Source organism: Agrobacterium sp. ST15.13.013, assembly GCF_027956525.1.
Taxonomy (GTDB): domain Bacteria; phylum Pseudomonadota; class Alphaproteobacteria; order Rhizobiales; family Rhizobiaceae; genus Agrobacterium; species Agrobacterium salinitolerans.
Genome location: NZ_JAQKGP010000015.1, coordinates 1 through 115,343, shown reverse-complemented (window position 1 = coordinate 115,343; position 115,343 = coordinate 1). Strand labels below are relative to the sequence as shown.

The window sequence follows — 115,343 nt, the reverse complement described above, 5'->3', positions numbered from 1 at the left end:
ATGATAGCGCCAAGCACGATGCAATCAGCCTGACGGCGGATGCCAAAATCGGGCTTGAAAAACTCTCCGCAGCCCTCGGCAGCCACCGTTTTGCAGCGCCGAATGCCGGTCTTAAGGCAGCGTGGTTCGAAAAAGCCGATGCCGATACGGCGGCGCCGGGCGAAGAGCACGCAAACAGCCTGCCCACCGACATGCAGGTCATCGGTGCTGTCCAGCGCCAGTCGCGCGACAATACCGTCGTCATGTGCGCGGCAGGCACCATGCCGGGCGAGTTGCACCAGCTGTGGAAATCCAAGCTGCCGCTCTCCTATCACATGGAATACGGCTTCTCCTGCATGGGTTACGAGGTGGCCGGCGGTCTCGGCATCAAGATGGCGGAACCGGACCGCGACGTGATCGTCATGGTCGGCGATGGCTCCTATATGATGATGAATTCCGAGCTTGCCACATCGGTTGCCATGGGCGTGAAGATCACGCTCGTCATCACCGATAACAGGGGCTACGGCTGTATCAACCGCCTTCAGATGGAAACCGGCGGCGCGGAGTTCAACAACCTCTACGCCCATACCAACGTCAACCCGATCGCCATCGATTTCGTGGCCCATGCCGGCTCGATGGGCGCGGATGCACGCAAGGTTTCCACCATCGCTGAACTGGAAGAAGCCCTCGCGGCGGCCCGTGCATCCAGTCGCACCGCCGTCATCGTCATCGATACCGACCCTTATCCAACACCGCAGGCCGGCGGTCACTGGTGGGATGTCGCGGTGCCCGAAGTCTCCGACCGCGCCGAAATCGGCCCGGCGCGCGTCCGTTATGAAAACCATGTCAAGGAAAGACAGTAAGATGATCCGTTACGGCACCAACCCCATCGCCTGGTCCAACGACGACGACCGCACGCTGGGCGCTCATATCAGCCTGGAGCAATGCCTGGACGAAACCGCAAAGATCGGCTTTGACGGCATCGAAAAGGGCCACAAGTTTCCAACCGACCCGGAAGGTCTGAAGGGTGTACTTTCGCCGCGCGGCCTCTCCTTCGTCTCCGGCTGGCATTCGCTGAACCTCCTGACCGACGACATCGACTCTGAAAAGAAGGCGATGCAGCCGGCGCTCGATCTCCTGAAGGCCATGGGCTCGAAGGTCATCATCGTCTGCGAGACCTCCAACGCCATCCACGGCGCAGACGACACGGCGCTCGTCGACCGTCCGCGCCTTGCGGCCGAGGACTGGGCCAAGTTCGGCGCCGGTGTCGAGGCGCTGGCAACCTTTGCTGCAGAACAGGGCATCACCCTCGTCTATCATCACCACATGGGCACGGTGGTCGAGAGCGAAGAGGAGATCGATCTCCTGATGAAGCATACCGGTCCGAAGACCCATCTGCTGCTCGATACCGGCCATTGCCTGTTCGGCGGCGGCGACCCCGTCCGCGTCGCGCAGAAATACATGGGCCGCGTCGGCCATATCCACGCCAAGAACGTGCGCCCAGTCATTGCCGAGCAGGCTCGGAACGAGCGGCTTTCCTTCCTCGAAGGCGTTCGCCGCGGTGTCTTCACCGTGCCTGGCGATAGCGAAGGCGGTGTAAACTTCGCGCCCGTGCTGAAAGTGGCGGCCGAGCATGGCTATAGCGGCTGGCTGGTGATCGAGGCCGAGCAGGATCCCGACGTGCGCAACCCGTTCGAATATCAGAGCCTCGGGCTGAAATCGCTGAAGGAGTTTGCGCGGGAAGTAGGGCTGGATAAGGCCCAGGCTGCTTGAGGCCTTTTACTCCCTCATTTCTGTGCTTGTCACAGTTGCCAGCCGACGCGCGTCGGCGCGGCGGAAAGACTCCTCTCAGCCCAAGGACTTAGGCTGGCTGGATCCCTGTGACGAGCACAGGGATGAGGGAAACGCGGGAATAGCCGCCCGATAAATTGAACGACTGACCGAAAAGGAACACCAACATGACCTCACTTCTGCGCAAGCCGGTCGCGACCAGCGGCAAGGTGCACGATATCACGCCCCGAAGCGCGGATTGGGGTTACGTCGGTTTCGGCCTTTACCGCCTGAAGCCGGGCGAAACGGCGGCGGAAAACACCGGCGATACGGAAGTCATCCTCGTGCTAGTCGAAGGCAAGGCGACGATTTCCGCAGGCGGTAAGGACTTCGGTGAACTCGGCGACCGCATGAATGTATTCGAGCGCAAGCCGCCACATTGCGTTTACGTCCCGGCCGGTTCTGAATGGTCACTGACCGCCACGACCGACTGCACCGTCGGCGTCTGCACCGCGCCCGGCGAAAAAGGCAGCCGCGAGGCGCAGCAGATCGGCCCCAATGGCGTGCAGCTGACCGAGCGCGGCAAGGGCGCCAACACGCGTTACATCTTCCCCATCGCCATGGAAGAACGCGATGTGGCCGACAGCCTGCTTGTAACGGAGGTCTTCACACCCTCGGGCAACTGGTCGTCCTATCCGCCGCACCGGCATGACGAGGACAACTACCCCGACATGACCTATCTGGAAGAGACCTATTATCATCGCCTCAATCCGGCGCAGGGTTTCGGGTTCCAGCGCGTCTTCACCGAAGACGGTTCGCTGGACGAAACCATGGCGGTGTCGGATGGCGATGTCGTGCTGGTGCCCAAGGGTCACCACCCCTGCGGCGCGCCCTATGGGTACGAGATGTATTATCTGAACGTGATGGCCGGGCCGATGCGCAAATGGCGCTTCAAGAACCACCCGGAACATGACTGGATTTTCAAGCGGGATAATCCGTAAGGCATTTCAGGCAAACACCGCCATCTCCTCATCCCTGCGCCGGTCACAGGGATCCAGCCAGCCCAAGTCCTTGGGCTGAAATGAGTCCTCTCGTCGCGCAGACGCGGGTCGGCTGGATTCGTGTGACAAGCACAGGAATGAGGGCGTGCGCGAAAATACGTCGTGAGACTGTCTTGGCACACAACAAACGCAATTAACGAATTGAATTAATTCTGATAATTTCGGGAGGAGAATACCATGGCCGCTCTTGGCGTGGGCCTTATAGGCACCGGTTACATGGGCAAGTGCCACGCGTTGGCGTGGAACAACGTCACCAGCGTCTTCGGCGATGTGGAACGCCCCCGCCTCGTGACGCTCGCAGAAGTCAACCCGGAGCTGGCCGCAAAGAAAGCTGCCGAGTTCGGTTTCGCCCGCTCGACCGGCAACTGGCGCGACCTGCTGTCCGATCCTGAAATCGACGTCATCTCTGTCACCACACCGAACGCCTTCCACCCGGAAATGGCGATTGCCGCACTTGAGGCCGGCAAGCACGTCTGGTGCGAAAAGCCGATGGCGCCTGCATTTACTGACGCGGTGAAGATGCGCGATGCGGCCCGCCGATCCGGCAAGGCAGCGGCGATGGGTTACAACTACATCCAGAACCCCGTCATCCGCCATATCCGCCGCCTGATCGACGAAGGCGCCATCGGCAACGTCTATCACGTCCGGGCCGAAATGGACGAGGACTTCATGGCCGATGCCACCCAGCCCTTCTACTGGAAGAGCGAGGCATCCTCCGGTTACGGCGCACTGGATGATTTCGCCGTGCATCCGTTGTCACTGCTCTTCGCCCTCTTCGGCCACGCACAAAGCGCCATCACCGACATGGTCAAGCCTTACGAGACCCGCCCGCTTGTCGGCGGTGGCGAACGTGCGGTCGAGACGCATGATCTTGCCAGCGTTCTCCTGAAGCTGGAAGGCGGCATTTCAGCCGTGCTGATCGCCAACCGCTCCGCGTGGGGCCGCAAGGGCCGCATCGCCATCCAGATATATGGCTCCGCCGGCTCCATCCTGTTCGATCAGGAGCGAATGAACGAATTCCAGCTCTACACCACGGACGGACGCCCGGAAGAACAGGGCTTTAGAACCATTCTCACCGCCCCCCACCACAAGCCCTACGACCGCTTCATCCCAGCCCCCGGCCACGGCCTCGGCTTCAACGATCTGAAAGTGATCGAATGCCGGGAACTGATAGCGTCCATAGAAGGCAAGAAGGCCCATATCATCGATTTCGATGAAGGGCTGAAGATCGAGCGCAGCATTCACGCCATGGCCCGGTCATTTGCAGAAGGGCGCTGGGTGGCGACGGAGGAAATTGCGGAATAGGGACAGATAGGGGGTGAGCGCCACTCTCACCTCCTTTGTCATGCTCAAGCCTGTCCCGAGCATCTGCAAACGATTGCTCTAACGCGACGTGTTTGGACCCTCGGGACAAAAGCCCGAGGACGGAAGAAAGGCCTCAGCCCTTGACCGGCGTCTCCGGCACCGGCGTCAGCACCTTGCGGTCCCTGAACCAGCCGAGAATATTGTCGGCCACCAGATCGGCCATGGCGTTGCGGGTGGGAACCGAGGCGGAGGCGACATGCGGCAGCAGGGAGACATTCGGCAGCGACAGGAAAGCTTCCGGCACCTTCGGCTCGGCATAGAACACGTCGAGACCGGCAGCCCCCAAAGCGCCACTTTTAAGCGCCTCAAGCAGTGCGTCCTCATCGACGCTGGAGCCGCGGCCTACATTGATGAACACGCCCTCAGGCCCGAGCGCGGTCAGCACGTCGGCATTGATCGCCTTGTGTGTCTCTGGTGTGCCCGGCACGATACAGATCAGCGTATCGACGGTCTCTGCCATTTCCTTCAGCGAGCCATAATAGGTGTAGGAGAGTTCGTCGCGCTTGCTGCGGGTGTGATAGCCGATCTCCACCTTGAAGGGTTCAAGCCGCTTGGCGATTTCCTGGCCGATGCGGCCCATGCCGAACAGGCCGACCTTGCGGCCGCGCAGCGAAAACGGCGACAGTGCGAACGGGCCTTCGCCAACCCATTTGCCATCCCGCAGCCAGGTCTCGGCCTGATAAAGACGGCGCACGGTGTTAATCAACAGCGCAATCGTCGTATCCGCCACTTCGTCATTCAGCACATTAGGCGTATTCGTCACCACGACGCCACGGGTGGCGGCGTGTTTAGCGTCGACACCATCATAACCCACGCCGAAATTGGCGATGATCTCGAGCTTCGGCAGCGCATCGATCCATTTGGCGTTGACGGCGCCAGAAACAGCAATCGCATTGACGCGTCCGGCCGCGCCCTCCGGCAAAACCGGCTCGGCACCGGCAGGCACTGCCACAATCTCGACCTTGCCTTCGAGGCGTTCGAGAACGCGAGGGTTTATCTTGCCGGGAACGAGAACGACGGCCTTTTTGTCAGACATGAGCGGATATTCCTCCAGATAACATTCCGATATCAGGAGTGGTCGTCAAGCGAACCGCTTGCCATCCCACTCCTCATGGCGGCGATCTTTTCAAACAACGACCGCCGTGAAAAGGCCAATAAGGGGATGTTGTGGAGGCAGACGGAGGTTTCATGCCGATTTTTTGGCGGCGCCTCGCACCGTCGTGCCGGGCTGTTTCATCGCTGCAGGGTGTGACCTTCTAAAAGGAGCACACATCACGGCATTGAGCGCGATGGATACAGCTTTTCGCAACGTCACCCTTGGGCTTGTCCAAGGGTCTAACCATGCCAACAAAATCAATAGGTTGCGGATCCTCGGGACAGGCCCGAGGATTGACCTCGGCGCGGCTGGCGTCGCCAAGACCACTTCCTGCCGTGGGGTTAAGCTCACACCCGCGGCCGCACCGGCCCAGTCGATTGCCGGATGCGCATTTCCGGTTTGATGAGGTGAATACCATCAGGTTCATGGCTGCCCGCCAGCCTGTCCAGCAGCGCGCGGGCCGCCAAGCGCCCCACCTCGGCCTGGCCGTTGGAAACGGTGGTCAGCGCCGGGGTGGCGATGGCAGCTTCCTCCAGATCGTCGTAGCCCGTTACTGAAATATCGACACCCGGCACCAGACCGGCGCGGGAAATGCCGTTCATGAGACCGATGGCGACGAGATCGTTCCAGCACACGGCGGCGGTCGGCTTCTGCGGCAGCGAGAGGAAATGCACCGCCGCCTCGAAGCCGCCCTGTTTGGAGCGCGGGCCGGGAATGCGCAGGTTCGGATCGACCTCGATGCCCGCCTTGCGCAGCGCATTGACATAACCCTGATAACGGTCACGCCCCGTCGAGGTCTGGTCGGTACCGCCAACCATGGCGATGGTGCGGTGGCCGAGGCTGATGAGGTGGTTGGTGGCGAGCGAAATGCCGTAGCTGTCATCGCCGCGATAGGTTGGCATGTCGACGCCGTCCATGGAGCGGGCCACCAGAATGGCGGGCATGCCGTTTTCTTCGGCGAGCGTCATATCCTCGATCGGCGTGCCGATCGCCGGAGACATGATGATACCGTCAGAGCCGAGCTGCAGCAGCGTTTCAATGAAGGTGCGCTGTTTTTCCACCGAATCGTAATGGTTGGACAGGATGAACGTCTGTCGGCTGCGGTCCAGCTCGCTTTCAATGGCTTTCAGGATTTCGCCATAGAAGGGGTTCATCACATCGTGGAACACCACGCCGACGATACCGGAGCGGGAGGTGCGCAGGCTGGCGGCGCGGCGGTTATAGATATAACCCAGCGCCCGCGCCTGTTCCTTGATCTTTTCCCGCGTATCGGCGGCGACCAGCGGGCTATCGCGCAATGCAAGAGAAATGGTGGCGGTCGAAAGTCCGAGGCTTTCGGCAATCGTGGACAATTTGACCTTTTGGGCCACGGCATTCCTCCCCAAACGCACGTCGATGACGGATAGCTCCGTTTAAATTGCAATTAAACAATTTAAACAAAATCCGCAACCCGTTTAAGGAAGACCCACAAAACAGATGGTTCTTTTAAAAATTTCAGCAAAAATTATTGAAGATTGGCGTCTATCGCCTTCAAGAGTTTAACGATGTTACGCACATCCTTGGCCGAAAGCCCCTCGACGGCTCTTGCGCCGCAATTGGCGATGGAAACATTGATGTGTTCGACGCTTTTCAGACCCGCTTCCGTCAGCTTCACCAGCGTCACACGGCCATCCTCGTCGTCACCGCTGCGCTCCACGAAGCCCTGGGCTTCCATGCGGCCGATCGTGCGCGTCATGGTAGGCGCCTTGACGCCGAGTTTCTGGGCGATCTGCCCGGGTGTCAGGCTGCCTTCCTGCGCCAGCGCCAGGATAACGCCGTCCTGTCCGGCATAAAGGCCGCTTTCGGCAAGACTGTGGCTCAGCGCCGTGCGCATGGAGCGGGCGGCCTGGGTGATGGATTGCGCCAGTTCCTCGGGGTTGAAATTCTCATCCCTTTTTTTGGCGTCCTTGGCCTTCTTGCCGCCCTTTTCCTTCTTGGCGCTTTTGTCCTTGTTCCCGGATTTGTCCTTGCTCATATGCGAGTGCCTTTTACCCTGTGGCGGAACCGATATATGTTGCTGGAAATCCTTATCGAATGCACGCGCGGACTGCCAGATGCCAAACTCATACACGCATTATCACGACGAAAACGTAACAGAGCCTCATCTTCGCGCAACAGGAGCAATCTCCGTCCTGCCGCTCGGTGCGCACGAGCAGCATGGTCCGCACCTGCCCTTCGAGACCGATACGCTGATTGCCGAAGGCATCGTCTCCCGCCTCGCCGCGGTTTTGCCGGCCCATCTGCCGGTCTCGTTCCTGCCGGTCGAGCCGGTCGGTTATTCCATCGAACACATGGACGTGCCGGGCACGAAGACACTGCGTTACGATGAAGCCATCGAGCGCTGGCTCGGCATCGCCGAGGCGGAATATAAAAAGGGCGTGCGCAAATTCGTGATGCTGAACGCTCATGGCGGCAATTCACCGCTGATGACCGTCGTCGCCACCGAGGCCCGCGCCCGTTTCGGTATGCTGGCGGTCGCCACAAGCTGGACCCGTTTCGGCGTGCCTGCCGATATCGTGAAGCCGCAGGACAAGGCGGTCGACATCCACGGCGGCGATATCGAGACATCCGTCATGCTCGCGCTTCACCCCGAACGTGTGGCGATGGAAAAAGCCGAGAATTTCCCCTCGCGCCAAAGCGACTTCGCACAGCGCTTCAGACATCTGCGCGCCTATGGCCCCCACGCCTTCGGCTGGCTGATGAGCGACCTGAATCCCGATGGCGTTGCCGGAAACGCGGCAGTCGCCTCGGCCGAAAAGGGCGAAAGGCTGATTTCCCATGCTGTATCGGGCCTCGTCGAACTGCTTGAAGATGTCCACGCTTTTGACATAACGTTATTTCATAACAAAATTTGAAAAACTCAGCCGAAACCGGCCAGAATCCCTTTGAACTGCCGGAACGTCGCGCCTATATGGACGACGACACTTATTCCTTAAGGCCGCGTCCGGCCTTGCTCCACACGAGGTTTCCATGACCGAAACAGCACCAGCCAAGCCCATTCCAGTCACCGTCCTGACGGGATATCTCGGCGCCGGCAAAACGACGCTTCTCAACCGCATTCTCTCCGAGAACCACGGCAAGAAATACGCTGTCATCGTCAATGAATTCGGCGAGATCGGCATCGACAACGATCTGATCGTCGAATCCGACGAGGAAATCTACGAAATGAACAATGGTTGCGTGTGCTGCACGGTGCGCGGCGACCTTATCCGCGTCGTGGAAGGCCTGATGCGCCGTCCGGGCCGTTTCGACGGTATCATCGTCGAAACTACAGGTCTTGCCGACCCCGTTCCTGTCGCCCAGACCTTCTTCATGGATGACGACGTGCGCGCCAAGACCGAGCTAGATGCTGTCGTTGCCCTCGTTGACGCCAAGCATCTGCCGCTGCGCCTGAAGGACAGCCGCGAGGCCGAAGACCAGATCGCCTTTGCCGACGTCGTTGTCGTCAATAAGACCGATCTCGTTTCGCCGGAGGAAGTCGCCCGCATCGAAGATATCGTGCGCGCCATCAATCCTTCCGCCCGAATCTACAAGACCACCCGTTCCGGCGTCGATCTCGCCCGGGTTCTCGATCAGGGCGCCTTCAACCTGGAACGCGCGCTGGAAAACGACCCGCATTTCCTCGAGCACGGCCATGACGACCACGTTTGCGGCCCCGATTGCGATCATCATCATCACGACCACGGCCATGATCACCATCATCATGACCACGATCACGGGCATCATCACCACGATCATGACCATGCGCACGACCATGGCCACGATCACCACCATGGCGCGGTCTCCCCGATCCATGACGTGACGGTTCAGTCGGTTTCGCTGCGCGGCGGCGAGATGAACCCCGAGCGGTTCTTCCCGTGGATCCAGAAAGTCACCCAGACAGACGGCCCGAACATCCTGCGCCTCAAGGGCATCATCGCCTTCAAGGGCGATGCGGAACGTTACGTGGTGCAGGGCGTGCACATGATCATCGAGGGCGATCACCAGCGCCCGTGGAAGGAAGACGAAAAACGCGAAAGCCGCCTCGTCTTCATCGGCCGCGAACTGGACCGCGAGAAGCTGGAAAAGAGTTTTAACGCCTGCCTCGCGACGGCCTGAGGTTTTCAAGGGATGGCACCGAGACGCTCATGCTCGGTGCCTCCCCACGCTCGATGTCATCCTCGGGCTTGACCCGAGGACCCATTGCCGCCAGCATGTGGATGGCCGGGTCAAGCCCGACCATGACGCAACGGGTTGAAACCGCACCAACGGGTCTTCCCGACCTTTGTCAGCGACCGAAATCCACCAAACAAAAAACACTGATACGAAAGACCGATGCCCCATGCCGACTGTTGCCCCGCTTGATATCGAAGGCCACGTGGTCTCGACCCATTTTCTCGGCGACATTCCCCTGTTTGCCACCGCCGCCGGCACCATTCACCGGCTGGATGGCGGCGAGAAGGTGACCGAGGCGCATGACGGGCTTTTGACCTGCATTCGTGACCCCTATAGCGCCACGCTGCTTTCCGGCGGCGAAGACGGGCGCGTGCTGCGCATCGGCCATGATGGCAGCATCAGCGAGATCGCCAATGTACCGCGCAAATGGGTGGGCGTCGTTGCCGGCGGCCCGCAGAAGGCGGTCGCTTACGGCGTCGGCAAATCCAGCTTCGTGCGACTGTCCGACGGCACGGTCAAGGAATTCAAGGAAGAACGCACGGTGGAGGCGATCGCCTTTGCACCGAAAGGCCTGCGCATTGCCGTTGCCCGTTACAACGGCGTGACGCTGCACTGGGTGGCGACGGCAGGCGATCCCGTCGATCTGGAATGGAAGGGCGCGCATACCGGCGTCACCTTCTCACCCGATGGTAAGTTCCTCGTCACCACCATGCAGGAAAATGCCCTGCACGGCTGGAAAATGGAGGCGACAAAGGGTGGCATGGAAGCCCGCCACATGCGCATGACGGGTTATCCCGCCAAGGTCAAATCAGTATCCTGGTCGGCAAAGGGCAAATGGCTCGCCTCTTCCGGCGCCCCCGCCGCGATCGTCTGGCCGTTCTCCGGCAAGGACGGCCCGATGGGCAAGGCCCCGGAAGAACTTGGCAGCCGCGCCAACATCCTGGCCACCAATGTCGCCTTCCACCCTGTGGAAGACGTGCTTGCCATCGGCTTCATCGACGGCATGATCCTTGGTGTGCGGCTCGCAGACGGCAAGGAAGCCCTGCTGCGCCGGCCCGGCAAGGGCGCCATCACCGGCATGGACTGGAGCGCCACCGGCAAGCTGCTCGCCTTTGCTTCAGAAGCGGGTGATTGCGGGATTATTGATATTTCGGCTTGAGGGCCAGCACGCTGCCCCTCATTCCTGTTCCCGGAAAACGGCCCGCTCCCATCGCAACACCCTATTCCGCCACCTGCCGTCGCGTCAGAAACAGCAGCAGGAGCGCCGCGCCCGCACCGGCGGAAGCCAGCCGGATAGAGGTGCCGAAGCTGGCATATTGCGACACGAAACCCATCAGCGGCACCGCAAAAAGTGCGGCAAGAAAGATCGAATTCATGTAGAGCGCCGTTGCCCGCGCGGTGCGCCCGCGGGCAAAACCCTGCACGAAGGTAAGGCAGGTGCCGGCAAATAGGCCGTAATAGGCCCCCTCCATCGCAGCGCCGATCAGCATGGCTGGCAGGGTTTTTACCGAAGCGATAATGTTGAAGGCGATGATCGCCGTCACCGCCGCACCGCTGAGAAGCAGCCGCGGGCTGACCCGGCGCATGATGCGCGGGGCAAGAAGGATCAACAGAACCTCCATGGCGCATTTGACGCTGAGCGACAGGCCCGGCGCGTAATCCGGCAGCCCCACCTCTCGCACCAGAAACACAGGCAAAGCCGAAGCACACAGCGCATGGGCAAAGGACATGCAGAAACTCGTCGCCGCCGCCATCAGTAGTGGCAGGTTGCGTCCCACCTCACCAGTCCCCTCGCTCCGCCGCTCCATCGGGCAGATCTGGCCGCGCGGCACGATGGCCAGCGCAAGCGCTCCCCAGATGGCCGCCATCAGCATCGCATTTACGAAGACGGCCTTTGCACCGGCAAGATCGACGATCAAAAAGGCAGCGGCCGGTAGCAGCATCCATGCCAGCGATACCATCATCCTGAGGAACGCATTATAAGAGATGGTATCGAGCGCCTCGATCCGGCCATGATAACGGCCGTAACTGAAGACAAGTGTGGTGGCCGCGTTGGAAAGCCCCATGCCTGTCGCCGTTACCGCCACCAGCAGCGCCAGATGCCCGAAACTCGCCGCCGCCGCCGCCACGAAAGCCCCGGCGACGGAAAGCAGCAGCAACGGCCTCACCCGCACACCGCCATCCACCCGCTCGCCATAGATACGGCTGGCGATGATGGAGGCAAGCGCTGCCGTCACGCTGTAAAGGCCGAGCGTTGCCGGCGGATGGCCAAGCACCTGGATGATGTAGAAACCGATAAACGGCACAATGGCAGCATTGGTGCTGCCGGCGATGAAAACCAGCAGCGCGATCATATAGGCCTGACGATCGAAAGCGCCCGGCAAAGTGCTTTTCTGTGGCATGGGAATCGAGTGAAGGCTGGGAGGCGGCACGGGATGACGGCGACCACCATCACACCAAAATGCTCTGTGGTTCAAGCCCGTCCGAAGGAACGAATGCGGTTTCGCTTCTCGAAGAAAACAAGTCGTCTTCCCCATCCGGTACACCGGCTCGGTTTCAATGTTGTGAAGAATCCGAACAAAAAAAAGAGGGCCGCGAGGCCCTCTTCCAGTCATGCGATGCGCCGTTTGTTCTTGCCGGAAACGCCATGCGTCAAACACACGCAACTCGAGGATCGTTGCCAGCTTATATGCTGCGCGCATCGTCTGCGTCGAAAATCCCTGATGATTTTCGAGCTGTTCCGTTGGAGCGGGATGGGGAAAAGCCCGATGGTTTCGCCATCCCGTTCCACGTTTCAGTTAGTGCCGGCGCTTTTTGCCGCCGCCGTTCTTGTTGTCGATGACATCGACGGACGTCTTGTTGCCGTTCAGCACACCGTTCAGAATGCCGGTCTTGTTGCCATTCAGAATCCCGTTATTGGACAGGATGCCGTTGACACCGAGATCGATGCTGGGCGAGACGACGACAAGGGCGCCGCCCTTGTTGCTGTTGCCGGACAGGATGCCTCCCAGAAGACCGCCCGCATTGGCCTGACCAACGGAAGCGACAGTAAGAATAGCGGCTACACAAGCGAACTTTGCAATCATTTCTCTCTCCTCTTTTGTTTGATCACGCCATCTGGCGTAACTGAACTGTATATTTAGAGGATTCTAATTCAAGCATATACTAATATTACAATGAAAAATTAACTTTAATACTGGCGATTTTAATAGAATTTTACACATCATCTTTTTGAGCCCACCATCTCTATTTCGGCATAGACGCCATGAATTTCGGCTCCGAACGTAAAATGGTGCGGGAGACTTTATTAACCATCCAAATATAAGATATTGCTTAATTAGCGACCGGAGATGCGAATGCGGCTGGGGGGATATATCGCGCTTGTTCTCGGGCTTGCCTGCGCCTGCGGCGCGCAGGCGCAGCAAAAGGCCGAGGAGCACAATGTCACCTATAAATCCGGCATTGCTTATGACAGCAATTATTTCGCCGACACCAACCGGCTAAGCGCGATATCGCTGCGCACCGGCTTCGGGCTCAATGGCAAGATAGCGCTGGAGGGGGCGGAGCTGCGTTATTCGCTCGAGCAGGAAGAGGTTCGCCTACCCCGCTATCGTTTCGCCAATGAACATAACACCATCGCTACGCTGGGTCTGACGAAGCGCTTTTCCGACAAGCTGGAATGGGCTGTTGAGCTGCGCGGTACCCGCAGCGATGCCGGCGATATTTTCCTGCATCTGCCGGAAGAAGACATTGGTTACCGACAGCTGGATCACAAGCTGGAGGCGTCTTCCCAGCTCGGCATCCTCGCCCTTGGCGGCAAGAACACGTTGACGGCAAGCATCGCCAGCCTGATGAAAGGCAAGGCGCGGTTCCGCCCGGCCTATTTCCTGCCCACCCGACTGGAAGCCAACGAGGCGCTTTTATCGCTGAAGGCCGAACATGCACGATCGCTCGGCGGTGGCGAGGCGGGGCTGACGCTTGTTTACGACCGTATCGCCGTGCCTGAGGGGCAGCAGGAAAAATATGAACGTTTCCCGGCCCAAACGCTGCGCGGCTCTCTGGCCTATGGTTACAGGTTCTCCGACCGTTTCGCGGTTCTGGCCGAAGCGGGTTTCACATCCATTTCCGGCGATGAGATCAGCGACAAGGTAAAGCGCACCCGCCCCTATCTGCGGGCCGAGGCCGAGGTGAAGGCCACGGATCGCATCGCCTTCGGCGTCGGCTTTTCGCAGGACTATGCGCTTTTCGATCCAGATGATCCGATTGCGGAATTCCATCGCCGCTTTCAATTCGTCATGAAAAGCAGGCTCACCGAAAAGGTGGGGCTCGATCTTGCGCTGCATCGCGTCCACAAGGACTGGATCTATTATAATTACGATACCAGCGAGCGCAGGCTGGTCGCAACGCTGTCCTTCGATACCGGCAAGAACAGCAAGCTGGAGCTAGAGTTCAACCGCCTGCTGCATGGCGAGCGCGATACCGATCTTGCCTATAGCGGCTCCAGCATCACCTCGCGCTTCAGCGGCACCTTCTGAAATTCCTTGGCGGCCCGCGCGAAGGATCAAACCCATCAGGTCGAAATTCGGTCCCAATTTCTGCTAGAGTCGGACCTTCAAGATTCGAAGGCAGGACAGACCGGATAATGAACAGACGCTTTTTGCTCCTCGCGGCCGGCCTCGCCTGCGTTCCCGTCGCTGCGGTTGCGCATCCGCATATCTTTGCCGAAGCCCGCATGGAAATCGTCGAGGGGCCGAACGGCACCGTTCAGGAAGTGCGCAACATCTGGCGTTTCGACGAGATGTTTTCCGCAAGCGTGGTGATGGATTACGACAAGAACAGCGATCTGAAGCTCGACAAGGACGAGCTGGCGGAAATCGGCAATACGGTCAAGGAATCGCTTGCCGAATATTCCTACTACACCTTCATCACCGCCAATGGAAAACCGGTGGAGTTTGGGAAGCCCGACGCCATTCACGTGGACTACAAGGACAACCAGATCCTGATGTTCTTCTCCGTGAAGCCGAACAAACCGCTAGCAGTCAAGGGCAAGCTCTCCTTCGGCGCCTGGGATCCGACCATGTACACGGCGATCGATTTCGCAAAGGACGGCGATATCGCGACCGAGGGCAAGGACCTAAACGCCTGCAAGCATCATGTCGTCCGACCCGATCCTGACGAGGTGATCTCGCAAAACCAGAGTTCGCTGACCGATGCCTTCTTCAACGATCCGACCGGAACCGACATGACCAAGCTCTTCGCCACCCGGCTGGAGATATCATGCTGAGCCGCAGGGCAAACCTCGTCGCTGTCGCCATCGGCCTCGTTGCCGTGGCCGGTGCGGCCCATGCGCAGTCGCCGCTCGGCATCGGTTCGGCCGAGCCTTCCTTTTCCGTTGGCGGGCCCTTCGCACCGCTGATGCAATGGATCAACGTGCACCAGCAGATGTTCTACCGTGCACTGACCGGCGCGTTGAAGGCCATGCGCGAGGATGGCTGGGCGCTCAGCTCGCTGATCGGCCTCTCCTTTGCTTATGGCGTTTTTCATGCCGCCGGCCCCGGCCACGGCAAGGCGGTCATTTCGTCCTACATGATCGCCAATGAAACGCAGTTGAAACGCGGCATTATCATTTCTTTCGTTTCGGCGCTCATTCAGGGTTTGATGGCCATCGGCCTTGTCGGTGCCGCCTGGCTGGTGCTGCGTGGCACCTCCATCACCATGACGAAGGCCACGCAGGCGATGGAAATCGCCAGCTTCGCCATGGTGGCGCTGTTCGGCGCCTGGCTGCTGGTGCGAAAGCTCTGGTCGCTGCGCATCCGGCGCGAACCCGTTCCCGTTTTCGCCACGGCAGGTGAAACCGCCATGCCGCGAACGACCGGCATGGGCACGGGCCTGCGCTTCCAGGGTAAGCCGGTTTTCGCAGATCATGAGCATAATGGCGCGGGCGACCTGTGCACCGCCTGCGGCAAATCCCACGCGCCCGACCCGATGTTGCTGAAGGGCAAGAACTTCAGCCTGCACGAGGCGTGGTCCGCCATTATCGCAGTCGGGCTCAGACCCTGCTCGGGCGCGATCATCGTCATGAGCTTTGCACTTCTGAACGGGCTCTATCTCGGCGGCGTGCTCTCCGTGCTCGCCATGTCGCTCGGCACGGCCATTACGGTATCGGCTCTCGCCATCATGGCCGTCTCGGCAAAGGGCCTCGCCGTGCGTTTCGCTGGCCCCGGCAGCCGCAGGGCGGCCGGCATCAGCCATGCGATAGAGATCGCCGGTGCGCTGTTCGTGCTGATCATGGGACTGCTGCTGCTCGGTGCGTCGCTTCAGCTCTAACCGTCACGGCGGCGCTGGTAACGGGCGCGCAGCCAAAATAGCAGGAAGAAACACAGCACAGCCACCGAACCGAAGGCAGCGGCGAGCCAGGGCGAATAATCGCCCAGCCACAGCATGATCTTCGGCATGACGAAGAAGACCAGCCCGAAACCGACGATGATGAGGGCGGCGGCGAGGGCCGGAGACCAATCCTTCTTACCGTGGCTCGGCTTTTCAGGCGCCGGGTTTTCAGGCAATGGCATCGGCAAACTCCGCACGGATATCCTCAAGCTTGCGTTTCTGCGCGCCATCGGCCGCAAAATTCTCCGGCGAAAGCCAGGCTTCGAAGGCCTTGCCGATCAGCGGCCATTCGCCGTCGATCATGGAAAACCACGCCGTATCGCGGTTCTGGCCCTTCGAGACCATATGCTGGCGGAAAACGCCCTCGAAGGTGAAGCCATAACGCTTCGCCGCTATCTTGGAGGGCTCGTTTTCATTGTGGCATTTCCACTCATAACGGCGATACCCCAGATCCTCGAAAACATGTTTCGCCATCAGGTAATGCGCCTCTGTGGAAAGAGGCGAACGCTTCATCTTCGCGCCATGGGCGACGGAGCCGACCTCGACCACCCCGTTGGCGGGATCGGGCCGCATATAGCTCGCCATGCCGACGATATCGCCGGTGGCGTTTTCAACGAAGACCAGCGTGACCCAGTTAAGCTTCTGGCCCGCGCCGACAAGCCAGTCGCCGAAAGCGCTGGCATCGGGAAAGGCGCTTTGCGGGAAATATTTGAGCAGCGCATTCACGCCCTCGCCGCCAAGGGCGGTCCAGAGTTTTTCCAGATGCTTTTCGCGGTCGAACGGCTCGGCGGTCACATAACGACCCTTCAACACCACCGGCTGCGGCGGCGGACATCCCTTGAAATCACTCAGATCGCGCATTCTCTTCCCCATTTGCTGGGAGAAGGATTAGGGCAAGCGAGGCGGGATGACAACAGGGGATGTGGGGCATGAAGATGGCGCCAGAGCCTGTGGCTCACGCCCCCCTGTCCTGCCGGGCATCTCCCCCACAAGGGGGGAGATAGACAAGCGGTCAAGTCTCGCCCATCTCAACATTTGCGAATGGAGTGGTGGTAGCGCCTCCTGCCGATCTCCCTCCTTGTGAGGGAGATGCCCGGCAGGGCAGAGGGGGTAATCCACGCCCGCCGAGGCCTACCTCAAACCTTCGCCGCCACCACCGTCGCCTCGATATGGTCGACCAGCGCATCCGGCAACCCAAGCCGCCCGGCAAGAAGATCGAGATAGCCCCGCTCCGCTCGCGTATCGGCCTCGATGGCAAGCCGCGAGGCGGTGTAAAGCTCCACTTTCTGCTCTTCCGTGCGGGCGGCTGCCACCAGCGCGTCGATGTCGAGAGGATCGGCCAGTTCCTTTTCGAGGAACCGCTCGGCTTCGCTATCGAGGCCGGAGACCTGCACCTTGTCCATGATATTGGCGCGCTCCTTCTCATCGATATGACCGTCAGCCTTGGCGGCGGCGATCATCGCCTGGATGAGCTTTAGCGCAAAATCATTGGAAAGGGCGGGAGATTGCGGATGGAAGGCGGAATCGGCGGGCGGTGCGAGCAGCTCCGGCTCGGGTTTCGGCGCGACTTCAGGCGCCTGGCCGGACTTGTAATTCTTGTAGGCAAGGTACCCGAGACCGGCGATGGCGGCCACGCCGCCGATGGTGGCGACATTGCCGGCAAGCTTGCGGCCGGTCTTGGTGCCCAGAATGGCGGCGGCGAGCGCACCGGCTTTCAGGGGATTGTTCCTGGCGATATCGGCGGCCTGCCCGGCTCTGTCACGGACGCTTCCCGAAAGGCCCGGCACCTGCGAGCCGAGGAATTGTTCAAGAAGCTTCTTGGCGTCGAACATCAAAATCTCCTGTAGAGGTCAAATCTACAGGGGAGATAGGGAGCCGTGGCCCGAATACAAATGTCAAACCCGCTCACGCCTTCGTGAACGGGTTTGACAGATTGCAAATCAGGCGCGCAATGCGGCGGCTTCGGCCGCAAGCCTGGTGATACCCGCCCAGTCGCCGGTCGCCACCAGCTCGCGCGGGGCGACCCAAGAGCCGCCGACGCAAACCACGTTCGGCAGGGAAAGGTAATCATTGGCGTTCTTGAGCGACACGCTGCCCGTCGGGCAGAAGACGGTGCCGGCGAGCGGCGAGGACAGCGCCTTGAGATAGGGTGCGCCGCCGGCCTGTTCGGCGGGGAAGAACTTCAGCACCTTGTAACCCTCGTCACGCAGCGCCATGACTTCACTGGCGGTGGCAGCACCCGGAAGCAGCGGCACCTTTGAACCGCGCGCGGCTTCCAGCACGCTTTTGTTGATGCCGGGGCTGACGATGAAGGTGGAGCCGGCTTCCGCCGCCGCTTCGAAATCCTTGGCGTTGAGAATGGTGCCGGCGCCGACATTGGCGCCCTCCACTTCCGCCGCAACCGCGCGGATGGCGTCCAGCGCCGCCGGCGTGCGCATGGTGATCTCAATCGCCTTCAGGCCGCCCGCGACCAAAGCGCGCGCAAGCGGCACGGCGGAAGCGGCATCATCCACGATCAGCACCGGTACGACCGGCTGGAGCTTGAGGATGGAGAGCAGTTTTTCGGAGTCCTGGGCCAAGATGAGCCTCCCTTGCGCAATTGAAACGATTGAAATTCCGTCTACCGATTAGCCTGCCTCGGCATTTATGTCGAGGCGCGCCAGCCGCATTTTTATCCAGATACTTCAATCAATTCGCTTCATCACACTATCATATTGCGATACTCTGGCGGCCCAGTTCGCGGAGACAGCATGGCCAAGGAAATCGAACGGAAGTTTCTTGTTGCAGGCGGTGAATGGCGCAATGAGGTCACGCATAGCATGGCTTTCCGGCAGGCATATGTCGCCTCGATGGAAAACCGCTCGGTCCGGGTCAGGATCGTCGATGAGCGCGATGCGACCCTGACCATCAAGATCGGCGCAAGCGCGCTTGTCCGCGACGAATATGAATATTCCATACCCCTCAAGGACGCCGAAGAGCTGATGGCAAGCGCGCCGGGCGTGGTCATCGAAAAAACCCGCCACACCGTCGATCATGGCGGCTTCACCTGGGAAGTGGATGTTTTCGAAGGGAAATATCACGGGCTGGTGGTGGCGGAAGTGGAAATGAACGACGAAAACGCCGACCCCGATCTGCCGTCCTGGCTGGGTCGGGAAGTCACCGGAGACAAGCGCTTCTCCAACCAGTCACTCGCCATGGACTGTCCGAGCGGAGACCTGTCGGATGCCCTTCAGAATTGACCCGAAAAAGCCCTTCGACGATGAAATCCGCCGGGCCGGGCTGGAGCTGATCGACGATACAGTCACAATCCTTCGCGACCAGCCGTCCGGATCGCACGAGGCCGTGCACGACGCCCGCAAGCGGTTCAAGCGGTTGCGCGCCCTCTATCGCCTCATCCGCCAGGCGGTGCCGGATTTCGGCCGCGGGGAAAACGCCCGTATTCGCGATATCGCCCGCTCCCTCGCCTTTGCGCGGGATGCAACGGCGCTTGTGGAGACGGCGGAATATCTCGAGGCCTTCGCCCGTTCCGACGCGCAGGGAGAAGCGCTGCGGTCGATCACCGCGATGCTGCGCGCGCGCCGCGACGACGCCATAGAACACGAGGCCGGTCTCGACGAGGCCATTGCCGCCGCCATTACCGGCTGCGGGGAAGCGCGCAGGGCGCTTGAGACCCTATTGCTGCCGGATGCGTTGAAGGACACGGCGCGGCTGCTGAAAAGCGCCTGGGCGAAACAGAGAAAAAGGGCGCGCAAGGCGCTCGCCGATTGCCACGCGCAGGCCGACGTCGAACATTTCCATGAATTGCGCAAGTCTGGGCAAGCCTATTGGATGCATCTTGGCCTGATGCGCCGGCTCTGGCCTTCCGCCATGCGCGCCAAGCGCGCCGATACCAAGCGGCTCGTGGATATTCTCGGCCACGAGCACGATCTATCGGTTCTCGCCGCCGTCGCCGACCGCGAGCCGGACCGTTTCGGCAATGGCGAGCGGCTGGCCCTGCTGCTCGACGCCATTATCGAAAGGCAGCAGGCGCTGCGTGCCGAAGCCCTTGCGCTGGCAAACGAGGTGTTTTCCGAATCCGCTCGAACCGAAAGCCGCATCGTCGACCTGTTGTGGCGGCAGGCGGCGAAATAGGCGGGATGACGAAAGAAAGGTCTTGCGGTCGCGCCAAGGCCGGTTTTGTAGCACGAACCTCTTCGCCTTTTGCGCCCTTCTGTCAGATATTTGACGATTTGCAAAATACACGGAACCGCCGATAAATATTGCTTTGCGACCGCCGTCCCTGTATTTCAGCGCCCATGACCGACACGACCATTCTCCCCCGCCCGGAAGTATCTGGTGATTTCCTTGTGGCCGCGCTTTATCATTTCGCCCGCCTGCCGCGGTTCGAGAGCCTGCGCGAGCCGTTGTTCGCGCTCTGCCAGGAAAACGGGGTCAAGGGCACGCTGCTGCTGGCCGCCGAAGGCATCAACGGCACCATTGCCGGGCCGGATGCAGGCATTCACGCCGTGCTCTCCTTCCTGCGCGCCCAGCCGGAATTTACCGCGCTGGAGCACAAGGAAAGCCGTGCCTCGCACATGCCTTTCGTACGCCTGAAGGTGAAGCTCAAGAAAGAGATCGTCACCATGGGCGTGCCGGATATCGACCCGAACCGCATCGTCGGCACCTATGTCGAGGCGCGCGACTGGAACGAGCTGATCTCCGATCCGGATACAATCGTCATCGACACCCGCAACGATTACGAGACGGCCATCGGCGTCTTCAAGGGTGCAGTCGATCCGCAGACGAAAACCTTCCGCGAATTTCCCGACTGGGTGAAGAACAATCCCGGCCTGCACAACAAGCCGAAGATCGCCATGTATTGCACCGGCGGCATTCGCTGCGAAAAGGCCACCGCCTTCATGAAGGAGCAGGGTTTCGACGAGGTCTATCACCTCAAGGGCGGTATCCTGAAATATCTGGAAGAGGTCCCGGAAGAAGAGAGCCTATGGGAAGGCGCCTGTTTCGTATTCGATGAGCGCGTCTCCGTGGTGCACGGCCTTGCCGAAGGCGACCACCAACTCTGCCACGCCTGCCGCAACCCGATTACGCCGGAAGTGCGCCTGTCTCCCAAATTCGAGGAAGGCGTGTCCTGCCCGAGCTGTTACGACGAGCGCAGCGAAGAGGACCGTCAACGGTTTCGCGACCGGCAGCAGCAGATCGAACTGGCAAAGAAGCGCGGCGAGCGGCATCTGGGGCGGTAATACCGGCCGGCTATCGGACTGCATTTGCATTTGGATCGAGCGGGCGCCGCATCTTTCTTCTCCCCGCCGGGGAGAAGAAACAGGCCGCGGCGGCGGCAATCCACTGTGACCTTCACGCCCCTGCCCGCAACGCAAAAAGCGGCGCGTCCTGCCCGTCCAGCAGGGCGGTGATCTCTTCCGCCGCGACCGGTTTCGAGAACAGGTAACCCTGCAATTCATCGCAGCCGCACAGATGCAGGATGGCCGCCTGCTCTTCCGTTTCCACGCCTTCGGCCGTCACCGGAATATCGAGCGATTTTGCCAGCGCCACGGTGGCCTGCAGCATTTCCAGCGACCGGCCGCCCTTATCGAGCGCGATGATCAGCGAACGGTCGATCTTCATGCGGTCGAAACCGAAACGGCGCAGATACCCAACGCTGGCGAAACCGGCGCCGAAATCGTCCAGCGCTATGTGCAGGCCAAGCTGTTTCAGCTTGTCGATGGCCGCACTCGCCCGTTCCGGATGCTGGATGAAATAACCTTCCGTCATTTCCAGCCGCAGCCTTTCAGGCGGCGTCTGCGTCATCTCGAGAATATCCGCCACATAGCCGGCGAAGGCCGGGTTGCGGAATTGCACGGGTGAGATATTCACCGAGAGCTTGATGGACGGCCATTGCTGGGCCGTCTCGCAGGCCTTGTGCAGGACGAGAAGGCCTAGCCGGTCGATAAGGCCGCTGGTTTCGGCAGCCGCAATGAAGATATCCGGCGGCACAAAGCCATATCCCGGCCGCTGCCAGCGGGCCAGCGCCTCCACCCCGGTAATACATCGTGTGGCGGCGCTGACGACCGGCTGATAAACCACCTGTATCTCATCGTTCACGATGGCGGAGCGAAGATCGGCTTCGAGTTGCAGCTTTTCCTCGCGCAATTCATCCATCTTCAGTTCATAGGACACGTAACGCCCGCGTCCGTTTTCCTTGGCCTGATACATGGCCATATCGGCGCGCCGCAGCAGTTCCTCGCCACTGATGTCGCCGGCGCGGGAAACCGAAGTGCCGATGCTGCAACCGATGCTCGCCACCCTTTCACCGATGCTGAAAGGCTCGGTAAAGAGTTCCAGCAGCGCCAGACAGAGCTTGCGGCCTTCGGCCCATACGTCATTGCCCTGAATGGCGATAGCGAATTCGTCACCGCCGAGCCGCGCCAGAACAGCGCCTTCCGGCGCCAGCACCCGGAGCGCTGCTGCCACGCCCTTGATCAGCCGGTCGCCGGCGGCGTGGCCGTAGGAATCATTGATTTCCTTGAAACCGTCGAGATCGAGATAGAGCAGCTTGATATCCGTCTTGTCATGGCGGCCTCTTTCGACCATGCTGTTCAGTCTGGCGAAGAGCCCGGCGCGGTTGCTGAGCCCGCTCAGACGGTCGCGCAGCGCCTCCTCCCGCGCGGCCGCCTCATCCGCCTTCAGGCGGTCGAGCGTGGCCGAACCGATGATGAGCAGCACCAGAAAAAACGTGCCGGCGATACCGAGCGCGGTGAAGACCACCGGCCGCGCCTCATGAAAGCTGACGTCTCCCGGCAGGTGCGAGCGCCAGACAAGCCGGGCCAGCACCTCCCCCATCGGATTGACGATATCCACATGGTTGGCCGCAGGCGTGTCGCCATATTGCAGCTCGAGACCATCGATGACGTAATTGCGGGCAAGCTTGTCAACCGTCGCCTGCTTGAGATGGCGGGCAAAAACAAGGTAACGCCGCTCCTCACCGATCGGCGGCAGCGCGCCGGATTTCATCCGCACGAGCGCGACACCCGCGGCGGCGATACCATCGGCGGTTTTGGCAAAACCGGTCACCTGTGAGGTGATGCCCGGGCGCATGGACCGCACGCGCTCGATCATTTCCCTGAGGCCGCCGGCAAAATAGGCCTCCGGCTTCCACTTTACAGGCTTGCCGTCCTGATAGGCCATGCGGACGTTGCCATCCTCATCGATGACCACGGCCGTATCGAAGAGATCGTTATTGACCGTCATCTCGCCATAATTGCTTGCCACCCAGTCAAAACGATCAGGGGCATAGACATATTCGGCAGCGTCGTCCCAGGCGGCGTAGTCGTTCAGGGTCGCGCCAAGCTGTTCTCGAAAAGTGACAAGGGCGCCCGCCGTCGTCTCGCGCGAACGGGCGTTGTCGAGCAGGTTCGCCTTTTCGCGGACCTGGCTCAAGGCGGACAAAACCAGCGCGGTGACGATGACAAGCACCAGCGCGAAGGTGGACAAGACCACGCCCACGGCGGTTCTGCGCCCGACCGGCAAATAGTCCCCAATGTTGCGCGGCGCAATCCGCATAAAATCCCCTTCGAAAGCATCATCTTCCGCAGGAAACATTCAGAAGCCGTTAAGCCGCCTTGTAGCCTTACCCCAAAAAACCACGGGTATAAAACAACAGTCTGACAAAGGTCCTGAAAAATTCTTCCCGAAAACGCCTGGGGTTTTTCAGGAAAGGCGGATGCGCCCGCCTTCAAAACAAAAAACCTCCCCCGCGAGCGGGAGAGGTCGTTATTTTCGCCATATGGCGGTCTCTTACCAGGACGGGATGACCGTGCCGTTGTACTTTTCCAGAATGAAGGCCTTCACTTCCGGGCTCTGGTAGGATTCAACCAGCGTCTTTACCCACGGCTTGTCCTTGTCCTGCGTACGAACGGCAATGACGTTCGCGTAAGGGGATTTTTCGCTTTCGACGGCGATGGCGTCCTTCTTCGGGTTGAGGCCGGCAGCCGTCGCATAGTTGGTGTTGATGACAGACGCGTCGGTGTCGTCAAGCGAGCGCGGCAGCTGGGCGGCGTCGAGTTCGACGATCTGGATGTTCTTCGGGTTTTCGGTGATGTCGGCAGGAGTCACTTTGAGGCCGGCCTCTTCCTTGACCTTGATCACGCCCTTGGAAGCGAGAACCAGCAGCGCGCGGCCACCATTGGTCGGGTCGTTCGGAATGCCGACGGTTGCGCCGTCCTTCAGCTCGTCAAGGTTCTTCACCTTCTTCGAATAAACACCCATCGGGGTGGTGATGGTGGTGCCGACGCTGACGAGATCGAACTTGCGGTCAGCGATCTGGTTGTCGAGATAAGGCTGGTGCTGGAAGGAGTTGGCCTGCAGCTCGCCATCGGCCAGCGCCTGGTTCGGCACGACATAGTCGGAGAACTCGACGATATCGATATCAAGACCCTTGGCGGCCGCGATCTTCTTCACCTGCTCCATGATCTGCGCATGCTCGGCAGGGGTGACGCCGATCTTGATGGTCTCGGCCAGCGCCTGACCGGCGGTAAAGAGAGCGGCGAGCGAAGCCGCGAGAATGAGTTTCTTCATGGGTGTCTCCTTGGGTTGTTATTATAAAGGCAGTTAATTCTTGCGGGTCCGCTTGTCGAAGCTGCGGGCCAGCCTGTCGCCCGCGCTCTGCACCAGCTGCACCAGCACGATGAGCACCAGAACCACGGCCAGCATCACATCCGGCATGAAGCGCTGGTAACCGTAACGGATGCCGAGATCGCCCAACCCGCCGCCGCCGACCGCGCCGACCATGGCCGAATAACCGATGAGGCTGACCAGCGTGAGCGTGAGCGCCAGCGTGATGCCGGGCTTCGCCTCCGCCAGCAGAACTTTGGTGACGATCTGCAACGGCGTGGCGCCCATGGCGCGGGCAGCCTCGATCAGCCCTTTGTCCACTTCGCGGATCGCCGCTTCCACCAGCCTTGCGATGAAGGGAACGGTGGCGACCGTTAGCGGCACGATGGCCGCGCTGGTGCCGATGGAGGTGCCGGCGACGAGGCGGGTGAAGGGAATGATCGCCACCACCAGAATGATGAAGGGCGTGGAGCGCGCGGCGTTCACAACGAGGCCGAGAATGCGGTTGGTCATCGGCGCCGAAAACAGCTCGCCCTTGCCGCTGGTGGCAAGGAAAACGCCCATGGGCACGCCGATCAGCGAGCCGACGATACCGGCAACGGCGACCATGTGAAGGGTTTGCAGCAGGCCCTTCAGCAGAAGGTTGAAGATCATATCAGGCGACATAACCGAGCACCTCCGTGTGAAGACCGGTCTCAGCATAAAAGCGATTGGCGCGGGCGGTGACATCCGCAGACGCCGGATAGGAGACGACCAGTGACCCGAAGGGCTGGCCGGAGATTTCCTCGATTGTGCCGGCAAGGATGTTCACGTCCGGGCCGATTTCAGCGACGAGACGAGCCGTCAGCGGCTGGAAGGCCGTCTCGCCGAAAAACACGAGACGCACCAGGACACGGTCGCCTTCCGCCGCCTGCGGTTTCAGGCCCGAAGTGACCCAATGCGGCAGCTTCACACCAACAGAGGATGACAGCAGGCTGCGGGTCGTCTCGTGTTTCGGCGCAGTGAAGATATCGAACGTCGTGCCTTCCTCAACGATCAGCCCCCTGTCGATGACGGCCACCTGCGAGGCGATGGTCTTCACCACTTCCATCTCATGGGTGATGAGCAGCACGGTCAGGCCCAGTTCGGCATTGATGCGCTTCAACAATTCGAGAATGGATTGCGTCGTTTCCGGATCGAGCGCCGATGTCGCCTCGTCGGAAAGGAGCAGCTTCGGCTGGGTGGCGAGCGCACGGGCAATGCCGACACGCTGCTTCTGGCCGCCGGAGAGTTCCGCCGGATAACGCTTCGCCTTGTCGGAAAGGCCGACGAGATCGAGCAGCGGCGCAACGCGGCTTTCGATCTCCTTTTTGCCCATGCCTGATATTTCGAGCGGCAGAGCCACATTGTCGAAAGCGGTGCGCGACGACAAAAGATTGAAGTGCTGGAAGATCATGCCGACGGAACGGCGTAGCGTGCGCAGGCTCTTTTCATCGAGCGCCGCGACATCGACGCCGTCGACGACCACGCGGCCGGTCGAGGGCTTTTCAAGGCCGTTGGCGAGGCGGATGAGCGTGGATTTGCCGGCGCCGGAGCGGCCGATGATGCCGGTGATGGAGCCTTTCGGCACGGCGTAGTCGATACCGGCAAGGGCTGCGAAGCCGGGCTTGCCGCCCGTGCCGCCAAAGGTCTTGGTCACGCCTTCAAACGTGACCATAGGCTCCTTTGCCGACCCTTCAGGGACCGCCTGTTCTTGGCGTGCGGGGGATGCCGCACTGGATGGAAAACTCATTGTAAACTCTGGGAATGCGTGACGGATCGGGTCTCAAAAAATCCTGTTGCGGTGCTGAACCGCTCTCTTCATGCAGCCTTCGGGCACATTCGATGACAGCTGATTTTCCGGGTCATTTCGTCAGGCTTTCACTCAGAAATGCCGGGTATCGGCAATTCGATGGCGCATACTTGCCCGCACACGCCACCTTTTAACAGGGATGTTTTTTCAATTATCTGAAAAGAGAGAAAAAATCTACCGCAAAGCCGCCACGGCGGCCCTGCGGCAGTCAAGATTTCGCGACGATATGAAAATCAGACGCGGCTGACGAATTCTTCCGCCGGACGGCGCACCTTCTTCAGGTTCACCAGCCAGTCGCCTTCCGGCTGGCGATAGCCAAGCGGCAGGATGGTGACCGAGCGTAGGCCCTTCTCGCGCAGGCCGAGGATTTCATCGAGCTTTGCCGGATCGAAACCTTCCATCGGGGTGGAATCCACGCCCTCGAAAGCGGCCTGCGCCACGGCCATGCCGAAGCCGATATAGGCCTGACGGGCGGCGTGCTCAAAATTCACCTGCTGATCGCGCTGCGGATAGGTGGAAAGCAACATCTGGCGATAGGCTTCCCAGCCTTCATTCTTGATGCCGCGTTCCTCGTTGACAAGATCGAACATGTGGTTGATCCGCTCTTCGGTGTAATTGTCCCACGCCGCAAAGACCAAAAGATGCGAGCCTTCGGTCACCTGCGCCTGGTTCCAGGCGATCTCCTGAATTTTTGCACGGACTTCAGGATCGGTGACGACGATGACTTCAAAGGGCTGAAGACCGCTGGAGGTGGGGGCAAGCCGCGCCGCCTCGACAATGCGCTCGACCTTGTCTTCGGACACCGTCTTGGAAGGGTCCATTTTCTTGGTGGCGTAACGCCAGTTGAGTTTTTCGATAAGCATGTTCGTTTTCCCTGGGAGGACCAACCCGCCCTGCCCCTTGACGGCAGAATGGGCGCTACGCTTCGTAGCCCGTCTGACATAGGGGGCGGCACAGCGGGCGCAAGCAGGCACCACGGGGTAACCGACAAAAAAGTTTGGAAAACTGATAATAAGTGGAGAAAACTTTCTCCGCGCACCCTGACGTCCGTGCTCCTAGCAGGACACGGGACCCGAATTTCACTCGCGGCGGCCTCCCCACCCTCGTTCCTGTGCTCGTCACAGGAATCCAGCCGACACGCGTCCGCGTGGCGGAAAGACTCCCTCAGCCCAAGGACTTGGGCTGGCTGGATCCGTGTGACAAGCACAGGGATGAGAGAGGTAACCGTTACGGTTTCACCAAACCGTGATTGCCCGTGGGAAAGCCCGAAGCCAGCGCGCTGTACCATTTGCCGCTGTTCTTCAGCGTGCGCACCTGCGTATCATAATCCACATGCACAAGACCGAAGCGCATGCGATAGCCCTCGGCCCATTCGAAATTATCCATCAGGCTCCAGGCGAAATAACCGCGCATCGGATAACCGTCGCGGATGAGATCGGCGACGATGCCGAGATGTTCGGCGTAATAATCGAGACGCGGCTGGTCATCCACCTCGCCGTTTTCGACGCCCATATTATAGCAGGCACCGTTTTCGGTGATGTAGCATTCCGGCAGGTCGTAACGTTTATAGAGCGTTTCCACCAGCGACTGGAGCGCCGGGGCATAGACCTCCCAGCCGATATCGGTCTTCACATCGCTTACGGCCGGGGCGGGTGCAGTGGCGGGGAATTCTGCGCCCGGTGACGCATCGTCGGCGACGCGCATCGGCGTGTAATAATTCAGGCCCCACCAGTCCAGCTTCTGGCTGATGATGGAAAGGTCTTCCGCCTCCACGACGGGCATACGATCACCCAGAGCTTCCATCATCTCGACCGGATATTCACCCTTGAAGACCGGATCGAAAAACGCGCCATTGTGGAACTGGAAGGCCCGTTCGGCGGCCTTGAGATCGGCCTCGCTGTCGGTAGCCGGGATGACGGAATGGGCATTCAGCACCAGCCCCACTGGCACCTTCGGCGCGACATGGCGGGAGGCTTCCACGCCGAAACCATGAGCGAGATTGATGTGATGCATGGCGGCAAGGGCCGCCTCCATGTTGCGCTCACCCGGCGCATGAATGCCATAGAGATGGCTGAGCCACACCGCGCACCAGGGTTCGTTGAACGTCGCCACCGCATCCAGCCGGTCGCCGAGGCGGGCCATGACGGTCTTGGCATATCGCTGGAAGGCGTGCGCGGTGGAGCGCGAGGCCCAGCCGCCATCGCCCATCAGCGTCAGCGGCAGGTCCCAATGGTAAAGCGTCGCATAGGTCTTTATGCCGCGCGCCTTGCAGCCATCAACGAGGCGATCGTAGAAATCCAGCCCCTTCTCGTTGATCGGGCCGAAGCCATCGGGAATGATGCGCGGCCAGGCGATGGAGAAACGATAGGCCTCGACACCCATGTCCTTGATAAGATCGAGATCCTGCTCCCAACGATTATAGTGATCGCAGGCGATATCGCCGTTGTGACGCTCGAAGACATGGCCCGGCATGTTGCAGAAGGCGTCCCAGATGGATGGCTTGCGGCCATCTGCCTTCGTGGAGCCTTCGATCTGGAAGGAGGCGGTCGCGACGCCGAACAGGAAATCGCCGGGGAAACGGGCGGCTAGCGTTTTGGGATCGGTCATCTGCGGGGCCCTTCTCTGTCCGTCGAGCGTGAAAAGATCAGCAGCGGTTTAGACCATGTCGGCCGGCAGGTACAGTCGTGGGCGGCAGGAATCTACAACGTTTCAGGATACGCAACTTACAAGTTCAAAGCGCTTTGCATGGGGGATTGCCGCCACAGCGGTTTGCCGGCGGCGCAAGGCATCGACCCGGCGAATGCGGGTGGGAGATGGGAGGTGGCAAAGGTTGTTGCATTCACCGGGCCGTATCGTCAGGGCAGCCAGAGCAGCCCATAGGTTACAGCCTTTTCACGGCACCTATCTGATCGGTCCTTCCCGCCTCTGGCCCGGCGGAACGCCTTTCAAAAACACGGCCTGCCAGAACCATGCTTGTCGATGTCGGCCTCCGGTTCGCGAAAGGCGCCGCGCGTATCGCCCTTCCGTACCGGTTGCGGGAGGAATGATGCGGCCAAAATGCGGTGATGGGGATGAGAGAGGAAGTATTTTTTCGGAAGTGACTGAAAAGGAAGGCGGGGCGGCGCGAAATTGTCCTCGCCATTCAGGCAGATCGCGAACAGCCCCCCTCACCCGACCCTTCGGGCCGCCTTTTCCCCGAAGGGTAGAAGACAACAAGGGACAACCGCTCGCTCCGCATCAGCCCTCAGCCTGAAGCCGACATTGCTCGATCAAGCCGCTTCCTGCACCAGATGCCCCGCCGAAACCTCGCGGTAACGCCGCTCAGGCGGGACATAGTCCACCGGCCGGATCGGGCTTTTGATCTCGTCCGTCGACATGTTGCGCCGGATCTGCCGGCGCGCCGGATCAGGCACGGGAACGGCGGACATGAGCTTTTTCGTGTAGGGATGCTGCGGATTGTCGAAAACCGCCGCACGCGGCCCGATCTCCACGATCTCCCCGAGATACATCACCGCCACACGATGGCTGACGCGCTCCACCACCGCCATGTCATGCGAAATGAACAGGAAAGCGAGGTTGAGGCTCTGTTGCAGGTCGAGCAGCAGGTTGCAGACCTGCGCCTTGATCGAAACATCGAGCGCCGAGACCGCCTCGTCGGCGACGATGACCTTGGGGTCGAGCATCAGCGAGCGGGCAATAGCGATGCGCTGGCGCTGGCCGCCGGAAAATTCATGCGGGAAGCGCCGCATCATATCCGGGCTCAAGCCCACCTTTTCCAGAAGATCGGCCGCCTTTTCACGGGCCTGCTGCTTGCTTCCAAGGCGATGCTCGATAAAGGGCTCCATGATCGCCGTGCCGATGCTCATGCGCGGATCGAGCGAGGCGAAAGGGTCCTGGAAGATCATCTGCACGCTGCGGCGCATGGTGCGCAAGGTTGTCTTGTCGAGCTTCAGCACCTCGTAGCCGTCGAGCATGACATTGCCGGATGTCGGCTCGATCAGCCGGGTGATGGAGCGGCCCGTGGTGGACTTGCCGCACCCCGATTCGCCCACGAGAGAAAGAGTTTCGCCCTCGGCGAGATCGAAGGATACCTTTTCCACCGCATGCACGGCGCCGGATTTGCGGCCGAAAAGGCCGGATCGAATATCGAAACGGGTCGTCAGGTCCTTGACCGAAAGAATGGGCGTGCGGCCGCCGGAGACCGTGTCCTTCACGTCGGCGACAGGCTGGCTTTCGCCGGTCTTGATATCGATGATCGGGAAACGGGCCGGCAGCACGCGCTCCTTCATCGAGCCGAGCTTCGGCACCGCCGAAAGCAGCGCCCGCGTATAAGGGTGGCGGCCACGATGGAAGATGTCGTCGGTGGCGCCGGTTTCCACCACATCGCCGCGGAACATGACGATGGTGCGGTCCGAGACTTCCGCCACAACACCCATATCATGGGTGATGAAGAGGACGGACATGCCCTCCTCTTCCTGCAATTGCTTGATCAGGTCGAGAATCTGGCCCTGAATGGTCACATCGAGCGCCGTTGTCGGCTCGTCGGCGATCAGCAGCTTCGGTCTGGAGGCGAGCGCCATGGCGATCATCACGCGTTGCCGCATGCCACCGGAAAACTGGTGGGGATAATCGTCGAAACGGTTCTTCGCATTGGGAATACGGACCTTCTCAAGCAGGCGGATGACCTCTGCCTTCGCAGCGGATGAGGAAATATCCTGATGCACGGTCAGCGCCTCGGCGATCTGCTTGCCGATCGGGAAGATCGGGTTGAGGCTGGTCATCGGCTCCTGGAAGATCATTGAGATGTCCTTGCCGCGAACCTTGCGCATCTCCTCTTCCGGCAGCGCCAGCAGGTCGCGCCCGCCGAGCATGACCTTGCCTTCGATACGGCTCGTCTTTTTATCGAGGAGCCGCATGATGGAGAGCGAGGTGACGCTTTTGCCCGACCCGCTCTCGCCGACGATCGCCACCGTTTCGCGCGGCGCGATCTCGAAACTCATGTTGCGGACCACGGATTTCCAACCGCCATCGACGCGGAAGGATGTGGTGAGATTTTGAACCGATAAAACCGGGCATACCGAACCGCCGGTCTGTTCCATGGACGTCGCCGCCAAAAGCATGCCAATCTCCTGAAAAGCAGAAGGCGGCCATGAAGGCCGCCGGGTGTCTTACGCAGCAAGCGCGGTTTCGGCCATCGAAACCCAGTAGCTGATGCCGTAAGGCAGCGCATCGTCGTTGAAATCATAGGCCGCATTGTGCAGCCCGGCGGTATCGCCGTTGCCGATGAAGATGAAGGCGCCAGGACGCGCTTCCAGCATGTAGGAAAAATCCTCCGCCCCCATATGCGGGTTGGGGTTGGTGTTGACGGCGTTCGCACCGGCCACGCCCATCGCCACGCCGGTCGCGAATTCGGTTTCGTCACTGTGGTTGAAGGTGACGGGATAACCGCGATGATATTTCACTTCGACGGTCGCGCCATGTGCCATGGCGGTGGCGGTCGCCACTTCCTTCAGGCGCTTTTCGGCAAAATCGCGGGTTTCCGGCAACAGCGTGCGCACCGTTCCCGTCAACGTAACGGCGCCTGGAATGACATTGACGGCCGTGCCGCCATGGGTGGTGGCGACGGTGACGACCAGCGATTTCAAAGGGTCCGTCTCCCGCGAAACGATGGATTGCAGGGCGATGATGACATGCGCCGAGGTCAAAACCGGATCGATAGAAAGATGCGGCGCGGCCGCATGGCTGCCCTTGCCGGTGATGACGATTTCGAAACTATCCGCCGCCGCCATGGTCGACCCCTTGCGGATGGCGAATTGCCCGACCGGAATGCCCGGCTCGTTATGCATGCCATAGACCTGCGAAATGCCGAATTTCTCCATCATTCCGTCGTTCAGCATGGCGAGCGCGCCCGCGCCGCCCTCTTCCGCCGGCTGGAAGATCACCGCCACGGAGCCCTTGAAATTGCGGGTCTCTGCCAGATATTGCGCCGCACCCAAAAGCATGGCGGTATGCCCGTCATGACCGCAGGAATGGGCCTTGCCGGGCGTCTTCGAAGCCCAGGGCTTTCCGCTCGTCTCGAGGATCGGCAGTGCGTCCATGTCGGAGCGGAAACCGATGGTCGGGCCATCCCCGTGCCGGCCCTTGATGATGCCGACCACGCCGGTCTGGCCGATGCCGGTCTCGACCACGTCGCAGCCGAAGGATTTCAGCTTTTCCGCCACGAATTTCGATGTTTCGAAGACATCGTAGAGGAGTTCCGGGTGTTCATGCAGATGGCGCCTCCAGCCGGCAACTTCTTCCTGCATTTCAGCCACACGGTTCAATATCGGCATTCTCTTTTTCCCTTTTTTTGTTCCCCGCCGGGTTGTCGGACGCCATATTGCGTTTGGAATTTCTCGTTTTGCAAGCATGAAATTTGCTGCGTGAGCGAAAAATAGGCCGGAAACTGAATGGCTCAAAATTTGTTCACCAAAGAGACATTGGGACTTGCATTTCAAAAAAACTGACAATAGCATCGTCGGGAATGGAGGAATATTCCTTAGCAAAGTCAAATAGTTAGAAAAACAGACCTTGCGTGCGACGACGGGAAAAGCGTCAAACATTCAAACAGATAAAATCCAAAAAGGGGAAAACCACAATGAAGAAGCGCAGCGTTCTCTTTGCCAGCACGGTGGCGGCCATGGCCTTTGCGGGCTCTGTCGCCCATGCCGAGCGCGGCAGTGACGGCGAACTGAAAATCCTGTTCTGGCAGGCCGTATCGACACTTAACCCTTATCTTTCCGGTGGCACGAAGGAAGTCTACAGCTCGTCCATGGTGATTGAGCCGCTGGCGCGCTACGACGAAAAGGGCGAGCTGGTGCCGATGCTGGTCACCGAAATTCCGACGATCGAAAATGGCGGCGTCGCGAAGGATCTGCTCAGCATGACCTGGAAGCTGAAAAGCGATGTGAAATGGTCGGATGGCACGCCGTTCACCGCCGAGGACGTCATTTTCACCTGGAAATATTGCACCGCACCGGATGGCGGCTGCGCGCAGGCGGCGCAATATGAGGGCGTGAAGAATGTCGAGGCCATCGACGACCACACCGTCAAGGTCAGCTTCACCGAACCGAAACCTTACCCCTACTCCGCATTCGTGGGCGCACAGTCGCCGGTCATCCAGAAAAAGCAGTTCGAAAACTGCGTCGGCGCCGCAGCCCCCGGCTGCACATCCGCCAATTTCGGCCCCATCGGCACCGGCCCCTTCGTGGTCAAGGATTTCAAGCCGAATGACGTGATCAGCTTCGTCGCCAACACCAATTACCGCGACCCCGCCAAGCCCGCCTTCGCCACAGCGACCCTGAAGGGCGGCGGTGACGCCGCTTCCGCCGCACGCGCCGTGCTTGAAACCGGCGAATTCGATTATGCCTGGAACATGCAGGTGGAGCCGGAAATCCTCGCCACCATGGTGGCCGCCGGCAAGGGCAAGCTGGAGACCGCCTTCGGCACTCAGGTCGAGCGTATCAATCTCAACTGGTACAATGCCGATCCTTCGCTGGGTGACAAGCGCTCCACCAAGCAGGCCGGCCCGCACCCCGCCCTTTCCGATCCCGCCGTGCGCCGTGCGCTTTCGCTCGCCATCGACCGCGATATCATCGACGAAGCGGGTTATGGCGAAGCGGGCAAGCCGACCTGCAACATCGTACCGGCTCCGGAAGCCGTCGCTTCCACCAAGAATGACAGCTGGTGCCTGAAGCAGGATGTGGAAGGCGCAAACAAGCTGCTCGACGACGCCGGCTGGGTAAAGGGTGCAGACGGCATCCGCGCCAAGGATGGCGTGAAGCTTTCTTTCCTCTACCAGACCTCCACCAACTCGGTTCGCCAGGCCACGCAGGAACTGGTGAAGGATATGTGGTCGCAGATCGGCGTCGCTGCGGAACTGCGCAATGTCAGCGCCTCGGTCTTCTTCGGCGGTGACCCGGCAAGCCCGGACACCTTCCAAAAATTTTATGCCGATGTCGAAATGTACACCAACAATTTCGACGGCACGGACCCGGAAAAATATCTGGCGGAATGGCTGTGCGACAAGATCCCGGCCCCGGAAAACGGCTGGCAGGGCCAGAATATTCCGCGTTATTGCAACCCGGAATTCGACAAGCTGGTGGGCGAACTCTCCAAGACCGCCGAGCTTGACAAGCGCGCCGAGCTTTCCAAGCAGCTGAACGACATGCTGACGGAGGATGGCGCGCATATTCCGCTCATCCACCGCGGCAGCGTTTCCTCGCATTCGCTGACGCTGGAAGGCGTTCGCATGAATGCCTGGGACTCGGAACTCTGGAACGTCGCGGACTGGTCCCGCAAGAAGTAACACGCGGATGCGCCGGCTTCTCCCCCGGGAGAGGCCGGCCTTCTGCATGCCCCAGGACCATGTTCTGAAGACACATTTGCCGCGTTCAAGGCGAAAACGATCCCGCTTTTCGTCGCGCCGCGCTCTGGGTCTGGAGAGTTTCAGATGTTTACCTTTACACTCCGGCGGCTGGCCTTTGCCGTACCGACGCTGCTTGTCATCAGCTTCGTCATCTTCGCGCTGCTCGATCTTGCGCCGAACGATCCGACCGGCGACCTGCCGCTCACCATCCCGCCTGAAGTGCGCGAACAGATCCGCGCCTCGCTCGGCCTCGATCAGCCTTTTTTCATCCGCTACCTGATGTGGCTGCAGCAATTCTTCATCAACGAACCGCTGAACCTCCTGGAAAAGCTGACCGGCTGGCAGATCGGCGATGGCAGCCGCATGCGCGTGCTCTCCTGGGCGACACGCAGCCCGGTGGTCGATCTCGTCATTCAGCGCATGCCGCAGACGCTGTGGGTGGTGGGCCTCGCCTATCTCTTCGGTGCGCTGCTGGCGATCCCGATTGGCGTGGTCTCCGCCTACAAGCAATATTCAATCTTCGACCAGATCGGCACCTTCGTTTCCATGGTCGGTTATTCGGTGCCGACCTTCTTTACCGGCGTGCTGCTTGTCGTCATTTTCAGCTCCTACCTGCAATGGTTCCCGTCCGTCTACGACACCAATCTGCAAGTCAGGGACTGGGCGAGCTTCGTAGCGCAGGTGAAGCAGATGTTCCTGCCGGTGCTGGTGCTGACGCTCTATAACGTCTCGCAGATCAGCCGCTTCGTGCGCGCCTCCATGCTCGACAATCTGCATCAGGATTATGTGCGCACCGCACGCGCCAAGGGCGTGAAGGAAAAATCCGTGCTGCTCATCCACGTGCTGCGCAACAGCCTGATTCCGGTTGTGACGGTGATTGCGCTCGGCGTGCCGACCATCTTTTCCGGCGCCATCATCACCGAGCAGATATTTCGCGTGAACGGGCTTGGCCAGTTGCTGATCACCGCGGTTCAGGGCGCAGATATTCCGCTGGTGCAAACGCTGACCTTCATTTTCGCGGTGCTGATCGTGCTCTTCAACCTGATTGCCGACGTGCTGTACGGCATTCTCGACCCGAGGATCCGCTATGACTGACGCCACTATAGAAGGGCCGACGGTTGCGGCCACCCCCACACAATCCGCCCTTGCCGACATGTGGAAACAGTTCCGCGTTCACAAGGGCGGGGTGGCGGGCCTCTTCGTCTTCATCTTCATCCTGCTGGCGGTCTATGTCGGCCCCTATATCCACACCGTTGCGCCCAACGCCATCAATGTGAAGGCGCGCAACCAGTGGCCGTCGCTCGCACATCCTTTCGGCACCGATAATCTCGGCAAGGACATGCTGGCGCAGGTTCTGGCCGGCGGGCGTATCTCGCTTGCCGTCGGCATCACCGCCATGCTGCTGGCGCTGTTCCTCGGCACGCTGGTGGGTGTTCTATCGGGTTACTTCCGCAGGCTGGACGGCCCCTTGATGCGGCTGACCGACCTGTTCCTGGCCCTGCCGCTTTTGCCGCTGCTACTTGTGATCCTGATGCTGTTTCGCGATACGCTGCGCGCGGCCTTCGGGCCGGAAACCGGCATCTTCATCCTGATCGTGTTCGTGATCGGGATAACGAGCTGGATGCATACGGCCCGTATCGTGCGCGGCGATGTGCTGACGATCAAAAGCCAGGAATTCATCATCGCGGCGAAATCGAGTGGCATGCGCGAATACCGCATCATCCTCAGGCATATATTGCCGAATGTGCTGAGTTCCATCATGGTCTCAGCCACGCTCGGCATTGCCGCCGCCATCATCACGGAATCGGCGCTGTCCTTCCTCGGCCTCGGCTTCCCCTCCGATTTCCCGACCTGGGGACGGCTGCTATTCGATGGCGCGAACTTCCTGCAATTGACGCCCTCGCGCGTGCTGTGGCCGGGCCTGGCGATTTCGCTGACGGTTCTGAGTGTCAACTATATCGGTGATGCGGTGCGCGATGCGCTCGACCCGCGCTCGCTGAAGAGCTAAACGCTCTCTCCCTCATCCCTGTGCTTGTCACAGGGATCCAGCCAGCCCAAGTCCTTGGGCTAAAAGGACTCTCCCCGTCGCGCAGACGCGCGACGGCTGGATTCCTGTGACAAGCACAGGAATGAGGTTGAGGGTATCGCGGCACAAAAGCGGGACGCGCCCTAGTGATAATTCACCTTTTCCGCATCGAGAATGCTGTCTGCATCCAACGCCGCAATCGGACTATCGCTGTGCGCCGGAATATCGCCGGAAAGCTGAAGCGCTAGATAACGCCCGCAGCAGACCCGCAGGAACGAGGTGAAATTGCCGAGATCGTGCCCGGCGTCGATCGATTCATTATAAAGCTTGGCGATGAGTTGCACGCTGTTCATGCCGTCACGCCGCGCGATCTCGTCCAGTGTCGCCCAGAAGAAATTCTCGAGCCGCACGCTGGTGACCATGCCATCGATCCTGAGCGACCGCGTATGGCTCTCCCAAAGCGCCGGGTCTGCCTTGATGAAAAGCTTGCACATGGTTTCCTCCCTCACCACGCTTGAAAGATAGGCGGAAAACGGGACCGGAAGAAGCCCCGTCTCCCCGTTCTCATTTGCCAAGCACGGCCATGAATTGCGAAAGCCAGGCCGGATGCGCCGGCCATGCGGGCGCCGTTACCAGTTTGCCGTCGGTAACGGCTGCATCGATGGCGATATCGGCATAGGTGCCGCCCGCCAGCTCTACCTCCGGGCGGCAGGCGGGATAGGCCGAGCAGGTGCGGCCTTTCAAGACGCCCGCAGCCGCAAGCAATTGCGCGCCATGGCAGACGGCGGCCACCGGCTTGTCGGCCTCGAAGAAATGTTTCACCGCCGAAAGCACATCCGCATTGAGCCGCAGATATTCCGGCGCGCGGCCGCCCGGAATGACCAGCGCATCGTAATCCGCAACCTTGATATCGGCGAAGGTGGCGTTGAGCGCGAAATTATGGCCGCGTTTTTCCGAATAGGTCTGGTCGCCTTCGAAATCATGGATGGCCGTGGCGATTGTCTGGCCCGCCTTCTTGCCGGGGCAGACGGCGTGCACCGTGTGGCCGACCGCCAGCAGCGTCTGGAACGGCACCATGGTCTCATAATCCTCGGCGAAATCGCCGGCGATCATCAAAATTTTCTTCGGCATGTCTTTTCCTCCCGTTTTCGAATGCCTTTGGGCACCCTAACAGGCGGGATCGAGATGCGGGTATTATGGCAATACTACAGGACCGATAAAGCTGGGATCAGCGGACCTGCGGCGGCTGTGGCCAGCGCCGCACGCCGCCGCCCCAATTCTCGAAGGCTTTTGAAAGCTTCAGCACGAACAAATCCTCGTAACGCGGCCCGACGATCTGCAAGCCGATGGGCATGCCCGATCTGGAGAAGCCGCAATTGATCGAGGATGCCGGCTGTTCCGACATGTTCCACGGGACCGTGAAGGCGATATGTTCGAAGGGCCGTTCGGGATCGTTGGTGGGCGAGGCCCAGTCGGCCGGATAGGACACGATGGGATTGACCGGTGAAATCACCGCATCCACCTGCTGCATCAACCGCCCGCAAGCCTTACGCATTTCCATGGTCTGGTTGAAACCGAAAACGGCGCGCGCGCCGGAGACATCCGCGCCCTTCTGCGCCCATTCATGAATATAGGGAAGGATAGCGGCGCGACGGTCAGCGCTCAGCGCCGCCATGTCGCCCCAGAACTTCGCCCGCCAGAAATCGTCCAGCCCGTCCAGCATCTCGCGTGTCAGCACCGGCTCGACCGGGATGACGATGGCGCCCGCCGCCTCGAACAGTTTCGCAGCGGAGAGCACGGCGTCGCGCACCTCATCTTCCAGCGGCAGGCCGCAGCCGGCATCCAGCATCAGGCCGATTTTCCGGCCCTTCACATTAATATCGAGATCCATCCAGTCGATGCTGTTCGGCGGCAGCGAGGTGCCGTCGCGCCAGTCGGGCCGCGAAAGCGTCGCCATGGCATAGGCGGCATCGGCAACGCTGCGGGTCATCGGCCCGGCGCAGCGACCGGTATAATAGGGATCGACCGGGATACGGCCCTGGCTCGGCTTGAAACCGAAGAGCCCGGTCCACCCCGCCGGCAGCCGCACCGAGCCACCAATATCCGTGCCGATATGCAGCGTGCCGTAACCCGCAGCCCCGGCCGCGGCCGCACCGGCGCTGGAACCGCCGGGGTTCTGGGTGGGGTCCCACGGGTTGCGGCTGAGCTTGTGGAAACTGGAAAGGCCGGAGGAAAGCATGCCGTAATCCGGGCAGGTCGTCTTGGCGTAAATAATCGCGCCATCCTCACGGCAGCGGGCGGCCACCGGCGCGTCCTCAACCGCAGGCACCAGTTCCACCGCTTTGGTGCCAAGCGGCACGGGATGGCCTTTCGTGGCGATCAATTCCTTGAGCGAGACCGGAATGCCATCGAGGGCCCCGAGCGTTTCACGCTTTTGCCAGCGCTCCGTCGAGGCCAGCGCCTGCCTTCGTGCATCCTCTGGATCATAGGCGTAAAGCGCATTCACCACCGGTTCGAAAGCATCGATACGCGCTTCCACCGCCTGCCAATATTCCGATGGCGAAAGCTTCCTATCCCGGTAAAGCGCCAGGATTTCGAGCGTGTTGAGGTCTATGAGATCGGTCATGGCATCGTCTCGTCAGAAAACAGGAAATAGGGGCGATATCGGCTTGAAACGGTCAGCTTGTATCGCGCGGGTCAAGCATGTCGCGCAGGCCGTCGCCGAGAAGATTGAGGCCGAAGACGGCGAGCGCAATCGCAAGGCCGGGCATGATGGCAAGCCAGGGTGCGGTGCCGAGATAGGTCTGGGCATCGGCCAGCATCCGCCCCCAGGTGGCGGCGGGCGGCGGCATGCCGAGACCGAGGAAAGAAAGGCCGGCTTCCGTCAATATCGCAAGACCGAGCTGGATCGTCACCTGCACGATGATCTGGTTGGAAATATTCGGCACGATATGGAAAAGCGTGATCTTGGCGCGGTTCTGGCCGATGCTGGTGGCGGCGGTGACATATTCCCGCGACCATATCTGCAACGCCGCCCCCAGCGTCAGCCGGGCAAACACAGGCACCATGAAGGTGGCGATGGCGATGATGGCGGTGAAACGGCCCGTGCCGATGAAAGCGCCGAGCATCATCGCCGACAGGATGGGCGGCACGGCGAAGATGATGTCGCAGATGCGCATGACCACGGTTTCGGTGAAACCGCGAAGCGCCGCAACCGCGACGCCGATGGTCGTGCCGATAAATGCGCCGATGGCGACGGCAGCGATGGAGGTGGACAACGAGTTCCACGCACCGGCCATCAGCATCGACAACACGTCGCGGCCGAAATGATCCGTGCCGAGACCGCCATAAACGAAGGGCGATTTCAGCTTCTGAACGATCTGCATCTTTGTGGGGGACACAGGCGTCCAGACCAGCGACAGCAGGGCGACTGCGACCAGAAAGACCGTGACGGCGATGCCGACGGCAAAGGCGGGGCGGCGGCGGATCAATCGCATCATCGCGCACCTGCCCGCAGTCTCGGATCGATGAGGAGATAGGCGATATCGACCACGAAATTCATGACGATCACCAGCGCCGAGAAGAACAGCACGACGGATTGCATGACGACGATGTCGCGCTGGGTCAGCGCCTGATAGGCAAGCCGCCCGAGGCCCGGCAGGTTGAAGACATTCTCCACCAGCACCGCGCCGGCAATGAGGAAGGTGAATTGCAGGCCGATCATGGTGATGACAGGGATCATTGCATTCGGCACCGCATGCCGCCACAGCGCCACCCGCTCGCTCAGGCCCTTGGCGCGTGCGGTGCGCACGAAATCCTCATTCATCACTTCCAGCACGGCGGAGCGGCACACACGGGTGAGAACCCCGGCCTGCGACAGCGCCAGCGCGACCGCCGGAAGGATGAGCGCCGTAAGACCCGCTGAAAAGTTCGGCGTCCAGCCGGGAAAACCGCCGGCCGGCATCCAGCCGAGCGTGGTGGAAAAGACGATGATGAGCAGCAGCCCGACCCAGAAGCCGGGCACGGCAATGCCCACATGCGAAAATAGCCCGGCCGCGAAATCCAGCGCCCCGTTGCGGCTCCGCGCCGCCGCCACGCCGAGCGGAATGGCGGTGGCCACCGAAAGGCAGACGGCCAGCAGCGCAAGCGGCAGGGTAACGGCCAGCCGCTCCAGGATCAGCCCCGCAACCGGCACGCCATAGGTATAGGATTGCCCGAGATCGCCATGAAATACGCCGGCCAACCAGTGGAGATAACGCAGCGGCAGCGGCTGATCGAGGCCCATCTGCTTCTGCAGCGCCGCGAGCGTATCGGGGCTCGCCGAGGTTCCGAGCATGATAGCCGCCGGATCGCCCGGCAGCAGGCCCATGACGATATAGATGATGAGGGAAACGGCAAACAGCGTGATGACGAGGCTTAAAAGACGCCGAATGAAGACGGCTAACATCTGGCATCTTCTCCTTGCGTGGTTTTGTAGCCGGATGTCGTGGAGAGATTTGCTGTCATCCCCGCACACTCTTGCCTCATCCCTGTTCCCCAGAACATGCCCGAGGATGTCACAGGGATCCAGCCGACGCGCGTCCGTGCGGCGGACAGACACCTGTCAGCCCAAGGACTTGGGCTGGCTGGATTCCTGAGACAAGCACAGGAATGAGGTGGATGGGGAAACTGCGCCCTACCCCTCACAACAAACCCTATTCTTCCCAATGCACATCCGTCAGCACATTCGAGGGAATGGGCTCGTTTTCCCAAAGCCCCTTCACCTTCTTGTCCCAGACACCGAGTTTCGGCATGACGAAAAGAAAAAGAGCGGGTACATCTTCCGCGAGGATTTTCTGGGCTTCGCCATAGAGCTTCTCCTGCTCACCGGCATCCGCCGTCTTTTCGACATTCGCCACGACCTCATTGAAGGCCGGGTTCTTGTAATTGAAGTAGTACGGGTCGCGCGCGTAGATATCGATATCCATCGGCTCCGCATGGGCAACGATGGTCATGTCGTAATCCGCGCCTTTGAGAACATCCGCAACCCATTTCGCCGGAAATTCGGTGGTCTCGATGGTCATGGTCACGCCGATTTCGGCAAACATCGCCTGCAGGATCTGCGAGGTGCGCTGGGCATAGGCCATTTGCGGGGCCTTGATGGTGAAGTTGAATCCATCCGGATAGCCGGCTTCGGCAAGCAGCGCCCTGGCCTTGTCGATATCGTAAGGATGTACCCCGGTCGTATCGATATAACCGCGATCATTCGGCGTGTAATGGCTACCGATGGCCGTGCCGAAGCCGGACCAGGCGCCTTCGATCACCGTGCCGCGATCCACCGCCATCATCAGCGCCTGACGCACACGCTTGTCATCGAAAGGCTTGCGAGCATTGTTCATGCCCGCCACGACCTTGAGTTCAGTATTGCCGACGAAGGTGCCGAGACGCGCGTCGCCATCGAAGGAGGTCATCAGTTCCGGCGCGCCGAATTCCGGAAAGGCATCGATATCGCCAGACCTCAGCGCTGCGGCCTGCGCCTGAGGATCGGACACGAAACGGAAGGTCGCCTTGTCGAGCTTTACCAAAACGGCCTCGTCCCAATAGGCGTCGTTCTTCTGCAGCTCGACTTTGTCGCCCTTGGCCCAGTTCACGAATTTAAACGGACCGGTGCCGACCGGCGTGGTGCGGTTATTTTCCGCGCTTTTCGGCGCCACCATCACGGAGGCCGGCCAGCCGAGCCAGTAGAGAAGGCTGCCGGCCGGCTGCTTCAACTTCAGCACCAGCGTTACGGCATCCGGCGTCTCGATAGTGTCGATGGCGGCGAAGAAGCGTTTCTGCGGATTGACCGAGCTTTCGCCACGCGCCCGATCCAGCGAAAATTTGGCGACAGAGGAATCGAAAGCCTCGCCATCATGGAAGGTCACGCCCTTGCGCAGCTTGAACGTATAGGTCTTGCCATCAGGGGAAATTTCCCAGCTTTCGGCAAGCTGCGGCTTCACCTTGCCTTCGCGGTCGATCTTCACCAGACCTTCGAAGACATTCTGCCAGGTGACCTGGCCGATGGCCACGGGCGCGGCGATGGTCGGATCGAGGCCGGCCGGCTCGACGGCCATGCCAAGCGTCAGCGTGGTTTTTGGCGCGGCTTCGGCAACCGTTACCGAAAGCGGCAGCCAGAGCGCCGTGCCCAATGCGAGGGTCAGCGCGGCGCGGCGCGAAAACGTTGCCGCCTGCGAAAGATAAGTGCGTGGCATCATTGTCCCCTGTCTGGCGGCCGGGGCATTTTTGCCCTTCCGAAGACCGCCCGTTGCAAAAAGAGTGTCATGTTGCAGGCGCACACACAATCTCGATTTTTGTGTGCTCCGTGTAGCTGAAATGGCTACACGGAAATGCGGATGGAAATCAACCTTGGTGGGCAATTCTCCACACTGGCCAATTCCTCTCCCGGCGGGGAGAACAAACTACCCTGCCGTCGCCTCGCGCATGAAGCGCTCAATGAAGTCCGCAAGCTTGGAGGCGGCGAAGGACAATTGCCGGTCCGGCGCAACGCAGAGATCGATCTGGGTGTGGATACCTTTCTTGCCGGAGAGCGGAACGGCGACCATCTGTCCGCTGCGGATTTCACGCGCCACCGAAAGCGCCGGCAAAAGCGTGGCGGCGGCGTGGCCCAGCACCAGTTCCTTCAGCATTTCCAAAGAGCTGGTGATGAAGACGGGATCAAGCTCGATGCCGGCATCAGCAAACAGCGTGTCGAAGGCCTGACGCGCAGCGAAACTCTTGTCCGGCAGGGCGAGCGGCAGCCCGGCCAGCTCTTTGAGCGAAACTTCCGCCTGCCCGGCAAGCGCATGACCGGCGGGAAAGATCGCGTCATAGCTGATACGGGTGCGCGAGCGCACTTTCACACCGGAGACTTTCGGCGCGAACAGGCTGACGACCAGGTCCGCTTCCGCCGCACCCAGCGCCTCCATTGCCTGGCGGGCGCTGGTAATATGCACCTCAAAACGCAGCTTCGGATATTTCAGGCTGAACTGCGCCAGCACCGGCGCCAGAAGGTTCGCCACCGTCGCACCATTGGCATAGACCGTGACCCGGCCGCGTTGCAGGCCCTTCAGATCGTCTATCAGTTGGTGCACATGGTCGAGTTCCCGCAGCGTCTTGCCGGCGCGGGCGGCGAGCAGCTCCCCCGCAGCGGTCAGCTTCACGCCACGGCTGGAACGCTCCACCAGAGGCGAGCCGAAATAATATTCAAGGTTCTCTATCTGCCGGCTCACCGCTGTCGGCGCCACATTCAGGTTTTCCGCCGCGGCGCGCATGGAATTGGTGCGGACCAGTTCGTCGAAATACATCAATGCACGCAATTGCATGGGGTGGGTACCTTTTTCGGGTGGGGCGGCGTTGGCGCTCACCATATCATTGCAGCGTCGCGAAAGAATACTTCACCCGGAGAGATCGCCGCTTGTTTCTTCTCCCCGGCGCGGAGAAGTGCCGGGCCGCAACGCCGCACTCCTCAAACGCGCTTGAAGCCCTCGCTCGCCACAAGCAGCTGGCGGGTATAATCCGCGCTGAATTCCCGGCTTTCCAGCGCCTCAGCCTCCAGCATTTCCACCACCTTGCCGCTTTTCATCACCGCAAGGCGATCGCACATGTGGCTGATGACGCCGAGATCGTGGCTGACCATGACGAAGGTGAGGTTACGATCCTTGCGGGCCTGTTCCAACAGGTTGAGGATTTCCGCCTGAATGGAGGCGTCGAGCGCCGAAGTCGGCTCGTCCAGCAGCAGGATTTTCGGCTCGACGATCAGCGCACGCGCAATGGCGATGCGCTGGCGCTGGCCTCCGGAAAGCTGGTGCGAATACCGAAAGCGGAAGCCGGAACCGAGCCCCACTTCGTCCAGTGCGCGGGCAATGCGCTGTTCGCGATTGTCGAGACCGTGGATGACGAGCGGCTCGAGCAGCAGCGCATCCACCGTCTGGCGCGGGTGCAGTGAACCGTACGGGTCCTGAAACACCATCTGTACATCGCGGTAGAAGCTCTTGTCGCGGTGCTTGCCGGCATAGGAGCGCCCTGCCACCATTAGCGAGCCTTCGTCGAAATGGTTTAGGCCGGCAATGGCGCGCAGCAGGGTCGACTTGCCGGAACCGGACTCGCCGACGATGCCGAAGGACTCACCCTCGGCCACATCGATGCTGACGCTGTCGAGCGCGATGTAGCCGTCGAAATCGACCACCATGTCTCTGATGGAAAGAACCGTGCTCATGCGCGCCACTCCGCCTTACGTTCCAGAACCGGCAGCGGATGCCGGTGACCGCCAATTTCCGGCAGGCAGTTTAAAAGGCCCTGCGTATAGGGATGTTTCGCTTCCTTCAGATTGGCGGAGGACAGTTCTTCCACAACCTTGCCGGCATACATGACGAGAACACGGTCGCAGAACGAAGAGACGAGGCGCAGATCGTGGCTGACGAAAATCAGTCCCATGCCGCGTTCCCGCACCAGCTTGTCAAGGATATCGAGCACTTCCAGCTGCACCGTGACGTCCAGCGCCGAAGTGGGTTCGTCGGCGATCAGCAATTCCGGGCCGCAGACCAGCATCATGGCGATCATGACACGCTGGCCCATGCCGCCGGAAACCTCGTGCGGGTAAAGATCGAAGACGCGCTCGGGATCGCGTATCTGCACCGCTTCGAGCATGGCAAGCGTGCGCTGGCGCGCCTCGCTGCCGCCGATCTTTTCGTGGGTACGCAGCGTTTCCATGATCTGGCGACCGATGGTCATGACCGGGTTCAGCGAATATTTCGGGTCTTGCAGGATCATGGCCATGCGCTTGCCGCGCATGATCCTTCGCTCTTTTGCAGAGGCCTTGAGCAGATCGATATCGCCGAAGCGAAGGGCGTCCGCCTCGATACGCGCGTTTTTCGGGGTCAACCCCATGATGGCGCGGCCGGTCTGCGATTTGCCCGAGCCGGATTCGCCGACGATGCCGAGCCGCTCGCGGCCGAGCGTGAAGGACACGCCGCGCACAGCCTCCACCAGCCCGGTGCGGGTGGGGAAGGATACGCGCAGGTTCTCAACGGTCAGAAGCGGCGCGCTCATTGGTTCGCCTCCTTGGGATCCAGCGCATCGCGCAGGCCGTCGCCCAGAAGGTTGAAACCGAGGCTGACGATGAGGATCGCGATACCCGGCATGGCGGCAACCCACCATTGATCGAGAATGAAACGGCGGCCGGCGGCGATCATCGCGCCCCATTCCGGCAACGGCGGCTGCGCGCCGAGGCCGAGGAAGCCCAGACCAGCTGCGGTGAGGATGATGCCGGCCATATCCAGTGTCACGCGCACGATGAGCGATGACATGCAAAGCGGCATGACATGTTTTAGAACGATACGGAACGGCGACGCGCCCATGAGTTTGACCGCCGCGATGAAATCGGAATTGCGGAAGGTCATGGTTTCGGCGCGCGCGATGCGCGCATAGGGCGGCCATGAGGTGACCGCGATGGCGAGCACCGCATTTTCAATGCCCGGCCCGAGGGCCGCGACCAGCGCCAGCGCCAGAACAAGCTTCGGGAAGGCAAGGAAAATATCGGTGATGCGCATCAGAACCGCATCCACCCATCCCCCGGCATAACCCGAAACGGTGCCGACGATCAGCCCGATAGGTGCGGCGATGATGGCAACCAAGAGCACAACGAACAGGGTCAGCCGCGAACCGTGGATGAGGCGCGAAAGAATATCACGCCCCTGATCATCGGTGCCAAGCAGATACCCGGCCGTGCCGGGTGGCAGAAGCCGGGCATTACGCAGGTCCCCCTGCACCGGGTTATGCGGGGCCAGAACATCGGCAAACAGCGCCACGAATAGCAGCGCGACGATGATGCCGAGCCCGAGCAGCGCCAGCCGGTTTTCTGAAAAGCGCCGCCAGATGACATAGGCGCGCCCAAGCCGCGCCTGCCTGCGCGAGGCCGGCCGGTCGGAGAGCAGCCATTCGCGGCTATAGGGTTTGATCGTATCGGTCGAAAGGGTCATCGGCTGCGCGTCCTTGGATCGAGCGTCCGGTAAAGCAGATCGGAGAAGAGATTGATGCCGACGAAGATGGCGCCGATCACGATCGTGCCGCCGAGAACGGCATTCATATCCGCATTCTGCAACGAATTGGTGATGTAGAGGCCGAGCCCCGGCCAGGCGAAGATGGTTTCGGTCAGCACCGAACCTTCCAGCAGACCGGCATAGGAGAGCGCGATCACCGTCACCAGCGGAACAGCGGCATTGCGCAGCGCGTGGAACCAGATGATGCGCGTTTCCGAAAGCCCCTTGGCGCGGGCCGCGACGATATATTCCTGGGCAAGCTCGTTCAGCATGAAGGAACGCGTCATGCGGCTGATATAGGCCAGCGAGAAATAACCGAGCAGAGAGGCCGGCAGGATGATGTGGCGGAAGAGATCCCACAACACGTCCCATTGCCGCTGCCAGATGGCATCGATCAGGAAGAAGCCCGTGACCGGCGTGAAGGTGAATTCATAGACAATGTCCATTCGCCCGGGATAAGCCACCCATTGCAGCCGGGCGTAAAATACCAGCAGCGCCAGAAGGCCAAGCCAGAAGATCGGCACGGAATAACCGATAAGGCCGATGACGCGCACCACCTGATCGGCAAAGCTGCCGCGTTTCACGGCGGCAAGCACGCCAAGCGGAATGCCGAAGACGGCGCCGATGATCGTGCCGATGGTGGCAAGCTCTATCGTCGCCGGAAACACCCGCTTGATGTCCTCCATGACAGGATTGGTGGTTAAGACAGAGGTGCCGAAATCACCGGACAACGCCTGCTTCAGATAAAGGAAGAACTGCTGCCAGAGCGGCAGGTTGAGGCCGAGCTGCTCACGCACGCGCTCGACTACATGCGCAGGCGCGCGGTCGCCGACGATCGCCAGCGCGGGATCGATCGGCACCACACGGCCAATGAAAAATGTAACCGCCATCAACCCCAGGAAGGTGGTGATGACGGTGACGGCGAAGCCGAGAATGGCTTTCACGCGGGCGTTGGCACGGCGTTTGCCCTGCCTCGCCCGGCTGTTTGCTTCAACGATGCTCAAGAGACCGATCCTTCCGGATCATTCCTTGGAGATGTTGTAGACATAGTTGGTGTCGAAGCTCGGACCGAGCTTCAGGCCTTTGAGCTTTGCGGAATAACCGGCAACTTCCGTCTGCTGGAAGATGATGACGAAGGGACCCTTCGCCAGGACTTCTTTCTGCAGGTTCTGGTAGATCGCCGCGCGTTTGGCGCTGTCCTTCTCCAAAAGCGCCGATTGCGTTTCCTTGGTCAGCTCCGGAACGTCCCAGGCATTACGCCAGGCAAGTGTCTTGTTCTTGCCTTCATCCGAATTGTCGTAGTTGATGGTGAAGGTTTCCGCATTCGAGTTCGGGTCGAAATAGTCCGAACCCCACTGACCGATATAGATATCATGCGTGCGGGCGCGGTATTTGGTCAGCGTCTGCTTGCCGTCGCCGGGAATGATTTCGAGCTTGATGCCGGCCTGCGCCAGCGTCTGCTGCACGCTTTCGGCAATGCCGGTCACCGGCTGGGTGTTGCGCACATCCATGGTAACGGTGAAACCATCCTTCAGGCCGGCCTTGGCGAGAAGCTCCTTCGCCTTGGCGACGTCGAGTTTGTAGGGGTTCTCGTCAAGCGCACCCAACTGCCCCTTCGGCAGGAAGGTCTGATGAATTTCGCCGATGCCCTTGATGATCGTCGCGCCGATGGCGTCGTAATCGACCAGATATTTGAAGGCTTCGATGACCTCGGGTTTCTTCAGGTTTTCGTTTTTCTGGTTGAGGCTGAAATAGTAGACGGTGCCTTTGGGTGCGGAGGTGACGGCAAGCCCTTCCTTCTTGGAAACAGCTTCCATATCGCCTGGCTCAAGGTTGCGGGCCACATCGATATCGCCGTTTTCAAGCGCCAGACGCTGGCCGGAGCTTTCCTTCATATGGCGGTAGACGACACGCTTGAGCTTCGGCTTTTCACCGTAATAATTCGGATTGGCTTCCATGATCACGGCCTCATTGGCCTTCCAGCCGAGGATCTTGTAAGGGCCGGAACCGGCATAACCGGTCTTCAGGTAGTCGTTGCCAAAATCCGTATCATATTTGTAATCGGCGCTCGGGGTTACGGATTTCGCCTTCTCCATGACCAGTTTCTTATCGACCACCGAAGCGACGGTCGCGGTCAGCACGTTCAGCACGAAGCTCGGCGCATAGGGCTTGTCGACCGTCAGAACGAAGGTATTCGCATCTGCAGCCTTCGCCTTCTCGGTGACGTTGTCACCGCTGAGGCCGAACTGCGTCAGCAGGAATGCCGGCGACTTGTCGAGCTTCACGGCGCGCTCGAAAGAGAAAGCCACATCATCGGCCGTGACCGGATTGCCGGAGGCGAATTTCAGGCCGGATTTCAGCTTGAACGTATAGGTCAGACCATCGTCGGATGTCGTCCAGCTTTCGGCCAGATCGCCGACAACCTTGGATGTGTCGTTGATATCGATGGAAACCAGCTTGCTGTAGGTATTGCCGGTGACTTCGGCGGCGGAGAGTTCGAAAGCCTCACCCGGATCGAGCGTGATGATGTCATCGATGGCAAAACCTTCAACCAGCGTATCGGCCGGCGTGGCGGCAAAGGCATGCGGTGCAGACAGCATCATCAGCGACAAGGCGGCGCTGGTGCCGAGAATACGCATGGATTTGTTGAGCGATTTGATCATAGGATCTCCCCTTTTGTTATAAGATTGATTTGGTTCGCTTAAAACTGTTCTCAGGCCGCCTCGCGCCAGGCCTCAGACAAAACACGCAGCCAGTTTTCCCGGCATATTTTAGCAAGTTCTCCATCACCGTAGCCCGCCGATTTCAGCGCCGCAACCAGATTGTGGTTGCCGCTGGCATCCGCAATACCAACGGGTACAGTCGCGCCGTCGAAGTCCGATCCAAGCGCGACACAGTCGATGCCCATACGTTCCACCATGTAATCGATATGGCGCACCATGTCGGAGAGCGGCGTATCGGCAATGTCACGCCCATCGGGCCTGAGCATTGTCACGGCGTAGTTGAGGCCGACCAGACCGCCGCTTTCCCTGATAGCGTCCATCTGCCTGTCGGTGAGATTGCGGGCGACGGGAGTGAGCGCATGTGCGTTGGAGTGGCTGGCGATCAAAGGCTGGTTGGTGGTCTTCGCCACATCCCAGAAGCCTTTTTCGGTGATATGCGCGAGATCGATGAGAATGCCGAGCCTGTTACATTCCTTCACCAGCGCGAAACCGGCATCGGTGAGACCGGGCGCGGTATCGGGCGACATGGGATAAGAGAAAGGAACACCGTGGCCGAAAATATTGTGCCGGCTCCAGACCGGGCCGAGCGAGCGCAGGCCGGCGGCATAAAAAACCTCCAGCGCGTCGAGATCGGCCCCGATAGCCTCGCAGCCCTCCATATGCAGCACGGCGGCGAAAATATCCTCGGAAAAGGCCTTGCGGATATCAGCCGTGGAGCGACAAAGCCGCCAGGCGCCGGCGCGGTCCAGCCTCAGCGCAATCGCCGCCTTTTCCATGGCGATATCGAGTGAGGGCTGGCGCTCCAGCGGTGAAGCCAGCGGCGTGTTGTAATGGCCGCTATCGTCCGGTTCCTGAAGAATGAGATCGCCGGAGGGAATATAGATCGCGCAGATGCCGCCGCCGAGACCGCCTGCCCTTGCACGCGGACCGTCTATATGGCCTTCACGTGTTCCGTTCTTGAATTCGGCCACCGGATCGGCGCCGGCCTTGCTGTTGCGCCACAACCGAAGCAGCACATCATTATGACCGTCGAACACTGCATGCATGGGAAGAAATTCCAGTAACCGGCAAGAACAAAGGGAGCGGGCAGACGCCGGGATGACACCGCGCGAAAGCAAACCGACGCACCATTCGCCGACCGCTATTGTCTGTCGGCGGTGATCTTAGGCCGATCTCACAAAGCTTCGCAAGACACAAATTAGGCAGCGGTGAAATTATCACCACTTGCCTTTTGGCGGAATTTGCGCTTCGTCAGGCGCGCCAGACGCCTTCCGCTTTGGTGAGCAGCGGCGTCGAAAAAACACCCCTCACCCGCTCCGGCCATTCCGGCCCGAAAGCGGCGATTTTTTCCCGCCAGCGATCCGATTGCAGCATGGCCGCGCCAATGACGGCGGGCCGAATGCCGGAGGCGGCGAGAAGCGAAAGACCCGATATGATGGAACTGCCGCTGGAGATCACGTCATCCACCAGCGCCACCCGCCGGTTCTCGATGAGCGGCAGCATGCGCGGATCGATATAGAGCCGTTTTTCCTGCCTTGTGGTGATGGAGGACATCGGCACCGACAGTTCCTCCAGATACCAGAATTTGCGCGAGGTGCCGAGCGGCACGTAACGGGAATGGCCTAGATGCCTGGCGACGGCGGCGGCAAGCGTCAGCCCCAGCGTCGGCAGGCCGATGACGACATCGGGCTTGAAGGGAAGAAGTTTTGCGGCCAGATCGGCCGCCAGCGCCTCCAGCACCTCAAAAGAGGCCTGATTGACGATGAGCGAGGCAAGCGCATGTTCGCCATCCGCCAGCGGCCTTATCGGCAGGCAGATCTGCCGGCCGTCATCCAGCTTGGCCGGAAAGAAGGTGGAATGCGGACCGGCCGTATCGAAGGTGGCGGGCGGAAGTATATCCTGCCAGAACTCATGAGGCGCGGCGGGGGATGGGGCGACGGGCGATGCGGATGGCGGCATCGTTCTTTTCCTTTCAGGAGCGGGGCGGCGAAAGGCGCTCACATTTTTCAGCCACGCCAACACGGTTCTTCACGTCAGGTATTTTAACAACCGCAACATGCTGCGGGTTCATTTCATTGGCTTTTTCAGCTAGAAGGAAACAAAGCAACAGGCATTCGGACGAACCCACCTATGACGCGGGTTTTTCCCATATTCAAGGACAAGCCGCCCATGAGACTGCTGGACCGCATCGGCGAGGACCTGCCATTCCTGACGGAGCTTCGCCACGATCTGCACGCGCACCCGGAACTGGGCTTCGAAGAGGAAAGAACCAGCGCCATCGTCGCCGATCTTCTCGAAAGGGCCGGATTGAAGGTGCATCGCGGTCTTGGCGGCACCGGCGTGGTCGGCACATTGCAAGTGGGCAACGGCACCCGCAGCATCGGCCTGCGCGCCGACATGGATGCCCTTGCCATGCCGGAGGTTCCCGACCGGCCCTACAAATCGAAATTTCCCGGCAAGATGCACGCGTGCGGCCATGACGGCCACACCGCCATGCTGCTGGGTGCGGCGCGTTACCTCGCAAAGACCCGTGATTTTTCCGGCGCCGTGCATTTCATTTTCCAGCCCGCCGAAGAAGGCCGCGGCGGCGCGAAGAAGATGGTGGAGGACGGGCTTTTTACCCTGTTTCCCTGCGATGCGGTCTATGGCCTGCACAACATGCCGGGGCTGGGCGTTGACGAAATGGCCGTGGTGGAAGGCCCGCAGCTCGCCTCTTCCGATAGCTGGCGCGTCACCTTCAAGGGCATCGGCACCCACGGTGCCAAGCCGCATCTCGGCCGCGACCCGGTAACGGCGGCCGGCGCCTTCCTCGCCTCGCTGCAGAGCATCGTCGGCCGCGTCGTCGATCCGCTGCAGCCTGCCGTCGTCAGCGCCTGTTCGGTTCAGGCGGGTGACCCGAAGGCGCTCAACGTCATTCCCGATCTCGTCGAAATCGGCGGCACCGCGCGTGCTTATGCGGCCGACGTGCGCGACCAGCTCGAAGCGGAAATCGGCCGGCTTGCAAAAGGCACGGCGGCAATGTTCGGCATCGAGGCGCATTATGAATTCATCCGCCGGATTCCACCCGTCATCAACGAGGCGGACGCGACGAAACGGGCGCTGCGCGCCGCAAAAACCGTCTTCGGCAACAAGACCCGCACCGCTTTCCCGCCTTCGACCGCCGGCGACGACTTCGCCTTTTTCGCGGGCGAAGCCCCTGGCTGCTACGTCTGGCTCGGTAACGGTCCGGCCGTGGACGGCGCGCTGCACCACAACACCTCCTACGACTTCAACGATGCGGCCATCGTGCCGGGCGTGGCTTTCTGGGCGACGCTGGTGGAGCAGGAACTGGCGGCGGAGTGACCTTTCGGACATTCAGTGCGTCGCCGCCCTCGACGCTTGCAGCGAATCGAGGACGGCGTTAACTTTGCTTTATCGGCTCGACCCAAGCCTCCCCCCTCCTTTCGGGGAAGCATTCGACATGCAGGGTAGCATCATCATCGAACCGTCTGTTCGGGCATTCGCATAAGGAGGGATTGCGTTTCGGACCCGCAATAGAGGTCTTTTGATGAAGCTTTCTACTCCGATTTTTCAATTGAAACGACGGGCCAAACTTATGGTCCGAAATAACACCATTCCTTTACACGAGGCATTGGACCAGATCGCGCGAGAGGAAGGGTTTGCAAGGTGGAGCCTGCTTTCCGCTCACCATGCGGCGGGTTGTTTGTCTAAAGACCTGTTCTCACGTATCGTGGATGGCGACATGCTTCTGCTTGCCGGCCGCCCGGGCCAGGGCAAGACAGCGCTTGGGTTTGAACTTTTGCGCGCGGCAGCCGAGGACGGACGGCGGACTGTTTTGTTCACGCTCGAAATGACAGAACAACAGGCCCGAAAGCGCATCAAAAAACATGCAGCCGGTCACACAGAGACCGAGATAGTGACGTCGGACGAGATATGCGCGGATTACATTACCCGCCACTTGTCTTCGGCCAAGCGCGGCACTTTCTCCGTGATAGACTATCTGCAAATCCTCGACCAGCAGCGGCACAAGCCCGACCTTTCTCAACAAGTGAGCGTCCTTGGAGAATTCGCACAAAAGACTGGCGTCATTTTCGCATTCATCTCCCAGATTGACCGCACATTCGATCAGGAAAACAAGCGACTTCCCGATATGCGCGATATCCGCCTGCCTAACCTGCTGGACTTGGGCCTCTTCACCAAAGCCTGCTTTCTCCATAACGGAGAGGCGCAACTTCAAAATGTGAACTAAAACGGACGGGCTGCCGTGACAACAATATCGTGGCAGCCCATCTTGATACTATAATCCCGAAACCCGTATCACCGGACTCTCCATCACCCTGCCTGTCAGTACATCGGCAATGCCCATATCCGTCTGGTGCGGGCCGATGTTGCAGGCGAGCGTGGCGCCGAAGCAGGCCTTGAAGACGAGATAGGGCGGCTGCCATTCCACCACCCTGCCGACGGCTTCGCGCAATTCTTCGAAAGCCTTTGCCACGTCTTCAAGCGGGGCATCGGAAACGAGGCCTGAAAGCGGCAACGGGAGAAGTGCGGTCACCTTGCCGTCAGAGGCGACAGCCATGCCGCCGCCTGCCGTTATCACCGCATTGGCGGCGAGCGCCATTGCCTCGGCATTGCCGCCGAAAACGGTGAGGTTGTGGCTGTCATGCGAGACCGTGGTGGCGAAGGCACCGTTCCAGTTTCCCCAGCCGGTGAGGAAGCCGGTTCTGGTGATCGGCTCGACCATGCCGTGGCGATGGGTGACGGAAATCATCGTCGCACCTTCGGGCGGAACGACGAAACCGTCCATCACTGCGGCCTCCACCTCGCCCCACTGCGTAAAGCGCGGGCGGTCGATGGTCGCGAGGCGGACCTTTGCCCCTTCCGAGGCGGCCCGGAAATCATCGGCCTTGCGCAGCGGCAGCTTCATCGAGCCTTTGAGGGCTGTCGCATCGCAGGTCTGGACATCGGCGAGCATGTGGCCACCTGCCGCAACTGCTTGGCCATTGGCAAGAACATGACGGGCTGAAAAGCCGCTCAAATCCTCGAAGACGGCGATATCGGCACGGCGACCGGCGGCGATGAGGCCGAGATCGGGGCGGCCGAGCCTTTGCGCGGCATTGAGGGTGGCGGCACGCAGCGCCCATTCGGGCCTCAGCCCGTAACCGACAAGGCGGCGCACCACATCATCAAGCCCGCCGCCCTTCAGCAGATCGTCAGGGAAAACATCGTCGGTGCAGAGCGTTACCGTCTGCGGAAGATGGCCGAGCGCATTCAGCGCTTCCACGAATTCCGGAAGCAGGTGATCGTGCGAGCCACGCAGCTCGATGGTCAGCCCTGCCCGCAGCTTCGCCAGAAGGTCTTCAGCGGAGACAAGCTCGTGATCGGAGGAGACGCCCGCCGCCATGAAGGCGTTGAGATCCGCATCTTTCAGGCCACGCGCATGGCCACAGAGCAGCTTTTGCGAGACAAGCCCGGCCTGCACGATGCCGCTCATGCGCGGATCGCGCTCGATGACACCGCGCATGTTCATGATTTCCGCGACACCGCCGACTTGCGGCCACGACAGGATATCGGCAAGAATGGCAGCATCGAAATCCGCCCCGCTGCATTCCAGACCGGGCGCAGACGGTACTGAAGACGGGGCAAGCAGAATGGCGCGTAGCGGCAGGTTTTCGATTGATTTCGCCGCCCAGCGCACGCCATCGACACCATGCACATTGCCAAATTCATGCGGGTCCCAGACGATGGTGGTAACGCCGCGGGCGACAACCGCCGCCGCATAAGCGGCCGGCGTGATCATCGAGCTTTCGATGTGCATATGTGTGTCGATGAGGCCGGGCGAGAGATAGGCGCCTGCCGCATCGATGATCCGTGCGGCGTCGCTCCGGCTTGCCCGCTCGTGCACGCTGGCGATCAGCGGCCCGACGATGCCGACATCGGCGGCGCGAAGCTCTCCCGTCACCACATCCACCAGCATTCCACCGGTGACGAGCATGTCGAAAGGTGCATCACCGCGTGCGGCGGCGACCGCACGGGCGCGCAGCGTGTCGTCGTTGAGATCGGCAGGTTCAGCCAAGCGAATTTGCGCGCTCATCGGGCGGCCTCCCGGCGCAATGCTTCCAATATGGCCACCTTCGCGGCTCCAGCATCAACAGTCGCGGCAAACCGGGCGTTAAAATCCGTCACCTTTTCCGAACGTGTCTCGACCACGGTTCTTCCCCGCGTCAGCGAGGCATGGAGCTCGACATCGATGCGCGCCTGCTGCCAGCCAAGATAATCGTAGGTGAAGCCGACGGCGGCCACGGGATCGTAAAGGGCCATGGCGGCTCTGCCACGTCTGGCGGCGATACCGATGAAACCTTCCAGCAAATCGGCGATCAGCCCGGCATTCTTGCCGCCGGCATTACGGATCGGCGCTACATCGGCCGGTCCGGCGGTAACTTTGCGGCAGGCGTCCAGATCGACCATGCGCAACGGCAGGCAGTGGGAAAGCACGATGGCCAGCGCTTCCGGATCGGCAAAGGCGTTGAATTCTGCCGAGGCGGTGTGGTTGCCGCTCGTCACACCGCCACCCATCCAGGTGAGATCGGAAATTCTGGCGGCAAGATCAGGCCGGGCAAGGCACAGGGCGGCGATATTGGTGAGGGGGCCGAGCGCGAGAATACGCTTCTCATCTGTCCCCTCCAGCCAGCCGCAGAGTGCTGCAAAGGCATCGCTTTTCGGCAGAGCCGGCGCCTCCGGCAGGCTTTGGCCGACGGTCGGAATGCCGCTTTCGCCTAGGATCGATTGCGCCGTTTCGAGCGAACCCAGCACCGGCATGGCGCGGCCCTGATGGAACGGCATCGACCAGCCGAAGGCCGCAACCGCACCTGCGGCATTGCCGGAGACCGCTTCCAGCGTGGCATTGCCGAAGACCAGCGAGATGCCGTCAATGGCAAGGCCTGCCGACTGCACCACCATGATGGCAGCGATGTCGTCAAAGCCCATATCGGTATCGATCCACACACCCATGATCAGCTGAACACCTTGAGGCTCGCCGCCTTTTCAACCGGCAGGTCGAAGGCGAGCGTATCGCCGATGGCGTGGGCGGCCAAGGCGGCGTCCGTTTCCGCCTTGATGGGGCCGAGCGGCGTATCGAGCAGATATTCGCGGCTGTTGCCGGCAAAGGAGGTGCCGCGCACGGTTCCCTGGAAAGGACCTGAACCGAGGGTGACCATGCGCGGCCGCCAGGCCAGTCCAGATGCTGAAGGGACTGGTCCGGTAAGCGGTGTTGTGCCGTTTGCGGTTTTCAACGCGCCGCCATCAAGCGCGAAGATGTTTTCAAAGCCGACGAAATCCGCCACGAAGGACGAACCCGGCGCGTTATAAATCTCTTCCGGCGTCCCGATCTGCTCAATCTTGCCGCCCTTCATGACGACAATACGGTCGGCAAGCGCGAGCGCCTCGATCTGGTCATGGGTGACGAAGATCATCGTCACACCGGTTTCCTTCTGCACGCGCTGCAATTCGGTGCGCATTTCAAGGCGCAGGCGGGCATCGAGGTTGGAGAGCGGCTCATCGAGCAGAAGCACCTTTGGTTCCATGACCATGGAGCGCGCCAGCGCAACGCGCTGCTGCTGGCCACCGGAAAGCTCCGCCGGCTTGCGCGACGCGAAGCTGGACAAGCCCACCGATTTCAGGCCGGAGGCGACCTTGTCTTCCAGCGCCTTGCCGCTCATGCCCTTGAGTTTCAGGCCGAAGGCGACGTTTTCGTAAACCGTCAGATGCGGGAAGAGCGCATAGGACTGAAACACCAGCCCGACGGCGCGCTTGTTTGCGGCAACGCGAGTGATATCGGCGCCATCGAGATCGATGCGTCCGCTTGCCACCGGCATCAGCCCGGCAATGGCGCGCATCGTCGTGGTCTTGCCGCAGCCGGAGGGTCCCAGAAGCGCGAGCAGCTCGCCCTTGCGGATATCGAGATCGAGGTCCTTGACGGCGACATTGCCGCCATAGGCGAGCGAGACTTTTTGGAGCGAAAGATAATTTGCGTCAGACATAACGGGAGAACCCCAGAAAACGTTCGGCCATGAAGACGATGCCGATGGAAAGGAAGGCGAGCAGCGAGGAGAGTGCGGCCACCGAAGGATCGAAGACGATTTCCATGTAACCCAGCATGTCGATGGGCAGCGTGCGCACACCGGGACCCGACAGGAACAGCGACACCGGCACCTGATTGAAACTCGTTACGAAACCGAGAATGAAGGCTGAGAGAATGCCGCCGCGAATATTCGGCAGCACGACGCGGAAAAACGCCCCCACCCGCGACGAGCCGAGCAGCACCGCCGCCTCTTCGATATCGGAGCGCAGATTGTTGAGGCTGGCCGATACCACCCGCACCGCATAAGGCAGGATGAGCGCTGTGTGGGCGAGAAACAGGGCAAGCGTGATGCCGATGCCGAAGGGCACGACGAAATAACGCAGCAGGGCCAGACCCACGATGATGCCGGGCACGATGATCGGCGCGGAAACGATGGTGCGCACTGTCTCGGCAAAAGGCAGCTTGTAGCGCGACATGGCGTAGGACGCCGGAATGCCGAGGATGAGCGCCGCAAAGGTGCCGCCGATGGCAAGGAACATCGACATGGCGAAACTTTCGCGGAAGCTTTCGACGGTGAAGACCTTGGCGATCCATTTCAGCGAAAAGCCCTGCGGCGGAAAGGCGAGCGTATCGCCGGCCGAAAACGAGGCCGCAACGATGATGAGAAACGGCCCGATCAGGAAACCGACGACAAGAAGGAGCGTGAGCGGAATGAAGAGCTGCCGGGTCATTTCTTGTTCCTCGCGGTGGCGATGCGCTTCAAGAGGATATTGGCGGCAAAGCTCATGACGATCAGGATGAAGGCGATGACGCTGGCGGCAACGAAATTGTTGGAGACCGTCACCTGCTGGTAAAGCAGGGTCTCCAGCATCAGCACCTTGGAGCCGCCGAGAATGGCGGGCGTGATATAGGCCGTCAGCGAACCGGTAAAGACCAGCGTACCGCCAACGACCAGCCCTTCCTTGGTGAGGGGCAGGATAACCTTCCAGAACACCTGAAACCAGTTCGCGCCGAGAACGCGGGCGGCCGCGATCGTATCCTTCGGCATATTCTCCAGCGCGCTGATGAGCGAGATGATCATCAACGGCAGGAAGAGTTGCAGAAGGCCGATGAAGACAGCCGTTTCGGAAAACAGGATGCGTATCGGCGCATCGCTCAGCCCCACCGCCTGCAGCGCCTGATTGACGATGCCGGTTCTGCCGAGAATGACGATCCAGGCATAGGTGCGGGCGACCGGCGAGATCATCAGCGGCAGCACGACGAGATTGACCACATGGCCCTTCTTGCCCGACGACAGGTTGACGATGGCAAAAGCCGCCGCATAACCCACCACCGCCGACACGACGGTGACAAGCGCGCCGAGCTTCAGCGTGCGCAGGAAAACCGTCTGGTTCAGCGGATCGGAAAAGAAGGCGGCATAGGCCGACAATGTCCAGCCGTCAGTGGTGCGAAACCCCTCAGACAGCAGGATGAAGACCGGCACGAGAAAGACCGCCGCCGCGAAAATTGCGGCGGGCAAGGCAAGCGCCAGCGCTTCGGCCCGGTTCTGAAACATTGGTTTATTCCCTGAACGGCCTCAAAGCCGGTTGTTACGGCAGCCGGACGCACCGGCCTGAGAAATTGGAAGGTGGAAAAGCGGTCAGGGGACGACCGAACCGCTTTTCCGGGAATGGAGCCGCCCTTCCGGACGATGCCCCATTCCAAACGGTGAAGGCCTTACTGACCGACCTTCGCGTTCCACTCCGACAGCCACTTGTCGCGGTTATCGAGCGTTACGTCGGAAGGAATGAGCTGCAGGCTTTTTGCGGTTTCGTCGCCATAGGTGATGTTGTTCGCCACCTCGTCGGAAACCTTGACTTCCCTGTTGGTCGGGCTGTCCACCAGCTTTTCGGCCAGCGCCTTCTGAATATCGGTCGAGAGCCAGAAATCCATGAACTGCAACGCTAAATCTTCGTTCTTCGTGCCCTTCGGCACCACGAGCACATTCATGCCGCCGGTCTGGCCTTCCTTGGGTGTTGCCCAGGCAAGCGGCAGGTCAAGCTTGGTGAAAGGCGCCCAGGAGAAGCGGCCGATGGGGGCTGCCCAGATTTCTTCCTGCTGCATCAGCTGCACGAGCTGCGACGACTTGACATAGAAGGTGACGATATCGTCCTTCTTTTCACCCACGGCCTCGATAGCGCCGGAAAGATCGGCCGTATCCTTGCCGATGGCCTTGCCGAGCATATAGAGTGCCGGCGGGCCTTGGTTGGTGGTGACATTCGGGAAAGCGACGTGGTCGACGATACCGTCCTTCAAAAGATCGGCCCAGCTGTCGATCTTCATCTTGTCGGTGCGGTAAACGATTGACGTGGCGTAGAAATTGACGCCGACGCTCATGCCGTCGCCATTCGGATCCTTGGCGATGTCATAGAGCTTTTCGATATTCGGAACCTTGGACGCGTCTATCTTCTGGATCAGGTCCTTGCGGGCGGCCGACAGCGCATCCGCCATTGAAACGATGGCGAGATCGACCACCGGATTGGCCTTGTTGGCCTCCATCTTGGCCAGACGCTCAACGCTGTTGCCGGTCTCGACGACCAGCTTGCAGCCGCATTGCTTTTCGAACGGCGTATAGACCAGTTCCTTGAATTCGTCCTGCGCGAAGGCGTAGACGGAAATCGTCAGCGTCTTGTCCTGCGCCTGCGCGGCGCCCATCGTAAACATCAGGGCGGCGCCCGATGCAAAAATGATCTTTTTCATGGTGTGAGTTCTCCTGCTGTCGTTTTTTTGGCTTCAATCGCATCATGCTTTGCCTTGCCGGTGGAGCCGCGCATGATCAGCGCCATCGGTACTTTCGAGATGTCCGCCACCACATCGACTGCGACGCCGTTTTCGCCCACGCCGTCGATCGCACGCAGCAGCGCGCCGACAGCGAGATCGGCGATGCGGCCCATATCCATGCGCATGGTCGTGAGCGGCGGGGTGACCACGGCGGAAAAGATGAGATCGTCGAAGCCGGTGACACTGGCTTCTTCCGGCACCTCGATGCCCTCGCGCTGCAATTCGGTAAGTACGCGCAGCGCATGCAGATCGGAGACGGCGGCAAAGGCGGTGAACCCTTCGGCAACCTTCTCTGCAAGACCAAGCCGGCAACCCGCACCGCCCGCCTGTTCAATGGCGTCCACCCAGAGCGTCTGCGTCACGCATGTCTTGCCAAGACCATCGCGAATACCGCCGAGACGGTCGTTCTGCACGTTGGAATCGCGGTTCTTGCCCACCAGCACCACCTTACGATGGCCAAGCCCGGCCAGATAGTCGCCGACCTGCCGGCCGCCATCCCAATGGTCGGCGGCGACCGTGTTGCCGGGCGTCGAGGGGCTGTCGATCACCGCGACGGGACAATCGACATCGGCAATGCGCGTGCCGCGGCGGGGAACGATAACCATGCCATCCACGCCGCGTTCGACCAGCCGGTTGATCGCATCCGTCTGCATGGCGATTTCGCCGCGCGAGTCGGCGATCAGCACACCGTAACCGGCAGTGACGGCCGCCTTTTCGATGGCCTGCGCGATCTGCGGAAAAAGAGGATTGGCAATATCCGGCAGCACCAGCCCCAGAACACCACTTTTGCCGGTGCGAAGCGCCCTGCCCGCTGAACTCGGCACGTAGCCCAGCTCGCTTGCCGTCTTGCGAATGCGCTCCACCAGCTCCGGCGAAACGCGGCCCTTGCCCGACAGCGCATTGGACACGGTTGCCGCCGACACGCCGAGTGCCGCTGCTATCGCGCTCAGATTGGTGGCAGGCCGTGAAGACGCCATGATGGTCCGGAAAGACTGATTAAACGTTTAATCACGATAATCGAGCAAGGCCGCCCTGTCGAGTCCGGTGAAAGGCAAAATCGGCGAAAACCCGGGCATAAAGTCTAACTGCCCGAAAAAAGTGCGATTATTTTTGTGGGTCGTCGCTGTTCGCCGTGCGGTAAGCTTCCACCTGCCGCACCAGCCAGTCACGAAACAGCACGACCGGCACGTGATTGGCGCGTGAAAGCGGGGCCACCGCATAATAGGAGCTGGGGCTTCTGGCCTGATGATCGAAGGCCTTTACCAGTTGTTTCGATTTCAGCTCATTATCGATCAGGAAAAGCGGCATCAGCGCCACGCCCAGTCCGGCGATACAGGCCTGCGCCACGCTGGAAAACTGCTCGAACCGCATGCCCTGCGGCAAGGCGAGCGACAGGCCGAGGCTTTCGAACCAGTGGCCCCATGCGCCCGGCCGCGAGGCCATGTGCAAAAGCGGCAGGGCGGCGATATCCTCTCCCTTTTCCACGGGATGGGCGCTGAGGAATTGCGGGCTGCACACCGGCGCGACCATTTCATGCATCAGAAAGGTGCTTTCCGCCCCCGGCCAGTCGGCCTGACCGATATGGATCGCCATATCCAGCTGCTCGCGCTCGAAATCGAACTGCCCGATGCGGGTGGCGAAATTGATGGTGATTTCGGGGTGGCTCGTCACGAAATCCGGGATACGCGGCAAAAGCCAGCGCGTGCCGAAGGTGGGCAGCATGGCGAGGTTCAGCGTATTGCCATGCGTTTTGGTCATGATCTGCAGGGAGGCGGAGCGAATCTCGCCAAGGGCTGCGGCAATCGATTTTGCATAGGCGCGGCCCTCGGTCGTCAGCGCAACCCCGCGTGCGCCGCGTTCGAACAGGCGCACGCCAAGCTGTTCTTCCAGTGACATAACCTGCCGGCTGATCGCCCCTTGCGTCAGGGCAAGCTCATCGGCGGCGGCGGAAAAGCTGCCGAGCCGGGCCACGGAATCGAAGGCGGCGAGCGCGCTGGTGGAGGGCAGGAGTTTACGGCTGAGAGACGTCATGAGCCATTACTATATGTAATGCAAAAATGAGTAAACATGGCTTGTGCCGACTGGCTCGAATACCAATAATCCGGCCAGCAAATCCGGAGGCATCACGTGAGCGAACACGCAGCATTCAATTGGCAGGACCCTTTTCTGCTCGAAGACCAACTGAACGACGACGAGCGGATGATCCGCGACGCCGCGGCCGCCTTCGGCAAATCGGAACTCTTGCCGCGTGTCTCCGAAGCCTATCTTTCCGAGACCACCGAACCGGAACTGTTCCGCCTGATGGGCCGCACCGGCCTTCTCGGCGTCACCCTGCCGGAAGAATACGGCGCGGCCAATGCAAGTTACGTGGCCTATGGTCTCGTCGCCCGCGAAGTCGAGCGGATCGACAGCGGATACCGCTCGATGATGAGCGTGCAGTCCTCGCTCGTAATCCATCCGATCTTCGCCTATGGCTCGGACGAGCAGAAGAAGAAATATCTGCCCGGCCTCGTCTCCGGCGAGCTGATCGGCTGTTTCGGCCTCACCGAGCCGGATGCCGGCTCCGATCCCGGTGGCATGAAGACCCGCGCTGAAAAGATTGCCGGTGGCTATCGCCTGCGCGGCTCGAAAATGTGGATTTCCAACGCGCCAATCGCCGATGTCTTCGTCGTCTGGGCAAAATCGGAAGCCCATGACAATCAGATCAGGGGCTTCGTGCTCGAAAAGGGCATGAAGGGCCTCTCCGCGCCCAAGATCGGCGGCAAGCTGTCGCTGCGCGCCTCCATCACCGGCGAGATCGTTCTGGACGGTGTGGAAGTGGGCGAAGACGCGCTGCTGCCCAATGTTTCCGGCCTGAAGGGCCCGTTCGGCTGCCTCAACCGCGCCCGTTACGGCATTTCCTGGGGTGTCATGGGTGCGGCGGAAGATTGCTGGTTCCGCGCCCGGCAATATGGTCTCGACCGCAAGCAGTTCGGCAAGCCGCTCGCCGGCATGCAGCTTTACCAGAAGAAGCTCGCCGACATGCAGACCGAGATCGCGCTCGGCCTTCAGGCGTCGCTGCGCGTCGGCCAGTTGATGGACGAACACAAGATGGCGCCGGAAATGATCTCCATCGTCAAGCGCAACAATTGCGGCAAGGCGCTGGATATCGCCCGCCAGGCGCGCGACATGCATGGCGGCAACGGCATCCAGATCGAATATCACGTCATGCGCCACGCCCAGAACCTCGAAACGGTCAACACCTATGAGGGTACCCATGACGTCCACGCGCTGATCCTCGGCCGGGCGCAGACGGGCATTCAGGCGTTTTTCTGAGGCTTTCTCCGCATCGCTTCAAAAAAGGCCTTCGAAGATCACTTCGAAGGCCTTTTGCTTTTCAAATCCGGCAATCGCTCAGAACGTGCCGCGAATACCGACGCCGAACATGCGCGGTTCGGTCATGCTGGCCTCGATGCCGCCAATGCCGCGGTTCTGCTGCATATAGGTGGGCGCACGCTCGTCGAAGATGTTCTTGACATAGGCATAAACCTCCATCTCTTCCTGGAACCTGTAGCTCGCGCGCACATCGGCGATCGTATAGGGATCGATGGCATAGGCAGCCGTATTGGCCGTGTCGGAATAATAGCCGTCAATATGGCGCACCTGTCCCGAGACGGTGAACTTGTCTGTCACATCCCAACTCGCGCCGACGCTGAACATGAAGCCGGGCGATTTCGCGAATTCATTTCCGGCATAGCTGTTATTGCTGGAAATCTCATCAATCTCGGTCTTCAGCACGCCCGCGCTCGCCTTCAGCGTCAGATTGTCGAGAACCTGATAGTCGGCGCCGAGTTCCAGACCATAAGCATGCGCCTTCTGCGCATTGATGGTGTAGGACTGGGTGATGCCGGATGAGATGACGACCGGAATATTGTACTGGGCGTTCTTGTAGTCCATGTAGAACAGGTTGCCGTTGAGCGTCAGCCGGTCATCCAGTATTTTCGCACGTGTATAAAGCTCGTAATTCCATATGGTTTCCTTCTCGAACGGCAACCATTGTCCCGACGAGATGTTCAGCGAAATACCGCCGGGATTATAACCACGGCTGATCATGCCGCCGACGGTCCAGTCGTCATTGATCGCATAAGCGAGAGATGCCTTGGGCAGCAGTTCGGAAAAGGTCTCGTCAAAATCCACCGCACGGGGTGAATAAACCGAGCGACCCGAACGCTGGATGCGGTCGGTCTGGTAACGCAGGCCGCCGGTCAGCGTCCACTGGTCCGTAAGGCGATAGCTCAGCTCGCTGAAGATGCCGAGATTGTCCTTGGTGTCGTCGAACGTCGAAAGACTATTGTTAAATCGCCCTGTAAGTCGAAGAAGCTCGTCAGCCTGACTATGCGCGTAATAAATACCCGCGACACCGCTCAGCACGTCTTCCTGGTCACCGAAGGTCACGCGTGTTTCGTGAGAAGCGTTCGTCTGGTCGATATCCGCATCGCCGTTGTTCACGACACCAACCCGGCGTCTGGCGTCCGAAGCGGAGAACTGCGTCTGGTTGAAGAGTTTCACGCCGTTCTCGAAATCATAATTGATGTCGAGAATACCGGTGTGGGTGTTCTGGCTCCAGCTTGGCATGGTGGTGGTGACGTGATTGAGATCCTCGAAAGGACGCGACGCCGCTTCCTGGCTCGGCCGGTTGGCGGCATTATAGGAATAGGTAAGCTTGGTCGTCAGCCCGGGAATCTCCGGCGGTTCCCACAGAAGCTTGAAACGCGCGTTGAACTCCTTGAAGTCCTGATCCGTGCCCCCATGCGCGAATCCCGAATTGATATAGTCGATGAAAGTGTCGCGGCCGGAATAATCAACCGCCAGACGCGCCGCCAGCTGATCCTCGACGAGCGGACCCGAAAGCGCAAATGAGGCCCGCTTCTGGTGGTAATTCCCGATTTCCGCCTGATAGGAGGCTTCCGGCGTGAATGTCGGATCCTTCGTGTTGACGACGATCGCGCCGGCAATGGCGTTGGCGCCCTGCGAGGTGGTCTGCGGGCCGCGGAAAACTTCGATGCTTTCAACGTCCCAGATGGAAGTCGCGCCATAGATGAATTCGTTATAACCGAGATAGTGGCCGTCCACATTGATGGTGGCGCGTGGCACGGTGCCGGCGAAAAATGCCGTCGCGCCCGTATTCGGGCCCTGCGTATCCAGACCGCGAATGATCGGGGCGCTGACATTGTCGGTGTAGACGACGTTCGGAATATCCTTGATCGCTTCCGATACGGTCGGGTCGCCGGTCTTTTCTTTTCTGATTTCCTCGGCGGATTTGACAGAGACGGACGACGCCGTGTTCTTCATGTCGCGCGCCACTTTTTCACCGGTCACCACGATCGGCTTCAAGACGGTGGTGCCCACCGCATCAGCCTGCTGATCCTGACCGAGAACCGGCGTCACAAATAATGTCGCCAGCGTCAGAGCGCTGACCCCGCTCATCAAACGACCGTTAGAACTGAACCCCATCACAAACCCCTAATAAACATGAGTATTAAAGTCATATTCAAGTAACGGAAGCGTTATCCGTTTCGCAATAGAGAATGCGTTCTGTATTGCGGACAAAAAGGCTTCCGTAACGGGATGTGCCAAATTTACAACAAAGTTTACCCGCCGCCGCTTGTGCACCCGCAGCGTTTCGAAAGGGAACAGCATAATTCCGTCCGCAGAAATCGATTCCGATTTCCGCCCCGATGCGTTAGGCATGCTCAACAAAACGGGGGAACGGGCTTGAGCGCCATGGATGACGATACGGACAATCTGCCGGAAAACGAGGGCGAAAAGCGCTCGGCCCTCATTCAGTCAGTGTCGATCGCGGCGCGTTTTCTCAATCTGCTTGCCAGATCTGATACGGCGCTTGCCCTGGGCGAACTGGCCAAACGCGCCGGCACCGGCCGCTCCACCGCGCATCGCTATATGCAGAGCCTCGTGCGGGAAGGACTAGTGATACAGGATCCCGCAAGCGGTAGTTACGATCTCGGACCCGCGGCGCTCGGAATAGGCATCAGCGCGCTCAGGCGAATCAATCCGGTCGAAACCGCCGGCCGCCAGATGAATGCGCTTGCCTCCAGGATCGGCGCCAGCTGCGGCGTGGCGATCTGGACCGAACGCGGCCCGACCGTGGTGCGATGGGCGAGAAGCGCTAGCTTTTCCATCAGCACCGTGGCGCTCGGCGATGTTCTGCCGCTCGACAACAGCGCCTGCGGGCTGGTTTTCCAGGCCTACCTGCCGCCGGACAGGATCGCCGCCGTGCGCAGGTTGCAACCGGCCGCTTTTCGCGGCTCCCGTCCCGATGCCGGCATTCTGGAAACCATCCGCGAAGCGGGTGGCGCGGAACTCAATGAACATCTGTTCTCCGCTCTGACGGGCAAGGCCGCGCCGGTTTTCGACGCACAGGGCGAACTCTGTTGTGTCGTCACCACCGTATCCTTTGTCGCAACCGCTGAGACCGAACGGCATTTTTCCCGGCTGATCGAAGCCGCCGGACAGGCGACGGCCGAATCCGGCGGCGCGTAAGCCTATTCGGCCAGATGTTCCGCAAAGGTGCGGCCGGAATAGGCCGTGCGGAAAAGCCCGGCATCGGCGAGCTTCGGCAACAGCCGCTCCAGCACCAGCCGCATGGACGCCACCGAACCTCCGGGCACCGCGACGAAACCGTCGATCGCCCCGGCAGCCGCCCATTCACGGATGGCCTCAAAGGCATCTTCAACGGTGCCGATGATCTGCCAATGGCCCGACCCCATCACTTCCGGACGCCGCAATAATTCCGCAACACTCAGCGTCTCCCGCTCGATCAGCCGGCGCAGCAGGCCGGCATGGGTGCGGCTTCGCGGTGTCTCGGGCGGCGGCGGCAGGTCGGAGGCGGTAACGATCCGCGTGAGCGGCCAGTCCGTGAGATCAAGACCCGTCATATCGCGAATGGAGGCAAAGGCGCGGGAGCGGTTAGCGCGGACGTGGGTCTCCGTAAAGAGTTCCAGCGCCTCCCTGCCGGTCTCCGCCAGATAGAGGCTGAGGCCCGGCATCATCTTCACCCCGTCGGGGTTGCGGCCGTGGCCCTCGGCACGCCGCCGCAAATCCGCCCTGAGTTCGATGGCCGCCTGCATGTCCGGTGTGGAGGCAAAGACAGCATCGGCCACCGACGAAGCGAAATCGCGGCCCTCGGGAGAGGCGCCCGCCTGCACGAGCGGAATACGGCTGGCATGGGCCGGCAGGTTGAGCGGGCCTTTGACGCTGAAATGCCTGCCCTCATGCGCCACCGGATGCACCAGCGAAGAATCGGCGAACCGCCCGCTTTCCCGGTCGAGTTTGAGAGCTTCGTTCGGAAAACTCGCCCATAGCGCTTTCACCACCTGCGTGAATTCGGCGGCGCGCTCGTAACGCTCCTGCGGCGAAGGCATCTCTGTCAGACCGAAATTTTCGTGCCCGTCAAGCGCCGTGACGATATTCCACCCCGCCCTGCCATTGCTCAGCCAGTTCAGCGACTGGATCTGGCGGGCGACCACATAGGGCGGCAGAAATGTGGTCGAAACGGTGGACAACAACCCGACATGGCTGGTTTCCCGTGCAATGGCCGCAAGAAGCATGGTCGGGTCCATGCTGGCAAATCCTCCGCCGGTCTCCAGCCCCTCGGTGCGCAGAAAAAGCGTATCTGGCCGAAACACGAAATCCACATGCGCGGCTTCAGCGCGCTGCGCCAGATCGACGAAATAATCGCTGGAAAACACCCCGCTTATATCACTGTCCGCGCGCCGCCAGGCTTCGCCGCTGAGCCATGTTGGGGCCAGCGACATGCCGACATGAAGCTTGGCTGTGACTGACATGATGCACCTCGACTGAAATAACCGGCAGGAAATCCGCGCGTTGAATCGGCAAATTTCGATTTGTGGAGAATTTTACTATAGTTTAGTGTCGCTTCAAGACCACACCGTCGCGCCCGCCGGAAAGACGTGCTTTTTCCGCGAGTTCGATGTTGAAATTCAAATACTTATAACGACCGTGCGGCGTCTCGACGCATGGGCGCATGAATAACAGGAGTTGTATCCGGTGCTTGACGCCACGGACCTTCACGCCAGCTATGGACATGTTCCCGTCCTGCGGGGGCTTTCCGCCCGTTTCAGAGCAGGCCGCGTCACCGCGCTGGTCGGCCCCAATGGCTGCGGCAAGTCGACGCTGTTGAAGACCATCATGGGTTTCGTGCCTTTGTCCTCGGGGGCAATAAGACTTGGCGAGCGCTCGATCGACGAGATCGGACGCCGGAAACTGGCGCGGCGCGTCGCCTATCTGCCGCAGGAGTGCCATTGCCCTGACTATATGACGCTCGGTGAGCTGATCGAGCTTTCCGGTTACGCCCGTTACGGGCTTGCGGGCGGACCGACCGAACGCGACCGCGCGCTTTTTGCCGAGGCGCTGAAGACCGTCGGGCTGGAAGACAAGGCGAAAGCGCAGGTCAACACGCTGTCCGGCGGCCAGCGCCAGCGCGCCTTCATCGCCATGGTGCTGGCGCAGGATACGGACGTGATCCTGATGGACGAGCCGGTCAATCATCTCGACATGAAATATCAATATGCCGTTCTCGGCCTCGTGCGCGAACTGTCGGACAGGCATGGCAAGACCGTCATCGTCGTGCTGCACGATCTCAACCTCGCCGCCACTTTCGCCGACGATGTCATCATGCTGAAAGCCGGGGGGGTTGTGGCGTCCGGGCCGGTGGAAAGAACGGTCACGCCCGAAAATGTCGCCGAGGTCTTCGATCTCGAAGCCGATATCTTCTCCCGGCAGGGGCGGCTCATCTGCGTGCCCCGGCTGGAGCGGCAGGAACAGGCCATTCCGGCATGACCCCGAAAATAACGCTGATTTTCGCCGCCGCGCTGCTGCTGGCCGCCATCCTCGCCATCAATCTGCTGGTCATGTCTGGCGACATGCCGCCGGCCGAAATCGTGGCGACGCTCTGGCGCGGCGAGGCCGATACCTATGAGCAGTCGGTGCTTCTCTATCAGCAGATCCCACGCTCGTTGATTGCGATCTATGTGGGGGCGACGACGGCCGTCAGCGGCTGTGTGCTGCAGGGGCTTGCACGCAATCCCCTCGCCTCGCCCTCCACCTTGGGACTGAATGCCGGCGCGACGCTCTTTGTGATTGCCGGCGCGCTGGTGTTCGATGTCTCTCCGGAAATACAGGGCCTTGCGGCGCTTGTTGGCGCCGGCTTCGGTTTTGCCGCCTGCTTCGTCGTCGCGCGTCTCGCCGGGCGGGCAAACGATCCGCGCGGCCTGTCGCTCATACTTTCCGGCGCGCTGGTTTCCATGCTGCTGATCGGCGTGACCAACGCCCTTCTTCTTTCCAACCCCACACGCCGTGCCGAATTCCTGAGCTGGGTAGGCGGCAATATCAACCACGTCTATGCCGAGCGGCTCACCGATTTCTGGTGGGTCGGTGCGATTGCGCTCGTCATGTTGTGGGCGATCGCCCGGCCGCTGACGCTGGTTCTGCTGGGCACTGAAAAGGCCGCTTCCGCCGGTGTGAATGTCACGCGCATTTCCCGGGTCGCGCTCTTCGCCACCATGCTGGCCTCGGGTTCGGCGGTGGCGATCTGCGGCCCCATCGGTTTCGTCGGCCTCATCGTGCCGCATATGATCCGGCCGCTGGTCGGCGTGAATTTCACGCTTGCCCTGCCGGCCTCCGCGCTTGTCGGCGCGGGCCTCTGCGTGCTGGCCGATCTTGGCGCGCAAACCCTTTTTGCACCCTATGTGGTCAATACCGGGCTGTTCATGGACCTGCTCGGCGGCCTCGTCTTCATCGTCATCGTCAAGCGCTTCTATCTGTCGCCTTCGGCAAGGGGGCTGTCATGAAACGGTATTTCGCCACCGACGGCAAAGCGGTGCTGCGGCTGCCGAGCGGCCTGCAGATCAGGATCGGCAATCTGAAAGCCGGCCTTGCGCTGATGGTGCTGGCGCTGGCGCTGGCCGCCCTGTCCGTCAGCCTCGGCAATACCGAAACGGGCCTCGCCGATCTCCTGCGCGGATTGATGGGCGGGCATCTCGGCGACGATCAGGCCTATGCGCTGTGGACGGTGCGGCTGCCGCGGATCCTCATCGGTTTCATGGCCGGCTGGAGCGTGGCGCTGGCGGGCGCGATGCTGCAATCCGTCGCCCGCAATCCGCTCGCCGATCCCGGCCTGTTCGGTCTGAGTCAGGGGTCGATGACCACCATCATGCTGCTTCTGGTGCTGGTGCCGACGGCCCCCAAGACGCTGGTGGCGCTCGCGGCCGTCGGTGGCGGTCTGGCTGTCGCCTTCCTTCTCATCGCGCTCGTCGGGCGGGAACGCTCAAGCGGCCTTGCCATATTGCTGATGGGCATTGCAATTGAATCGGCGCTCTCCTCCGTCTCCTCGGTGCTTCTACTCTATACGCCGGCGGAAACCTCGCTGTCGCTGGCCGACTGGATGGCGGGTTCGCTGTTTCAGGCAAGCTGGCCGACCATCACCGTTTTCGCGCCGCTCTTTGCCGCAAGCCTTGCCGGCATTTTCCTCATCGGGCGCGCACTTGCCGTCTTCGATCTCGGAAATGAAATGGCCATGGCACTCGGGGAAACGGTCAGGCACTCGCGTCCGCTCGTCATTGTTTTTGCGGTGATCCTCAGCGCTTCCTCCGTTACCGCGGTTGGCCCGCTGACCTTTCTCGGTGTCATCGCCCCGCATCTCGCCACTTTCGTTTCGCCCGCCGTCGGCCGCGCCAGGCTTTTCCTGTCGGGGCTCACCGGCGGCATTCTGGTCGTCACCGCCGATACGCTGTCGCGCGGGCTTGTCGCCGATACACCGATGCCGATCGGCCTTGCGCTGACGCTGATCGGCGTGCCGCTTTTCATCCTCACGCTGCGCCTACAGGCGCTGCGCAGAACCGATAGCCACTGAAGACATCGAATAAAGGGAATGCCATGCGAATTGCCATCCTCATCGCCGCACTTCTGGCCGCCGGAACGAGTCTCGCCGCCGAGCGCAGCGTGACCGATGCCGCCGGCCGCACCGTCTCCGTTCCGGAAAAGCCGCAGCGCATCGTCGTCATGCACGAGCCGCTGCTCGGTGTGCCGCTGATGGATCTCGGCGCCAATGTGGTCGGCGCCTATGGCCGCAACAGCGACGGCAAATTCGCCACCGCCGTCGACTTCGTCGACACCGTGCTCGGTGAAGGCCGCACGAAACCGAAGGGTTTCGGCGCGGTCGGCCAGATCGACCTCGAAAAACTGCGGGCGCTGCAACCGGACCTGATCGTCGCCACGGAAATGGATGGCGGCAAGGCCGAACAGCTTTCCACCGTCGCACCCGTCTATCTGCAAAAGGCAAGCGCCGGCAAAGCCTATGGCTTCAGCGTGGAGGAGGATCTTGCGGGTCTGGTCGGGCGAAGCGATGTCTTTGCAGAGCGCCGGAAGACCTATGACACGAAGCTTGCCACGGTCAAAAAGACGCTGGGCGACGATATCAAGGGCAAGACCTATCTCGCGATCCTGCTGACCGACCAGATCAATGCGGTGGGTGACATGTCCGGCGCGGTGCAGGCGCTGGAGGATCTGGGATATACCCGCCTGAAGATCGACAACGCCGCTTCTTCGGGCGGAATGGGCTCGACCCTGATGATGCCGCTCAGCGCCGATGCCTTCGGCAAGCTCAATCCCGACCTGCTGGTGGTGATGAACAGCTATACCAGCCCCGCCCGCGGTGAGGCCGGAACGCGCGCCGCCCTCGAAAAGATCATTCCCGGCTGGGAGCGTTTCGTAAAACCCGCGCGCGAGAAAAGGATCGTTTTCCTCGATTCCACCAGGGTCACGACGCCTTCCATTCCGAGCGCCCTGCACACATTGGATGAAGTGGAAAGCTGGGCCAGCCGCCGCTGATCGGCCAGCGGCAATTCAGCAAAAACCTCAGGTGATATAAACTTGAGTTTTTAGAGAAAGTTATATTGCGACAGCGGAAACCGCCTGTTATGGTTCGCGTATCTTGACGCAACAAGGCCGGATCGCTCGCCGGAAAATTCCAACGCGCGATCGTCCGGCCCGCCGACCCGGGACAGCGACACCGCCGACCCCATCGGCAATATCCCAGGAAAGACAACAGCATGAGCATGCCAGAAACGATAGGTTCCGCAGCACCGGACCGCACGCCAAAACGCCATCGCCACGCCGTCGCGCTGCGCGCACTCAATGTCGCGCGCGTCGAAAAGCTCAGCCGGTCCATGGTCCGCATCGTCCTGACCGGGCCGGAACTGGAGGGCTTTGTGAGCCTCGGTTTTGACGACCACGTCAAGATGTTCTTCCCCCAGCCCGGTGAAACCGAACCGAGCCTGCCGGTGATCGGCCCGAACGGCATTGAGTTCCCGCAAGGCGCGCCGCGCCCGCTGGCGCGTGACTACACGCCGCGCAGCTTCGATGCCGAAAAAGGCGAACTCGCCATCGATTTCGCCACCCATCACGACGGCCCCGCCAGCAATTGGGCGAAAGCCGCCAAAGCGGGTGACAAAGCGTGGATCGCCGGTCCGCGCGGCTCTTTCACCGTTCCCTTCACCTACGACTGGCACCTGCTGATCGCCGACGATACCGGCCTTCCGGCGCTGGCGCGGCGGCTGGAGGAAATGCCTGAAGGCACCCGCGTCGTGGCGCTGATCGAGGTCGAGACGGATGCCGACCGGCTGGAGCTCACGACGAAGGCGGATGCGTCTATCGTCTGGGTGACACAGAAGACGGAGAACGGAACCGACCACGACGCGCTGGTGGGCGCTCTGCGCAAGCTCGACCTGCCGAAGGGCGATTTCTTCAGCTGGGTCGCCTGCGAATCGAAGGCTGCAAAGGAGATTCGCGCCCTTCTGGTTGAAGAATTCGGCGCCAACCCAAAATGGACCCGCGCTTCCGGTTACTGGCGGCGCGGCGCCAGCGGCGTTCACGATCATTTCGATGAATGAACCGGTAATCGCGGCGGACGCCATGCCGGAGGCGGAAACGATGATGACGGAACTCAAGGCCCTTATCGCCAGCGTTCTCGACGATGAGGTGCGCGACATCGAACCGGAGGACAACCTGTTCGGTCGCGGGCTTCATTCGCTTGCCCTCATGCGGCTGATGTCGCCGCTTTCACAGCTTGCCGGAACACGGCTCGATTATGAGGATCTGACCCGGCGGCCCACGCTTGCCGCATGGCAGGCGCTCATCGAACGGTCGCGCGCGGGACGTTGATCCCACGACACAGCACGTTTCGCGCCGGAGCGCGATTCCCGTATATTCCAAGGAGAGGACCATGGCAGCAGACAATACGCGTATGCTCGCACGTCGCATCGAAGAGAGTTTCGACAGGGGGGATGCAGCCCCGCCGAGCCAATACGAAGAACGGGTCTGGTTCGAGCAGTTTCAGGATCCCGATCAGGTCTTCCGCGCCCTTCTCGCCTATCGCATCGGTGAAGAGTGCGATCTGCTGCGTCTGACCTCGGCGCTGAAGACGGTTTGCGAGGTCTGGCCCGAGCTTCGTGCACGCTTTGCCTTCGGCGAGGACGGCACTCTGGCGAAGAGCATCGAAGCCCCGTCCGCATCCATCGTGCAACTGCTGCATGTTCCATCGGCGGGCGAGGCCCTGACCTTGCTGCACGACCTGCAGGCAAGGCCCTTCGATGCCGAAACCGATCCGCCGTTTCAGGCCGTCGTGCTTTTAAGCGAGGGAGAAATCCTGCTGGCTTTTCTGGTCCACGGCCTGCTCGGCGAAGTCCTCTCGCCGCAAATCCTGCTGGAAGGTATTTCCGCCGCCTACGCCGGGGAAGCGCCTAAGCCGCTTTCGCCGCGCGCGGTCGAAAGTGACAGCGTCGACCCGCTTCCGCTCCACTGGCTGCAACGTCCGGCCTCCGGCTCGACCGTCGTGGCGCTGCGGCAAAACGGGATCGACAGGCCGGTGAGCCACAGCCACGGCGTCGATCTTCCCGCCACCCTGCTCGGTCTCAACTGTTCCACGGCAACGAACGCGCTTCTGGCCCGCGCCGGATCGCGTTTTGCCCTTTTCCTGGCAAAAACCGGCGGTCCCGAGACAGTGACCCTGCGCCTGCAGCCCGGCGTCGGCACTTCAATGCCGATGTCAGCCGAGGCTGCGGCACGGGTAGCTGTCTCGCGCGACCAAACGCCCGAACGGGCTGAAAAAGCCGTGCTGTCCGGTCTGGAGCAGCGAAACGACAATGAAGGCGGAACTGCCACCTTCACGCTGCACGCGCTTGCGACACCCGTTCAGGCCACATCGGAGCATGGGCTCCAGTTTGAGCACCTGCCCCTGCCCTCCCTGCAATCCGGTCTCGGCCTGACGCTTGCCGCCGGTCCGACAGCCGCCGGCGATATCCGCCTCGAATTGACAGGCGGCAGGGAGACGTCGCCGCATGCGACGGCCTTCCTGCTGGAGCGTTTCGTCAGCCATCTCGAAGGCGGCACGGATTTTTCCGGCATCGTCCCTCAAAACGCCGCGGCGACACCGCAGCAGGCGACCCTTTCGCCCGCTGTTTCCGGTGAGAACGACGACGACACCGTCGCAACGATCCTTGCGGAATTCCGTGAAGCGCTCGTCTCGCCCGAGATGGGGCCGGATGACGATTTCTTCGATTTCGGCGGCCATTCGCTGATTGCGACGCGCATCATCGGACGTCTTCTGAGCAATCACGGCATCGAACTGCGCTTCAACGACCTGTTCAGCTACCCGACCGCCGCCTCTCTCGCAAGACAGGCGACCCGGCTCGAAACCGCAGCACCCGCGCAGGCGCAGGCAACGGCGAGTGGCTCGCTCACCGCACCGCTTTCGCTGGCGCAGATGTCGCTCTGGAAGGCCTATGCCGCCTTCGGTTTCGGCGAAATCTTCAACATTCCCTTCGCGCTCGATTTCCTCGATCCCGTGGATGAGAATGCCTTCGAATGCGCCTTCCTCGACATTATCGAGCGCCATCCCGGCCTGCGGACCCATTTCTACGTCGAAGAAGATACAGTTCTGCAGAAGATCGTGCCGATGCACGACCTGCCCGGTTACAAATGGTTCTGGACCAGCGAAGAAAGCCAAGGTGTGGACCGGCACGCGGAAGCCGGCTGGCGCTTCGATCTTGCGCGCGAACTGCCGATGCGGCTGCGTTTCCTGCGCGATGCGCAGACCGGCCGCCAGGTGCTTTCCTTCCTCTTCCATCACATCGTGCTCGACGAATGGTCTGTGAACCTGATGATGGACGAGCTGGCCGAGGCCTACCGGGCAAGGGCGGCGGGCAAGGCTCCGGTCTTTGCCACCAAGCCGGCACCTTTCCATGAATTTGCGAGAAAACAGGTCGCGTCAGGCGTCAATGCTGGCCACCTTGCCTATTGGACCGATATGCTGCGGGATGCGCCAAAAGGCCTTACCCTCAAGGAACAGGGCGGCACGCCGCACGCGGCAACGCAGGACGAAGCACCGGCAGGCGGCTGGATCGAGTTCAAGCTGGAAAAACATGTCAGCGACGGGCTTTACGCCATTGCCAAGCAGAACAGCGCCTCGCTGTTCAACGTGGTCTATGCCGCCATCGCCGCATCGCTGCGCCATCTCGGCGGGCTGAGCGATCTGGTGGTCGGCACCTCGGCTTCGGGCCGCACCGATAGCGGCTATTTCGATACGATCGGCTATTTCACCACGGTTGTCGCCCATCGCGTGCGTTTCGGCGAGACCATGACCGTCGGCGACCTGATTTCTTCGGTGAAGAACACCATCAACGGCTCGCTGGAGCATAGCGAAATCCCGATCGATCTCGTCGAGGAGGCACTGGGCATGACACCCGGCCGCGACCATCTGTTCGAGGTCTTCATCCAGATTCACGCCAAGAACAAGCTGAACGGCACCCTTGCCGGGCCGGATGGCAAGCCGGTGGAGTTCCGCCAGATCGACCCCGACAAGCATGAATCCATGCTGGGGCTGCAATTCGAGGTGATGGAAGAGACAATCGGCGGCGAGCGTTCCATTCGCGTCTTGATGAGCTACCGTTCGGACCGCTACGGCCCTGACGATGTCGAGCGGCTGCGCCACACCACCAGCCGCATCTTTGGCCGTTTCGCTGAAAACGGCGCTTCGAACCGTGTGTTGACGACACTCGCCTGAGCTGGACTTGGGGCAACGAAAACCCGGCTTTGCGTCGCAGAGCCGGGTTCAGATTGTTGACAAAGTCCGTTGTCTGCCCTCAAACCGCCAGACGCAATGCCGTGGACACCTGAGCCGCCGCAACCGTCAGCGCCTCCTCGCGCAGCATGGCATCGAGGAACAATGGCAACTCCTCGCGGTAGCGGGCGAAATCCTCCGCTTGCGTCAGCGCTGAATCCGCATCGATATGCAGGTTCAACTCGCTGCCGTCATCCTCGCCACGGAAGGTCAGGTTGAACCCGTCGCCGGGACCATTGGCAAGGATGTGCCTGATAACGGTAAGCCCGGCAAAGACCGGCGCACTGAAGGGCAGGACATTGATGAGCGGCGAGAAGAAGAAGCGCCGACCCTTCGGGATTTCGCGGTCGGCGGCGATCTGCTCGATGCGGTAGCGGCCATGCAGGCGCTGCTTTCGCAGATTGGCGGCGTTGCGCGTCAAAAATGCGCCGAGGCTCTCCCCCGGTTCGATGGTGAGATGGAAGGGCAAAATATTGACGAGCATGGCCGGCATATGCGCGCCGACGCTGCCCCAGCGACTCATGAAAGGCAACCACAAGGTCAGCACATCGCAGTCCGGCCGCGGCAGAACACGGTGGAGATAAAGTCCGGAAAGCAGCACCAGAAGGTCCGGCCAGCCGATCTCCATTGCGCCCGCCACCTGTTGCAACCGTGTGCTGAAACCCTGCGGCAAGGCCGCATCCGTATGCAGGCCGCCGCCGCCATAGTCCTCGCAATCCTTGTCCAGCACCGGCAGATCGGCGGGTGCGGCAAGATAGGCCGCCCAGAAATCGCGGTCCTTTTCAAAACGCCGGCTTTGCTTATAAGCTTCCTCTTCGGCAAGGAAATCGCCGAAGGGGTGGAAATCCGGACCCGCTTCGCCCTTGCCACAATAGTGCCCGTAAAGCTGGCCGCAACGCTGTTCGACCAACGTCAGGCCATAACCATCAACAACAATATGATGGGCGCGGATGTACCAGAGATAGCGGTCATCGGCGATACGGTAGAGTAGCTGCGCCGAAAGCCTGTCGGTTCTGAGATCGAGCCTTGCTTCCACATCCGCGTTCATGCGCCGCAGCGCCTCTTCCAGAGGAGCGGAATCGCCACGGAGATCGACGAGTTCCACCACCGGGGCATGGCTTGGATCGCAGCGTTGCTGTGGCGTCTCGCCATCGTCGCCGATGCGGAAACGGATCGACAGGACTTCGGATTCGCGCACGGTGCGTTTGATCGCCTGGAGGAGCGCGCTTTCATTCACAGCACCGGAAAGATCGATGTAATGGGCGACGGTGGAAACCGGCTCGTCGGGATGGAAGGAAAACTCCTCCCAGAAATCGAGTTGCGGCTGCGTCAGTGGAAGCCAGCCGCCGGCAGGATCGATATGCGCCATCTGTTTTTCCTTGCACAATTTCCGTTATCGGGCGCGAAGTGCCACCCGAAATGATTGGGTTCACACCGCCCGGGCGGCCAGGAGCGAAGTCACCTGTCTGGCGTTGCGGCACCGCAAAAGCTGCTGCGGTGTCAAGTCCACGCCGAAGGCAGTGCGGATTTCAGCCGAGACGATTTTCAGATGCGAAGGCAGAAGACCGAGCGCCAACAGGTCGCTGTTCGCATCCACATTCGCCGGTTTTTTACCCAACACGCCGAGATAGATATCCAGCACCCGGCGGTCGCCTTGATCGACGGCAGGAGCCGCAGGGGCGGAGATTTTTACCGGTTCCGTGGCACCGTTCAGCAATTCACGGGCGCGACGGCGATCCGGCTTGCCGTTGGCCGAGAGCGGCAGATCGTCGACCTTGAGAAACCGGCCGGGCACATGCGATTCCGGCAGATGGCTCCGGGCAAAATTGCGCAGATCGGCGGTCGAGAGTTCAAGACCTGGCGCAACGACGTAAAGCACGCCGATAGCCGCCTCGCCCTTTTGCTCGAGGCCGTAATCCACCACCAGAACCCGCTGGATGGAAGGATGGCGGATAAGCTCGTTTTCCACATCCGGCAGCGAAACGCGCACGCCGCGCACCTTGACGTAACCATTGACGCGGCTGGCAAACATGATCTTGCCATCCGGCCGGTAACGGCCCCGGTCTCCGGTGCGGAAGGCGCGAACGGGGTTTCCTTCCGGATCGTCGACCGTCACGAAATCCGTCTGGGTAATCGCGCCATCTTCAAGATAGCCGATTGCCACATTCACGCCGGCCGTATGGATGCGGCCGACGACACCGGCCGGGCAATGGCCGCCCTGATCGTTGAAGACGAAGTAACGATTGGCGGGCAGCGGATGGCCATAGGGCACGGCCGCCACATCTTCCGCAACGATCTCGTGCCAGATACTCCAGATCGTGGTTTCCGTCGGTCCGCCCAGCGATATCAGCCGCAGGCCGGGCTTCAATCTGCGAAGCTCTTCGACGATTACAGGCTTGATGTAATCGCCGCCCTGCGCCACGAGCCGCAGCGATGAGAGCTGGTCGCCACGGCGGCAGGAGAGAAGCATTTCGAGGATGGCCGGCACCGAGCACCAGAGCGTGACGCCATGTTCGGCCACCAGCTCGTTCCAGCGCACCGCATCCTTTTCCTCGCCCGGTTCCGGCAACACCAGCGTCGCCCCTGCGACGAGCGCGCCGAAAACATCGAAGACGGACATGTCGTGATGCAGCGGCGTGACGGAGATAAACACATCGCTATCCGTCACCGCCCATTCCGCAAGCGTGCTGCCGATGACATTGGCCGTGGCGCGGTTGGAAAGCACGACGCATTTAGGTTTGCCAGTCGTACCCGACGTGTAGAGATAAAAGGCGGGCTCTTCGCTTTGGGAAAGCGCCGCCACCTCCGCCTTGGTAACGGGCGCGCCAGCCGGTGCGGGCGCGGACATAAGCGCCGCCGGATCGACGGCGTCGAAACCCTGCGGAACGCTGCGGGCGACGATGATCGCCGGGCGGCAATTGGTCAGCAGATAGCGCAGGCGATCTTCCGGCGAGCCGGCATCGACAGGCACCCAGACCGCACCCATCAGCGCTGCGGCGAGCGTGATAGCCGTATGGTCCGGGCTGCGTGGCAGGCACACAGCAACGACATCGCCACGCCCGATGCCGCGCGCCTTAAGGCCCGCCATCGCCCCTGCCACCATCTGACCGAGTTCGCCATAAGCGATGCGCCGCCTGCCGCTGACGAGCGCCGTGCACGACGGGTCGCCCTCGAAAAGATGGCCGGCGAGCCGTTCCAGAAATGGCGGGCAGACGAAGTTTTCTTCGTCGCCGTTCAGCCGATAGTGAGACAGCTCGACAATGTCGCGTGCGTTGACGGAGAAAGCGCCGCTATTGGCGATCCCGGCAATCGCTCGTTCGATTGCCGCGAGAATATCCGCCACCGTCGCCGCATCGATCGCCTGCTCGGCATAGTCCATATCGAGCACGAGATCGCCCTGCGGATTCTGCGAAAAGCGGAAATCCAGCGCCACCTGCGGCGTCTGCGTAAGCCCGCCGGTCCATTGCATCGTCGAGCCGGATGAAAGCGTCGGCCAAGTCAGACCGTTGGTAATCACCACCGGCAAGGCGAGCCCGCCCGGATTGGCATTGAGAAGCACACGATTGAGATCGATACCCGAAAAGGCGAGATGGTTCAGCCCTTCCAGCACATCCGTCTGGAGACCCGCCGCCCGCTCCGCAAAGCTGTTCTTGGCCGGATCCCATTGGACGGCGATAAAGCTGGAGCGGTTGGCGAAGGCACCCTCCACCTGCGGTGCGACGGGGATGCCGACGACGAGCGCACCTTCGTTGAGCCAGAGCGAGAGCACATCGAGGATAACAGCCGTCAGCGCCGAATTCTTGAACAGCCGCTCTTTCGCACCGATGCGTGAAAAGGCGGTGAAGTGCTGTTTTTCCACGGTCACGCTCTGGCGGCTGTAACGCGAGGTGGGAATGGTTTCGAGCGGTGCTTTCCACGGCAGTTGCGAGGGCACCTCGGCATCTTTCAACTTTTCAACCCAATAGGCGGAATCCCTGACGCGGGCCGCCGAGATATCCTCCTTCGGCGTTCCGATCGTAGCGGGGGATTCCGGCGGCACGACACCATCGAAGAATTCCGCCGCGAGGCTCGCAATGGCCCGCCCGTCAAGGATAAGCGCGTCGAAACGCAGAAAGACCACGATCTTATGCCCCGTCGGGCCTGCATCCGGCATAAGAAACACAGTGACCTGCCATGGAGAGGCGGCGAGATCAAAATGTGCATGGGAGAAGTCCCGTCGCACCGCGTCGATCCTTGCCTCGGCTTGCGGAAGAGACAGGGCCGAAAGATCGACGAGATCGAGATTGATCTTCGCTTCGTCGGAGACGATCTGGACCAGGCGTCGCTCGTCGATGCGGGTGCGCAGGCTTTCATGTCTCGCGACCATTGCGGCAAGCCGCGACCGAAGCAGTTCCGGGTCGATATCGCCGCGATATTCGCGAAACTCCTGCATCGCAACGCCGCTGAGCGGCAGATGGGTGCCGCGCCCGAGCAGATAGGCCTGTTGCAGCGGAGAGAGAGGACGTTCCATGGGTTTTCCTTTTGCCTTGGCCACCGCTTCCGACTGCCTTGCGACAAATCGCTCCACGCTTTCACAAGCGAGATCGGGGGTTTCGGCGAGCCGGCGGAGAAGAGCGACATAGGTTTCGAACAAAGCGCGCAGCCAGCTTTCCGGCAACGCATCGAGCCGCACATCCCAGTTGATCAGCAAGCCGTCATCCACCGCCGCCACCTGCGCATCCAGCGCCACCCCCGGCCCCTGCGAGACGGTGTGGACCATCGGACCGAACACCCGCTCGACCCGTTCCGAAAAGAGCTCTCCGCCCGGAAGATCGACTCCTGCGGTGAAAACCACCGGCGAGGTCTGCAAACCACCCCGCTGACGGGAGAGATCGCGCATGACGCTGACGCCCGGATAGGACTGATGTGCGAGAAGCCCGTTCATCTCATCGAACAGCCTGCCAAGCAGCGCTTCAAGCGTTTCTTCAGGCCTGATGTCGACGCCGAGCACGAGCACATTGGAAAATTCGCCGACGATTTCATCGACCCTTTCCACCAGCGGCGCGCGCCAGAAACCCGGCACGGAAAGCCGGAATTTTTCCGCCCCCGCCGCCTCAGACAGCGCCAGTGCGAAAACACCGAGCAGAAGGGTCGATGTCGTCACGGAAAAACGCCGCGCTGTCCGCTCCAGGCTGCTACGCTCGGCCGCTGAAAGCAGCGTGGCGAGCCGGTCCGTGTGAACGGCGCGCGAGGGGTCATCGGACAGAAACGGCAGCGGCGGAGCGTCCGGAACATCGGCAAGCCGTTGCCGCCACCACAGGCGATCACTTTCGCGTAAGCCCCTCAAGTCCGGATCGGACATGAGACGTTCCGCCCAGTCGAAAAACGACGGGGTAACCGGTTCGAAAGTCCGGGTTTCGTCTGCGCCAGACGCCGTCTCGTAAAAGCGGGCAAGGTCTTCCATCACGATCCGCACGCTGGCCGGATCGACGGCCAGCATGTCTGTGTCCACATGCAGACGGCAACGCCCTTCCGGCAACAGGCTGAGCGAGATCGCCGCCGGTGCGGCAATGCGAAGATCGGCCCGGCGATGGCTCCATTCTTCGCGCTTCGCCTCAAGACGGCGTGCAAGCGCCTCCAAATCGAGTGCGGCCATGTCCTCCACATCGAGGCGGAGCGGCCGGTCGGCAGGATCTACGGACTGATGGCCTTCCGCATCGATCCTGAGGCTCAGCATGGGGTGACGCCGGCAGAGCCTTTCCACGGCAACGGCCAGTTTTTCCGCATCCACCGCCTTCCCGTCGAATTCGAGGTAGAGATGGGGCGTAACTTTCCCGAGTATTCCATCCGCCTCGCGGCCGACCCAATAGGCCACCTGCATGGGGGTTAAATTTAGCATGTGAATTTGTACCGGTTGACAAAACATGATTAGCATACTCAAGTATAAACCATCGTCAACCACTCGCACAGGAGGCATCCCATGAAAACGGGAGCACTCAGGACGAATGACGTCGAATCCGACGAAATTACTGAATTTAATAGAGATTTTCTGTTTACCTCCGGCAGCGGGCAATTGCGCGCCAAGGGCATTCGCGAAAAGATCGCGATTCCCGCCCGGGGCGGCGAAGACATTGCAAGCCCACTACAGAGGGCGCTGGCCGGCGCGTTCGAGCGAGCGCAGCGGGAGGGCGAGCAGAACCCCATCGCCATTGGCGCGATCCCCTTCGATGTCAGCGAACCTTCATGCCTGTATATCCCATACAACTATGAATGGAATTCTAGGGACGCGGAACCAATCGTTGCCGATTCGGCCATGCCAGCCCTTGTCGGCCAGAACAGCCTGCCGGACGAGAGCGGTTTCAAGCGCGCCGTCGAACATGCCATCGTCAATTTCCGCCATTCCGAAGTCCGCAAAGCGGTGCTCTCCGTCATGCGTGAACTGACTTTCGCCTCCGAGGTCAATGTCGAAAGATTGCTGGCGAGTCTGGCCAAACAGAACCGCGAAGGTTACCAGTTCCGCATCCCGCTGCCCGATGGCGGCGACCTGATCGGCGTCAGCCCGGAACTCCTGATCCGCAAGCAGGGCGAGAACATCATCTCGAACCCGCTGGCGGGATCGGCAAAACGCATGGTCGATCCGGCAGCGGACAAGGCCAATGCGGATCGGCTGTCGGCTTCGGAAAAGGACCATTACGAGCATAGCCTCGTCATCGAGGATATCCGTTCGCTGCTTTCACCGGTCTGCGCCGAACTCGATGTTCCCGAAAAACCCTCCCTCATCAACACGGCGGCGCTCTGGCATCTTTCGACCCGCATTGAAGGCCGTCTCGCCGATCCGGAAACCAATGCGCTGCAGCTTGCCTGCCTGCTGCACCCGACGCCAGCCGTCTGCGGTTTCCCCACCGAGCGCGCCCATCGCCTCATCCGCTTCGTCGAGCCTTTCGAGCGCGGCCTCTTCACCGGCATGGTCGGCTGGACGGATTCTGAAGGCAATGGCGAATGGGTGGTAACCATCCGTTGCGGCACCGTGCAGCGAGAAACCGTGCGGCTCTTCGCCGGCGCCGGCATCGTGGAGGCCTCCGAGCCCGAGTCCGAATGGGCCGAGGTGCAGACCAAGCTCAAGACCATGCTGAACGCCTGCGGTCTTTCTGCCTAATTTTTCCAGGGACAAACCATGACAATCGAATTTGAACGCTGGCCCGAGGATTTCGTTCGCCGATACCGCGAACGCGGCTACTGGATCGACCGGCCGCTGAGCGGCATCCTTACTGAGCAGGCGGAGCGCCGGCCGGATGCGACGGCGCTGATCTGCGGCGACCGTCGCTTCAGCTATGCCGATCTCGACCGGCAATCCTCCAATCTGGCCGGACATCTCTCCGCCGCAGGCATCGGCAGGGGTGATACGGCGCTGGTGCAATTGCCGAACATCGCCGAGTTCTATCTCGTCTTTTTCGCGCTCATCAAAATCGGCGCTGCCCCCGTCAATGCGCTTTTCAGCCATCGCCGGCTGGAAATGACCTCCTATGCGGAGCAGATCGCGCCGAAGCTGGTGATCGCCTCGCGCGGCCACGAGCTTTTCGCCGATGACACATTTGTGGAGGCGCTGAAGGCGGTCTCCCCGAAGCTTGCGTTGACCCTGCTGCTCGGCGAAGCCGATCCGCAGCGCAGCCTGGAGCAGAAGCTGGCCGCCCCGGCGGAAAATCCACCGGCTTACGCCCCTTCCGCCGCCGATGAGGTGGCGCTGTTCCAGCTTTCCGGCGGCAGCACCGGAACGCCGAAACTGATCCCCCGGACGCATAACGACTATGACTACAGCGTCCGGGCCAGCGCGGAGATTTGCGAACTTTCACCGCAGACCCGTTTCCTCTGCGCCATTCCGGTGGCGCATAATTACCCGATGAGCTCGCCCGGCGCGCTCGGCGTGTTCCACGCCGGCGGTGCCGTGGTCATGGCCGCCAATCCCGAGCCGCTTGCCTGCTTCGACCTCATCGAAAAACACGGCGTCGATATCGTGCCGCTTGTGCCGCCGGCGGTGGCCCTGTGGCTGCAGGCAGCCCCCGCCCATCGCGAAAAGCTGAAGTCGCTCAAGCTCCTACAGGTCGGCGGCGCAAGCTTCGCCGAAGCGCTCGCCCGCCAGGTGCCTGAGGTCTTGGGCTGCGACCTGCAGCAGGTGTTCGGCATGGCGGAAGGTCTGGTGAACTATACCCGCTTCGGTGATCCCGACCATATCGTCTTCACCACGCAAGGCAGGCCGATCAGCCCGGACGACGAGATCCGCATCGTCGACGAGGACGGCAACGACGTGCCGGAAGGTGAAGCCGGCATGCTGGCGACCCGTGGTCCCTATACGTTCCGGGGCTATTACCGCGCGCCCGACCACAGCGCCCGGGTCTTCGATAAGGATGGCTTCTATTACTCCGGCGACGTCGTGCAGCGCACGCCCGAAGGTTATCTCAGGGTCGTTGGCCGGGTGAAGGATCAGATCAATCGCGGCGGCGAAAAAGTCGCTTCGGAAGAGGTGGAAAACCTGATCCTGCGGCATCCGGATGTGACGCACGCGGCGCTGGTGGCGATGCAGGACGAACTTCTCGGCGAAAAAAGCTGCGTCTTCGTCGTGTCGCGCAATCCCGCGCTCAAGGCGCCAGCTATCCGCCAGCATCTCGCCGGTCTCGGCGTCGCGGATTACAAGCTGCCGGACCGTGTGCGCTTCATCGAGGCCATGCCGCTCACCGCCGTCGGCAAGATCGACAAGAAGCGCCTGCGCGACCTGCTGACAGCCCCCGTCGCCATCAGCGCCTGACAAGCAGCGCCAATCGAAAGGGACGTTCAAAAGAGCGTCCCCATTCCAAAGATTACGCGCCGCCCGAGCCGGCGCAGAAAAAAAACCGAGGTCATCATGACGATCCCCACCATTTCCGACTATCCGATGCCGGTCGCCGCAAGCTTTCCGGCCAACAAGACAAAATGGCAGCCCGATGCGAAACGCGCCGTGCTTCTCATCCACGACATGCAGCGTTATTTCCTGCGGTTCTACGAAGCCGACGGCAAGTTGATGACCACCCTCATCGACAATCTCGCCAAGGTGAAGGCATGGGCCGTTCAGAACGGCGTGCCGGTCATCTATACCGCCCAGCCGCATAACCAGGCGCCCGGCGACCGTGCGCTGCTGAATGACATGTGGGGACCGGGGCTTACGGTCGTCGATCCCGAATTGCAGAAGGTGGTGGACAAACTTGCGCCGACACCTGACGACGTGGTTTTGACCAAATGGCGTTACAGCGCCTTCCAGCGTTCCGACCTTGCGGAGCGGATGAAAGGCTGGGGCCGCGACCAGATCATCGTCGGCGGCGTTTACGCCCATATCGGCTGCATGATGACGGCGGTGGAAGCCTTCATGAAGGACATCCAGCCTTTCATGATCGGTGACGGCGTCGCCGATTTTTCCGAGGCCGAGCACCGCATGGCGCTGCAATATGTGGCGACGCGCTGCGGCGTGGTGATCGACACCGCAAGCCTTGTCGGCGCGGGCGAGGCCACCGGCACCCGCGAATGGCTGAAAGCCCGCGTCCTGCAAATGGTGGAGGATGAAAGCGACATCGACCCCGATGAAAACCTGATCTTCTACGGGCTGGATTCGCTGCAGGTGATGAAGCTCTCCGGCGAACTGAAGGAGCGCGGTGTCACCGTCGGCTTCGATGAGCTTGCGCGTGTGCCGACACTTTCCGCCTGGTGGGCGCTGATCGACGAAAAGCGGCTCGCAGCCTGAGCGGACGGACAAGATGACGCAACAGAGATTTACAGGACGGCGCGTGTTGGTGACGGGCACGGCCCAGGGCATCGGCCGCCGCATCGCCGAACGTTTCATCGAGGAAGGGGCCGAGGTCATCGGCCTCGACCTTCTGGCCGATGCCGCGGAGGCCCCCTTGCGCCGGATCGCACTCGACATCACCGATGCGGCGGCAGTGGAGACGGTCTGCAAGGCGATAGAGAGCGAATGGGGCGGGCTCGATATTCTGGTCAATGCCGCCGGCATTTTACGGCTCGGTGACAGCGAAAGCCTGACGCCGGCGGACTGGAAAGCCTGCATGGATGTCAACGCCGCAGGGCCGTTCTATATGCTGCGGCAATGGAGCGGCACCTTCAAGCGGCAGAGGCGCGGCGCCATCGTCAATGTCGGCTCCAATGCCGCCGTCGTGCCGCGCATCGGTATGATGGCCTATTGCGCTTCCAAGGCGGCGCTGGTCAGCCTCAGCCATTGCGCCGCCCTTGAGCTTGCGCCCTATGGCGTGCGCTGCAATGTCGTCTCCCCCGGATCCACCGATACGCCGATGCTTGCCGGCATGTTGAGCGATCCTTCCGGCAAGGACCGGCTGGTCGCCGGCCTGCCCGAACAGTTCAAGCTCGGCATTCCGCTCGGCAAGATCGCAAGGCCGGACGATATCGCCGATACGGTGCTGTTCCTCGCCTCCGATCAGGCCGGCCATGTGACGATGCAGCAGATCGTCATCGATGGCGGCGCAACGCTTGCGGCTTAAATTCGAGCCGTTGGATTGAGGGTGAAGACTATGGCCGTCGCAACGGCGTTTCATCGCAAAGCCTTCTCCGGCGATCCACCCGAGGCCTTCTGGCCTTGGCCGGACGACAGCTGTGATTGCCATTGCCTCACCCTTCGTTACAACGCCGATGAAGGCTGCGGCGGCGAGGTCCCTCCCTTGCCGCCGCAGCTTTTGCGTGCAACGCCAAAACGCAAGGCGGAGTTCATCGCCGCGCGCAAGTGCGCGGCAGAAGCCATCCGCCGCCTCACCGGCCGCTCCACCTTTCCCGGCATAGGTCAGGACCGCGCGCCCCTCTGGCCCGAAGGCGTGATCGGCGCGATTTCCCACAGCCAAGAACGCGCGATTGCCATTGCCGGCTCTTCCGAGCGGTTCCGCGGCATCGGCATCGATATTGAAAAGCTCCTGAGCGAGGAGGAAGCCCGCGATATCGCCACACAGGCCCTAACCGCTCGTGAACGCCATAGCCTCGGCAACACCATCGACCCCTTCATGACCGGCCTGATTTTCTCGGCAAAGGAGAGCCTGTTTAAGGCGCTTTATCCGACAGTGAAACGGTTTTTCTTTTTCGAGGCGGCGGAATTATCCGGCTTCGACGACAACGGCTCTGCCTCGCTGCGGCTGACCGCCGACCTAGGCGGTGAATGGCCCGGCGGAACGGAGATTCCCTTCCGTTTCTGCCGCTTCGACGGCTTTCTCGTCACCCGCATCCTGATCGGGCGCTGACGAAAAAAGTCGCCCTGGCGCAGGGAAACGACCACCGATACCGCCCTTTCCGTCATCCGCATGAAATATTGGGACGGTAGGGACCTTGCTGGAATGATTCCAAACAAGCAACGGTGGAGACAGACTATGACCGACATCGATACGAGCAAATTGTCCTGGGACGAATGGGACGAACTGCAGAACCCGCCGCCGGCCGAAACCGACTTCGACCGCGTGGTTGAAGCCGCGATTTCCCGCCGCGGCTTTCTCGGCGGCGTGCTTGCCTTCGGTTCGGCCGCGGCCGCCATGGGCACGCTCGGCAACCTGATGAGCAGCACCTCGGCTGAGGCACAGGAAGCCGCCGTCGGCCGTTTCCCCTTCAAGCCGGTTGCCGCCGCCACCGACCACACCATCCATGTCCCGGAAGGTTATAACTGGAAGCCGCTGGCGAAATGGGGCCAACCGCTGTTCTCCAACGTTCCCGATCTCGACCCCGCCAAGGGCGTCAGCGTTGAAAACTCCGACAAGGTCTTCGGCGAAAACACCGACGGCATGGAACTCTTCGTCGTCGGCAGCCATCAGCTGATCGCCGTCAACCATGAATATGTAAACCCGGAAACCAACCTGCCGCACACTGACAAGGGCAACCCGAAGACGGCCGACGACGTGAAAATCCTGCAGAACATGCAGGGCGTGACCGTCATGGAAGTCGCGGAAGATGAGGACGGCTGGGAGATCGTTCTCGACAGCCCCTTCAACCGCCGTATCCACCACAATACGCCGATGAAGCTTTCCGGCCCGGCCGCAGGCTCCGATCTCGTCAAGACCGCCGCCGACCCGAAGGGTGTCGACTGTCTCGGGACCTTCAACAATTGCGGCGCCGGCCGCACGCCCTGGGGCACCTATCTCACCTGCGAAGAAAACTTCAACGGCTATTTCGGCACCACCGACGCCGCCTTCAAGCTGCCTGACGACTACAAGCGTTACGGCATCGTCGCCGAGACGCGCTATGCCTATGAGAAGTTCGACGAGCGTTTCGACGTTGCGAAGAACCCCAACGAACCGCGCCGCGCCGGTTACGTGGTCGAGATCGATCCTTCGGACGCCTCCTCCACCCCGATCAAGCGCACCGCGCTTGGCCGCGTCAAGCACGAAAACGCCGCCGTGGTCATCGCCCGCGACGGCCGTGTCGTCGTTTACATGGGTGACGACGAGCGTGGCGAGTTCCTCTACAAATTTGTCTCCAACGGCATCTACGTGCCGGGCGGCGACACCTCCAAGCTGCTTGACGAAGGCACGCTTTACGTCGCCAAGTTCTCTGACGACGGCGCTGGCGAATGGCTCGCCCTGACACCTGAAACCACCGGCATGAAGATCGACGAAATCTGCGTCTTCACCCGTCAGGCCGCTTCCAAGGTCGGCGCGACAACGATGGACCGCCCGGAATGGGTCGCCATCAACCCGGTCGCCATCGAAGCCTATTGCGCGCTGACCAACAACAGCCGCCGCGGCGAAATGAAGGACGGCAAGCTGCGCGCAAACGCCGGCGGCGACGCCATGGCGATCAACGCTGCCAACCCGCGCGAAAAGAACGAATACGGCCAGATCGTGCGCTGGTATCCGGAAAATGACGACCATGCTGATGGCAAGTTCAAGTGGGACCTGTTCTGCATGGCCGGCAACCCCACCGTCCACAAGGACGCCTATGCGGGTTCTTCGAACATCAACGAAGGCAATATGTTCAATTCGCCTGACGGCATGATGTTCGATAGCACCGGCCTGCTCTGGATCCAGACCGATGGAGAGGACAGCAACGAAGGCGCCTTCGCCGGCCAGGGCAACAACCAGATGCTGGCGGGCGACCCGGCCACCGGCCGCATCGAGCGCTTCCTCACCGCCCCGAAGGGTTCCGAAGTCACCGGCCAGACATGGTCCGGCGACAAGCGCACCCACTTCGTCGGCATCCAGCATCCCGACGCCCCCTTCCCGGATGGCGAAGGCAAGCTGCCGCGTTCGACGATCATCGCCATCAAGCGCGATGACAATGTGAAGATCGGCTAAGCCATAGACGTATTGGCAGCCGGACCGCGACGGAAATCGCGATCCCGTTTCACCATAAGACGCCGCGCGGCCGAAGGGACGCGCGGCGTTTTGCCGGGTTGCGAAGGCATGTTTGCGAAGCGGCACATGTCCACGTCCTCATCTCGGACAGCCCCTCCCTCATTGATCACACAGTTGCTCCAGGCCCGTACGCCCCGCCATGGAACGCAGGAGACTGTTTACGACGCAAGGCGCCCGCCGGCATATTCCGCATCGCGGCTTGGCGGCTTGGCGGCTTGGCGGCTTGGCGGCTTGGCGGCTTGGCGGAAGAATGCTCTGCGCACTTTATAAGCAAAGCAACGCCGTGCATCCTTAGAGATGCACGGCGTTGCTAATTGGATCGCACTATTTCGTCCAATGGCGCACCAGATCTTGCCTTTAGGCTTCGCGGAAGGTGCGGTTCGCCTGATCGAGCAGGGGTTTGAGGAAATAGGACAATACGCTTCTTTCGCCTGTCGTGATGAGGGCTTCCACCGGCATTCCGGGCATGAGGCTGAATTCGCCCAACCGCTTTATCTGCTCCTGCGAGCTGGCGACGCGCACGAGGTAATAGCTCGTGCCCGTTCGCTGATCCACCGTCACGTCAGCCGAGATACGCTCCACAGTGCCTGTGATTTCCGGCGTCGTTTTCTGGTTGAAGGCGGAAAAGCGCAGGTTCGTGGTCTGGCCGTAAAATATCTGGTCGATGTCCTGCGGCGCGACCTTGGCTTCCACCACCAGCTTGTCGACTTCCGGCACGATCATCATGATCTGTTCGCCCGGCGCAACGACCCCGCCGACAGTGTGTACTGAAAGTTGATGCACCACCCCATCCTGCGGCGCGAGAATATCGACACGTTTCAGCTGGTCTTCGGCCGCCACCCGGCGTTCGACATATTCGCCGATGCGGGCATCCATTTCGCGCAGATCGGCCCCCACCTCTTCCGACCATTGCTCGTCGATCTGAAGAATTTGCAGCCTGGTTTCGCTGATCTTCGCCTCGACCCCGGCAATGCCAGCCATCAGCCGGCCGATGTCGCCATCGATATCCGTGGCCTGACGCTCTAGCGTACTGAGCCGGCTTTTTTCCATCAGGCCTCGCTCGTGCAGGGAGCGAAAGCGGTTCAACTCCTCGCCGACCATGCCCTGTTCGCGGAAATTCGCAGCGCGCTCGGCATCCATGCCGGCAATCTCATCGCGAAGCTGCTGCACACGCTGTTCGAGCTGGCGTTTTTTGCTTTCGCCAACGGCCTTGCGGTTTTCATAAAGACGCTGTTCGGCATTCATCAACGCGGCCATCTCGGCATCGGCGGCTCGCCCAAGCAGCGCTTGCGGGAACACGACCTTGCCGGCGCGGTCACGCTCGCTCTCCAGCCGCGCCTTGCGGGCGTTGAATTGATCGAGGCTCTTGACGATGATGGCCAGATTTGCCCGCGTCATCGTCGCATCGAGGCGATGTTTTCGGCAATGGTGCCGTCCAGCAGTTCGATCGCCTGCGGCATGTAGCCGATGTGGCGGGCCAGCGCTTCAGCCGGCCATTGGTCCAGTGTCGCGCCATCCAGTCGAACCGAGCCTTTGAGCGGACGCCAGAGCCCGACCAGCAACCGCGCGAGCGAACTTTTCCCCGAACCGCTGGCCCCGATCACGCCAAGGGCGCTGCCCGACGCAAGCGTGAAGGCGACAGAGGACAGGACCTGATCGAGACGATCGGAGATGCGCACCAGCAGGCGGCCGCGCACGGCATCGAACAGACCCTGAAACACATAAAGCGCCACCACGATGGCGAACAGGGCCAAGAGCGTCGGCAGGCTGCGGCTCGGCAACACGCGGTCATAGACCTCCATCATGAAGAGCGAGCCGGTGAGATAAAGAATATTGACCAGAGCGCTCATGAGGCCGACGCCGATGAAAGCGACAGCGCAGCCCGCAAACACACCCCTGATCTGACGCACATTATTATTGGCGGATTGAAAACGCATTTTTACTATCCATTGAAATCGCGGCGACAGGATCAGCCGAGGCGGCTGGCGATCATGTTTGAAGAGGTCGTCATCTCCTGGCCTTCCTTGCACGACACGGATCGGCCCGAGGGCCATGTCGGCACGCCTAGTGGCGAAGGCTAACGGGCGGATGACGGATTCGCGATAAATCGTAGACGCGCCATAGTGATTTCCCATGCCCGCCATCGGTTTCCCAACGGGGTCGCGGAATCAGCAGTCCACCCAACACTGTCTTTGATGAATCCCAGGCGGGATCGCCGCCCGGATTTCCGGCACGCAGGAGCAAAATTGCGTCAGGCGTGACGATCCGGTGATCGGCGACGGGCTTTATTCCAATGAAGCCCGGTAATGCCCGAAGCTATATGCCGCCCATGCAGAGATATTTCATTTCAAGATAATCCTCCATGCCATGGCGCGAACCCTCGCGGCCGATGCCGGATTGTTTGACGCCGCCGAAGGGCGCTGCCTCCGACGACATGCGGCCCGTATTGATGCCGACCATGCCATATTCCAGGGCTTCGGCGACACGCCACACGCGCTTGAGATTGGAAGCGTAGAAATAGGCAGCCAGACCGTAGATCGTGTCATTGGCTTCGCGCACAACCTGCTCCGCATCCTCGAAACGGATGATGGGGGCGAGCGGGCCGAAAGTCTCTTCCTGGGCAACCCGCATCGTGCCTGTAACCCCGGTGACGACCGTGGGTTCGAAAAAGGTTCCGCCGTTCGCGGCGCGCTTGCCGCCGCAACGGATTGTGCCGCCTCTTGCGCTGGCGTCGGCCAAATGCCCCTCGATCTTGTCGATGGCGTGGCTGTCGATCATCGGGCCGATGGTGACAACGGGATCGAAGCCATCGCCGACCTTCAACTCGGCCACGCGCGCGACGAATTTCTCCGCAAACTCATCATGAACCGCCGACTGCACATAGATGCGGTTGGCAGAGACGCAGGTTTGGCCGCCATTACGGAATTTCGCCTGAATGGCGCCTTCCACGGCTTCATCAATATCGGCATCGTCAAAAACGATGAAAGGGGCGTTACCGCCCAGTTCGAGGTTGAGCTTCTTGATCTGCGGCGCGCACTGGCTCATCAGCAGCCGGCCAACTTCGGTCGAGCCGGTGAAGCTGATCTTGCGTATTTTGGCATTGGCGCACAATTCCGCACCGACGTCGGCGCCGTGGCTCGCATAAATCAGGTTGAGCGTCCCCTCCGGAAAACCGGCGAGCCGGGCCAGCACGAACATGGCCCCCGCCACCAGCGGCGTCTGTTCGGCGGGCTTCAGTACGATGGCGCAGCCGGCCGCAAGTGCGGGCGAAATCTTGCGAGCTACCATGGATGCGGGAAAATTCCACGGCGTGATCGTGCCCACCACACCCACTGCCTGCTTGATAACGAGCATCCGCCGATCGTTGGAAGGGGCGGAAATCGTTTCGCCATAGATGCGGTTCGCCTCCTCGGCATACCATTGCACGTAAGCGGCGGCGTGGGAGACTTCGGATTTTGCTTCCGCCAGCGGCTTGCCCATCTCCGCGGTCAGCATCGTTGCGAGGTCATCCGAATGAAGCACGATCAGCTGGTGCCAGCGTCGCATCACCGCGCTCTTGTCCTTGGCCGGCAGGCTCGCCCATATGCCCTGCGCTTCGGCCGCGCGGTCAATCGCCTCCCGCGTTTCCAGAGCCCCCATATCCGGCAGCCGCGCAAGCTGCGCGCCGGTCGAAGGATTGAAAACATCAAACTCCGCGCCCGACCACGCCCGGTCGCCGAAAGTGACGCCCGCGAGATCGGCAAACAGATCTGGCCGGGCAAGCCTGTCGAGGAGAGCAGGAAAAAGCGACAAGGACGGTTCCCCCTTTGACACAACGACCCGAACAGGCCGACACACCGCTATTTTAGCGACTGACCGCCGGTTGAAAGGCGCCGGCACCGGTGGTAGCGCCGTGCCCGAAAAACGTCAATATTGCGCGTGTATTCGCAGCAATCGATCAATAAAATTCATGATTCATCGCACAATATCGAACCGGAGATCTGACAGCCCCCGTCATTTCAGGCATGTCCACCAGCGCACCGGCCGGCCCTTCGGTGACCCTGGGCTGAACCGCAATTCACGCCACGCGCCTTTGCCAGCCGGGAGGTCCCTTCGCGAAGGCGGCCTTCACCCACCTTAGAACCGCGACATCGTCAGGTGGCAGGGTGGTGTCGACATCGAAAACTGGCGCGAGCCCTGTCGGTTCAGCTCTGGCCTCAAGCGCAATGAGTTCAGGGATGTAGCTTTCGCCCGGATGGCCCGGCAGCCTGTCCGCGAGACGCGCGCGATACCGTTCCGCTACGACCTCGGCAGGCGCATGGCACCAGATTTCTGCGAGTTCCGCCGCATCTGCTTTCTCAAGGTGCTCCTTCAACAACTCGATGGGCTGAAAGCCGAACCAAGCATCGACGATGAAACCCGACCCTTCCGGTGCGTCTTTTATGATTTGAAAGATCGCCTGATAACTGGCTTTGCCAAGCGTCCGATTGAACAGCCGGTCGACACCCTCGATATGCTCAAGGAAAGGGTTCTTGATCGTGTCCAGCGCCAGCACCGGCCAGCCCGTCTGCTGCGACAGCATACGCGCCAGAGTGCTCTTTCCGGACGCCGGGATGCCGTTCACGAAGACGATATGTTTGCCCCTCGTCTTTGCCGGCACGGCGGGCGAGGTTTCCACAAGCCGGCGCGCCATCAGGCCCGCGCCGATCATGCCGGCGTCATCGCCAAGCGCTGCCGCACGTATGTCCGTCGAATACCAGCCTTGCGCCCTGGGTAAGAAACCGAGCGCGGTAACCGCCGCCTGTCCCATACCGCCACCCAGCAGAAATACGGCGGGATCGAAGGATGCCGACAATGTACCGATGGCCGCACGCAGGGGCCCGGCCCAGTTGCGCAGCACCTCAAGCGCCCTTTCGTCGCCTGCCCGGGCCAATTGCAGAATATCGTCGAAACGGGTTTCCGCGGGATAACCTGCTTCCTCGATATGACGGCCAAGCGCCGTACCGGAGGATTCCGTTTCGACGCAGCCGCGCTGGCCGCACACACATTTGCGACCGTTGTGATTGACGATGATATGGCCGAGCTGACCGGCGCTCTGCCTGCCCTGCACGATCCGGCCGTTTTCCATGGACGCACCGCCGATGCCGGTGCCAATGGTCAGCATGACCGCGCTGGCAGCCCCCGCCGCCGCTCCAACGGCGGTCTCGCCCACCAGCGCCATGCTGCAATCGTTGGAGATCGCCACCGGGCGATTGAAGGTCTTTTCGGTCAAAGCCTTGATATCGCAGCCAGACAGATCGAGATAGCCGCCGGAGAGTACCGCGCCGGTTTCCCCATCGACACGGCCGGGGACACCGATACCAATGGCAAGGACGTCGGGAGCATCCATCTCCGATATCAGACCGAAGATCAGCTTGATCGCCGTCGAAGGGTCGCGGCTGCCCGACACGATCTTCTTGCGCAGAATTTCACCCTGCGGTGAAATCCGGGCGGCGCGAATATTCGTGCCGCCAATATCTACACCAATGGTGCAATCTTGCATGTCCATCTCCACCCACTGGTTTCATGCAGCCTTGCTGTTCTGACCCCGATAATAACGCGAAATCACCGCCTGGATATCGCGCAACCGCGACACGGCCACGCTCGAGAGTTTTTTCTGTGAAACCGCCCGGTCAAGAGAAATGCAGTCCTTCCACAGCGATCGACCGGCTATGACGCCGGAAGCGCCATTCTTCATCGCCGCTTCAACCTGGCCCAGAAATGTCTCGTGATCGACCCCCGCCGACAACACAGCCCAGGGAACATCGCCTGCAATTCGTGTGATTTCAGCGCAGGCTTCCTCAGAACCCGGATACGGGATTTTCAGCACCTTGGCGCCAAGAGCGAGGCAGGCTTCAGACCCCTGTCTGATGAGCATGGGAATTCTCGCCGCGTAATTTTCCGCACTTTCCCCCTCCAGCCGGTAGGTGAGGAATTCGACGACCAGAAGCAGGTTTTCACGGGCGAAATCCTCGATGTGCGCCTTCAGCGTTTCGAGATTTTTCGTATTGGCGGCCGGCGTGTCCATTCTGAGATAGACCATGATCTTGCCGCCGGTGCCGCCAAGTTCCCGCACCCGCCGGGCATTGACGCCATCGACAATCTTCGAAATCCGGTAACCTTCCGGCGAGGTGTCCCAGCCCGAAGCATCGATGCCGATCAAAAGCGCCGTGTCACGGGGAAGGAGATCGTTGTCGACCAGTTTGGGTACGGCGCAGATGGGATCAACCAGCACGCAACCGGCATGGGCGGCCAGAAACCTTGTGATATCAGCCTTGGTATCGCCCAAGACATCGTTGCCGATGGACGCCTGTTCCTCGGGCGTTGCGGCCAGCAGAGAGCGCATGCCGCCGCGCTGATCGCAGGCGATCACCATCATCGCGCCATTGGCGCCGCAAATCTGGTGGTATCCGCGTCGTTCCGCTGTTGTCATGGCTGTCATGGTGTAATCTCCGACTCCGCTGTCTGGTCAGCATTTGTTGATGGAATGCCCGGCGAGGATCGGAAAAAACGCAATATTCAACCGCGACGCGCCCGGCGAAGGACGCGTCCTGAAACAGCCAAAAAATGTCGGGCTTTCAGTGCATTGCGGTTTTGTGGGTTTTCAGCGATAACTCCTCCAAGGCGTGTTCTTGTAACACGTTTCAGAAAGGAATTGCAAGATGCCTCCCCAACCAGCCCAGGAAACACCGGCAACACGCGCCATGATCCATATGGTGGCCAAGCTGCATTATGAGGCCGACATGGCCCAGGTGGATATCGCCCGGAAGCTCGGCGTATCGACGGCAACCGTGTCACGCCTGCTGCAAAAGGCCCGCGCCATCGGCATCGTGCGCATCGAAGTGCTCGATCTCGTCTCCCCCGAAGATATAACCGAGAACCTCATTCAGGCGCTGGGCCTGAAACGGGCGGCGGTGATCGACACACCGGCAACCGGTGTGCTTGGCGCACTGGCCGCGCCGCTTGGCGCCCTGTTGAAAGAGGAAGGCCTCGGCGCGGGGTCGGTTATCGGAATAGGCTGGGGACGTGCGGTACGCGAAGTGCTCACGGCGGGTCTGATACGCATTCCGGGCATTGTGGCCGTGCCGATGAATGGCGGGATGCAGCAGGCAGCGGCGCATTTCCAGATCAACGAATTTACAAGACAGGCGGCCGAACAACTGGGGGGGACACCGCATTTCCTGCACGCCCCTTACCTTTCGTCGACGACATTGCGAGACGCGTTTTTGAACGACCCCGGCGTGCAGGAAACCACCGGCCTCTGGGACCGGCTCGACTGCTGCATCGTCGGCATCGGCCTGCCGCATGCCATCAACCCACCCGAAGCGAGCGCCGCCACCAATAACGAAAAAAGTCTGGGCGCTGTCGGCGATGTGATCCGCCATTATTTCGATATTGAGGGGCATCCGCTGGCCTGGGATGGCGAGGAAAGAATGATCGCCGCCTCACCGGATCAATTGCGCAACACCAGGCTGTCGATCGGCGTTCTGGCCACGGTGGAAAAGGCAGCGGGCGTCATCGGCGCAGTGCGTTCGGGCATGATCAACGCCGTGGTGACCGATACCGCGACCGCACAGGCCATTCTCGACCTTCTGCAAAGAAACGGCGGCGCGGCGGCCTGACCGTCACCGCCCTCTGAAAAGCGCACAAAAACGCAAGAAATTATTTTCAGGAAGAAATTTCACTTGACGGACGCACTTTGCGGGCGTGAATATAATTTTCAGCCGGTTTATGGAGGATTTGCCGGCGTGAAGAATTCAGCTCACATAAGGAGGAGACTATGGAGCGCCGTTCATTCTTCAAGGCCGCAGCAGTCACATCGATTGCCGCGGCTGCCGCGCTGACATCAGGACAGGCAAGCGCGCAGGACAAGAAATATACCATCGCCCTCGTTCCGGGCCTGACCACGGACGCCTTTTACATCACCATGCGCAAGGGCGCGGAAGCCGCCGCCAAGGCGGTCGGCGTTACATTGGTGTTTCAGGGCGCACCGGATTTTAACCCCGTCACCCAGGTTCCGGTTCTCGACGCCGTGATCGCCAAAAATCCGGACGCCATCCTGATTGCCCCGACGGACAAGACCCAGCTCGTTCAACCGCTGAAAAAGGCCGCGGATGCCGGCATTCCGGTGATCACCGTCGATACATTCATCGGAACCGGTGTTTATCAGACCGGCGGCGGCGACGCTGATTTCCCGATCTCCTACATTGCGTCCGACAATGTGCTCGGCGGAGAGATCGCCGCGCGCTCGCTGGCCAAGGCGATCGGTGAAAAAGGCAAGGTATACGTCTCCAACGTTAAACCGGGAATTTCGACAACCGATCAGCGTGAGCAGGGCTTCAAGCAGGAGATGGCCAAATATCCCGGCATCACGGTTCTGGAAACGCAGTTTAACGATAACGACGCCAACAAGGCGGCTTCGCAGCTTCAGGCCGTCTACGCGCGCAACAGCGACCTTGCTGGCGTCTTCGGCGCGAACCTGTTTTCCGCACTTGGCGCCGCGAATGGCGTAAAGCAGGCGGGTCAATCCGGCACCATCAAGGTCGTGGCTTTTGATGCGCCCGGCAGCATTGTCGACAACATCAATGCCGGCCTTGTCGACATGGCCATTGCCCAGCATCCAGCGGAAATCGGTTATTTCGGCGTCATGGCGGCCTACGCGCACCTGACCGGTAATTCCATTCCGACCGCCATCGGTACCGGCTTCACGGTGATCGACAAGTCGAACCTGTCCGATCCGAAGGTCGCGAAGTTCATCTACTCGGAATAACAGGTAGCCTCCCGACAACTGGGCGTCCGTCCCGCCAGCGGGGCGGGCGTCATTTACCTGGATGTTTTGCGGCGGGCGATGGGCGCCCGGCCGCCGGGAAGATACAATGATGGATATCCCCACCATGACGACTTCAGATGAAAAGTCCGTCGCCCCGCAGGCGGACCACGCCGAAGTGAGCAAGACGTTCGTGCAGCGGGTGGCTCAGCTTCGCGCCTGGCTTTTTCTCGCGGCGCTCATCGTAACGTTTGAAATCTGGGCGCGGCTGTCTTTCGGCGGCACCTTCGTTCTGTCCGCCTTCAACTGGCAATCCGTGGCGGTATTCGCCGTCGCCCCGCTGTTGATCGCCATCGGCCAGACATATGTCATCATTTCGGGCGGCATCGACCTTTCGACTGGTTTCATCATGGGGCTGGCAGCGGTCGTGGCGGCGCATGTGACCAATATTGCCGGGCTTTATTTCCCCGCTCCCGTCGCGATGCTGATCGGGATCGCCTTTGCGGTTCTGGCGGCGGGCGTACCGGGCGTGATCAATGGGCTGCTGATTTCACGGCTGAAGGTGCCGCCCTTTATCGGTACGCTTGGCATGTTCGGCGTTGCGCGCGGCACCGCCTTTCTGCTTGCTTCCGGCACGACTGTCCCGGTATCCAACTCGTGGCTAGCCGCCCTTGGCAACGGCCGTTTTTTTGGCGTTCCCTATCTGGTGCTGGTCGCCGCCGCCTTTGTGCTCATCATGCATTATGTGCTGAGCCAGACGCGCTTCGGTCAACATAATTACGCCATCGGCGCCAATGTTCAGGCGGCCCGGCGCGCCGGCATCGACATCAAGAAACATATTCTCAAGCTCTATGTCCTCTCGGCCATGTGTGCAGGTCTCGGCGGCGCGCTCTATGCGGCCCGCTTCACCGCCGGCGCCGCACAGGCGGGCGAGCCCCTGCTGCTCGACTCGGTCGCCGCAGTGGTGATCGGCGGCGCATCGCTTTTCGGCGGTTCCGGCTCGATCATCGGCACGGTGGCCGGCGCGCTGGTGATCGCCGTCATCCAATATGGCCTTGTCTTTCTCAACGTCGAGCCATTCTGGCAATTCATTGCCGTCGGCATCGTCATCATCATTTCAGTGCTGATCGATCAGGCCCAGCGCCGGTTCAGCGGAGGCAAGCAGGATGAATAGTCAACCGCTTCTCGAGGTTCGCAATCTTTCCCGCCATTTCGGCGCGGTGAAGGCGCTGGAAAATTGTTCCCTGCTGGTTCGTCCGGGTGAGGTGGTGGCGCTGGCCGGCGACAATGGCGCCGGCAAAACCACCATGATCAAGACACTGTCGGGCGTCTATCCGCCAAGCTCGGGCGAAATCCTGATTGAAGGCAGGCCCGTCAAATTCTCCTCGCCCCAGGAGGCGCGGGAACTGGGTGTCGAGACCATCTATCAGGATCTTGCGCTGGCGGATAATCTGACAATCGGCGCAAATATCTTCCTCGGTCGCGAGCCCATGAAAAAGCTCTTCGGCTTCCTGCCGGTTCTTGATCGCAAGCGCATGGCGGATGCCGCCGCAGAAACCATGGCCAGGCTCGATTTCCACGTCAAACGCCTGGATGCGCCGGTGAGCAATTTCTCCGGCGGCCAGCGGCAGGCGGTGGCTATCGGACGTGCGGTCTACTGGAACGCCAGAATCCTGATCATGGACGAACCGACGGCGGCCCTTGGCGTACCGGAGCAGCGCAAGGTCATTTCACTGATCAAATCGCTGAAGGCGCAGGGTCGCGGCGTGATTTTCATCTCGCACAATCTGCAGGATATTTTCGCCGTCTCCGACCGGATCGTCGTCCTGCGCCGTGGGATTGTCGCGGGCGAGAGAGCAATCTCCGAGACCACGCATGACGAGGTCGTGAAGCTGATGATTGGAGGCTGAGCCATGCGGAGCGACAGCATCTGTGTCTTTGCGTGGAATAAGGTTGCTCCCACTGCCGGGTGCATGTTTTAAGGAAAGCGGCCGGCGGCAAGCTGGCCTTTTTTCATGACCGTGAGTAAACGCCGATGACAGACGAAACCGACAGTGCGGCCTCTCCTGCCCAAAGCCCGGGCAGCGCGGCGCTTCCGGCCGTTCGTCACAATCGCCTGATCGATCTCCTGCGCCGGAACGGTCAAATGACCGTCGCGGAGATGGTCGAGCAGCTTTCGGTGTCGCGCGACACGATCCGCCGCGACCTCGACCAACTGGAAAGTCGCGGCCTGATCCTGCGTACCCATGGCGGGGCGATCTACAATGACGCGCTGGTCAGGGTCGACACCACGCTCGGCACGCGGATGGACGCCTTTACTGCCGCCAAACAGCGTATGGGCAAGGCGGCAGCGGACCTCATCCGCGATGGCGAAACACTGATCGTCAACGGCGGATCGTCCACCTGTTATTTCGCTGCGGCGCTTGGCGAAAGGCAGAACCTGACGGTCATAACCAACAATCTGCGCCTGCCGCCAGTGGCGCCGGAAAACGCGCTGCGCACGCTGCATATTCTCGGGGGAATCTACTGGCCGGTCTCACAGGTCACCATCGGCACCGTTGGCTTTGCCGAAGTACCGGGCATCAGCGCCGACACCGCCGTCATCGGCGCGACAGGCATTTCAGCGAGCGGTATTTCGATGGGCAGGCTCGAGGAAGCCTCCGAAACGGCGGCCATGATCAAAATGGCGACGCGCACCATCGCTCTCATCGATCAGAGTAAATTCAACGTCACCGCCTTCGCGCGCGTGGCGACCTTCAGCCAGATCACTTTTGTCGTGACGGATGCCTGGCCGCCGGATGCCATCATGACGGCGATCAGGAAGGCGGGCACCCAGCTGATCGTCGCCTGAGCTTCGTCGATGGACGTGCTCCAGTTCTTTGTTTTCACGCATTTTCCGGACGTAAAACCGCTTCGCACTTTTACTGGAAATGCACTAAAGCGCGCGCAGCCAGGCGATACGACCCGCCAGATCCGGGTCGTTGAAGGCGAGCGATCCGAGGACCACGGTCTGTGCGCCGGCCTCGCGCAACAGCGGCACCGTATTATCCCGAATACCGCCATCGGCCGCCAGCACGACATCGCCGCGCCCCTGCGCCTTGAGGATGGCCGCCGCCTCGATCAGGCGCGGGCAAGCCGCCTCGGAAAGCCCCTGCCCCTTGACGCCGATGGCCGTTCCCAGCAGCGTGACGAAGTCGATATCCGCCACAAGCGGCCGGATTGTCTCGACAGGCGTTTCCAGACGCAGCACCACACCCGCCTTCGGACCCAATTCACGGATCAGCGCAATGGCCTGCGGCGTCACCGCGCCATTTTCCGGGTGTATGGAAATCAGGTCGGCGCCTGCTTCGGCGAACTGACGGATCTGGCTGAGCACAATATCACCCTCCACCATCAGATGGACATGTATAGGACGAAACGTCAATTTACGGATACGCGAAAGCTGATCCGGGAAAAACAGGAACGAGGGCGCGAAACGGCCATCGGCGACATCGGCATGGTAAATATCCACATGCGGATCGACGCGGGCGATTTCCCGTTCCAGGTTGGCGAGATCGGCCGACCACAACGAAAACTCGCCCAGGAGACGGTCCCGCGGCAGAGCCTCGAACCAATTGGCTGCGGCTTTCATGGCCATGCGCATGTCTCCTGGAATGTGTCGAGATACCGGATGAAGTCGGTGAGGGCAGCGTGCAAGTCGGCGCTGTAGCCTGCCCTGTCGACGGCCTTGGGTGTGATTGCAATGACGCGGGCATCGGGGATCATTTCACCCAGCCTGTGGGCGTAGTCCAGCGGATGAATGAGATCGAGCCCATGTCCGACCACCAGGGCCGGCACCTTGAGCGCGCGGATCTGTCTTTCATCCACACCCGGACCGTCCCTTGCGATGGCGTCCAGAAGCACTGCAATGGCTGCGGGTTCAGGATGATCGAAGAAGCCGGCAAGCGACGCAAGATTGTCCGGCGCCTCATGCGCAAGCCTGCGGCCCGTGGGCGATGCAAGAAACGCCGCCCGTCCGTTCCGCCCGGATTGCCGGAGATGATCGGCGATCACGGAAAAGGCCTTCATGTTCTCCGGCGCAGCTTCCGCCAGCCAAGCGGGACGGATGAGCATCAGGCCCGTCACCCGACCGGGGTGCAGGGCCGCGATACGCAGCGCAATCGCCGCGCCCATGGAGATGCCGCCGATCGCGAACCGCGCAAGGCCAAGCGCATCGGCAACGGCGATCAGATCATCGGCAAAACCGGCGATGGAATAAGACTCGCCGCTCGCCAGCCCTGAAAGGCCATGGCCACGGCATTCGAGCGTGATGCGGCGACATGAAAGCCCATCGGGAAAACCATACGCAACCTGCCTGAGATCGCCGCCAAGCCCATGCTGAAAGATAACCGGAAAGCCCGCGCCGCAATCTTCGATATGAACCTTTCGCCCATCCGGCAGCCTGTGAAGATATCTGCTCATGCGATGAGACGGGCGAGAAAACGCCGCACGTCCGGTGCTTCCTGTTCCGAAAGTCCGTGGGTGACGACCGGGCCATCGAAACCGGCGATATCGAGGCGCCTGATGAAATCCGGAAAGTCGATGACGCCGCGCCCGGCGGTTACAAATCGGCCCTCGGCATCGCGATCCTTGGCATGCGCCATCACGATATGGCCGGCAAGCCGGTCGATGGCGTCGGCCACGATCGCTCGCGCGCCGTCGGCATCCGCCTTTTCAAACAGGTTGGCCGGATCGAGCACGATGCCGAGGGATGGCGAGCCGATCTCCCGCATCAATCGAACAGCATCGTCCGCGTTGCGCACGACATTGGCCTGCTCCGGCTCGATACCGAGCCTGATCCCCAGGGTATCAGCCTGTTCCGCCGCAGCGGCCATCTGTTCGACAAGGTCTCTCCAGGCTTCCGCCGTGTCATTGTCGGGGTGATGGCGCCACTGGTCCTCGCGGTCGCGCGTGCCCGTGCACAACGTCACCACGGGAGTGGCAAGACACGCGGCGACCTTGAGGCAGACCCCAAGACGCCTCATGCCCTCGATGCGTCGCGCATGGTCGGGATGGATCATGTTATAGGTCGCGGAAAGGGCGGCAATACGGACACCCGTCGCACGGGTGGCGGTGGCGATGGCTTCCACGGCCTCCTCGGATACGGCGTCGGGCATCGAGGCGAGACCGGAACAGGCGAGATTATATTGCACACAGGCGTAACCATCGGCCGCAGCACGCGTGAGAACCTCGAGAGGATCCGTGCCCGGATAGGTCTTGGCGAATATGCCCACCTGCATCAGACCGCCCCTGTCATCGTTGCGACATCGATCCGCTGGCCGGTCTCGACGGATCTCGCGATGGCAGCCATGGCGCGAACCGAAGCAAGCCCATCCTCGATGCCAGCGCCGCGCATCGGTGCGCTGTCGAGAACGACCTCTGCAAAACCCTCGAGTTGCCGTCGATAGAAATGGCCGTCCGCGCCCAGCGGCCGCTCATAGGATGCGGTGCGCTCGCGGAAAATCTCCACCTCGGTTGCCTTGTAATACCAGGGATTATGGGTTTTTGCGAGGACGCTGCCGTTCTCGCCATAGATATGGAAGCCCTCGTGCCAGTCCATCCGCACAGCCACGGTCAGGTCCAGATGGCCGAGCGTGCCATCGGCAAAGCCGGTTTCGACAAACCAGCAATAGGCTCCGAAACGCTGAAGTAGTCTCGCCCTCACCCATTCGATATCGCCACAAAGATAACGGGCGATGTCGACCAGATGGCTGCCATGCGCCAGCATGTAATAGCGCTTGAGGTCAGCCTTCGGATTTTCCCGCGGCTTCAGGGCCGCCTTCGACAGAACCGGCAAGGGTTGCACCGCATCGGTCATCGTGTAGCGGTGGGTGCTGTCGCAATACCAGGCCTTCAGCGCCAATCGCTCGCCCATCTCATTGTCGATGAAGTGTTTGGCCGCCTCTATGCCGGGATCGAAACGCTTCATATGGCCGATCTGCAGCACCTTGCCAGTCCGTCGCACGGTTTCGGCTAGGGTCTCGACTTCCTCGACACTGACGCCAACCGGTTTTTCGCACAGCACGTGTTTGCCGGCTTCCAGCGCGCGGATCGCCGCCGGGACGTGGAAAGCGTCGGACGTGGCGATGACGACCGCCTCAAGCTCCGGATCGGCAAGCATGGCATCGTAATCATGATACACCTTGTCCGGCTCATAGGTCGCGCCCATGCGCGCGGCAAGATCCTGCACGACGTCGCAGATCGCATAGAGCCTGGTATTCCGGCCCTTCACCGTGGATTCGAAATGCGCGAACTGGGCGATCGGCCCGCAACCGAGCACACCGACGCGCAATTGCCGATCCAGTTTTTTCACGCTGTCCTCCCGATGCGAAGCCGCTTCAATCTCGGCTCTTTCGCAGGGCGATGTCAAGAGGAATGAAGCATCAAACAGCACAAAAGCGCAAATATACGCATACGAAGGCCGGCGCTCATCGCCTCTATTTTACCTCCAGTCCCGCCAGCAGGCCGCCATCGATCAGGTAATCGGCACCGGTGATGAAACCGGCGCGGTCCGAGGCCAGAAACAGCACCAGCCCCGCGATCTCTTCCGGCTTCCCAATCCGGCCAATGGGATGAGCGGTGCCAAATCTGCGGAAGGCCTCCTCTACGTCGGCGTCAGCACCATCGAAGGTTCGCGCGGCGAGTTCCAGAATGGGCGTGCGCACGGAACCGGGGCTGACCGAGTTGACCCGGATGTGATCGCCCGCGTGATCCAGCGCCATGGCCCGCGTCAGGGCATGAATGGCGCCTTTTGTGGCGGCATAGGCTGCGACATTCTTCTGGCAGGCATGCCCCTGCACGGAGGAAATATTGACGATCGCGCCGCCGCCACGCTTTTGCATCAAAGGGATGCCATGGCGGGCCGTGAGCTGTATGGAGCCGACATTGACCGCGTAAGCCTTTAGAAAGACTTCAGGATCGGTGTCCACAACGGTTCCGTAGGGGTGAATGGCTGCGGAATTGACGATCACATCGAGCCCTTCGAAAGCCGAAAAGGCCGCTTCCACCTCGCTGCTGCTGGCAACGTCGCAGGTCCGGATGGCAAGATCGAGCTTTTCCGACCGCGCCACATCCCGCAACCCATCATTTGCAGCTTCATCAATGCCCAGACAGGTGACATGCGCGCCGGCGCGCGCCAATTCCAGCGCCGACGCGCGGCCAATGCCGGAGGTTCCCGTTACCAGGGCAATCTTGCCCTCAAACTCCCTCATCAACGCCTCCTGCCCCGTCAACATCTTCTGAAACGCCGTCTTTTGCCTCGATGAATCTGAGACCGAAATCCAAGTGCCGGCTCAGAAGATAACTGAAAGCGAGGCGGTCCCGCGCCCGCAGCGCATCGATAATCTCCTGATGCGCGGTATAGGTGGCATCGTGAATGGGCCGATTGCCTTTTCCAATCCGCATGATTTCAAGCATGGCATTACGCTGCGAAAGATAGCTGGCGTGCAGCACGCTGTTACCCGCCAACTGCACAAGGAGATCGTGAAAGACGAAATCATTCACTGCGGCCTCCTCCACGCCGACGCTTTCCCGCACCCTGCGATTGGCGGCATCCAGCGCGTCGAGGTCGCTTTGCGCCGCGCGCAGGAGCACGATCTCCCCCGCCGCTGTTTCCACCACTTTGCGGAAGCCCTGCACCTCGCGGAAGGAGGCGGGCGAAATGGCATGATGCAATGTCATCAGCCGATCGACGGCGTGACTTTGACGATTGGTCAACACCGCGCCTGTTTTCGGCCTGATGTCGATGACGCCGTAGGCGCGCAGATATTGCAAAGCCTCGCGCACCGTATTGCGGCTCGCCCCCAGCATAAGGCCAAGCTCGCGCTCCGTGGGCAATGCATCGCCGAAAGCGAGATTCCTGTCCGAAATCATCCGCTGGATATTGGCTATCAGCCGCTCAACGGCCGAACCACGCGGCGCATCCAGGGAAGGCGCTTTATCAATGATGTGCATGGCCCCTCCCATCCGATGTTCAATTGTTGGATGTTACGAAGAAAATGTCAATTGAAGAGGCCATATTTGCTCGACCCTGGCAAAAATGCTTAATACTGGTCCAACAAATAAGTAAGAACGTCGTCAAAACACGGTTGGGTCTGTGCCTGCCGACGTTCACCGCGCGGACGGTCGGCAAATTGCCTGACCATTCCTGCGCTCAAAAGGCCGCGGGGGAGAGCGAAGGCGTTGGGGATCGCTTCGCAGGCGCTGTAACCGGTCCAGTTCGACCGAGCTGTGATCGGCCGCGGTTCCGCCATTCGCCTGATCGTGGTTGCCGGGCAGCAGCGCGTAAGGCACCTTGCCGTCAAGCTTGCGCAGCGCCGGTTCGGCGACATCCCATTCAGCGGGACGATTGTTCTGGGTGATATCGCCCACATGGCTCATGAAGACGATTTTGTGGCTATCGCGATTGTCGACCAACCATTGCGTCATCTCGCCGAACAGATGCTTGATACCGTCATTGGACGTATAGTCCTGCGTATCGGGGAACACGGCGATGGTATAGGCGTTCGGGCCGGCGACGCGCACGCGAAAATCGTCCGCGATGCTCTTGCCGGCGCTGTCGGTGGCCGATGTCGCCATTACCGCCCGTGCACCGGACGATCCACGCCTCTACGGCGTCAAATTCCTCAGCATGTGGCTCGGACTGTGCGTGCCCGTCTCTCACCCGCTGGCTGAGCGGGAGAGCGTTTTCATGGCCGAGCTCGAAGGCCTGTCCTTCGTCATGCGCGAGCGGGGGTCGCGCACCCGTGAAATCTTCGAAAAGAACCTTGCCGATCACGGCATCTCCATCCAGCCCGTCATCGAGATTTCCTCTCGCGAAGGCGTACGGGAAGCCATCGCCAACGGGATGGGATGCGGCGTGGTGGCCGATCTGGAATTCGGCCACGATGCACGCCTTTCCTTCGTGCCGCTCAGCGACGCCAACGAACTCATCGACGAATATGCGATCTGCCTTGCCGAAAGGCGGCATCTGCCGCTGGTGCGCCGGTTCATCGAAGAAGCCGGCCGGGTCTGAAGCCGGTCACGGCTCCTCAACCGATCGCCTCGATATTCAAAAAACGTTCCGGTGCACATCCGTCATCGCCCGACGCAGGTCGTCGACGGCGGACGCCGTTGGCCCCGGCTGGTCGTTGAGCGCCGGCGGCATTTTCCAGCCGGGGTCTATGCCTTCCATATTGGGCAATTCATGGGCGATGCCTTTATGGCAATCGATGCAGGTGGCCTTACCCGTCAGCAGATATTTGGAATGAATATCGGCGGCGCGCTGCGTCTGTTTGGTAAAGTCCATGGCGGCGGAGGAATGGCAGTTACGGCATTCCAGGCTGTCATTGGCCTTCAGGCGCGACCATTCATGCTGGGCAAGCTCCAGCCGCTTGTCGAGGAACTTCTTGCGCGTATCGATGGTGCCGAAAATCTTGCCCCAGACCTCCTTGGAAGCCTGCATCTTGCGAGCGATCTTGTCCGTCCACTCATGCGGCACATGGCAATCCGGGCAGGAGGCGCGCACGCCGGAGCGGTTGGAGAAATGCACCGTCCGCGTCAGTTCTTCATAAACATTGGTCCGCATCTCGTGGCAGGAAATGCAGAAGGCTTCCTTGTTGGTCATTTCGAGCGCGGTGTTGAAGGCACCCCAGAACATGACACCGCCGACGAAACCGCCAAGGGTGAGGAAGGCGAGGCTGAGCGTGCCGGCCGGCGTCCTCAGAACCGCCCATAACCAGGCGAGAAGTTTTTTCACACGGGCGATCATCATTCGCTACCCGCCGGTTTGACGCCCATCTCGCTCATGTCCTGAAAGGTGTTGGGCACGAGCGGCCGTGTGTCAGCCTGCGGCACATGGCAGGCCGTGCAGAAATAACGGCGCGGTGAAACATCCGCCAGCATCTGGCCTTCGCGCGTCATGTAATGGGTGACGCTGATCATCGGCGCGCCGGAGTCCTGGGTGAATTCGCGCTTGTGACAGGAGAGACAGCGGTTGGCATTAACCGAAAGCTGGTAACCGTCGATCGAATGCGGGATGACCGGCGGCTGCTCCGGGTAAGCGCGCATGCGTCTGAAATCGTCGATCACCCATTTCGGCAGGGGTTTGGCCGGCTCGGTCTGCATGGCGTCGCCGCGCGGGCCGGACAATTCCGGCACCATCTGCGCAACGGCCCCCGTCGCCAGCGCCACGACCAGAAGCGTGGCGGCGATCCATCCGTGTTTCCTGATCATGCGACTGGCTCTATCTTGACTGCGCATTTCTTGAAATCCGTCTGCTTGGAGATGGGATCGGTTGCGTCGAGCGTGACCTTGTTGATGAGCTGGCTGGCATCGAACCAGGGAACGAAGATGACGCCGGGCGGCATGCGGTTGCGGCCGCGTGTTTCCACGCGGGAGCGGATTTCGCCACGGCGCGAGACGATGCGGATTTCCGCGCCCTGGTTGAGCCCGCGCTTGCGCGCATCGTCGGCATTCATGAAACAGCGGGCGCCGGGGAAAGCCTTGTAGAGTTCCGGCACACGCATGGTCATGGAGCCGGAATGCCAGTGCTCCAGCACGCGGCCCGTCACCAGCCAGGTATCGAATTCCGCATCCGGGGATTCCGCCGGCGGCTCGTAGGGCACGGCGATGATGACCGCCTTGCCGTCCTTGTTGCCGTAGAACTTCACGCCCTCGCCCGGTTTGACATAGGGGTCGTAACCCTCGCGGTAACGCCACAGCGTTTCCTTGCCGTCCACCACCGGCCAGCGCATGCCGCGCACCTCGTGATAGGCATCGTAGGGCGCCAGATCATGGCCGTGGCCGCGCCCGAAGGCCGCATATTCCTCGAAGAGACCTTTTTGCAGATAGAAGCCGAAGTGTTTTGCTTCCTGGTTCTCGTATTCGCCGTTGATCTCGCTCAGCGGGAACTTGCCGACATCGCTGTCCTTGTAGAGCACCTCGTACAGCGTCTTGCCGCGATAGGCGGGATTGGCGTCCAGTATCTCCGCCGGCCACACCTCATCCGTGGTAAAGCGCTTGGAGAATTCCACCAGCTGCCAGAGGTCGGAACGCGCCTCGCCCGAGGCTTCGACGAGTTGGTGCCAGACATGGGTGCGCCGCTCGGCATTGCCATAGGCCCCCTCCTTCTCCACCCACATGGCGGCGGGCAGGATGAGGTCGGCGCTCATGGCCGTGATGGTCGGATAGGCATCCGAAACAACGATGAAATTTTCCGGGTTGCGATAGCCCTGATAGGTCTCGTTCTTGGTGTTGGGACCGGCTTGGACGTTATTGTTGACCTGCACCCAGTAGAAGTTCAGCTTGCCGTCATGCAGCATGCGGTCCTGCTGCACGGCGTGGTAACCCGGCTTTTCCGGGATAATGCCGTGCGGGATGCGCCAGATTTCCTCGGCATGTTTGCGGTGTTCCGGATTGGTCACCGTCATGTCGGCCGGCAGGCGATGGGCAAAGGTTCCCACCTCACGCGCCGTGCCGCAGGCCGATGGCTGGCCGGTGAGCGAGAACGGGCTGTTGCCCGGCTCGGAAATCTTTCCGGTCAAAAGGTGGATGTTATAGACCATCTGGTTGGCCCAGACACCGCGGACATGCTGGTTGAAACCCATGGTCCAGAGCGACATGACCTTGCGTTTCGGGTCCGCATAAAGCTCGGCCAGTTCCTCCAGAAAACCGGCCTCCACCCCGGTCATGGCGGCGGTCTTTTCCAGCGTGTATTCGGAGACGAATTCCTTGAAGGTCTCGAAATCGATCGCTTCGGTCTTGGTCGGATCGGCGGAATTGGCGGCATTCACCTCCACCGGATTGTCGGGCCGCAGGCCATAACCGATATCGGTGACACCACGCACGAATTTCGTGTGGTTCTTCACGAAGTCTTCGTTGACGCGCCCGGTCTTGATGATGTGGTTGGCGATGTAATTGAGGATGACGAGGTCCGTACCCGGCTTGAAGATGATCGGAACATCGGCCAGATCCATGCTGCGATGGGTGAAGGTCGAAAGCACCGCCACCTTCACATGGTCAAATCCCAGACGCCGGTCGGCAATGCGGGTCCACAGAATGGGATGCATCTCCGCCATGTTCGAGCCCCAGAGCACGAAAGCATCGGCATGTTCGAAATCGTCGTAACAGCCCATCGGCTCGTCCATGCCGAAGGTGCGCATGAAGGCGTAAGCGGCCGAAGCCATGCAGTGACGGGCATTGGGATCAAGATTGTTGGAGCGGAAGCCGGCGCGCATCAGCTTGGTTGCCGCATAGCCTTCGAAAATCGTCCACTGGCCGGAGCCGAACATGCCCACGGCCGTCGGCCCCTTCTCCTTCAGCACGCGCTTGCACTGCTGCGCCATCACGTCGAAGGCCTCATCCCAGCTCACCGGCTCGAACTCGCCGTCCTTGGCGTAGACGCCGCCTTTTTTGCGCAGAAGCGGGGTTTGCAGGCGGTCCTTGCCATACATGATCTTGGACAGGAAATAGCCCTTGATGCAGTTGAGGCCGCGATTGACCTCCGCCTGCATGTCGCCATGGGTGGCGACGACCTTGCCTTCCTTGACGCCGACCATGACGCCGCAGCCCGTGCCGCAGAAACGACAGGGCGCCTTGGACCACTTGATCTGCAATGCGGAAACACCGCCCGGCACCGGCTGGGCGGCGGCCGGCAGCGCAATGCCCGCCGTTGCCGCCGCAATGCCGGCGGCATGGGCCTTCAATAGATCACGCCGCGTCAGTTCGCTGCTCATCGCCGCTTGTCTCCTCTGTGTCGACGTGTTCGAAAACCATGTTGGCGGCAATCACACCGTCGAGTGTCGAAATATAAGTGAGCGTATCGCCCAGCATGCCGGTGCTCGTGCCGTCTATGACGATGACGATCTTGCCGTTGCCCTCGCCATGAACCTCGACATTGTCGAGCGTTAAAAGCGTTGCCAGCACGGCGTCCCGCATCTGCGGCATCACCGCCACCACGGCGCTTGAAACATGATACCGGCCTGTATTTTCAGGCATATTGCATCTCCGTGGCTCTATCTTTGATCTCGATCACATTGGCGGGACAGACGGATACGCAGGCCCCGCAACCGGTGCAGGCATCTTCCAGCAGTTCCGGAACGAATGGGCCGCCGCGCCTGGGCCGAAACCGGATGGCCTCGGTCGGGCAGGCATCGCGGCAGGCCTGACAATCGATATTGCCGAAGGCGAGACACCCCTCACCGATCGCCATGACATGACCGAAGCGCTGTGCCGCGGGGGCGGCAAAGACCGGCTCGGGACAGGCCTCCGCGCATTTGCCGCAGAAGGTGCATTCCCCGGCGGAGAAATCCACGCAAGGCAAACCGTCCGCCATGGCAATGATTCCGGTGGGACAGGCCTCGACGCATTTTGCGCAACCGCTGCACGCGGCGAGGTCGCTCAACGCGACCCCGGGGGGACAGATGCGTGGTCTATTTTTTTGCCCGCCGCGCAGGAAATCGTGCCGGCTGAGAGAGACTTCCATCATCATCTCGCCCTCAATGTCCGGGCGGCCCCGGCGGGCCGTAAATGATCTGGAACATCCAGACGATAAAGCCATAGGCTCCGACGAATCCGACCGCCAGAATGGGCCAGATTCCAAAGGCCAGAACGGCGAAGGTCACAAGTTCCTTCGTCCGGCTTGGCTTTTCATCTGCGTGTTGAGGCGCGACTATTTTAGGCATATTCGCGTTTCCCTATTCGGTTTGAGTTATAATCGACCAAAAAGAAAATATGTTCAACCACTTGATTTTATTGATTATTTATTAAAACTAACATTCATCAATATCCCTCCTCTAAGCCACTGATTTCACATTGTGCTTTTGCCGAAAAAATAAACAAACTCGTCGGAACAGTGATGTCGGCGCAGCGGGGCAAGGTCTCTCTCATCCGCATGCGCCCGCCTCATCGATGCCAGGCGCGCACATGAAAGGCAGAAAGCCCTGCAACCAAGCCCCGAAACTCGCCGCCCACAAAACGGCGCTGAGGCCATGGTGATAGGGCGATAATGTTGCGGCAAAATCGAATTCCGGCAGGATGCGGACCAGCCCGGCCATCGCCATCAGAAGGGCGGCCACATGCGCCTGCCATGGAAGATGCGTCAGATTGCGGCCCGTATGCCGCAGCCCGGCAATGATGAAGACGGCCATGATGGCGCATCCCAGCGCGCCAACCGACAGCAGATGCAGCCCTGCGGCGGGCGTAACGGAAAAACCGAGCCGTGTCGCGCCGAGCGCCAGAAAACCCACGCCCGCAAAGGCGTTGCCGAGGCCAAGCAACAGCACCTCGGTCTTGAAGACGGCGCGCCCGATGAACCATTCGGCCAGCCGGTCGAAAAAGGCGGCGCCAGCCGCAAGCGAAAGCCAGGCGCAGACATCGCTCTGCGGAAAGAAAAGTTTCGCCGCCATGTAAAGCGTCACCATGGCGCCTGCCATATGCTGGCGGCCGGGATGCGGCCGATAAGGCGTGGTCTCGCCGCCGGGATCGAGCGCGAGATTGATGACGACCACATTGATACGTGCGGCGGAAAGCGAAAACAGCACGGTGAAAATGCACAGCGCCGCCTCCAGCAAGCGGGATGCAAGTTCGAGATCGCCGCTCCACCAGGCATAACGCACACCCGCTTCAGCCGCCGTAAACAGAAGAAGCCAGATAAGGAACGCCAGGTGTTTCACCGTGCGCCGCGCCAGCATCGCCCTGCCGATGAGAACAGAGAGCGCGAGCAGAAAGGCGAGATCGAAAAAACCTGCAAACAGGCTCCCTGCCTCCATCCCGAGAAAGCCGATAAGGCGGCCCGGCAGCCAGAGACCGGCGAGATAAAGCAGCGTTCGTCCCTGCGCCGGCTTCGTATCCGTCCATTCCGGCACCGCCGAGCCAAGAAAACCGGCAAGCGCCATGCCATAGGTGCCGAAGATCATTTCATGGGCGTGCCATTGCGATGCAGGCACCGCATTGGCGAAAGGCAGGGCATAACCACCGATGACGATCCACAGGAATGGCCAGCCTGCGCCGTGCAGGGCGGCCAGAGGGAAAAACAGCCGCAGAGCTTCGGAAAGGATGGGGGAATGCCTCATCGTACCCGCTCCTTTGCCGAAAACAGTTCGGCGAAGGCCGGGCTCTCGGACAGGCGTTCCGCTTCGTCGAAAACCGCACGCGCCATGCGCCGGCCCGGCGAACCTGCGGGCTTATGCGCGGCAATGACACGGCCATCGACGCCGGAGAGCACGATCAGCCTGTCGGCCACCAGCAACGCCTCATGAAGATCATGAGTGACGAGAAGGGTGGAAAAACCGCGCCGACGAGCGGCGTTTACCAGAAGCTCCTGCAAATGACGGCGCAGGCCAACATCGACGGCGCTGAAGGGCTCATCCAGAAACAGCATGTCCGGTTCCACGGCGAGCGCCCGCGCAACGCCGGCGCGCTGGCGCATGCCGCCGGAGAGTTCCACCGGATATTTGCCGAAATCCGCCGCCTCCAGACCGACTTCCAGCGCAAAAAGGCCCGCCCTTTCGCGCCGCTCACGTTTCAACATGCCGGCCGCCGCAAGGCCGTAGGCAATATTGTCGATCAATGTCATCCACGGCAGCAGCCTCGGCTCCTGAAACACCAGACCCTGCCGGCGATAATGGCGGTGCACGCGGCCGCGAACAGGATCGATGACACCAGCCGCGATCTGCAAAATCGTTGTCTTGCCGCTGCCGGAGGGGCCGAGCAGCGCCACGGTTTCCCCTGGCGCTATGCCGAGATCGAAATTCTCGAACAGGCTGCGACCGAGAAAGGCGTGGCCGACATGTTCGAAACGCAGGATGGAACGGTCGCTCATCGTTTGACACCCCATGGCAGCCCGGCGGCGCGCCAGCGTTCCAGCGCCTCGCGCAGCAGATGCAGCAGGCCGTAATCGGTCAGCAGCGCCAGCGCGACGGTGATGGTGAGCCAGGCACTGACCTGCGCGATGTCGAACAGCGCGCGTGCGGTGGCCAATTCGCCGCCAATCCCGCCGGAATTCGAAAGGAGCTCGGCCATGACGGTTACTTTCCACGCGCTTCCCGCCGTCGTCGTCCAGGCCGGGAAGAGGTAGGAGAGCACATGCGGCATGGTGACGGTGCGCAGCCGGTAAAACCACGGAGCGCCGAAAGCCTGCGCCATCACCTCCAGCTGACGGTCCCGCTTGGCGACACCTTCCAGCGCTCCGGCAAAGGACACAGGGGCCGAGGCGATGATAACGGTAATGACAGCCGTGCCGCCGGACGAGCCGAACCAGATGAGCGCCAGCACGATCCAGCCGATGGGCGGCACGCCGAGCAGAACGGTGACGACAGGCTTCATCAACCGCATGGCCGCGAAGGAATAGCCCGCCAGCACGCCCGCCACCGTGCCGATGCCGGCGGCTATAGCGAAGCCGGTCAGGGCCCTGACGGCGCTCTGCGACAGGATGGCGAAGAAATCCGGCCGCGCCGCCAGAAGCCCCATTGCCGCGAAGGTCTCCCCCGGCGAAGGCAGGATGAAGGAGCCATAAATCTCATGCCCGGCCTGCCAGGCAGCGAGAAAACAGAAAATGCCTGAAAGCCCGGCCCAGCCCGCCCACAGAT

102 protein-coding genes and 1 pseudogene (1 of these 103 running past the window's edge) are annotated in these 115,343 nt (G+C 60.9%); 39 read left to right on the top strand and 64 right to left on the bottom strand.

Annotated features, from left to right (window positions below; translation table 11 throughout):
• The 4 genes from iolD to PL597_RS16395 all read left to right on the top strand — a co-directional run.
• Window positions 1-842, top strand: the final stretch of a protein-coding gene (iolD, locus tag PL597_RS16410) for a 3D-(3,5/4)-trihydroxycyclohexane-1,2-dione acylhydrolase (decyclizing) (RefSeq protein ID WP_271365731.1). It extends 985 nt beyond the left edge of the window; only the last 842 of its 1,827 coding nucleotides appear in the window; the start codon falls outside the window, past its left edge; its stop codon occupies window positions 840-842.
• Between the two features lies 1 nt (window position 843).
• Window positions 844-1,752 carry a myo-inosose-2 dehydratase gene (gene iolE / locus PL597_RS16405; protein ID WP_271365729.1) on the top strand — a complete coding sequence of 303 codons (909 nt, stop codon included), beginning with the start codon at window positions 844-846 and terminating at the stop codon, window positions 1,750-1,752.
• Between the two features lie 185 nt (window positions 1,753-1,937).
• The gene (iolB, locus tag PL597_RS16400) at window positions 1,938-2,750 is read left to right on the top strand and encodes a 5-deoxy-glucuronate isomerase (RefSeq protein WP_191217457.1); all 813 of its coding nucleotides are present in this window, start codon (window positions 1,938-1,940) and stop codon (window positions 2,748-2,750) included.
• Between the two features lie 237 nt (window positions 2,751-2,987).
• Window positions 2,988-4,115, top strand: a complete 1,128-nt coding sequence (locus tag PL597_RS16395) for a Gfo/Idh/MocA family protein (RefSeq protein ID WP_191217456.1) — start codon at window positions 2,988-2,990, stop codon at window positions 4,113-4,115.
• A 133-nt stretch (window positions 4,116-4,248) separates the two neighbouring features.
• On the opposite strand, the gene PL597_RS16390 is transcribed toward PL597_RS16395, so the two are convergent.
• From PL597_RS16390 to PL597_RS16380, 3 genes are all read right to left on the bottom strand, one after another.
• Entirely contained in the window at window positions 4,249-5,211 is a 963-nt protein-coding gene (locus tag PL597_RS16390) for a 2-hydroxyacid dehydrogenase (RefSeq protein ID WP_191217455.1), read from the bottom strand.
• 407 nt (window positions 5,212-5,618) lie between these two features.
• Window positions 5,619-6,641, bottom strand: coding sequence for a LacI family DNA-binding transcriptional regulator (locus PL597_RS16385; protein ID WP_077984052.1), 1,023 nt, complete (start codon window positions 6,639-6,641; stop codon window positions 5,619-5,621).
• Window positions 6,642-6,775: 134 nt separating this feature from the next.
• Window positions 6,776-7,285 (bottom strand): MarR family winged helix-turn-helix transcriptional regulator, encoded by a 510-nt coding sequence (locus PL597_RS16380; RefSeq protein WP_077984053.1) that lies wholly within the window; start codon window positions 7,283-7,285, stop codon window positions 6,776-6,778.
• A 79-nt stretch (window positions 7,286-7,364) separates the two neighbouring features.
• Between PL597_RS16380 and PL597_RS16375 the strand changes: the two genes are divergently transcribed.
• The 3 genes from PL597_RS16375 (at window position 7,365) to PL597_RS16365 (ending at window position 10,624) form a co-directional block, all read left to right on the top strand.
• Window positions 7,365-8,165 (top strand): creatininase family protein, encoded by an 801-nt coding sequence (locus tag PL597_RS16375; protein ID WP_137411970.1) that lies wholly within the window; start codon window positions 7,365-7,367, stop codon window positions 8,163-8,165.
• 115 nt (window positions 8,166-8,280) lie between these two features.
• Entirely contained in the window at window positions 8,281-9,408 is a 1,128-nt protein-coding gene (locus tag PL597_RS16370; protein WP_077984055.1) for a CobW family GTP-binding protein, read from the top strand.
• A 223-nt stretch (window positions 9,409-9,631) separates the two neighbouring features.
• Complete coding sequence (locus tag PL597_RS16365; protein ID WP_191217454.1) at window positions 9,632-10,624, top strand: WD40 repeat domain-containing protein; 993 nt, start codon at window positions 9,632-9,634, stop codon at window positions 10,622-10,624.
• Window positions 10,625-10,685: 61 nt separating this feature from the next.
• Here PL597_RS16365 and PL597_RS16360 read toward each other — a convergent pair whose 3' ends face one another.
• Both PL597_RS16360 and PL597_RS16355 read right to left on the bottom strand, forming a co-directional pair.
• Window positions 10,686-11,867, bottom strand: a complete 1,182-nt coding sequence (locus PL597_RS16360) for an MFS transporter (protein WP_271365728.1) — start codon at window positions 11,865-11,867, stop codon at window positions 10,686-10,688.
• Between the two features lie 396 nt (window positions 11,868-12,263).
• The gene (locus PL597_RS16355; protein ID WP_077984058.1) at window positions 12,264-12,551 is read right to left on the bottom strand and encodes a hypothetical protein; all 288 of its coding nucleotides are present in this window, start codon (window positions 12,549-12,551) and stop codon (window positions 12,264-12,266) included.
• Window positions 12,552-12,821: 270 nt separating this feature from the next.
• Here PL597_RS16355 and PL597_RS16350 point away from each other — a divergent pair, with 270 nt between their 5' ends.
• The 3 genes from PL597_RS16350 to PL597_RS16340 all read left to right on the top strand — a co-directional run bounded on the left by PL597_RS16350 (window position 12,822) and on the right by PL597_RS16340 (window position 15,792).
• A complete protein-coding gene (locus PL597_RS16350; RefSeq protein WP_271365726.1) occupies window positions 12,822-14,000 on the top strand; it encodes a hypothetical protein in 1,179 nt (392 codons plus the stop codon).
• A 107-nt stretch (window positions 14,001-14,107) separates the two neighbouring features.
• A complete protein-coding gene (locus PL597_RS16345; RefSeq protein WP_170985652.1) occupies window positions 14,108-14,749 on the top strand; it encodes a DUF1007 family protein in 642 nt (213 codons plus the stop codon).
• Window positions 14,743-15,792 (top strand): nickel/cobalt transporter, encoded by a 1,050-nt coding sequence (locus PL597_RS16340; protein ID WP_137411965.1) that lies wholly within the window; start codon window positions 14,743-14,745, stop codon window positions 15,790-15,792. The genes PL597_RS16345 and PL597_RS16340 overlap by 7 nt, the downstream gene beginning before the upstream one ends.
• On the opposite strand, the gene PL597_RS16335 is transcribed toward PL597_RS16340, so the two are convergent.
• The 4 genes from PL597_RS16335 to PL597_RS16320 form a co-directional block, all read right to left on the bottom strand.
• Window positions 15,789-16,034 carry a hypothetical protein gene (locus tag PL597_RS16335; protein ID WP_077984062.1) on the bottom strand — a complete coding sequence of 82 codons (246 nt, stop codon included), beginning with the start codon at window positions 16,032-16,034 and terminating at the stop codon, window positions 15,789-15,791. The two genes, PL597_RS16340 and PL597_RS16335, sit on opposite strands and share 4 nt — an antisense overlap.
• On the bottom strand, window positions 16,021-16,713 hold the full coding sequence (locus tag PL597_RS16330; protein ID WP_191217451.1) for a GNAT family N-acetyltransferase: 693 nt from the start codon (window positions 16,711-16,713) through the stop codon (window positions 16,021-16,023). Before PL597_RS16330 ends, PL597_RS16335 begins: the two co-directional genes overlap by 14 nt.
• Before the next feature lie 275 nt (window positions 16,714-16,988).
• Window positions 16,989-17,684, bottom strand: coding sequence for a tellurite resistance TerB family protein (locus tag PL597_RS16325; protein WP_077984064.1), 696 nt, complete (start codon window positions 17,682-17,684; stop codon window positions 16,989-16,991).
• A 108-nt stretch (window positions 17,685-17,792) separates the two neighbouring features.
• Window positions 17,793-18,431 (bottom strand): 2-dehydro-3-deoxy-phosphogluconate aldolase, encoded by a 639-nt coding sequence (locus PL597_RS16320; protein WP_077984065.1) that lies wholly within the window; start codon window positions 18,429-18,431, stop codon window positions 17,793-17,795.
• A 171-nt stretch (window positions 18,432-18,602) separates the two neighbouring features.
• On the opposite strand from PL597_RS16320, the gene PL597_RS16315 reads away from it, so the two are divergent.
• The 3 genes from PL597_RS16315 (at window position 18,603) to trhO (ending at window position 21,092) form a co-directional block, all read left to right on the top strand.
• Window positions 18,603-19,091, top strand: a complete 489-nt coding sequence (locus PL597_RS16315; protein WP_077984066.1) for a CYTH domain-containing protein — start codon at window positions 18,603-18,605, stop codon at window positions 19,089-19,091.
• On the top strand, window positions 19,075-19,983 hold the full coding sequence (locus PL597_RS16310) for a CHAD domain-containing protein (protein ID WP_137411962.1): 909 nt from the start codon (window positions 19,075-19,077) through the stop codon (window positions 19,981-19,983). Before PL597_RS16315 ends, PL597_RS16310 begins: the two co-directional genes overlap by 17 nt.
• A gap of 164 nt (window positions 19,984-20,147) precedes the next feature.
• Entirely contained in the window at window positions 20,148-21,092 is a 945-nt protein-coding gene (gene trhO / locus PL597_RS16305) for an oxygen-dependent tRNA uridine(34) hydroxylase TrhO (protein WP_077984068.1), read from the top strand.
• Between the two features lie 112 nt (window positions 21,093-21,204).
• On the opposite strand, the gene PL597_RS16300 is transcribed toward trhO, so the two are convergent.
• The 8 genes from PL597_RS16300 to PL597_RS16265 all read right to left on the bottom strand — a co-directional run bounded on the left by PL597_RS16300 (window position 21,205) and on the right by PL597_RS16265 (window position 32,622).
• Window positions 21,205-23,448 carry a bifunctional diguanylate cyclase/phosphodiesterase gene (locus PL597_RS16300; protein WP_191217450.1) on the bottom strand — a complete coding sequence of 748 codons (2,244 nt, stop codon included), beginning with the start codon at window positions 23,446-23,448 and terminating at the stop codon, window positions 21,205-21,207.
• A 195-nt stretch (window positions 23,449-23,643) separates the two neighbouring features.
• Complete coding sequence (locus PL597_RS16295) at window positions 23,644-24,423, bottom strand: MetQ/NlpA family ABC transporter substrate-binding protein (protein ID WP_137411959.1); 780 nt, start codon at window positions 24,421-24,423, stop codon at window positions 23,644-23,646.
• Window positions 24,424-24,456: 33 nt separating this feature from the next.
• Complete coding sequence (locus PL597_RS16290; RefSeq protein ID WP_077984070.1) at window positions 24,457-25,125, bottom strand: methionine ABC transporter permease; 669 nt, start codon at window positions 25,123-25,125, stop codon at window positions 24,457-24,459.
• Window positions 25,115-26,155, bottom strand: a complete 1,041-nt coding sequence (locus PL597_RS16285; protein WP_077984071.1) for a methionine ABC transporter ATP-binding protein — start codon at window positions 26,153-26,155, stop codon at window positions 25,115-25,117. Before PL597_RS16285 ends, PL597_RS16290 begins: the two co-directional genes overlap by 11 nt.
• Window positions 26,156-26,523: 368 nt before the next feature.
• Window positions 26,524-27,153 (bottom strand): NAD(P)H-dependent oxidoreductase, encoded by a 630-nt coding sequence (locus PL597_RS16280; RefSeq protein WP_077984072.1) that lies wholly within the window; start codon window positions 27,151-27,153, stop codon window positions 26,524-26,526.
• 364 nt (window positions 27,154-27,517) lie between these two features.
• On the bottom strand, window positions 27,518-28,897 hold the full coding sequence (locus PL597_RS16275) for a GH1 family beta-glucosidase (RefSeq protein WP_191217449.1): 1,380 nt from the start codon (window positions 28,895-28,897) through the stop codon (window positions 27,518-27,520).
• A gap of 662 nt (window positions 28,898-29,559) precedes the next feature.
• The gene (locus PL597_RS16270; RefSeq protein WP_271365724.1) at window positions 29,560-31,410 is read right to left on the bottom strand and encodes an ABC transporter ATP-binding protein; all 1,851 of its coding nucleotides are present in this window, start codon (window positions 31,408-31,410) and stop codon (window positions 29,560-29,562) included.
• Between the two features lie 48 nt (window positions 31,411-31,458).
• Window positions 31,459-32,622: a M20 aminoacylase family protein gene (locus PL597_RS16265; RefSeq protein ID WP_077984141.1), complete on the bottom strand. Its 1,164-nt coding sequence runs from the start codon at window positions 32,620-32,622 to the stop codon at window positions 31,459-31,461.
• Window positions 32,623-32,927: 305 nt separating this feature from the next.
• Between PL597_RS16265 and PL597_RS16260 the strand changes: the two genes are divergently transcribed.
• From PL597_RS16260 to PL597_RS16250, 3 genes are all read left to right on the top strand, one after another.
• Window positions 32,928-34,637, top strand: coding sequence for a peptide ABC transporter substrate-binding protein (locus PL597_RS16260; protein WP_137411955.1), 1,710 nt, complete (start codon window positions 32,928-32,930; stop codon window positions 34,635-34,637).
• A 144-nt stretch (window positions 34,638-34,781) separates the two neighbouring features.
• Window positions 34,782-35,792, top strand: a complete 1,011-nt coding sequence (locus PL597_RS16255) for an ABC transporter permease (protein WP_077984077.1) — start codon at window positions 34,782-34,784, stop codon at window positions 35,790-35,792.
• Window positions 35,785-36,705, top strand: coding sequence for an ABC transporter permease (locus PL597_RS16250; RefSeq protein WP_077984078.1), 921 nt, complete (start codon window positions 35,785-35,787; stop codon window positions 36,703-36,705). Before PL597_RS16255 ends, PL597_RS16250 begins: the two co-directional genes overlap by 8 nt.
• Window positions 36,706-36,866: 161 nt before the next feature.
• Here the strand turns inward: PL597_RS16250 and PL597_RS16245 are convergent, their stop codons facing one another.
• The 14 genes from PL597_RS16245 to PL597_RS16180 form a co-directional block, all read right to left on the bottom strand.
• Window positions 36,867-37,217 carry a ribbon-helix-helix domain-containing protein gene (locus tag PL597_RS16245; protein ID WP_137411954.1) on the bottom strand — a complete coding sequence of 117 codons (351 nt, stop codon included), beginning with the start codon at window positions 37,215-37,217 and terminating at the stop codon, window positions 36,867-36,869.
• Between the two features lie 70 nt (window positions 37,218-37,287).
• Complete coding sequence (locus PL597_RS16240) at window positions 37,288-37,854, bottom strand: DJ-1/PfpI family protein (protein ID WP_003523156.1); 567 nt, start codon at window positions 37,852-37,854, stop codon at window positions 37,288-37,290.
• Between the two features lie 97 nt (window positions 37,855-37,951).
• Window positions 37,952-39,349, bottom strand: coding sequence for an amidase (locus tag PL597_RS16235; RefSeq protein ID WP_137411953.1), 1,398 nt, complete (start codon window positions 39,347-39,349; stop codon window positions 37,952-37,954).
• A 52-nt stretch (window positions 39,350-39,401) separates the two neighbouring features.
• Complete coding sequence (locus PL597_RS16230; protein WP_165691267.1) at window positions 39,402-40,223, bottom strand: ABC transporter permease; 822 nt, start codon at window positions 40,221-40,223, stop codon at window positions 39,402-39,404.
• Window positions 40,220-41,170 (bottom strand): ABC transporter permease, encoded by a 951-nt coding sequence (locus tag PL597_RS16225; RefSeq protein ID WP_137411952.1) that lies wholly within the window; start codon window positions 41,168-41,170, stop codon window positions 40,220-40,222. Before PL597_RS16225 ends, PL597_RS16230 begins: the two co-directional genes overlap by 4 nt.
• Before the next feature lie 247 nt (window positions 41,171-41,417).
• A complete protein-coding gene (locus tag PL597_RS16220; protein WP_271365723.1) occupies window positions 41,418-42,953 on the bottom strand; it encodes an ABC transporter substrate-binding protein in 1,536 nt (511 codons plus the stop codon).
• 207 nt (window positions 42,954-43,160) lie between these two features.
• Window positions 43,161-44,063: a LysR family transcriptional regulator gene (locus PL597_RS16215; protein WP_080793945.1), complete on the bottom strand. Its 903-nt coding sequence runs from the start codon at window positions 44,061-44,063 to the stop codon at window positions 43,161-43,163.
• Window positions 44,064-44,206: 143 nt separating this feature from the next.
• Window positions 44,207-44,956, bottom strand: a complete 750-nt coding sequence (locus PL597_RS16210; protein WP_137411950.1) for an ABC transporter ATP-binding protein — start codon at window positions 44,954-44,956, stop codon at window positions 44,207-44,209.
• A complete protein-coding gene (locus tag PL597_RS16205) occupies window positions 44,953-45,789 on the bottom strand; it encodes an ABC transporter ATP-binding protein (RefSeq protein ID WP_080793947.1) in 837 nt (278 codons plus the stop codon). The genes PL597_RS16210 and PL597_RS16205 overlap by 4 nt, the downstream gene beginning before the upstream one ends.
• On the bottom strand, window positions 45,786-46,718 hold the full coding sequence (locus PL597_RS16200) for an ABC transporter permease (RefSeq protein ID WP_137411949.1): 933 nt from the start codon (window positions 46,716-46,718) through the stop codon (window positions 45,786-45,788). Before PL597_RS16200 ends, PL597_RS16205 begins: the two co-directional genes overlap by 4 nt.
• Entirely contained in the window at window positions 46,715-47,782 is a 1,068-nt protein-coding gene (locus PL597_RS16195; RefSeq protein WP_191217447.1) for an ABC transporter permease, read from the bottom strand. The genes PL597_RS16200 and PL597_RS16195 overlap by 4 nt, the downstream gene beginning before the upstream one ends.
• Before the next feature lie 18 nt (window positions 47,783-47,800).
• Window positions 47,801-49,441, bottom strand: coding sequence for an ABC transporter substrate-binding protein (locus PL597_RS16190; RefSeq protein ID WP_191217446.1), 1,641 nt, complete (start codon window positions 49,439-49,441; stop codon window positions 47,801-47,803).
• A gap of 50 nt (window positions 49,442-49,491) precedes the next feature.
• Window positions 49,492-50,547, bottom strand: a complete 1,056-nt coding sequence (locus PL597_RS16185; protein ID WP_137411946.1) for a dipeptidase — start codon at window positions 50,545-50,547, stop codon at window positions 49,492-49,494.
• Window positions 50,548-50,752: 205 nt separating this feature from the next.
• Window positions 50,753-51,460, bottom strand: coding sequence for a phosphoribosyltransferase (locus PL597_RS16180; RefSeq protein ID WP_271365721.1), 708 nt, complete (start codon window positions 51,458-51,460; stop codon window positions 50,753-50,755).
• A 210-nt stretch (window positions 51,461-51,670) separates the two neighbouring features.
• Here PL597_RS16180 and PL597_RS16175 point away from each other — a divergent pair, with 210 nt between their 5' ends.
• Together PL597_RS16175 and PL597_RS16170 are read left to right on the top strand one after the other, a co-directional pair.
• Window positions 51,671-52,843: a M20 aminoacylase family protein gene (locus PL597_RS16175; RefSeq protein WP_271365720.1), complete on the top strand. Its 1,173-nt coding sequence runs from the start codon at window positions 51,671-51,673 to the stop codon at window positions 52,841-52,843.
• 205 nt (window positions 52,844-53,048) lie between these two features.
• Window positions 53,049-53,750, top strand: coding sequence for a DNA helicase (locus PL597_RS16170; RefSeq protein WP_271365718.1), 702 nt, complete (start codon window positions 53,049-53,051; stop codon window positions 53,748-53,750).
• A gap of 48 nt (window positions 53,751-53,798) precedes the next feature.
• Here PL597_RS16170 and PL597_RS16165 read toward each other — a convergent pair whose 3' ends face one another.
• The 8 genes from PL597_RS16165 to PL597_RS16130 all read right to left on the bottom strand — a co-directional run bounded on the left by PL597_RS16165 (window position 53,799) and on the right by PL597_RS16130 (window position 62,432).
• Window positions 53,799-55,595 carry an adenine deaminase gene (locus tag PL597_RS16165; protein ID WP_271365717.1) on the bottom strand — a complete coding sequence of 599 codons (1,797 nt, stop codon included), beginning with the start codon at window positions 55,593-55,595 and terminating at the stop codon, window positions 53,799-53,801.
• A complete protein-coding gene (locus PL597_RS16160) occupies window positions 55,592-56,512 on the bottom strand; it encodes a nucleoside hydrolase (protein ID WP_191217442.1) in 921 nt (306 codons plus the stop codon). Before PL597_RS16160 ends, PL597_RS16165 begins: the two co-directional genes overlap by 4 nt.
• A 2-nt stretch (window positions 56,513-56,514) precedes the next feature.
• A complete protein-coding gene (locus tag PL597_RS16155) occupies window positions 56,515-57,540 on the bottom strand; it encodes an ABC transporter ATP-binding protein (RefSeq protein WP_191217441.1) in 1,026 nt (341 codons plus the stop codon).
• On the bottom strand, window positions 57,533-58,312 hold the full coding sequence (locus PL597_RS16150; RefSeq protein ID WP_065655279.1) for an ABC transporter permease: 780 nt from the start codon (window positions 58,310-58,312) through the stop codon (window positions 57,533-57,535). The genes PL597_RS16155 and PL597_RS16150 overlap by 8 nt, the downstream gene beginning before the upstream one ends.
• The gene (locus tag PL597_RS16145; RefSeq protein WP_149148288.1) at window positions 58,309-59,136 is read right to left on the bottom strand and encodes an ABC transporter permease; all 828 of its coding nucleotides are present in this window, start codon (window positions 59,134-59,136) and stop codon (window positions 58,309-58,311) included. Before PL597_RS16145 ends, PL597_RS16150 begins: the two co-directional genes overlap by 4 nt.
• Window positions 59,137-59,297: 161 nt before the next feature.
• Window positions 59,298-60,320 carry an ABC transporter substrate-binding protein gene (locus PL597_RS16140; RefSeq protein ID WP_149148289.1) on the bottom strand — a complete coding sequence of 341 codons (1,023 nt, stop codon included), beginning with the start codon at window positions 60,318-60,320 and terminating at the stop codon, window positions 59,298-59,300.
• On the bottom strand, window positions 60,317-61,378 hold the full coding sequence (locus PL597_RS16135) for a LacI family DNA-binding transcriptional regulator (protein WP_149148290.1): 1,062 nt from the start codon (window positions 61,376-61,378) through the stop codon (window positions 60,317-60,319). Before PL597_RS16135 ends, PL597_RS16140 begins: the two co-directional genes overlap by 4 nt.
• 127 nt (window positions 61,379-61,505) lie before the next feature.
• A complete protein-coding gene (locus PL597_RS16130; RefSeq protein WP_080793975.1) occupies window positions 61,506-62,432 on the bottom strand; it encodes a LysR family transcriptional regulator in 927 nt (308 codons plus the stop codon).
• Between the two features lie 168 nt (window positions 62,433-62,600).
• On the opposite strand from PL597_RS16130, the gene PL597_RS16125 reads away from it, so the two are divergent.
• Entirely contained in the window at window positions 62,601-63,716 is a 1,116-nt protein-coding gene (locus PL597_RS16125) for an acyl-CoA dehydrogenase (protein ID WP_236760909.1), read from the top strand.
• Between the two features lie 78 nt (window positions 63,717-63,794).
• Here PL597_RS16125 and PL597_RS16120 read toward each other — a convergent pair whose 3' ends face one another.
• Entirely contained in the window at window positions 63,795-65,894 is a 2,100-nt protein-coding gene (locus PL597_RS16120) for a TonB-dependent receptor (RefSeq protein ID WP_271365715.1), read from the bottom strand.
• Window positions 65,895-66,164: 270 nt separating this feature from the next.
• Here PL597_RS16120 and PL597_RS16115 point away from each other — a divergent pair, with 270 nt between their 5' ends.
• Entirely contained in the window at window positions 66,165-66,941 is a 777-nt protein-coding gene (locus tag PL597_RS16115; RefSeq protein WP_077984098.1) for an IclR family transcriptional regulator, read from the top strand.
• Window positions 66,942-66,943: 2 nt separating this feature from the next.
• Here PL597_RS16115 and PL597_RS16110 read toward each other — a convergent pair whose 3' ends face one another.
• Window positions 66,944-68,245 (bottom strand): NtaA/DmoA family FMN-dependent monooxygenase, encoded by a 1,302-nt coding sequence (locus tag PL597_RS16110; protein ID WP_137411935.1) that lies wholly within the window; start codon window positions 68,243-68,245, stop codon window positions 66,944-66,946.
• A gap of 214 nt (window positions 68,246-68,459) precedes the next feature.
• Here PL597_RS16110 and PL597_RS16105 point away from each other — a divergent pair, with 214 nt between their 5' ends.
• The 7 genes from PL597_RS16105 to PL597_RS16075 all read left to right on the top strand — a co-directional run bounded on the left by PL597_RS16105 (window position 68,460) and on the right by PL597_RS16075 (window position 76,539).
• Window positions 68,460-69,260, top strand: coding sequence for an ABC transporter ATP-binding protein (locus PL597_RS16105; protein ID WP_137411934.1), 801 nt, complete (start codon window positions 68,460-68,462; stop codon window positions 69,258-69,260).
• Window positions 69,257-70,270: a FecCD family ABC transporter permease gene (locus PL597_RS16100; RefSeq protein ID WP_137411933.1), complete on the top strand. Its 1,014-nt coding sequence runs from the start codon at window positions 69,257-69,259 to the stop codon at window positions 70,268-70,270. The genes PL597_RS16105 and PL597_RS16100 overlap by 4 nt, the downstream gene beginning before the upstream one ends.
• Window positions 70,267-71,331, top strand: coding sequence for a FecCD family ABC transporter permease (locus tag PL597_RS16095; protein WP_137411932.1), 1,065 nt, complete (start codon window positions 70,267-70,269; stop codon window positions 71,329-71,331). The genes PL597_RS16100 and PL597_RS16095 overlap by 4 nt, the downstream gene beginning before the upstream one ends.
• Before the next feature lie 23 nt (window positions 71,332-71,354).
• Window positions 71,355-72,308: an ABC transporter substrate-binding protein gene (locus PL597_RS16090; RefSeq protein WP_077984103.1), complete on the top strand. Its 954-nt coding sequence runs from the start codon at window positions 71,355-71,357 to the stop codon at window positions 72,306-72,308.
• A 221-nt stretch (window positions 72,309-72,529) separates the two neighbouring features.
• Window positions 72,530-73,369, top strand: a complete 840-nt coding sequence (locus PL597_RS16085) for a siderophore-interacting protein (RefSeq protein ID WP_137411930.1) — start codon at window positions 72,530-72,532, stop codon at window positions 73,367-73,369.
• Window positions 73,362-73,640, top strand: coding sequence for a phosphopantetheine-binding protein (locus PL597_RS16080; protein WP_137411929.1), 279 nt, complete (start codon window positions 73,362-73,364; stop codon window positions 73,638-73,640). Before PL597_RS16085 ends, PL597_RS16080 begins: the two co-directional genes overlap by 8 nt.
• Window positions 73,641-73,701: 61 nt before the next feature.
• Window positions 73,702-76,539 (top strand): condensation domain-containing protein, encoded by a 2,838-nt coding sequence (locus tag PL597_RS16075; RefSeq protein WP_137411928.1) that lies wholly within the window; start codon window positions 73,702-73,704, stop codon window positions 76,537-76,539.
• Window positions 76,540-76,618: 79 nt separating this feature from the next.
• On the opposite strand, the gene PL597_RS16070 is transcribed toward PL597_RS16075, so the two are convergent.
• Window positions 76,619-77,965, bottom strand: coding sequence for a condensation domain-containing protein (locus PL597_RS16070; protein WP_137411927.1), 1,347 nt, complete (start codon window positions 77,963-77,965; stop codon window positions 76,619-76,621).
• Window positions 77,966-78,025: 60 nt separating this feature from the next.
• Window positions 78,026-82,474: an amino acid adenylation domain-containing protein gene (locus tag PL597_RS16065; protein WP_271365713.1), complete on the bottom strand. Its 4,449-nt coding sequence runs from the start codon at window positions 82,472-82,474 to the stop codon at window positions 78,026-78,028.
• 81 nt (window positions 82,475-82,555) lie between these two features.
• Between PL597_RS16065 and PL597_RS16060 the strand changes: the two genes are divergently transcribed.
• From PL597_RS16060 to PL597_RS16035, 6 genes are all read left to right on the top strand, one after another.
• Window positions 82,556-83,731, top strand: a complete 1,176-nt coding sequence (locus tag PL597_RS16060) for an isochorismate synthase (RefSeq protein WP_137411925.1) — start codon at window positions 82,556-82,558, stop codon at window positions 83,729-83,731.
• An 18-nt stretch (window positions 83,732-83,749) separates the two neighbouring features.
• Window positions 83,750-85,375 carry a (2,3-dihydroxybenzoyl)adenylate synthase gene (locus tag PL597_RS16055; RefSeq protein ID WP_137411924.1) on the top strand — a complete coding sequence of 542 codons (1,626 nt, stop codon included), beginning with the start codon at window positions 83,750-83,752 and terminating at the stop codon, window positions 85,373-85,375.
• A gap of 96 nt (window positions 85,376-85,471) precedes the next feature.
• Window positions 85,472-86,341, top strand: coding sequence for an isochorismatase (locus PL597_RS16050; protein WP_137411923.1), 870 nt, complete (start codon window positions 85,472-85,474; stop codon window positions 86,339-86,341).
• Window positions 86,342-86,354: 13 nt separating this feature from the next.
• The gene (gene dhbA / locus PL597_RS16045; RefSeq protein WP_271365711.1) at window positions 86,355-87,110 is read left to right on the top strand and encodes a 2,3-dihydro-2,3-dihydroxybenzoate dehydrogenase; all 756 of its coding nucleotides are present in this window, start codon (window positions 86,355-86,357) and stop codon (window positions 87,108-87,110) included.
• Window positions 87,111-87,140: 30 nt separating this feature from the next.
• A complete protein-coding gene (locus tag PL597_RS16040) occupies window positions 87,141-87,854 on the top strand; it encodes a 4'-phosphopantetheinyl transferase family protein (RefSeq protein WP_149148295.1) in 714 nt (237 codons plus the stop codon).
• A gap of 126 nt (window positions 87,855-87,980) precedes the next feature.
• Window positions 87,981-89,894 carry a PhoX family protein gene (locus PL597_RS16035; protein WP_137411921.1) on the top strand — a complete coding sequence of 638 codons (1,914 nt, stop codon included), beginning with the start codon at window positions 87,981-87,983 and terminating at the stop codon, window positions 89,892-89,894.
• A 417-nt stretch (window positions 89,895-90,311) separates the two neighbouring features.
• On the opposite strand, the gene PL597_RS16030 is transcribed toward PL597_RS16035, so the two are convergent.
• The 5 genes and pseudogenes from PL597_RS16030 to PL597_RS16010 all read right to left on the bottom strand — a co-directional run bounded on the left by PL597_RS16030 (window position 90,312) and on the right by PL597_RS16010 (window position 96,414).
• Window positions 90,312-91,352 (bottom strand): HlyD family type I secretion periplasmic adaptor subunit, encoded by a 1,041-nt coding sequence (locus PL597_RS16030; RefSeq protein WP_246669697.1) that lies wholly within the window; start codon window positions 91,350-91,352, stop codon window positions 90,312-90,314.
• Between the two features lie 11 nt (window positions 91,353-91,363).
• Window positions 91,364-91,891: pseudogene (locus PL597_RS16025) on the bottom strand (ATP-binding cassette domain-containing protein); the annotation flags it as partial.
• 379 nt (window positions 91,892-92,270) lie between these two features.
• Complete coding sequence (locus PL597_RS16020; protein WP_246666599.1) at window positions 92,271-93,701, bottom strand: NAD-dependent succinate-semialdehyde dehydrogenase; 1,431 nt, start codon at window positions 93,699-93,701, stop codon at window positions 92,271-92,273.
• 310 nt (window positions 93,702-94,011) lie between these two features.
• A complete protein-coding gene (locus PL597_RS16015; protein WP_137411919.1) occupies window positions 94,012-95,475 on the bottom strand; it encodes an ROK family protein in 1,464 nt (487 codons plus the stop codon).
• A 21-nt stretch (window positions 95,476-95,496) separates the two neighbouring features.
• Complete coding sequence (locus PL597_RS16010) at window positions 95,497-96,414, bottom strand: tagatose-bisphosphate aldolase (RefSeq protein ID WP_137411918.1); 918 nt, start codon at window positions 96,412-96,414, stop codon at window positions 95,497-95,499.
• 262 nt (window positions 96,415-96,676) lie between these two features.
• Here PL597_RS16010 and PL597_RS16005 point away from each other — a divergent pair, with 262 nt between their 5' ends.
• The 5 genes from PL597_RS16005 to PL597_RS15985 all read left to right on the top strand — a co-directional run bounded on the left by PL597_RS16005 (window position 96,677) and on the right by PL597_RS15985 (window position 101,590).
• Window positions 96,677-97,594: a sugar-binding transcriptional regulator gene (locus tag PL597_RS16005; protein WP_137412202.1), complete on the top strand. Its 918-nt coding sequence runs from the start codon at window positions 96,677-96,679 to the stop codon at window positions 97,592-97,594.
• Window positions 97,595-97,752: 158 nt separating this feature from the next.
• Entirely contained in the window at window positions 97,753-98,742 is a 990-nt protein-coding gene (locus tag PL597_RS16000) for an ABC transporter substrate-binding protein (protein WP_135398461.1), read from the top strand.
• 124 nt (window positions 98,743-98,866) lie between these two features.
• Complete coding sequence (locus tag PL597_RS15995; RefSeq protein ID WP_233284797.1) at window positions 98,867-99,913, top strand: ABC transporter permease subunit; 1,047 nt, start codon at window positions 98,867-98,869, stop codon at window positions 99,911-99,913.
• Window positions 99,906-100,649, top strand: a complete 744-nt coding sequence (locus PL597_RS15990; protein WP_080820521.1) for an ATP-binding cassette domain-containing protein — start codon at window positions 99,906-99,908, stop codon at window positions 100,647-100,649. The genes PL597_RS15995 and PL597_RS15990 overlap by 8 nt, the downstream gene beginning before the upstream one ends.
• Window positions 100,650-100,774: 125 nt before the next feature.
• The gene (locus PL597_RS15985) at window positions 100,775-101,590 is read left to right on the top strand and encodes a DeoR/GlpR family DNA-binding transcription regulator (RefSeq protein WP_127756839.1); all 816 of its coding nucleotides are present in this window, start codon (window positions 100,775-100,777) and stop codon (window positions 101,588-101,590) included.
• A gap of 84 nt (window positions 101,591-101,674) precedes the next feature.
• On the opposite strand, the gene PL597_RS15980 is transcribed toward PL597_RS15985, so the two are convergent.
• The 7 genes from PL597_RS15980 to PL597_RS15950 all read right to left on the bottom strand — a co-directional run bounded on the left by PL597_RS15980 (window position 101,675) and on the right by PL597_RS15950 (window position 107,355).
• Window positions 101,675-102,376 carry a ribulose-phosphate 3-epimerase gene (locus tag PL597_RS15980; RefSeq protein WP_246666590.1) on the bottom strand — a complete coding sequence of 234 codons (702 nt, stop codon included), beginning with the start codon at window positions 102,374-102,376 and terminating at the stop codon, window positions 101,675-101,677.
• A complete protein-coding gene (locus PL597_RS15975; protein WP_137411916.1) occupies window positions 102,367-103,200 on the bottom strand; it encodes an alpha/beta fold hydrolase in 834 nt (277 codons plus the stop codon). Before PL597_RS15975 ends, PL597_RS15980 begins: the two co-directional genes overlap by 10 nt.
• Window positions 103,197-104,018: a sugar phosphate isomerase/epimerase family protein gene (locus PL597_RS15970; protein WP_137411915.1), complete on the bottom strand. Its 822-nt coding sequence runs from the start codon at window positions 104,016-104,018 to the stop codon at window positions 103,197-103,199. Before PL597_RS15970 ends, PL597_RS15975 begins: the two co-directional genes overlap by 4 nt.
• Window positions 104,018-105,091 carry a Gfo/Idh/MocA family protein gene (locus PL597_RS15965; RefSeq protein WP_137411914.1) on the bottom strand — a complete coding sequence of 358 codons (1,074 nt, stop codon included), beginning with the start codon at window positions 105,089-105,091 and terminating at the stop codon, window positions 104,018-104,020. The genes PL597_RS15970 and PL597_RS15965 overlap by 1 nt, the downstream gene beginning before the upstream one ends.
• Before the next feature lie 124 nt (window positions 105,092-105,215).
• Window positions 105,216-105,989, bottom strand: a complete 774-nt coding sequence (locus PL597_RS15960) for an SDR family NAD(P)-dependent oxidoreductase (RefSeq protein WP_137411913.1) — start codon at window positions 105,987-105,989, stop codon at window positions 105,216-105,218.
• On the bottom strand, window positions 105,976-106,731 hold the full coding sequence (locus PL597_RS15955) for a FadR/GntR family transcriptional regulator (RefSeq protein ID WP_246666589.1): 756 nt from the start codon (window positions 106,729-106,731) through the stop codon (window positions 105,976-105,978). Before PL597_RS15955 ends, PL597_RS15960 begins: the two co-directional genes overlap by 14 nt.
• Before the next feature lie 156 nt (window positions 106,732-106,887).
• The gene (locus PL597_RS15950; protein ID WP_246666588.1) at window positions 106,888-107,355 is read right to left on the bottom strand and encodes a metallophosphoesterase; all 468 of its coding nucleotides are present in this window, start codon (window positions 107,353-107,355) and stop codon (window positions 106,888-106,890) included.
• On the opposite strand from PL597_RS15950, the gene PL597_RS15945 reads away from it, so the two are divergent.
• The gene (locus PL597_RS15945; RefSeq protein WP_246666587.1) at window positions 107,339-107,791 is read left to right on the top strand and encodes a LysR substrate-binding domain-containing protein; all 453 of its coding nucleotides are present in this window, start codon (window positions 107,339-107,341) and stop codon (window positions 107,789-107,791) included. The two genes, PL597_RS15950 and PL597_RS15945, sit on opposite strands and share 17 nt — an antisense overlap.
• A gap of 36 nt (window positions 107,792-107,827) precedes the next feature.
• Here PL597_RS15945 and PL597_RS15940 read toward each other — a convergent pair whose 3' ends face one another.
• From PL597_RS15940 to PL597_RS15900, 9 genes are all read right to left on the bottom strand, one after another.
• Entirely contained in the window at window positions 107,828-108,523 is a 696-nt protein-coding gene (locus PL597_RS15940) for a cytochrome c3 family protein (RefSeq protein WP_271365750.1), read from the bottom strand.
• Between the two features lie 2 nt (window positions 108,524-108,525).
• A complete protein-coding gene (locus PL597_RS15935; protein WP_080820507.1) occupies window positions 108,526-109,017 on the bottom strand; it encodes a nitrate reductase cytochrome c-type subunit in 492 nt (163 codons plus the stop codon).
• Window positions 108,987-111,491 carry a periplasmic nitrate reductase subunit alpha gene (gene napA, locus PL597_RS15930; protein ID WP_137411911.1) on the bottom strand — a complete coding sequence of 835 codons (2,505 nt, stop codon included), beginning with the start codon at window positions 111,489-111,491 and terminating at the stop codon, window positions 108,987-108,989. The genes PL597_RS15935 and napA overlap by 31 nt, the downstream gene beginning before the upstream one ends.
• Window positions 111,466-111,753: a chaperone NapD gene (locus PL597_RS15925; protein WP_060724395.1), complete on the bottom strand. Its 288-nt coding sequence runs from the start codon at window positions 111,751-111,753 to the stop codon at window positions 111,466-111,468. Before PL597_RS15925 ends, napA begins: the two co-directional genes overlap by 26 nt.
• Window positions 111,746-112,246, bottom strand: a complete 501-nt coding sequence (locus PL597_RS15920; RefSeq protein ID WP_271365704.1) for a ferredoxin-type protein NapF — start codon at window positions 112,244-112,246, stop codon at window positions 111,746-111,748. Before PL597_RS15920 ends, PL597_RS15925 begins: the two co-directional genes overlap by 8 nt.
• Window positions 112,247-112,253: 7 nt before the next feature.
• Window positions 112,254-112,439 (bottom strand): periplasmic nitrate reductase, NapE protein, encoded by a 186-nt coding sequence (gene napE / locus PL597_RS15915; protein WP_031234042.1) that lies wholly within the window; start codon window positions 112,437-112,439, stop codon window positions 112,254-112,256.
• Between the two features lie 201 nt (window positions 112,440-112,640).
• A complete protein-coding gene (locus PL597_RS15910; protein ID WP_271365703.1) occupies window positions 112,641-113,828 on the bottom strand; it encodes an NnrS family protein in 1,188 nt (395 codons plus the stop codon).
• Entirely contained in the window at window positions 113,825-114,577 is a 753-nt protein-coding gene (locus PL597_RS15905; RefSeq protein WP_137411908.1) for an ATP-binding cassette domain-containing protein, read from the bottom strand. Before PL597_RS15905 ends, PL597_RS15910 begins: the two co-directional genes overlap by 4 nt.
• Window positions 114,574-115,341 carry an ABC transporter permease gene (locus PL597_RS15900; RefSeq protein WP_271365702.1) on the bottom strand — a complete coding sequence of 256 codons (768 nt, stop codon included), beginning with the start codon at window positions 115,339-115,341 and terminating at the stop codon, window positions 114,574-114,576. Before PL597_RS15900 ends, PL597_RS15905 begins: the two co-directional genes overlap by 4 nt.
• Between the last annotated feature and the right edge of the window lie 2 nt (window positions 115,342-115,343).

Bases quoted from the DNA above. Each gene is read 5' to 3' on its own strand.
- PL597_RS16395 (WP_191217456.1), top strand. From the start codon at position 2,988: ATGGCCGCTCTTGGCGTGGGCCTTATAGGCACCGGTTACATGGGCAAG.
- PL597_RS16370 (WP_077984055.1), top strand. From the start codon at position 8,281: ATGACCGAAACAGCACCAGCCAAGCCCATTCCAGTCACCGTCCTGACG.
- PL597_RS16355 (WP_077984058.1), bottom strand. From the start codon at position 12,551: ATGATTGCAAAGTTCGCTTGTGTAGCCGCTATTCTTACTGTCGCTTCC.
- PL597_RS16255 (WP_077984077.1), top strand. From the start codon at position 34,782: ATGTTTACCTTTACACTCCGGCGGCTGGCCTTTGCCGTACCGACGCTG.
- PL597_RS16135 (WP_149148290.1), bottom strand. From the start codon at position 61,378: ATGGCGTCTTCACGGCCTGCCACCAATCTGAGCGCGATAGCAGCGGCA.
- PL597_RS16150 (WP_065655279.1), bottom strand. From the start codon at position 58,312: ATGACCCGGCAGCTCTTCATTCCGCTCACGCTCCTTCTTGTCGTCGGT.
- PL597_RS16050 (WP_137411923.1), top strand. From the start codon at position 85,472: ATGACGATCCCCACCATTTCCGACTATCCGATGCCGGTCGCCGCAAGC.
- PL597_RS16070 (WP_137411927.1), bottom strand. From the start codon at position 77,965: ATGGCGCATATCGATCCTGCCGGCGGCTGGCTTCCACTGACGCAGCCG.
- PL597_RS16085 (WP_137411930.1), top strand. From the start codon at position 72,530: ATGAGCATGCCAGAAACGATAGGTTCCGCAGCACCGGACCGCACGCCA.
- PL597_RS16220 (WP_271365723.1), bottom strand. From the start codon at position 42,953: ATGCCACGCACTTATCTTTCGCAGGCGGCAACGTTTTCGCGCCGCGCC.
- PL597_RS15985 (WP_127756839.1), top strand. From the start codon at position 100,775: ATGACAGACGAAACCGACAGTGCGGCCTCTCCTGCCCAAAGCCCGGGC.
- PL597_RS15935 (WP_080820507.1), bottom strand. From the start codon at position 109,017: ATGCGCAGTCAAGATAGAGCCAGTCGCATGATCAGGAAACACGGATGG.
- PL597_RS16260 (WP_137411955.1), top strand. From the start codon at position 32,928: ATGAAGAAGCGCAGCGTTCTCTTTGCCAGCACGGTGGCGGCCATGGCC.
- PL597_RS16130 (WP_080793975.1), bottom strand. From the start codon at position 62,432: ATGACGTCTCTCAGCCGTAAACTCCTGCCCTCCACCAGCGCGCTCGCC.
- PL597_RS15980 (WP_246666590.1), bottom strand. From the start codon at position 102,376: ATGGCCATGAAAGCCGCAGCCAATTGGTTCGAGGCTCTGCCGCGGGAC.
- PL597_RS16345 (WP_170985652.1), top strand. From the start codon at position 14,108: ATGAACAGACGCTTTTTGCTCCTCGCGGCCGGCCTCGCCTGCGTTCCC.
- PL597_RS16090 (WP_077984103.1), top strand. From the start codon at position 71,355: ATGCGAATTGCCATCCTCATCGCCGCACTTCTGGCCGCCGGAACGAGT.
- PL597_RS16330 (WP_191217451.1), bottom strand. From the start codon at position 16,713: ATGCGCGATCTGAGTGATTTCAAGGGATGTCCGCCGCCGCAGCCGGTG.
- PL597_RS16295 (WP_137411959.1), bottom strand. From the start codon at position 24,423: ATGAAGAAACTCATTCTCGCGGCTTCGCTCGCCGCTCTCTTTACCGCC.
- PL597_RS16230 (WP_165691267.1), bottom strand. From the start codon at position 40,223: ATGATGCGATTGATCCGCCGCCGCCCCGCCTTTGCCGTCGGCATCGCC.
- PL597_RS15955 (WP_246666589.1), bottom strand. From the start codon at position 106,731: ATGCACATCATTGATAAAGCGCCTTCCCTGGATGCGCCGCGTGGTTCG.
- PL597_RS16275 (WP_191217449.1), bottom strand. From the start codon at position 28,897: ATGACCGATCCCAAAACGCTAGCCGCCCGTTTCCCCGGCGATTTCCTG.
- PL597_RS15950 (WP_246666588.1), bottom strand. From the start codon at position 107,355: ATGGCGACATCGGCCACCGACAGCGCCGGCAAGAGCATCGCGGACGAT.
- PL597_RS16340 (WP_137411965.1), top strand. From the start codon at position 14,743: ATGCTGAGCCGCAGGGCAAACCTCGTCGCTGTCGCCATCGGCCTCGTT.
- PL597_RS16110 (WP_137411935.1), bottom strand. From the start codon at position 68,245: ATGTCAGTCACAGCCAAGCTTCATGTCGGCATGTCGCTGGCCCCAACA.
- PL597_RS15920 (WP_271365704.1), bottom strand. From the start codon at position 112,246: ATGATGATGGAAGTCTCTCTCAGCCGGCACGATTTCCTGCGCGGCGGG.
- PL597_RS16270 (WP_271365724.1), bottom strand. From the start codon at position 31,410: ATGCTTTTGGCGGCGACGTCCATGGAACAGACCGGCGGTTCGGTATGC.
- PL597_RS16030 (WP_246669697.1), bottom strand. From the start codon at position 91,352: ATGACGCGGGCAAATCTGGCCATCATCGTCAAGAGCCTCGATCAATTC.
- PL597_RS16210 (WP_137411950.1), bottom strand. From the start codon at position 44,956: ATGAGCACGGTTCTTTCCATCAGAGACATGGTGGTCGATTTCGACGGC.
- iolE (WP_271365729.1), top strand. From the start codon at position 844: ATGATCCGTTACGGCACCAACCCCATCGCCTGGTCCAACGACGACGAC.
- PL597_RS16055 (WP_137411924.1), top strand. From the start codon at position 83,750: ATGACAATCGAATTTGAACGCTGGCCCGAGGATTTCGTTCGCCGATAC.
- napA (WP_137411911.1), bottom strand. From the start codon at position 111,491: ATGAGCAGCGAACTGACGCGGCGTGATCTATTGAAGGCCCATGCCGCC.
- PL597_RS16115 (WP_077984098.1), top strand. From the start codon at position 66,165: ATGGATGACGATACGGACAATCTGCCGGAAAACGAGGGCGAAAAGCGC.
- PL597_RS16310 (WP_137411962.1), top strand. From the start codon at position 19,075: ATGCCCTTCAGAATTGACCCGAAAAAGCCCTTCGACGATGAAATCCGC.
- PL597_RS16060 (WP_137411925.1), top strand. From the start codon at position 82,556: ATGAAAACGGGAGCACTCAGGACGAATGACGTCGAATCCGACGAAATT.
- PL597_RS16120 (WP_271365715.1), bottom strand. From the start codon at position 65,894: ATGGGGTTCAGTTCTAACGGTCGTTTGATGAGCGGGGTCAGCGCTCTG.
- PL597_RS16205 (WP_080793947.1), bottom strand. From the start codon at position 45,789: ATGAGCGCGCCGCTTCTGACCGTTGAGAACCTGCGCGTATCCTTCCCC.
- PL597_RS16365 (WP_191217454.1), top strand. From the start codon at position 9,632: ATGCCGACTGTTGCCCCGCTTGATATCGAAGGCCACGTGGTCTCGACC.
- PL597_RS16010 (WP_137411918.1), bottom strand. From the start codon at position 96,414: ATGACAGCCATGACAACAGCGGAACGACGCGGATACCACCAGATTTGC.
- PL597_RS15960 (WP_137411913.1), bottom strand. From the start codon at position 105,989: ATGAGGGAGTTTGAGGGCAAGATTGCCCTGGTAACGGGAACCTCCGGC.
- dhbA (WP_271365711.1), top strand. From the start codon at position 86,355: ATGACGCAACAGAGATTTACAGGACGGCGCGTGTTGGTGACGGGCACG.
- PL597_RS16075 (WP_137411928.1), top strand. From the start codon at position 73,702: ATGGCAGCAGACAATACGCGTATGCTCGCACGTCGCATCGAAGAGAGT.
- PL597_RS16190 (WP_191217446.1), bottom strand. From the start codon at position 49,441: ATGATCAAATCGCTCAACAAATCCATGCGTATTCTCGGCACCAGCGCC.
- PL597_RS15925 (WP_060724395.1), bottom strand. From the start codon at position 111,753: ATGCCTGAAAATACAGGCCGGTATCATGTTTCAAGCGCCGTGGTGGCG.
- PL597_RS16000 (WP_135398461.1), top strand. From the start codon at position 97,753: ATGGAGCGCCGTTCATTCTTCAAGGCCGCAGCAGTCACATCGATTGCC.
- PL597_RS16200 (WP_137411949.1), bottom strand. From the start codon at position 46,718: ATGACCCTTTCGACCGATACGATCAAACCCTATAGCCGCGAATGGCTG.
- trhO (WP_077984068.1), top strand. From the start codon at position 20,148: ATGACCGACACGACCATTCTCCCCCGCCCGGAAGTATCTGGTGATTTC.
- PL597_RS16290 (WP_077984070.1), bottom strand. From the start codon at position 25,125: ATGTCGCCTGATATGATCTTCAACCTTCTGCTGAAGGGCCTGCTGCAA.
- PL597_RS16235 (WP_137411953.1), bottom strand. From the start codon at position 39,349: ATGACCGATCTCATAGACCTCAACACGCTCGAAATCCTGGCGCTTTAC.
- PL597_RS16065 (WP_271365713.1), bottom strand. From the start codon at position 82,474: ATGCTAAATTTAACCCCCATGCAGGTGGCCTATTGGGTCGGCCGCGAG.
- PL597_RS16040 (WP_149148295.1), top strand. From the start codon at position 87,141: ATGGCCGTCGCAACGGCGTTTCATCGCAAAGCCTTCTCCGGCGATCCA.
- PL597_RS16215 (WP_080793945.1), bottom strand. From the start codon at position 44,063: ATGCAATTGCGTGCATTGATGTATTTCGACGAACTGGTCCGCACCAAT.
- PL597_RS16095 (WP_137411932.1), top strand. From the start codon at position 70,267: ATGAAACGGTATTTCGCCACCGACGGCAAAGCGGTGCTGCGGCTGCCG.
- PL597_RS16180 (WP_271365721.1), bottom strand. From the start codon at position 51,460: ATGCCGCCATCCGCATCGCCCGTCGCCCCATCCCCCGCCGCGCCTCAT.
- PL597_RS15910 (WP_271365703.1), bottom strand. From the start codon at position 113,828: ATGAGGCATTCCCCCATCCTTTCCGAAGCTCTGCGGCTGTTTTTCCCT.
- PL597_RS16080 (WP_137411929.1), top strand. From the start codon at position 73,362: ATGAATGAACCGGTAATCGCGGCGGACGCCATGCCGGAGGCGGAAACG.
- PL597_RS16100 (WP_137411933.1), top strand. From the start codon at position 69,257: ATGACCCCGAAAATAACGCTGATTTTCGCCGCCGCGCTGCTGCTGGCC.
- PL597_RS16335 (WP_077984062.1), bottom strand. From the start codon at position 16,034: ATGCCATTGCCTGAAAACCCGGCGCCTGAAAAGCCGAGCCACGGTAAG.
- PL597_RS16005 (WP_137412202.1), top strand. From the start codon at position 96,677: ATGATCCATATGGTGGCCAAGCTGCATTATGAGGCCGACATGGCCCAG.
- PL597_RS16170 (WP_271365718.1), top strand. From the start codon at position 53,049: ATGAAGCTTTCTACTCCGATTTTTCAATTGAAACGACGGGCCAAACTT.
- napE (WP_031234042.1), bottom strand. From the start codon at position 112,439: ATGCCTAAAATAGTCGCGCCTCAACACGCAGATGAAAAGCCAAGCCGG.
- PL597_RS16015 (WP_137411919.1), bottom strand. From the start codon at position 95,475: ATGCAAGATTGCACCATTGGTGTAGATATTGGCGGCACGAATATTCGC.
- PL597_RS16380 (WP_077984053.1), bottom strand. From the start codon at position 7,285: ATGAGCAAGGACAAATCCGGGAACAAGGACAAAAGCGCCAAGAAGGAA.
- PL597_RS16375 (WP_137411970.1), top strand. From the start codon at position 7,365: ATGCCAAACTCATACACGCATTATCACGACGAAAACGTAACAGAGCCT.
- PL597_RS16225 (WP_137411952.1), bottom strand. From the start codon at position 41,170: ATGTTAGCCGTCTTCATTCGGCGTCTTTTAAGCCTCGTCATCACGCTG.
- PL597_RS16185 (WP_137411946.1), bottom strand. From the start codon at position 50,547: ATGCATGCAGTGTTCGACGGTCATAATGATGTGCTGCTTCGGTTGTGG.
- PL597_RS16325 (WP_077984064.1), bottom strand. From the start codon at position 17,684: ATGTTCGACGCCAAGAAGCTTCTTGAACAATTCCTCGGCTCGCAGGTG.
- PL597_RS16280 (WP_077984072.1), bottom strand. From the start codon at position 27,153: ATGCTTATCGAAAAACTCAACTGGCGTTACGCCACCAAGAAAATGGAC.
- PL597_RS16285 (WP_077984071.1), bottom strand. From the start codon at position 26,155: ATGGTCACGTTTGAAGGCGTGACCAAGACCTTTGGCGGCACGGGCGGC.
- iolB (WP_191217457.1), top strand. From the start codon at position 1,938: ATGACCTCACTTCTGCGCAAGCCGGTCGCGACCAGCGGCAAGGTGCAC.
- PL597_RS15975 (WP_137411916.1), bottom strand. From the start codon at position 103,200: ATGAGCAGATATCTTCACAGGCTGCCGGATGGGCGAAAGGTTCATATC.
- PL597_RS16125 (WP_236760909.1), top strand. From the start codon at position 62,601: ATGATCCGCGACGCCGCGGCCGCCTTCGGCAAATCGGAACTCTTGCCG.
- PL597_RS16035 (WP_137411921.1), top strand. From the start codon at position 87,981: ATGACCGACATCGATACGAGCAAATTGTCCTGGGACGAATGGGACGAA.
- PL597_RS16155 (WP_191217441.1), bottom strand. From the start codon at position 57,540: ATGTCTGACGCAAATTATCTTTCGCTCCAAAAAGTCTCGCTCGCCTAT.
- PL597_RS16245 (WP_137411954.1), bottom strand. From the start codon at position 37,217: ATGTGCAAGCTTTTCATCAAGGCAGACCCGGCGCTTTGGGAGAGCCAT.
- PL597_RS15995 (WP_233284797.1), top strand. From the start codon at position 98,867: ATGACGACTTCAGATGAAAAGTCCGTCGCCCCGCAGGCGGACCACGCC.
- PL597_RS15990 (WP_080820521.1), top strand. From the start codon at position 99,906: ATGAATAGTCAACCGCTTCTCGAGGTTCGCAATCTTTCCCGCCATTTC.
- PL597_RS16165 (WP_271365717.1), bottom strand. From the start codon at position 55,595: ATGAGCGCGCAAATTCGCTTGGCTGAACCTGCCGATCTCAACGACGAC.
- PL597_RS16390 (WP_191217455.1), bottom strand. From the start codon at position 5,211: ATGTCTGACAAAAAGGCCGTCGTTCTCGTTCCCGGCAAGATAAACCCT.
- PL597_RS16360 (WP_271365728.1), bottom strand. From the start codon at position 11,867: ATGCCACAGAAAAGCACTTTGCCGGGCGCTTTCGATCGTCAGGCCTAT.
- PL597_RS16315 (WP_077984066.1), top strand. From the start codon at position 18,603: ATGGCCAAGGAAATCGAACGGAAGTTTCTTGTTGCAGGCGGTGAATGG.
- PL597_RS16350 (WP_271365726.1), top strand. From the start codon at position 12,822: ATGCGGCTGGGGGGATATATCGCGCTTGTTCTCGGGCTTGCCTGCGCC.
- PL597_RS16140 (WP_149148289.1), bottom strand. From the start codon at position 60,320: ATGAAAAAGATCATTTTTGCATCGGGCGCCGCCCTGATGTTTACGATG.
- PL597_RS16265 (WP_077984141.1), bottom strand. From the start codon at position 32,622: ATGCCGATATTGAACCGTGTGGCTGAAATGCAGGAAGAAGTTGCCGGC.
- PL597_RS16240 (WP_003523156.1), bottom strand. From the start codon at position 37,854: ATGCCGAAGAAAATTTTGATGATCGCCGGCGATTTCGCCGAGGATTAT.
- PL597_RS16160 (WP_191217442.1), bottom strand. From the start codon at position 56,512: ATGGGTGTGTGGATCGATACCGATATGGGCTTTGACGACATCGCTGCC.
- PL597_RS16175 (WP_271365720.1), top strand. From the start codon at position 51,671: ATGAGACTGCTGGACCGCATCGGCGAGGACCTGCCATTCCTGACGGAG.
- PL597_RS16250 (WP_077984078.1), top strand. From the start codon at position 35,785: ATGACTGACGCCACTATAGAAGGGCCGACGGTTGCGGCCACCCCCACA.
- PL597_RS15970 (WP_137411915.1), bottom strand. From the start codon at position 104,018: ATGCAGGTGGGCATATTCGCCAAGACCTATCCGGGCACGGATCCTCTC.
- PL597_RS16145 (WP_149148288.1), bottom strand. From the start codon at position 59,136: ATGTTTCAGAACCGGGCCGAAGCGCTGGCGCTTGCCTTGCCCGCCGCA.
- PL597_RS15905 (WP_137411908.1), bottom strand. From the start codon at position 114,577: ATGAGCGACCGTTCCATCCTGCGTTTCGAACATGTCGGCCACGCCTTT.
- PL597_RS16300 (WP_191217450.1), bottom strand. From the start codon at position 23,448: ATGTTTCCTGCGGAAGATGATGCTTTCGAAGGGGATTTTATGCGGATT.